The sequence below is a fragment of the Serratia sp. 4542 genome (assembly GCF_016805595.1).
GTDB classification, from domain to species: Bacteria; Pseudomonadota; Gammaproteobacteria; order Enterobacterales; family Enterobacteriaceae; genus Serratia; species Serratia nevei.
The window spans coordinates 113,426-228,768 of the sequence record NZ_RXKV01000001.1 but is presented as its reverse complement, the minus strand read 5'-3'; the positions used below and the strand labels follow the sequence as shown (position 1 = coordinate 228,768).

Annotated in this window: 93 protein-coding genes and 3 tRNA genes (2 of these 96 running past the window's edge); 25 read left to right on the top strand and 71 right to left on the bottom strand. The window is 60.0% G+C overall.

Annotated features, from left to right (window positions below):
• The 22 genes from cadA to rpsB all read right to left on the bottom strand — a co-directional run.
• Window positions 1-427, bottom strand: the 5' end (the start) of a protein-coding gene (cadA, locus tag EKL15_RS01015; protein ID WP_100396807.1) for a lysine decarboxylase CadA. The gene continues 1,712 nt to the left of window position 1, outside the view; 427 of the gene's 2,139 nt are visible here — the first part of the coding sequence; its start codon is at window positions 425-427; its stop codon lies beyond the left edge, outside the window.
• A 95-nt stretch (window positions 428-522) separates the two neighbouring features.
• Complete coding sequence (gene cadB / locus EKL15_RS01010) at window positions 523-1,866, bottom strand: cadaverine/lysine antiporter (protein ID WP_049273398.1); 1,344 nt, start codon at window positions 1,864-1,866, stop codon at window positions 523-525.
• Between the two features lie 369 nt (window positions 1,867-2,235).
• On the bottom strand, window positions 2,236-3,789 hold the full coding sequence (gene cadC, locus EKL15_RS01005) for a lysine decarboxylation/transport transcriptional activator CadC (RefSeq protein WP_049198560.1): 1,554 nt from the start codon (window positions 3,787-3,789) through the stop codon (window positions 2,236-2,238).
• Between the two features lie 89 nt (window positions 3,790-3,878).
• Window positions 3,879-4,268 (bottom strand): VOC family protein, encoded by a 390-nt coding sequence (locus tag EKL15_RS01000; protein WP_087763683.1) that lies wholly within the window; start codon window positions 4,266-4,268, stop codon window positions 3,879-3,881.
• Window positions 4,269-4,373: 105 nt separating this feature from the next.
• Window positions 4,374-6,518 carry a lysine decarboxylase LdcC gene (locus EKL15_RS00995; RefSeq protein ID WP_100396808.1) on the bottom strand — a complete coding sequence of 715 codons (2,145 nt, stop codon included), beginning with the start codon at window positions 6,516-6,518 and terminating at the stop codon, window positions 4,374-4,376.
• Between the two features lie 111 nt (window positions 6,519-6,629).
• Window positions 6,630-7,589, bottom strand: coding sequence for an acetyl-CoA carboxylase carboxyl transferase subunit alpha (gene accA, locus EKL15_RS00990; protein ID WP_019455765.1), 960 nt, complete (start codon window positions 7,587-7,589; stop codon window positions 6,630-6,632).
• 12 nt (window positions 7,590-7,601) lie between these two features.
• Window positions 7,602-11,090 (bottom strand): DNA polymerase III subunit alpha, encoded by a 3,489-nt coding sequence (gene dnaE, locus EKL15_RS00985; RefSeq protein WP_019455764.1) that lies wholly within the window; start codon window positions 11,088-11,090, stop codon window positions 7,602-7,604.
• Between the two features lie 82 nt (window positions 11,091-11,172).
• Window positions 11,173-11,766 carry a ribonuclease HII gene (gene rnhB, locus EKL15_RS00980; protein ID WP_203088668.1) on the bottom strand — a complete coding sequence of 198 codons (594 nt, stop codon included), beginning with the start codon at window positions 11,764-11,766 and terminating at the stop codon, window positions 11,173-11,175.
• A complete protein-coding gene (gene lpxB, locus EKL15_RS00975) occupies window positions 11,763-12,911 on the bottom strand; it encodes a lipid-A-disaccharide synthase (protein ID WP_033635734.1) in 1,149 nt (382 codons plus the stop codon). The genes rnhB and lpxB overlap by 4 nt, the downstream gene beginning before the upstream one ends.
• A 3-nt stretch (window positions 12,912-12,914) precedes the next feature.
• A complete protein-coding gene (gene lpxA, locus EKL15_RS00970; RefSeq protein ID WP_047729988.1) occupies window positions 12,915-13,703 on the bottom strand; it encodes an acyl-ACP--UDP-N-acetylglucosamine O-acyltransferase in 789 nt (262 codons plus the stop codon).
• 3 nt (window positions 13,704-13,706) lie between these two features.
• Window positions 13,707-14,162, bottom strand: a complete 456-nt coding sequence (gene fabZ / locus EKL15_RS00965) for a 3-hydroxyacyl-ACP dehydratase FabZ (RefSeq protein WP_004931962.1) — start codon at window positions 14,160-14,162, stop codon at window positions 13,707-13,709.
• Window positions 14,163-14,322: 160 nt separating this feature from the next.
• Entirely contained in the window at window positions 14,323-15,345 is a 1,023-nt protein-coding gene (gene lpxD, locus EKL15_RS00960) for a UDP-3-O-(3-hydroxymyristoyl)glucosamine N-acyltransferase (RefSeq protein WP_203088666.1), read from the bottom strand.
• A gap of 3 nt (window positions 15,346-15,348) precedes the next feature.
• Window positions 15,349-15,846 carry a molecular chaperone Skp gene (gene skp / locus EKL15_RS00955; protein ID WP_004931958.1) on the bottom strand — a complete coding sequence of 166 codons (498 nt, stop codon included), beginning with the start codon at window positions 15,844-15,846 and terminating at the stop codon, window positions 15,349-15,351.
• A 156-nt stretch (window positions 15,847-16,002) separates the two neighbouring features.
• The gene (bamA, locus tag EKL15_RS00950; RefSeq protein WP_060441357.1) at window positions 16,003-18,429 is read right to left on the bottom strand and encodes an outer membrane protein assembly factor BamA; all 2,427 of its coding nucleotides are present in this window, start codon (window positions 18,427-18,429) and stop codon (window positions 16,003-16,005) included.
• 35 nt (window positions 18,430-18,464) lie between these two features.
• Window positions 18,465-19,820, bottom strand: a complete 1,356-nt coding sequence (rseP, locus tag EKL15_RS00945; protein ID WP_070913929.1) for a sigma E protease regulator RseP — start codon at window positions 19,818-19,820, stop codon at window positions 18,465-18,467.
• A 27-nt stretch (window positions 19,821-19,847) separates the two neighbouring features.
• Complete coding sequence (gene cdsA, locus EKL15_RS00940; protein ID WP_047729987.1) at window positions 19,848-20,690, bottom strand: phosphatidate cytidylyltransferase; 843 nt, start codon at window positions 20,688-20,690, stop codon at window positions 19,848-19,850.
• A 9-nt stretch (window positions 20,691-20,699) separates the two neighbouring features.
• Entirely contained in the window at window positions 20,700-21,458 is a 759-nt protein-coding gene (ispU, locus tag EKL15_RS00935) for a (2E,6E)-farnesyl-diphosphate-specific ditrans,polycis-undecaprenyl-diphosphate synthase (protein WP_049198255.1), read from the bottom strand.
• 277 nt (window positions 21,459-21,735) lie between these two features.
• Window positions 21,736-22,932, bottom strand: a complete 1,197-nt coding sequence (gene ispC / locus EKL15_RS00930) for a 1-deoxy-D-xylulose-5-phosphate reductoisomerase (RefSeq protein WP_203088664.1) — start codon at window positions 22,930-22,932, stop codon at window positions 21,736-21,738.
• A gap of 157 nt (window positions 22,933-23,089) precedes the next feature.
• Entirely contained in the window at window positions 23,090-23,647 is a 558-nt protein-coding gene (gene frr, locus EKL15_RS00925) for a ribosome recycling factor (protein WP_004931943.1), read from the bottom strand.
• A gap of 119 nt (window positions 23,648-23,766) precedes the next feature.
• Complete coding sequence (gene pyrH, locus EKL15_RS00920) at window positions 23,767-24,492, bottom strand: UMP kinase (protein ID WP_004931940.1); 726 nt, start codon at window positions 24,490-24,492, stop codon at window positions 23,767-23,769.
• Window positions 24,493-24,640: 148 nt separating this feature from the next.
• The gene (gene tsf, locus EKL15_RS00915) at window positions 24,641-25,492 is read right to left on the bottom strand and encodes a translation elongation factor Ts (protein WP_033635739.1); all 852 of its coding nucleotides are present in this window, start codon (window positions 25,490-25,492) and stop codon (window positions 24,641-24,643) included.
• Between the two features lie 129 nt (window positions 25,493-25,621).
• Window positions 25,622-26,347, bottom strand: coding sequence for a 30S ribosomal protein S2 (gene rpsB / locus EKL15_RS00910; protein WP_016929891.1), 726 nt, complete (start codon window positions 26,345-26,347; stop codon window positions 25,622-25,624).
• 345 nt (window positions 26,348-26,692) lie between these two features.
• Here rpsB and map point away from each other — a divergent pair, with 345 nt between their 5' ends.
• From map to EKL15_RS00890, 4 genes are all read left to right on the top strand, one after another.
• Complete coding sequence (gene map / locus EKL15_RS00905) at window positions 26,693-27,487, top strand: type I methionyl aminopeptidase (RefSeq protein ID WP_004931936.1); 795 nt, start codon at window positions 26,693-26,695, stop codon at window positions 27,485-27,487.
• 73 nt (window positions 27,488-27,560) lie between these two features.
• Entirely contained in the window at window positions 27,561-30,224 is a 2,664-nt protein-coding gene (gene glnD / locus EKL15_RS00900) for a bifunctional uridylyltransferase/uridylyl-removing protein GlnD (protein WP_197658933.1), read from the top strand.
• Between the two features lie 42 nt (window positions 30,225-30,266).
• Window positions 30,267-31,091: a 2,3,4,5-tetrahydropyridine-2,6-dicarboxylate N-succinyltransferase gene (gene dapD / locus EKL15_RS00895; RefSeq protein ID WP_004931932.1), complete on the top strand. Its 825-nt coding sequence runs from the start codon at window positions 30,267-30,269 to the stop codon at window positions 31,089-31,091.
• 129 nt (window positions 31,092-31,220) lie between these two features.
• On the top strand, window positions 31,221-31,610 hold the full coding sequence (locus EKL15_RS00890; protein ID WP_004931929.1) for a DUF3461 family protein: 390 nt from the start codon (window positions 31,221-31,223) through the stop codon (window positions 31,608-31,610).
• A gap of 57 nt (window positions 31,611-31,667) precedes the next feature.
• Here the strand turns inward: EKL15_RS00890 and EKL15_RS00885 are convergent, their stop codons facing one another.
• The 5 genes from EKL15_RS00885 to EKL15_RS00865 form a co-directional block, all read right to left on the bottom strand.
• Window positions 31,668-32,120: a flavodoxin gene (locus EKL15_RS00885; RefSeq protein ID WP_033654121.1), complete on the bottom strand. Its 453-nt coding sequence runs from the start codon at window positions 32,118-32,120 to the stop codon at window positions 31,668-31,670.
• Window positions 32,121-32,153: 33 nt separating this feature from the next.
• Window positions 32,154-32,924 (bottom strand): tRNA pseudouridine(65) synthase TruC, encoded by a 771-nt coding sequence (gene truC / locus EKL15_RS00880; RefSeq protein WP_033654120.1) that lies wholly within the window; start codon window positions 32,922-32,924, stop codon window positions 32,154-32,156.
• Between the two features lie 60 nt (window positions 32,925-32,984).
• Window positions 32,985-35,333, bottom strand: coding sequence for a penicillin-binding protein 1C (gene pbpC, locus EKL15_RS00875; protein WP_100396809.1), 2,349 nt, complete (start codon window positions 35,331-35,333; stop codon window positions 32,985-32,987).
• Window positions 35,334-35,382: 49 nt separating this feature from the next.
• On the bottom strand, window positions 35,383-41,358 hold the full coding sequence (locus tag EKL15_RS00870; RefSeq protein WP_203088662.1) for an alpha-2-macroglobulin: 5,976 nt from the start codon (window positions 41,356-41,358) through the stop codon (window positions 35,383-35,385).
• A gap of 146 nt (window positions 41,359-41,504) precedes the next feature.
• On the bottom strand, window positions 41,505-41,831 hold the full coding sequence (locus tag EKL15_RS00865) for a YqcC family protein (RefSeq protein WP_033638567.1): 327 nt from the start codon (window positions 41,829-41,831) through the stop codon (window positions 41,505-41,507).
• A 178-nt stretch (window positions 41,832-42,009) separates the two neighbouring features.
• Between EKL15_RS00865 and EKL15_RS00860 the strand changes: the two genes are divergently transcribed.
• The gene (locus EKL15_RS00860) at window positions 42,010-43,248 is read left to right on the top strand and encodes an MFS transporter (RefSeq protein WP_087763679.1); all 1,239 of its coding nucleotides are present in this window, start codon (window positions 42,010-42,012) and stop codon (window positions 43,246-43,248) included.
• A gap of 609 nt (window positions 43,249-43,857) precedes the next feature.
• Here EKL15_RS00860 and syd read toward each other — a convergent pair.
• On the bottom strand, window positions 43,858-44,406 hold the full coding sequence (gene syd / locus EKL15_RS00855; protein ID WP_038878762.1) for a SecY-interacting protein: 549 nt from the start codon (window positions 44,404-44,406) through the stop codon (window positions 43,858-43,860).
• 63 nt (window positions 44,407-44,469) lie between these two features.
• Here syd and queF point away from each other — a divergent pair, with 63 nt between their 5' ends.
• From queF to xni, 3 genes are all read left to right on the top strand, one after another.
• Window positions 44,470-45,315 (top strand): NADPH-dependent 7-cyano-7-deazaguanine reductase QueF, encoded by an 846-nt coding sequence (gene queF, locus EKL15_RS00850; protein WP_060441352.1) that lies wholly within the window; start codon window positions 44,470-44,472, stop codon window positions 45,313-45,315.
• A 192-nt stretch (window positions 45,316-45,507) separates the two neighbouring features.
• Window positions 45,508-46,872, top strand: coding sequence for a nucleotide 5'-monophosphate nucleosidase PpnN (gene ppnN / locus EKL15_RS00845; RefSeq protein ID WP_038878760.1), 1,365 nt, complete (start codon window positions 45,508-45,510; stop codon window positions 46,870-46,872).
• A 54-nt stretch (window positions 46,873-46,926) separates the two neighbouring features.
• Window positions 46,927-47,685 carry a flap endonuclease Xni gene (gene xni, locus EKL15_RS00840; protein WP_203088660.1) on the top strand — a complete coding sequence of 253 codons (759 nt, stop codon included), beginning with the start codon at window positions 46,927-46,929 and terminating at the stop codon, window positions 47,683-47,685.
• Window positions 47,686-47,724: 39 nt separating this feature from the next.
• Here the strand turns inward: xni and rlmM are convergent, their stop codons facing one another.
• The 4 genes from rlmM to EKL15_RS00820 all read right to left on the bottom strand — a co-directional run bounded on the left by rlmM (window position 47,725) and on the right by EKL15_RS00820 (window position 50,795).
• The gene (rlmM, locus tag EKL15_RS00835) at window positions 47,725-48,828 is read right to left on the bottom strand and encodes a 23S rRNA (cytidine(2498)-2'-O)-methyltransferase RlmM (protein WP_047729979.1); all 1,104 of its coding nucleotides are present in this window, start codon (window positions 48,826-48,828) and stop codon (window positions 47,725-47,727) included.
• Complete coding sequence (locus tag EKL15_RS00830) at window positions 48,821-49,216, bottom strand: DUF423 domain-containing protein (protein ID WP_004931896.1); 396 nt, start codon at window positions 49,214-49,216, stop codon at window positions 48,821-48,823. The genes rlmM and EKL15_RS00830 overlap by 8 nt, the downstream gene beginning before the upstream one ends.
• Window positions 49,217-49,267: 51 nt before the next feature.
• Window positions 49,268-50,185 carry a transcriptional regulator GcvA gene (locus EKL15_RS00825; RefSeq protein WP_025304049.1) on the bottom strand — a complete coding sequence of 306 codons (918 nt, stop codon included), beginning with the start codon at window positions 50,183-50,185 and terminating at the stop codon, window positions 49,268-49,270.
• 385 nt (window positions 50,186-50,570) lie between these two features.
• Window positions 50,571-50,795 (bottom strand): YgdI/YgdR family lipoprotein, encoded by a 225-nt coding sequence (locus tag EKL15_RS00820; protein WP_025304050.1) that lies wholly within the window; start codon window positions 50,793-50,795, stop codon window positions 50,571-50,573.
• A gap of 196 nt (window positions 50,796-50,991) precedes the next feature.
• On the opposite strand from EKL15_RS00820, the gene csdA reads away from it, so the two are divergent.
• Both csdA and csdE read left to right on the top strand, forming a co-directional pair.
• Window positions 50,992-52,197 carry a cysteine desulfurase CsdA gene (csdA, locus tag EKL15_RS00815; protein WP_060423041.1) on the top strand — a complete coding sequence of 402 codons (1,206 nt, stop codon included), beginning with the start codon at window positions 50,992-50,994 and terminating at the stop codon, window positions 52,195-52,197.
• Between the two features lie 19 nt (window positions 52,198-52,216).
• Window positions 52,217-52,651 carry a cysteine desulfurase sulfur acceptor subunit CsdE gene (gene csdE / locus EKL15_RS00810; protein ID WP_070913913.1) on the top strand — a complete coding sequence of 145 codons (435 nt, stop codon included), beginning with the start codon at window positions 52,217-52,219 and terminating at the stop codon, window positions 52,649-52,651.
• Here csdE and tcdA read toward each other — a convergent pair.
• Together tcdA and mltA are read right to left on the bottom strand one after the other, a co-directional pair.
• Entirely contained in the window at window positions 52,642-53,448 is an 807-nt protein-coding gene (gene tcdA, locus EKL15_RS00805; RefSeq protein ID WP_004931886.1) for a tRNA cyclic N6-threonylcarbamoyladenosine(37) synthase TcdA, read from the bottom strand. The genes csdE and tcdA overlap by 10 nt on opposite strands.
• Window positions 53,449-53,532: 84 nt before the next feature.
• Window positions 53,533-54,669 carry a murein transglycosylase A gene (mltA, locus tag EKL15_RS00800; protein WP_049198265.1) on the bottom strand — a complete coding sequence of 379 codons (1,137 nt, stop codon included), beginning with the start codon at window positions 54,667-54,669 and terminating at the stop codon, window positions 53,533-53,535.
• A gap of 216 nt (window positions 54,670-54,885) precedes the next feature.
• On the opposite strand from mltA, the gene EKL15_RS00795 reads away from it, so the two are divergent.
• The 3 genes from EKL15_RS00795 (at window position 54,886) to EKL15_RS00785 (ending at window position 55,239) form a co-directional block, all read left to right on the top strand.
• Window positions 54,886-54,962 (top strand) — tRNA-Met (locus EKL15_RS00795).
• A gap of 57 nt (window positions 54,963-55,019) precedes the next feature.
• Window positions 55,020-55,096: transfer RNA gene (locus tag EKL15_RS00790), tRNA-Met, on the top strand.
• 66 nt (window positions 55,097-55,162) lie between these two features.
• A tRNA-Met gene (locus tag EKL15_RS00785) sits at window positions 55,163-55,239 on the top strand.
• A 90-nt stretch (window positions 55,240-55,329) separates the two neighbouring features.
• Here the strand turns inward: EKL15_RS00785 and amiC are convergent.
• Window positions 55,330-56,583 (bottom strand): N-acetylmuramoyl-L-alanine amidase AmiC, encoded by a 1,254-nt coding sequence (gene amiC, locus EKL15_RS00780; protein ID WP_047729977.1) that lies wholly within the window; start codon window positions 56,581-56,583, stop codon window positions 55,330-55,332.
• Between the two features lie 240 nt (window positions 56,584-56,823).
• Between amiC and argA the strand changes: the two genes are divergently transcribed.
• Window positions 56,824-58,149 carry an amino-acid N-acetyltransferase gene (gene argA / locus EKL15_RS00775; RefSeq protein ID WP_025160234.1) on the top strand — a complete coding sequence of 442 codons (1,326 nt, stop codon included), beginning with the start codon at window positions 56,824-56,826 and terminating at the stop codon, window positions 58,147-58,149.
• Window positions 58,150-58,186: 37 nt separating this feature from the next.
• Here the strand turns inward: argA and recD are convergent, their stop codons facing one another.
• The 12 genes from recD to rppH form a co-directional block, all read right to left on the bottom strand.
• On the bottom strand, window positions 58,187-60,037 hold the full coding sequence (recD, locus tag EKL15_RS00770; protein WP_100396815.1) for an exodeoxyribonuclease V subunit alpha: 1,851 nt from the start codon (window positions 60,035-60,037) through the stop codon (window positions 58,187-58,189).
• Entirely contained in the window at window positions 60,034-63,585 is a 3,552-nt protein-coding gene (recB, locus tag EKL15_RS00765) for an exodeoxyribonuclease V subunit beta (protein ID WP_100396816.1), read from the bottom strand. Before recB ends, recD begins: the two co-directional genes overlap by 4 nt.
• Window positions 63,582-66,470, bottom strand: a complete 2,889-nt coding sequence (gene ptrA, locus EKL15_RS00760) for a pitrilysin (RefSeq protein WP_070913928.1) — start codon at window positions 66,468-66,470, stop codon at window positions 63,582-63,584. Before ptrA ends, recB begins: the two co-directional genes overlap by 4 nt.
• Window positions 66,471-66,702: 232 nt before the next feature.
• Window positions 66,703-70,074 carry an exodeoxyribonuclease V subunit gamma gene (gene recC, locus EKL15_RS00755; protein ID WP_100396817.1) on the bottom strand — a complete coding sequence of 1,124 codons (3,372 nt, stop codon included), beginning with the start codon at window positions 70,072-70,074 and terminating at the stop codon, window positions 66,703-66,705.
• Window positions 70,075-70,106: 32 nt separating this feature from the next.
• Window positions 70,107-70,463, bottom strand: coding sequence for a prepilin-type N-terminal cleavage/methylation domain-containing protein (locus EKL15_RS00750; RefSeq protein WP_100396818.1), 357 nt, complete (start codon window positions 70,461-70,463; stop codon window positions 70,107-70,109).
• Complete coding sequence (locus EKL15_RS00745) at window positions 70,453-70,899, bottom strand: YgdB family protein (protein ID WP_087763673.1); 447 nt, start codon at window positions 70,897-70,899, stop codon at window positions 70,453-70,455. Before EKL15_RS00745 ends, EKL15_RS00750 begins: the two co-directional genes overlap by 11 nt.
• Window positions 70,899-71,477: a prepilin peptidase-dependent protein gene (locus EKL15_RS00740; RefSeq protein ID WP_060423012.1), complete on the bottom strand. Its 579-nt coding sequence runs from the start codon at window positions 71,475-71,477 to the stop codon at window positions 70,899-70,901. Before EKL15_RS00740 ends, EKL15_RS00745 begins: the two co-directional genes overlap by 1 nt.
• Window positions 71,471-71,974, bottom strand: a complete 504-nt coding sequence (locus EKL15_RS00735) for a prepilin peptidase-dependent protein (protein ID WP_060423010.1) — start codon at window positions 71,972-71,974, stop codon at window positions 71,471-71,473. Before EKL15_RS00735 ends, EKL15_RS00740 begins: the two co-directional genes overlap by 7 nt.
• A gap of 174 nt (window positions 71,975-72,148) precedes the next feature.
• Window positions 72,149-72,943 (bottom strand): thymidylate synthase, encoded by a 795-nt coding sequence (gene thyA / locus EKL15_RS00730; protein WP_016929918.1) that lies wholly within the window; start codon window positions 72,941-72,943, stop codon window positions 72,149-72,151.
• Between the two features lie 7 nt (window positions 72,944-72,950).
• Entirely contained in the window at window positions 72,951-73,823 is an 873-nt protein-coding gene (lgt, locus tag EKL15_RS00725; RefSeq protein WP_015378920.1) for a prolipoprotein diacylglyceryl transferase, read from the bottom strand.
• A 221-nt stretch (window positions 73,824-74,044) separates the two neighbouring features.
• Complete coding sequence (ptsP, locus tag EKL15_RS00720) at window positions 74,045-76,291, bottom strand: phosphoenolpyruvate--protein phosphotransferase (protein WP_038878700.1); 2,247 nt, start codon at window positions 76,289-76,291, stop codon at window positions 74,045-74,047.
• A gap of 12 nt (window positions 76,292-76,303) precedes the next feature.
• Window positions 76,304-76,831 carry an RNA pyrophosphohydrolase gene (gene rppH, locus EKL15_RS00715; RefSeq protein ID WP_004931849.1) on the bottom strand — a complete coding sequence of 176 codons (528 nt, stop codon included), beginning with the start codon at window positions 76,829-76,831 and terminating at the stop codon, window positions 76,304-76,306.
• 696 nt (window positions 76,832-77,527) lie between these two features.
• On the opposite strand from rppH, the gene mutH reads away from it, so the two are divergent.
• The 4 genes from mutH to EKL15_RS00695 all read left to right on the top strand — a co-directional run bounded on the left by mutH (window position 77,528) and on the right by EKL15_RS00695 (window position 80,652).
• Window positions 77,528-78,214, top strand: a complete 687-nt coding sequence (mutH, locus tag EKL15_RS00710) for a DNA mismatch repair endonuclease MutH (RefSeq protein ID WP_038878695.1) — start codon at window positions 77,528-77,530, stop codon at window positions 78,212-78,214.
• 100 nt (window positions 78,215-78,314) lie between these two features.
• The gene (locus EKL15_RS00705; RefSeq protein WP_049273516.1) at window positions 78,315-79,031 is read left to right on the top strand and encodes a TerC family protein; all 717 of its coding nucleotides are present in this window, start codon (window positions 78,315-78,317) and stop codon (window positions 79,029-79,031) included.
• 155 nt (window positions 79,032-79,186) lie between these two features.
• Window positions 79,187-79,405: a YgdI/YgdR family lipoprotein gene (locus tag EKL15_RS00700; protein ID WP_038878690.1), complete on the top strand. Its 219-nt coding sequence runs from the start codon at window positions 79,187-79,189 to the stop codon at window positions 79,403-79,405.
• A gap of 206 nt (window positions 79,406-79,611) precedes the next feature.
• Window positions 79,612-80,652 carry an NADP(H)-dependent aldo-keto reductase gene (locus EKL15_RS00695; RefSeq protein ID WP_100396820.1) on the top strand — a complete coding sequence of 347 codons (1,041 nt, stop codon included), beginning with the start codon at window positions 79,612-79,614 and terminating at the stop codon, window positions 80,650-80,652.
• 35 nt (window positions 80,653-80,687) lie between these two features.
• On the opposite strand, the gene lplT is transcribed toward EKL15_RS00695, so the two are convergent.
• From lplT to EKL15_RS00680, 3 genes are all read right to left on the bottom strand, one after another.
• Window positions 80,688-81,872, bottom strand: a complete 1,185-nt coding sequence (gene lplT, locus EKL15_RS00690; protein WP_049202156.1) for a lysophospholipid transporter LplT — start codon at window positions 81,870-81,872, stop codon at window positions 80,688-80,690.
• Window positions 81,872-84,025, bottom strand: coding sequence for a bifunctional acyl-ACP--phospholipid O-acyltransferase/long-chain-fatty-acid--ACP ligase (aas, locus tag EKL15_RS00685; RefSeq protein WP_084827217.1), 2,154 nt, complete (start codon window positions 84,023-84,025; stop codon window positions 81,872-81,874). Before aas ends, lplT begins: the two co-directional genes overlap by 1 nt.
• A 348-nt stretch (window positions 84,026-84,373) precedes the next feature.
• Window positions 84,374-86,632: a molybdopterin guanine dinucleotide-containing S/N-oxide reductase gene (locus EKL15_RS00680; protein WP_100396821.1), complete on the bottom strand. Its 2,259-nt coding sequence runs from the start codon at window positions 86,630-86,632 to the stop codon at window positions 84,374-84,376.
• A 220-nt stretch (window positions 86,633-86,852) separates the two neighbouring features.
• Here EKL15_RS00680 and galR point away from each other — a divergent pair, with 220 nt between their 5' ends.
• Window positions 86,853-87,872 carry an HTH-type transcriptional regulator GalR gene (gene galR / locus EKL15_RS00675; protein WP_060422992.1) on the top strand — a complete coding sequence of 340 codons (1,020 nt, stop codon included), beginning with the start codon at window positions 86,853-86,855 and terminating at the stop codon, window positions 87,870-87,872.
• 52 nt (window positions 87,873-87,924) lie between these two features.
• On the opposite strand, the gene lysA is transcribed toward galR, so the two are convergent.
• Window positions 87,925-89,187, bottom strand: a complete 1,263-nt coding sequence (lysA, locus tag EKL15_RS00670) for a diaminopimelate decarboxylase (protein WP_100396822.1) — start codon at window positions 89,185-89,187, stop codon at window positions 87,925-87,927.
• A 133-nt stretch (window positions 89,188-89,320) separates the two neighbouring features.
• On the opposite strand from lysA, the gene EKL15_RS00665 reads away from it, so the two are divergent.
• Window positions 89,321-90,244: a LysR family transcriptional regulator gene (locus tag EKL15_RS00665; RefSeq protein ID WP_060422988.1), complete on the top strand. Its 924-nt coding sequence runs from the start codon at window positions 89,321-89,323 to the stop codon at window positions 90,242-90,244.
• A gap of 27 nt (window positions 90,245-90,271) precedes the next feature.
• Here the strand turns inward: EKL15_RS00665 and EKL15_RS00660 are convergent, their stop codons facing one another.
• A complete protein-coding gene (locus tag EKL15_RS00660; protein ID WP_015378928.1) occupies window positions 90,272-91,180 on the bottom strand; it encodes a LysR family transcriptional regulator in 909 nt (302 codons plus the stop codon).
• Window positions 91,181-91,288: 108 nt separating this feature from the next.
• Between EKL15_RS00660 and EKL15_RS00655 the strand changes: the two genes are divergently transcribed.
• Window positions 91,289-92,173: an MBL fold metallo-hydrolase gene (locus EKL15_RS00655; RefSeq protein WP_033635778.1), complete on the top strand. Its 885-nt coding sequence runs from the start codon at window positions 91,289-91,291 to the stop codon at window positions 92,171-92,173.
• A 68-nt stretch (window positions 92,174-92,241) separates the two neighbouring features.
• The gene (locus EKL15_RS00650; RefSeq protein ID WP_038878652.1) at window positions 92,242-92,889 is read left to right on the top strand and encodes a DsbA family protein; all 648 of its coding nucleotides are present in this window, start codon (window positions 92,242-92,244) and stop codon (window positions 92,887-92,889) included.
• Window positions 92,890-92,921: 32 nt separating this feature from the next.
• Here the strand turns inward: EKL15_RS00650 and EKL15_RS00645 are convergent, their stop codons facing one another.
• The gene (locus EKL15_RS00645; RefSeq protein ID WP_087763667.1) at window positions 92,922-93,629 is read right to left on the bottom strand and encodes a tetratricopeptide repeat protein; all 708 of its coding nucleotides are present in this window, start codon (window positions 93,627-93,629) and stop codon (window positions 92,922-92,924) included.
• 205 nt (window positions 93,630-93,834) lie between these two features.
• Here EKL15_RS00645 and EKL15_RS00640 point away from each other — a divergent pair, with 205 nt between their 5' ends.
• Window positions 93,835-95,562: an ABC transporter ATP-binding protein/permease gene (locus EKL15_RS00640; protein WP_197779623.1), complete on the top strand. Its 1,728-nt coding sequence runs from the start codon at window positions 93,835-93,837 to the stop codon at window positions 95,560-95,562.
• A gap of 22 nt (window positions 95,563-95,584) precedes the next feature.
• Here the strand turns inward: EKL15_RS00640 and agaF are convergent, their stop codons facing one another.
• Genes agaF through agaR form a run of 6 tightly spaced genes read right to left on the bottom strand, consistent with a single transcriptional unit; the run spans window position 95,585 to window position 100,265 of the window.
• Window positions 95,585-96,019, bottom strand: a complete 435-nt coding sequence (gene agaF, locus EKL15_RS00635; protein ID WP_100396825.1) for a PTS galactosamine/N-acetylgalactosamine transporter subunit IIA — start codon at window positions 96,017-96,019, stop codon at window positions 95,585-95,587.
• Between the two features lie 10 nt (window positions 96,020-96,029).
• Complete coding sequence (locus tag EKL15_RS00630) at window positions 96,030-96,923, bottom strand: PTS system mannose/fructose/sorbose family transporter subunit IID (RefSeq protein WP_060441338.1); 894 nt, start codon at window positions 96,921-96,923, stop codon at window positions 96,030-96,032.
• The gene (gene agaW / locus EKL15_RS00625; protein ID WP_019455697.1) at window positions 96,913-97,692 is read right to left on the bottom strand and encodes a PTS N-acetylgalactosamine transporter subunit IIC; all 780 of its coding nucleotides are present in this window, start codon (window positions 97,690-97,692) and stop codon (window positions 96,913-96,915) included. The genes EKL15_RS00630 and agaW overlap by 11 nt, the downstream gene beginning before the upstream one ends.
• Before the next feature lie 14 nt (window positions 97,693-97,706).
• Window positions 97,707-98,183, bottom strand: coding sequence for a PTS N-acetylgalactosamine transporter subunit IIB (gene agaV / locus EKL15_RS00620; RefSeq protein WP_019455696.1), 477 nt, complete (start codon window positions 98,181-98,183; stop codon window positions 97,707-97,709).
• Window position 98,184: 1 nt separating this feature from the next.
• Window positions 98,185-99,468, bottom strand: a complete 1,284-nt coding sequence (locus EKL15_RS00615; RefSeq protein ID WP_060422965.1) for a D-tagatose-bisphosphate aldolase, class II, non-catalytic subunit — start codon at window positions 99,466-99,468, stop codon at window positions 98,185-98,187.
• A 23-nt stretch (window positions 99,469-99,491) separates the two neighbouring features.
• Window positions 99,492-100,265, bottom strand: a complete 774-nt coding sequence (agaR, locus tag EKL15_RS00610; protein WP_004931804.1) for a transcriptional repressor AgaR — start codon at window positions 100,263-100,265, stop codon at window positions 99,492-99,494.
• Window positions 100,266-100,768: 503 nt separating this feature from the next.
• Here agaR and EKL15_RS00605 point away from each other — a divergent pair.
• Window positions 100,769-101,989 (top strand): MFS transporter, encoded by a 1,221-nt coding sequence (locus tag EKL15_RS00605; protein WP_070914503.1) that lies wholly within the window; start codon window positions 100,769-100,771, stop codon window positions 101,987-101,989.
• Window positions 101,990-102,171: 182 nt separating this feature from the next.
• Here EKL15_RS00605 and EKL15_RS00600 read toward each other — a convergent pair whose 3' ends face one another.
• Window positions 102,172-102,285: a YmiA family putative membrane protein gene (locus EKL15_RS00600; protein WP_072265486.1), complete on the bottom strand. Its 114-nt coding sequence runs from the start codon at window positions 102,283-102,285 to the stop codon at window positions 102,172-102,174.
• A 386-nt stretch (window positions 102,286-102,671) separates the two neighbouring features.
• Window positions 102,672-104,324: a multidrug ABC transporter permease/ATP-binding protein gene (locus tag EKL15_RS00595; RefSeq protein WP_055313802.1), complete on the bottom strand. Its 1,653-nt coding sequence runs from the start codon at window positions 104,322-104,324 to the stop codon at window positions 102,672-102,674.
• Between the two features lie 376 nt (window positions 104,325-104,700).
• Here EKL15_RS00595 and EKL15_RS00590 point away from each other — a divergent pair, with 376 nt between their 5' ends.
• Complete coding sequence (locus tag EKL15_RS00590) at window positions 104,701-105,252, top strand: tyrosine-type DNA invertase (RefSeq protein ID WP_055317266.1); 552 nt, start codon at window positions 104,701-104,703, stop codon at window positions 105,250-105,252.
• A 231-nt stretch (window positions 105,253-105,483) separates the two neighbouring features.
• Here the strand turns inward: EKL15_RS00590 and EKL15_RS00585 are convergent, their stop codons facing one another.
• The 10 genes from EKL15_RS00585 to EKL15_RS00540 form a co-directional block, all read right to left on the bottom strand.
• Window positions 105,484-106,167 (bottom strand): response regulator transcription factor, encoded by a 684-nt coding sequence (locus EKL15_RS00585; RefSeq protein WP_055313678.1) that lies wholly within the window; start codon window positions 106,165-106,167, stop codon window positions 105,484-105,486.
• Between the two features lie 45 nt (window positions 106,168-106,212).
• Window positions 106,213-106,908: a response regulator transcription factor gene (locus tag EKL15_RS00580; protein WP_100396826.1), complete on the bottom strand. Its 696-nt coding sequence runs from the start codon at window positions 106,906-106,908 to the stop codon at window positions 106,213-106,215.
• 50 nt (window positions 106,909-106,958) lie between these two features.
• On the bottom strand, window positions 106,959-107,486 hold the full coding sequence (locus EKL15_RS00575) for a fimbrial protein (RefSeq protein ID WP_055313676.1): 528 nt from the start codon (window positions 107,484-107,486) through the stop codon (window positions 106,959-106,961).
• Between the two features lie 56 nt (window positions 107,487-107,542).
• Window positions 107,543-108,604: a fimbrial protein gene (locus EKL15_RS00570; RefSeq protein ID WP_203088658.1), complete on the bottom strand. Its 1,062-nt coding sequence runs from the start codon at window positions 108,602-108,604 to the stop codon at window positions 107,543-107,545.
• A 7-nt stretch (window positions 108,605-108,611) separates the two neighbouring features.
• On the bottom strand, window positions 108,612-111,161 hold the full coding sequence (locus EKL15_RS00565) for a fimbria/pilus outer membrane usher protein (protein ID WP_203088656.1): 2,550 nt from the start codon (window positions 111,159-111,161) through the stop codon (window positions 108,612-108,614).
• Between the two features lie 106 nt (window positions 111,162-111,267).
• On the bottom strand, window positions 111,268-111,945 hold the full coding sequence (locus tag EKL15_RS00560) for a molecular chaperone (RefSeq protein WP_087763664.1): 678 nt from the start codon (window positions 111,943-111,945) through the stop codon (window positions 111,268-111,270).
• Window positions 111,946-112,041: 96 nt separating this feature from the next.
• Window positions 112,042-112,563: a fimbrial protein gene (locus EKL15_RS00555; protein ID WP_087763663.1), complete on the bottom strand. Its 522-nt coding sequence runs from the start codon at window positions 112,561-112,563 to the stop codon at window positions 112,042-112,044.
• A 481-nt stretch (window positions 112,564-113,044) separates the two neighbouring features.
• Entirely contained in the window at window positions 113,045-113,593 is a 549-nt protein-coding gene (locus EKL15_RS00550; RefSeq protein ID WP_044030581.1) for a tyrosine-type DNA invertase, read from the bottom strand.
• Window positions 113,594-114,138: 545 nt separating this feature from the next.
• Entirely contained in the window at window positions 114,139-114,381 is a 243-nt protein-coding gene (locus EKL15_RS00545; protein ID WP_060422950.1) for an acyl carrier protein, read from the bottom strand.
• 11 nt (window positions 114,382-114,392) lie between these two features.
• Window positions 114,393-115,343, bottom strand: the 3' portion of a protein-coding gene (locus EKL15_RS00540; RefSeq protein WP_060441331.1) for a beta-ketoacyl-[acyl-carrier-protein] synthase family protein. It continues 303 nt past the right edge of the window; only the last 951 of its 1,254 coding nucleotides appear in the window; the start codon falls outside the window, past its right edge; it ends in the stop codon at window positions 114,393-114,395.

Genomic DNA, 115,343 nt, shown 5'->3' with positions numbered 1-115,343 from the left:
CTTCGCGCACGTATTTGAACAGCGCCTTGGTCAACGGCGGCAGGATGGTGTCGATATACTCGTCGGTATTCTGTTTGATCTTGGCGGCGATGTCGGTTGCCGCGCCGAGCGCATATTCGAAGAAGCGCACCTGCATGCGCAGATCGTTCAGGCTGACGTCCAGCGTCGAATAGGTGTTGGCGAACGCGTACAGCGGCATGTACTCGTTCAGCTGGCTGATCTCTTCGCACAGCTCCAGGTTGTATTTGTCCCAGTCGAAGATCACCCCGCACAGACGGGCGTTGTTCTCGATCAGTTTCAGCAGGTCTTCGCGATCGTTAGGGTAAACGATGCGGAAATCCAGACTTTCCAGCGCCTGATGCAGTTCACGGATAGGCTCTTCTTTGAAGTAGACACCCATGTGATTCATGATGGCGATAACGTTCATATGCATTTCTCCTGGCAAAGCAAGCCCCTTCCCGTCGCGGCTGACAGGTCGGAAAGAAAGGGGCTGGGTAAATTCAGTCGGTCAGCGGACGCGAATCAGTGCGCTTTGGCCGTGGTGTTTTCATCGACCGCCGCTGCGTTGGCAGCCTGGCGGGTATTCATTTTCCGGGCGTAGAACATCAGGATAATCAGGCTGATGATAAAGGTGCCGGACAGTTCGAATGAGTTGGCGCCCATCAGCGCGATGAAGCAGAAGCCGCAGCCGCACACCGAAGCGATCAGGCTCAGCAGGTTGCGCACGTTGACCCCTTCGAAGCGGATCAGGTCTACGCAGGAGTAGAAGTAAGGCAGCATGGTCAGCAGCACCGCGATGCCGGTCAGCTCGCCGAACAGGTCGGACGCTTTGCCGCCGGCGGAGCTCATCAGGGTGATCAGCACCATCAGCGCGGTCATTTTGCAACCGGCCAGCAGCAGGCCTTTCTTCGGAATACCGTTTTTATCCAGCTCGCCGTACACTTTCGGGAAGTTGCCGTCGTTGGCGGCACGGACCCCGGCCTGGCCAACCAGCATCATCCACGAACCCAGTGACGTCAGGCAGGCGAAGGCGGTGAAGGCGGAAACCATCGGTGCGGCCCAGTTGCCCATAATCGCCGAGGCGCTGATGGCGAACGGCGCGCCGCTGGCGGCCATTTCAGACGCCGGGAACATACCGCTGATCACCTGGGTGGCAGCGATGTAGATAATGCCAGCCAAGCCGGTGCCGAGCATGGTTGCCAGCGGCACGGTGCGTTTCGGGTTTTTCACCATGCCGGTGCTGACCGCCGCGGATTCCACGCCGATAAACGCCCACAGGCACAGCAGGATACTTTTGATGACCGCATGGCTGTCGGTGGTGCCGGAGGTATTCCAGTTAGCCTGATAGGTGGCGACGTCAAACCAGTGCCAGCCGACGGTGGCAGTCACGATCACCGGGATCAGCACCAGCACCAGGCCCAGGGTGGTCAAACGGCTGACCCAGGTTCCGCCCAGCATGTTCACGAAGGTGAAGATCCACACGATGGCGATACAGGCGATGCCGGCAGGTACCGGGTTGTTCAGCGCCGGGAAGAAGGTGGAAAGATAAGAAACGGCGGTAATGCCGATGGCCAGGTTACCGATCCAGTTGGCATGGTAATAAAGCACGCCGGTCTGGAAACCGAAGGCCGGGGAAATTTCACCCGCGTAGGCGATAGGGCCGCCCTGCTGCGGGTTTTTGGTGGCGAGGCGGGCATACACATAGGCCAGCGACATCGCCCCGATAATCGAGATCACCCATCCCCAGATGGCGATAGATCCGAGACTCGCCAGGTTGGCGGGCAATAAGGCAATCCCGCTCCCCATCATATTACCGGCGACGACGCCGGTGCAGGCAATAAGCCCTATTTTCTTGGGTGAAGCCATGGTCAGTTTCTCCTGATTTACGTTTCTTATAAGCCACACCCATAAATAAAAGATTTTAATGAGCCGGCTTGATAGTCAGGATGCTAACCATCGGGGGGAATAAAGTCCTAAAGATAAAGTGAGATTACGCTCATGATCATACAAATGATAACCTGAGGTTTTTCATTAACACATCAAGATAAAAAGATAAGCTAAAGAAAAGATAAACATCATTTAAAAACAACAATATGACAAGGTTAATGACGCATAACAAACGGCAAAAAAGAAATAATATCGCGCAGCAAAATAATACATTCACGCAACATGGCTTCACCAATAAATAACGCCGCCATGATTCCCGGAGAATAATGGCGGCGTGATATCGGTTAATTATTGGCGCTGATAGTTATTTAAATAAGGCACCACGTTGGTCAATGACGTCTGGAATACGCCGTTGGTGATCCAATGCAATGTGTCTTCGCCGGGGCGAAGATTGAATGCGGTAATATAAGAATCCGCCGCCAAATGGTTCTGCCCCTGCATTTCATACACCTTGCCCAGCAGCACATAATTCAGCCACGACATTTGCAATTCAATCCCCAGATCGATCGCCCGGTGCGCCTCGTCAATGCGCCCCTGCGTCAATGCATCTACCGCCAGAACTTGCTGCATGATTGGCGTGTTTTTCAATTCGGGGATCGTCGCCAGATGGCTGATATCGGCGCGCAATTGCGCCAGGGCCTGGCTGTCGAACGGTTGATAAGAATTACGCAGCAGATCCACCAGCGCCTTTTCGGCCAGCAGGTAATGGAAGTTCGGCGCGCTTTTAATCAGCTCGCTCAGCTGGGCGCTGGCGCGGGTCAACGAATCGGCGTCGCCGTGGATCAGCAACTGGTGCGCCTGGTAGAAACGCTGCAGCAACGGCCCGTTGTCGGGCAGCAGCTGCGCCAGGCGCTGCTCCAGCTGTGGCGGCCAGGGCTGCTTCAGCGCAGCGGACAGGCTGGAGAGGAAGTCGGTCTGGATCTTCAGCTGGTTATCGGCGGTAATAAAGTAACGCTTGTCCAGCATGACTGAGCTGTCGGCGTTATCCACCAGCCGCACGGACAGGAAACACTGCTGGGCGCGGTAGTGGCGCTGATTGACGAACTCGATATACAGCGACTTGCCCGAGTTGCTGGGGCCGGAATAGTTGTAGTTGGTCTGGTCGTGTACCAGGAAGGTCGAGTAGGTGTTCAGCGAATCGGTGATCAGCTCGCTGACGCCCACCACATAAGAGAGCTGCGGCATCCAGTTGCTGCAGCTCTCGCCGCCCTGGATGCGAATATCGATATCGCGCGGGTTTAGCAGCACCGGCATGGTGGATACCGGCACGCGCTGCGACAGCGTGGCGATGCCGACAAACGCCACGCAGACGCTGAGCGCCGCCAGAAACGCCAACCACACCCAGAAGGTCGAGCGGCGATAAAAACGCGGCTTCTTTTCGCCGGGCGCGGCAGGCGGTGCGCTTGCCCGGCGCGGCGGCACATACGGCGTCTCGTCTTCCTCGCTGCCGTCTTCCGGCTCATGCATGATCACCGCGATCTGCGGCGCCTGTGCGGGAGCGGGTTGCGTCTCCCCTTCTTCACACCAGATCACCGACGTCGCCAGCTTATACCCGCGCTTGGGCACGGTGATAATGTATTCCGGGCTGTCGCTGTCGCCGTCTTTCAGGTATTTGCGCAGCTCTGAAATACATTGGGTCACCACATGGTTGGTGACGATATTGCGCTTCCAGACGTTGTCGATCAGCTCGTCGCGGCTCAGCACCACGTCGGGATGCCGGGCGAAATAGCACAGCATGTCGATCAGGCGCGGTTCCAGCGTTTTTTGGCGTCCGTCGCGGCTGATGGTGTTGTCGGCAGGGGTAACCAGCCACTCCCCGACGCGAAAAGCAGGCTCTTGCATGGCGGAAATAACTCTGTAGGCATGTAGGGCAAGGGCGCGATCATAGCATAACCGTCCCCGGCTGTGGCCGCCGGGAGGCGATTAAGCCGTTAACTCTCGTATAATTCTAACGGTAAACCATCGGGATCGCTGAAAAAGGTAAAACGAGATTGGGTATAAGGATCGACGCGTACCGGTTCGCAGGCGACGCCGGCCGCCTGCAGATGGGCGATGGCCTGTTCGATGTCGTCGACGCTGAACGCCAGATGGCGCAGGCCGCAGGCCTCCGGGCGGCTAACGCGGGCCGGCGGCGAAGGGAAAGAAAACAGCTCGATAGTGTACTGCCCGTTGAGCGCCAGATCGGCTTTCCAAGAGCCGCGCTCCTCGCGGTAGACTTCGCTCAGCAGGGTAAATCCGAGAATGTCGCAGTAAAAATGCTTACTGGCGGCGTAGTCCGCGCCAATGATCGCGATATGGTGTACCTGACGTAACGCCAGCATGGCGGCCTCTCCTGTTCGGTCTGATGAGGCAAGGTATCCGGCGGCGGCGATGCCGTCAATGAGAACGCCCGGCATATCTTTCCAAACTGCCGGGCGTGTAATGCATTACGGCAGCGGGGCTTTCAACACCTTGACCAGATAGCGTCCGTCCTCCGTCAGTTTGGCGCCGTGGATGTCGGTTTCAAAACCGGGGTAACGTTCGCCGATCGAGCACAGCATCAGCAGGAAATCGAGCACCGCCCGGCTCTCTTCGGTGATCATTTCCCCCGGCATCACCAGCGGCACGCCCGGCGGATACGGCAGGATCATATTGGCCGCCACCTTGCCCACCAGCTGATCCAGCTCGCAGGTTTCCACGTTGCCGCGCACCTGCTCCTGGAACATCTGGTGCGGTGTCAGCTTCATTTCCGGCAGCACGTCGAACGCCCGCTGCATCAGGCGCGGCAGATCGTGTTGGCAGATCAGGCGATGAATGCCGGCGGCCAGATCCTGAATGCGCATGTTGCGATAGAAATCCGGATCCTCGGCGTACAGATCCGGCAGCATGTTCTTCACCCGCAGGTTGAGATCGTAGGCGCGCTTGAAGTCGGTCAGGCCGCGCAGCAGGCTCATCGCCTTGGTTTTATCGATGCCGATACTGAACAGGAACAGCAGGTTGTACGGCCCGGTCTTCTCCACCACGATGCCGCGCTCGTCGAGGTATTTCGCCACCAGCGCTGCCGGGATCCCCTCCTCCTCCAGCGCGCCCAGCTCGTTCATGCCCGGCGTCAGGATCGTCACCTTGATCGGATCGAGGTACATGTGATCGCGATCGGTCTGGCCGAAACCGTGCCAGTTGTCGTCCGGATCCAATGGCCAGCATTGCGCCTCATCGATCTCTTCCGGCTGCCAAATGTCGAAGAACCAACTGTCGCTCTCCTCGCGCAGCCGCTGCACTTCACGGCGAAAATGCAGCGCACGCTCCACCGAGCGGTTGATCAAGCGGCGCCCCGGATTGCCGCGCAGCATGGCGGCGGCGGTTTCCATCGACGCCACGATGCCGTAGTGCGGCGAAGTGGTGGTGTGCATCATGTAGGCTTCGTTGAAGGTGCTCTCGTCGTAATCGCCCTTGATATGAATCATCGAAGCCTGCGAGAAGGCCGCCAGTAGCTTGTGCGTCGATTGGGTTTCGTAAATCACCTTACCGGGCACCCGCTCGCCGCTCATGCCGCTTTTGCCGTCGTAAATCGGATGGAAGTTGGTGTAAGGCACCCAGGCGGAGTCGAAGTGGATCGACGGCACCTCCAGCGTCTGCTTGATGTAGTCGGTGTTGTACAGCAGGCCGTCATAGGTGGAATTGGTGATCACCGCATGCACCGGCCAGGTGGCGTTCGGGGTCTCCTGCACCCGGGCGGCGATGCTTTCGCGGGTAAACTCGCGCTGCGGAATGCCGCCGAGGATGCCGTAGGCGTTGCGCAGCGGGCGCAGATAGATCGGCACGATATCGCTCATCATCAGCAGGTGACACAGCGATTTGTGGCAGTTGCGGTCGATCAGCACCGTGCTGCCGGCCGGCGCCGAATACATGCCGACGATCTTGTTGGCGGTGGAGGTGCCGTTGGTGACCAGATAGCTCTGCTCGGCGTTGAAGGTGCGCGCGATATACTCTTCGGCCTCCAGGTGCGGCCCGGTGTGATCCAGCAGCGAACCAAGCTCGGTAACCGAAATCGAGATGTCGGCCTTCAAGGTATTGGCGCCGAAGAAATCGTAGAACAGGCAGCCCACCGGGCTTTTTTGAAACGCGGTGCCGGCCATGTGGCCCGGCGTGCAGAAGGTGTACTTCCCTTCGCGCACATAGTTGAATAACGCCTTAGTCAGCGGCGGCGTAATGGTGTCGATGTATTCCGCGGTGTACTGCTGGATGCGCTGCGCGATATCGTCCGCCGCATTCAGGCCATACTCGAAGAAATAGAGCACCATGCGCATTTCATGCAGGCTGACGTCGAAGGTAGAGTGGGTATTGATAAAGGCATACAGCGGCAGGTATTCGTTCAGCTCGTTGATCTCGCTGCACAGCTCCAGGCTGTAGTCGTCCCAGTCGAAGATCACCCCGCAGATGCGGGCGTTGGCTTCAATCAGCTTCAGCAGGTCGCCGCTGTTTTTGGGGTACACCAGCTGGAATCCCATGGCGGCCAGCGCCGCGTGGAGCTCGCGGATCGGCTCATCTTTGTAGTAGACGCCCGTCGGGCCCATGATGGCGATGATATTCATCGGCAGCTCCTGTCAGTTAACGGCCAAGTCTCTATAACACCACGAAAATCCGGCGGTGTGTAGCCAAAAAAAAACCGCCCGAAGGCGGTTTCTTGCAGCTAAGAACAGAACTCAGCAGTAGCCGTAGTTCATCAGACGCTGATAGCGGCGGTTGAGCAACTCTTCGTCGTTCAGACCGTCCAAATCTTTCAGATCGGCCAGCAGCTGCGCTTTCAGCGCGGCGGCCATCGCCGGCACATCGCGGTGCGCGGAACCCAGCGGCTCCGGGATCACCGAGTCGATCAGCTTCAGCTCTTTCAGGCGCGGCGCGGTGATGCCCATCGCTTCTGCAGCCAGCGGCGCCTTGTCGGCGCTCTTCCACAGGATGGAAGCACAGCCTTCCGGCGAAATCACCGAGTAGGTGCTGTACTGCAGCATGTTCACCTTATCGCCCACGCCGATCGCCAGCGCGCCGCCGGAGCCGCCTTCGCCGATGACGGTGCAGATGACCGGGATATTCAGACGCGACATCTCACGCAGGTTGCGCGCGATGGCTTCGGACTGGCCGCGCTCTTCCGCGCCCACGCCCGGATAAGCGCCCGGGGTATCGATAAAGGTGATGAGCGGCATCTTGAAGCGGGCGGCCATTTCCATCAGGCGCAGTGCTTTGCGGTAGCCTTCCGGCGCCGGCATGCCGAAGTTGCGGCGGATCTTCTCTTTGGTTTCACGGCCTTTCTGGTGCCCGATGATCATCACCGGGCGGCCATCCAGGCGCGCAATACCGCCGACGATCGCTTTGTCGTCGGCGTAAGCGCGATCGCCCGCCAACTCTTCGAAGTCGGTAAAGATGTGTTTGATATAATCCAGGGTATAAGGACGGCGCGGGTGGCGTGCCAATTGGGCAATCTGCCAAGCCCCAAGATCGGCAAAAATCTTGCGCGTCAGCTCAACGCTCTTTTCACGCAGGCGCTGAACCTCTTCGTCCAGATTAATATCTAATTTTTCGTCTTGACGGCTGACTGCAGTCAGCGAGTCAATTTTCGCTTCCAGCTCTGCAATCGGCTGTTCAAAATCAAGAAAATTCAGACTCATAGCATTCCTATTTTAGTCAAATTCCAAGTCCACCTGCTCATTGCCTACCAACGTCCGCAAGTCGATCAACAAGCGGTCGGTGGGCGTCACGCGCCAGGTTGCGCCAAAACGCAGCTTGGCTCGTGCATCTTCCCGTTGATAGTAGAGATGCACTGGAATCGTCCCCGATCGATGGGGTTCCAACGACTGACGGAGACGGTTCAAAAGCTGGTCATCAATTTGCCTGTCAGTCAGCGAGATAGCAAGCCCGCGAGCGTATTTTTCCCGGGCTTCACTGATGTCCATTACCTCGCGGGCCATCATTTTAAGCCCGCCGCTAAAGTCATCAAAGCTGACCTGTCCACTGGCGATAAGGATACGGTCTTTTTCCAACAAATGCTGGTATTTTTCTAACGCTTCGGTGAATAACATCACTTCCAGGCGGCCCGAACGGTCATCCAATGTACAGATACCGATGCGGTTGCCGCGCTTGGTCACCATCACCCGCGCGGCGACCACCAGCCCGACGGCGGTGGTCATTTTGCCCCGATCCGTCGGGTGCATGTCTTTCAAACGCTGGCCACCGGCGTAACGTTCGATCTCCTTCAGGTACTGGGTGATCGGGTGGCCGGTCAGGTACAGCCCCAGCGTCTCCCGTTCACCGTCCAGCACCACCTGCTCCGGCCAGGGGGCGATATTGGCGTAGGACTGCTCCACCTGCTCCGGCGCCTCCGCCAGCACGCCGAACATATCTACCTGGCCGATAGCTTCGGCTTTCGCATGCTGATCCGCCGCTTTCAACGCGTCGCCGAGCGAATTCATCAGCGCGGCGCGGTGCGGCCCGAGGCGATCGAACGCGCCAGACATGATCAGCTTTTCCAGAATGCGGCGGTTCAGTTTCTTGATGTCGGAGCGCGCACAGAGATCGAACAGGTCTTTGAAGTAACCCTGTTCGCCGCTGTTGCGCGCCTCGATGATGGCCTCGATCGGCCCTTCCCCCACGCCTTTGATGGCGCCGATGCCGTAAACGATCTCGCCGTCGTCGTTGACGTGGAAGTGATACAGGCCACTGTTGATGTCCGGCGGCAGGATCTTCAGCCCCATGCGCCAGCATTCGTCCACCAGCCCCACCACTTTGTCGGTGTTGTCCATATCGGCGGTCATCACCGCCGCCATAAACTCGGCCGGATAGTGCGCCTTCAGCCACAGCGTCTGATACGACACCAGCGCATAGGCGGCGGAGTGCGATTTGTTGAAGCCGTAACCGGCGAACTTCTCTACCAGGTCGAAGATTTTCACCGACAGTTCGCCGTCGATGCCGCGTGATTTCGCGCCGTCTTCAAAGCCGCCGCGCTGCTTGGCCATTTCGACCGGGTTCTTTTTACCCATCGCACGGCGCAGCATGTCCGCGCCGCCCAGGGTATAGCCGGCCAACACCTGGGCAATCTGCATCACCTGTTCCTGATACAGGATGATGCCGTAGGTCGGTTCCAGCACCGGCTTGAGCGACTCGTGCTGCCACTGGATATCCGGGTAGGAGATCTCTTCGCGGCCGTGCTTGCGGTCGATGAAGTTATCCACCATGCCCGACTGCAGCGGCCCCGGGCGGAACAGCGCCACCAGTGCGATCATGTCTTCGAAGCAGTCGGGCTTTAGACGTTTGATCAGATCTTTCATGCCGCGCGATTCAAGCTGGAACACCGCCGTGGTTTCCGAGCGCTGCAGCATGTCGAAGCTTTTCTTGTCGTCGAGCGGAATGGCGGCGATGTCGATCGGTTCCAGCCCGGTCTTGGCGCGCCGGGCGTTGATCATCTCCAGCGCCCAGTCGATGATGGTCAGGGTACGCAGACCGAGGAAGTCGAACTTCACCAGCCCGGCGTATTCCACATCGTTCTTGTCGAACTGGGTCACCGGATGGTGCCCTTCGGCGTCGCAGTACAGCGGCGCGAAGTCGGTGATTTTGGTCGGCGCGATCACCACGCCCCCGGCGTGTTTACCGGCGTTACGCGTCACCCCTTCCAGCTTGCGCGCCATGTCGATCAGCGCCTTGACCTCTTCGTCGGCCTCGTAAATTTCCGGCAGCTGCGGTTCGGCGGCGAAGGCTTTTTCCAGCGTCATGCCCGGATCCGGCGGCACCAGCTTGGAGATGCGATCGACGAAGCCGTACGGATGCCCCAGCACGCGGCCCACGTCGCGGATAACCGCTTTCGCCGCCATGGTACCGAAGGTGATGATCTGCGATACCGCTTCGCGGCCGTACATCTCCGCCACGTGCTCAATTACCTGGTCGCGCTTCTCCATGCAGAAATCGACGTCGAAGTCGGGCATCGAGACACGTTCCGGGTTCAGGAAGCGTTCGAACAGCAGGTCGAATTCCAACGGATCGAGGTCGGTGATTTTCAACGCATAGGCCACCAGCGAACCGGCGCCGGAGCCGCGCCCCGGCCCCACCGGCACATTGTTGTCCTTCGACCACTGAATAAACTCCATCACGATCAGGAAGTAGCCGGGGAACCCCATCTGGTTGATCACCTTCAGCTCGACGTCCAGACGCTCGTCGTATTCCGGGCGGCGCTGCGCGCGCACTTCAGGATCGGGGAACAGGAACTCGAGACGCTCTTCCAGCCCCTCTTTCGATTTGAGTACCAGGAAGTCCTCGGTGCTCATGTCGCCGGTCGGGAACTGCGGCAGGAAGTATTCGCCGAGGCGAATGGTGACGTTGCAGCGCTTGGCGATCTCGACGCTGTTCAGCAGCGCTTCGGGGATGTCGGCGAACAGCTCGCACATCTCGTCTTCGCTGCGCATGTATTGCTGCGGGCTGTAGTTGCGCGGCCGCTTGGGATCGTCCAGCGTAAAGCCGTCGTGGATGGCGACGCGAATCTCATGGGCGTCGAAGTCGTCTTCCACCAGGAAGCGTACGTCGTTGGTGGCCACCACCGGCAAACCGCGTTCGGTGGCCAGCGCCACCGCCGCATGCAGGTAGTTCTCTTCGTCCGGGCGGCCGGTGCGGATCAGTTCCAGGTAGTAACAGTCCGGGAAGTGCTGCTGGTAGAAGTCCAGGCACTGATCCACCTGCGCCTGGTTGCCGCGCAGCAGAAACTTGCCGACGTCGCCCTGACGCGCGCCGGAGAGCAGAATCAGCCCTTCACGATGTTCAATCAGCCAGTCGCGATCGATGGTCGGGCCGGCGGCCCCGTAGCCACGCTGATAGGCGCGGGAAATCAGCAGCGTCAGGTTCTGGTAGCCTTCGTTGTTGCTGGCCAGCACCGTCAGCTGAGCCAGCTCGTCGCCCAGCTCTTCGCTTTGCACATGAAAATCCGCGCCGATGATCGGTTTGATCCCGGCGCCGTGCGCGCTGCCGTAGAACTTCACCAGCCCGCACAGGTTGGTGAAATCGGTGATTGCCAGAGCAGGCATGGCTAACGCGGCGGCTCTTTTCACCAGCGGCGCCGTCTTGGCCAATCCATCAATCATGGAGTAGTCACTGTGGACGCGCAGGTGAATAAAACGAGGTTCGGCCATCTCCAGATACCTGATTGAAGGGGCTCAGCAGGCTGAGCCCGGGTTAATGCTATCGTCGAACCTGGTCAACCAGGCCCGCAGACTACAGCGCCAGCGCCCTTTTCACCGGCGCGAAGCTGCGGCGGTGATGCTCGGTGGCACCCAGCGCGACCAGCCGCTCCAGGTGGAGGGCGGTCGGGTAGCCTTTATGCTGCGCGAAACCGTAGTCCGGGAACTCGCTGTCCAGCTCGGCCATTTCACGATCGCGCGTGACCTTTGCCAGAATGGACGCCGCGCTGATCTCCGCCACGCGGCTGTCGCCCTTCACCACCGCCTGCGAACGCATCGGCAGCTTCGGGCAACGGTTACCGTCGATTAAAACCATGTCCGGCGCGATATGCAACCCGGCCACCGCGCGCTGCATCGCCAGCATGGTGGCGTGCAAAATGTTCAGCTGGTCGATTTCCGCCGGCTCGGCGCGCCCCAGGCTCCAGGAGAGCGCCTTGGCGACGATTTCGTCATACAGCGCCAGGCGGCGTTTTTCACTGAGTTTCTTGGAGTCCGCCAGCCCGACGATCGGCTGCGCCGGATCGAGGATCACGGCGGCGGTAACCACCGCGCCAACCAACGGGCCGCGGCCCACTTCGTCCACACCGGCAATCAGCGTGGCAGCGGGATAGATAAAGGGTTCAATCATGCTTTCGCCAGCTCCAACACAGCCTGAGCGGCCTGTTCGTCCGCACCGCAACGGATGCTTTGGTGCAAAGTAAGGAAAGTCTGTTTCAGCGCTTCAGTTTGCGGGCTCTCTTCAAGCAGCGGCATCACGGCGGCGGCCAGTTTGTCCGGCACGCAGTCATGCTGCAGCAGCTCGGTGACGATCTCGCGCCCCGCCAGCAGGTTCGGCAGCGAAACGTAAGGCGTTTTCACCAGCTTCTGCGCCAGCCAGAAAGTGAACGGCTTCATGCGATAGCCCACCACCATCGGGCACTTGGCCAGCATGCACTCCAGCGCCGCCGTGCCGGACGCCAGCAGCGCCGCGTCGCTGGCAATCATCGCCTCGCGCCCCTGGCCGTTCAGCAGGTGTACGGTCAGGTCCGGCGCCACTTCCGCCTTGATGCGCTCAAACTGCTCGCGCCGTTTGGCGTTAACCAGAGGCACCACCACTTCAAGCTCGGGATAACGCGTGCGCAGCAGCTGCGCTGTTTTGAGGAAGTCGGCGCTAAGCATCTCGACTTCGGCGCCGCGGCTGCCCGGCAACAAGGCCAGACAGCGCGCCTGCGGATCAATGCCAAGCTGAGCGCGCGCCGCCAGCCGATCGGGTTGCAGCGGCATGGCATCTGCCATGGTATGGCCGATAAACCGGCAAGGCACGTTGAAGCGATCGTAAAACGCTTTTTCGAAAGGGAGAAAGGCCAGCACCAGATCGGTGGCTTTGCCAATTTTGAAAACGCGCTTTTGCCGCCAGGCCCACACGGAAGGGCTGACGTAGTGAATGGTGCGGATGCCGCGCTGCTTGAGGCGGCCTTCCAGCGTGATGTTGAAGTCCGGCGCGTCGATGCCGACAAACACGTCCGGCCGCAGCTCGCCGAAGCGGCGGGTGAGATCCTTGCGGATCTTCAACAGGCGTGGCAAACGCTCGAGCACTTCCACCACGCCCATGACCGCCAGCTCTTCCATTTCGTACCAGGCTTCGCAGCCTTCGGCCTGCATAAGCGGGCCTGCGACGCCAACGAAACGCGCGTCGGGGATCTGCGCCTTGAGCGCGCGGATCAAACCGGCGCCGAGAATGTCACCGGAGGTTTCTCCGGCGACCAATCCGATAGTCAATGGACGATTCGACATAACTCAGCGAATGATGCCGCGGGTGGAACGGGTGAAGAAATCGAGGTACAGCTGCACCACCGGTTGCTCTTTAGCCAGGGCTTCGATTTCCGCTTTCGCTTCATCCAGCGTTTTCTCGCTGCGATACAGGATCTTGTAGGCGTTACGAATCGCCTGCATTTCATCCTTGTCAAAACCGCGACGCTTCAGGCCAATCGCATTGACGCCGAACGGTGTCGCGTGGTTGCCCTGAGCGATGACGAAAGGAGGCACGTCCTGAGCGACGCCGGAACAACCGCCTACCATCACATGCGCACCGATAACGCAGAATTGGTGGATCGCCGTCATGCCGCCGATGATGGCGTGATCGTCGATTTCCACGTGTCCGCCGAGCGTAGCGTTGTTGGCCAGCACACAGAAATTGCCGACCACGCAGTCATGCCCGATATGCGTATTGACCATCAGCAGGTTATCGTTGCCCACTTTGGTCAGGCCGGTGCCCTGCGCGGTGCCGCGGTGAATGGTGACGCTCTCGCGGATGCGGTTGCGATCGCCCACTTCAACGCGCGTCGGTTCGCCCGCGTATTTCAGATCCTGGTTCACTTCACCGATAGAGGCGAACTGATAAATCTGGTTATCGCAGCCGATCTTGGTAATGCCGTTCACCACCACGTGGGATTTCAGCACCGTGCCGGCGCCGATTTCCACCTGGGAGCCGACGTAGCAGAAAGGGCCGATATGCACGTTGGCGCCGATCACGGCGCCTTCTTCGACTATCGCGCTAGGATGGATAAAGGCGGTTTGGTCAATCACGGATTAAGCCTCCCGGCTGCGGGCACACATCATGGTTGCTTCGCAGACAATTTTACCGTCAACGGTCGCCACGCCTTTGAAGCGAGTCAGGCCGCGGCGAGTTTTCTCGAAGGTGACTTCCATGACCATCTGATCCCCTGGCACCACAGGACGCTTGAAGCGCGCTTCGTCGATACCGGCGAAGTAATACAGCTCGCCCGGCTCCAGTTTGCCGACGCTTTTAAACGCCAGGATACCGGTGGCCTGCGCCATGGCTTCCAGGATCAATACGCCTGGGAAAATCGGTTTGCCAGGGAAGTGGCCCTGGAAAAACGGTTCGTTCACCGATACATTCTTCACCGCACGCAGATATTTGTGCTCTTCAAACTCGAGGACGCGGTCGACCAGCAAGAACGGATAACGGTGAGGAAGCAGATCCAAAATTTCTGCAATATCCAGAGTATGAGTGTCAGTAGTCAAAATACTCTTCCTGTCTCTAAAAACTGATGGCATCAACAACACGGCCTGCGCTGACCCCAAAAGGAGATCATCATGCAGGCCGCAAATTAACATCTCTTTGCGCTTTTGGTCTCACGACCAACGCGTTTCGTTTTGTCCCCGCCAGGGCGGGCGGCAATGATTAGTCTTTTCCGACTTTACGTTCGACAGCTTTCAAGCGCTTGCTGATCTCATCGATATTCATCACCAACGCAGCGGTTTTACGCCAAACCTTGTTAGGCTGCAACGGAATGCCCGAAGAGTATACCCCAGGTTCGGTGATTGGTCGCATAACCATTCCCATTCCGGTAACAACAACCTTGTCGGCAATCTCCATGTGACCGTTGATCACGCTGGCACCGCCGATCTGGCAGTAGCGGCCGATTTTCAGGCTGCCGGCCATGATCACGCCGCCGGCGACGGCGGTATTGTCGCCAATCACGACGTTATGTGCAATCTGGCATTGGTTGTCGATGATAACACCATTCCCGATTTGGGTGTTATCCAAAGCGCCGCGGTCAATGGTGGTGCAAGCGCCGATTTCGACGCGATCGCCGATAATCACCGTGCCCAACTGAGGGATTTTGATCCACTCGCCGCGCTCGTTCGCATAGCCGAAACCGTCCGCGCCGATCACGGTGCCGGACTGGATCAGGCAGCGCTGGCCGATTTCAACCGCATGATAAATCGTGACGTTCGCCCACAGACGCGTTCCCGCGCCGATGCGTGCGTGTTTGCCAATGAAACAACCCGGGCCGATAACCACGTTATCGCCCAGCACCGCACCCGACTCGATCACCGCGTTCGCCCCAATGGCGACGTTGTGCCCCAGCAGCGCTTCAGGCGAGATCACCGCGCTTGGCGCGATATCCTGCGCCGGCGCCGGCGTGGTGTCCATCAGCTGCGCCATGCGCGCGTAGGTAAGGTAAGGGTTCTTAACCACCAGCGCCGCAGTACGGCAGTGTGGTAAATCCGCTTCGGTAAGCACCACGGCGCTTGCCTGGCAGGAAGACAGCTGCTCTTGATAGCGGCTGTTTGACAAAAACGTGATTTGGCCAGGCTGTGCCGAATGCATAGAAGCAATGCCGGTGATGACGAGATCGCCATCACCGTGCAATTGTGCATCCAACTGCTGCGCTAAATCAGCCAGTCGAATTGAAAGCATGTGTTATTTAACCTGTTTCAGCACGTCAGCAGTGATATCTTTGGAAGAGTCTGCATAGGCAACGGCGTTGGCGTCGATCACCACGTCATAACCGCCTTTGCTGGCAACAGATTTCACAGCGTCCTGGATACGGCTCAGGATCTTGTTACGCTCTTCCATCTGGCGACGACGGTTGTCCTGCTCGAAAGCCTGCGCTTTCTGAGAGAACTGCTCGCGCTGTGCCATCACGTCTTTTTCCAACTTGCTGCGGTCGCTGGCTTTCATGGTAGCGCCGTCACGCTGCAGACGTTGCATTTTGGTCTGCAGGCTACGTTCCATGTTCTGGAGTTCGCTTGCACGGCCTTTAAACTCGTTTTCCAGCTGTTTAGCGACCGCTTCGCGGGCCGGCAGCTGTTGGAAAATGCTGGAGACGTTAACGACAGCGATCTTATCTGCTGCCTGAACGCCAGCTGAAGCAGCCATTGCTAAACCGAGGCCTGCGGCACACAACCACTTTTTCACTATAAACTCCTTACCATCACCCATTTGTGTCATATGACACTGAAGTACACAATTTGCCAGACTTATCCCACCAAACAATGAGAATCATCTCCCTCTGCCGGCGGGCGCCTGGCCATTGCGATTCTTAATAACTGTTATGCCCAGAGGCGAGACCCGTTACCAGGTCTTACCGATGTTAAACTGGAACTGTTCGGACTTGTCGCCTTCGTATTTCTTGATCGGGTTGGCGTAAGAGAACACCAACGGCCCCAGCGGCGACATCCACTGCAGCGCTATACCGGCGGAGGAACGAATATTGCCCGCTTTACTGTAGTCAGGCACGCCGTACATCAGCGTTTCGTCGGTATTCTTCCACTTGGTATCCCACACGGTACCGGCATCGATGAACAGCGACGTCCGCACGGAGTTGGCGTATTTCTCGCTGATGAACGGCGTCGGGGTGATCAGCTCCAGGCTGGCCACCGCCATGGCGTTACCGCCCACCGCGTCATCCGAGCTACAGATGCTCTGACGCGTGGTGGTGCTGCCGGCGTTGAACTGGCACTGGTACGAGTTGGAGTTGTAATACACCGCCTTCGGACCGATGGTGTTGGACTGGAAGCCACGCACGGTGCTTGAACCACCGGCATAGAAGTTCTCATAGAACGGCATTTCCTTGCCGCCCAGCCCATCCGCGTAACCCAGACGGCCACGGCCCAACAGCACCCAGGTGCGATCGTCATTGATCGGCACGTACTGAACGCTGTCCAGCGTCACCTTGTAGTATTCGTTGTCCGAGCCCGGAATGGTGACCTTGCCGTTCAACGTGGTGCGGTTACCCGACGTCGGGAAGTAGCCGCGGTCCAGGTTGTTGTAGGTCCAGCCCAGGTTCAGGGTAAAGTCGTCCGTCGAGTAGCTGGCGCGGTCAGTCTTGTTCGCATCCACGCCCATCGAGTCGAGATAACGCCACATGGCGATCTGCGGCTGCATGTTCGACAGACCGTTGTGGACGTAGCCCAGGCCGGTACGCAACGAGTTGTTTTCGTTGATCGGGAAGCCCAGCGTGCCGTCAACACCGTAACTCTTGTTGGTGTAGTCGGACAGGTCCGCGTTATCCGCTTTAAAGTCGTTGTAGAATACGCGGCCGCCCAGGCTCACACCGTCAACGGTGAAGTACGGGTTGGTGACCGAGAATTCGGTATAGGTTTGGTAGTCGTTCTTGGTGCCGCTGATGCCGACCGAGTAGCCGGTACCCAACCAGTTGTCCTGCTGCACGCCGGCCTGGAAGCTGACGCCGCTCTCGGTGCCGTAACCGACGCCGAAGTTAAAGGTACCAGTGTTGCGCTCTTTCACCTTGTAGGTTACATCGACCTGATCGGCGGTGCCCGGCACGCGCTGGGTTTCCACGTCGACCGTTTCGAAGTAGCCCAGACGGTTCAGACGCTCTTTACCCTGCTCGACCTGTTCGTTGCCGAGCCAGGCGCCTTCCATCTGGCGCATTTCGCGACGCAGTACGGAATCCTTGCTGGTGTCGTTGCCTTCGAACTTGATGCGACGCACGTAGAAGCGGTTGCCCGCATCGACGTTGACGTGCAGCTTGACGGTTTTATCCGCGTCGTTGATCTCCGGCTGAGTGCCGACGCGCGGGTAGGCGTAACCATAACGGCCCAACATCGTTTTGATGTTGTCTTCCATTTTGGTCACCTTGCTGCCGTTATACAGCTCGCCCGGTTCGATCTTGGTGATCTGAGCAACTTCCGCCGAGTGGCCGGCCAGGTTGCCGTTCACGACAACATCGGAAAGCTTGTACTGATCGCCTTCGGTGATGTTGATGGTGATGTAGATGCCTTTTTTATCCGGCGTCAGACTCACCTGGGTAGAATCGATGTTGAAGCGGGCATAGCCGCGATCCAGATAGAAGCTGCGCAGGGTTTCGAGATCGCCCGCCAGTTTTTGCTTCTGGTATTTGCGATCGCCGACCAGGTTCCACCACGGCACCTCATCACGCAGCTGGAAGCGCGAGATCAGTTCGTCGTTGGTGAAGGCATGGTTGCCGACGATGTTGATTTGTTGAATCTTGGCGGAGACCCCTTCCGTGAACACCAGCTTCAGGTCGACACGGTTGCGCGGCAGCGGCGTAACCACGGCTTTCACCGAGGCGCTGTATTTACCGACGCTGTAGTAGAAGTCTTCCAGCCCTTTTTCAATGCTGGAGATCGTGGTGCGGTCGAGCGCCTCGCCCACCCGGACGCCGGAGGCTTCCAGGTTCTGCTTAAGCATGTCATCCTTCACCGACTTGTTGCCGGAGAAAGTGATGCTGGCGATGGTAGGACGTTCCTTCACCTGCACGATCAACGTATTACCATCGCGCAGTACGCGCACGTCCTCGAAGTTGCCGGTGGCAAACAAGGCTCGGATGGTATTACTGATGTCATCGTCAGTGACGGTATCGCCGACGCGAACCGGCATGTTGAGTAACGCCGCACCGACGGCGACTCGCTGCAGGCCTTCGAAATGAATATCTTTCACTACGAACCCGTCTGCACCGTATACGGTGGCGCTGCCAAACAGCAGCGACGCTATGAGCAACTTTTTCATCGCCATCGTTGTTATGCGTTCTTCCTAACCTATCCCCGCCCCTAGAGGCGGGAAAAATCATTGAAAAGTGCAAGACCCATCAACAACACCAGCACGATCGAACCTATGCGGTAGCTGTAGTCCTGTACTCGCTCGGAAACCGGCCCACCCTTCAGCTTTTCTATCGCCAGGAAGAGGAGATGCCCACCATCTAACACCGGTAATGGGAACAGGTTGATGATCCCCAGGTTGACGCTAATCAACGCCAGGAACATCAGATAATACACGAACCCGACTCCGGCTGACGCCCCTGCTCCCTGTGCAATCGAGATCGGGCCACTCAGGTTGTTCAGCTTTACATCACCGGTTATTAATTTGCCCAGCATGTTAACCGTCAGCCGCATCAGCTGCCAGGTCTTGTCGCCGGCCTGATACAGCGCCGGGAACGGTCCATACTGGCGAATCGTCTTATACTCGTCCGGCAGCGGCAGCACCTTTGGAATGATGCCTGCAAAACCCACCGATTTGTCTTTTCCCACCGGCTTTGTATCCGGTATCAGCGTCAAAGACAAGGGGGCGCCGTTTCTTTCAATCTCCAAAGCCAGCGGTTGCCCCGGGCCATCGTGGATACGCTTCACCAGCGTCTGCCAACGACCCAACGGCTGACCATCGACTTTAACGATCCTGTCCCCCGCTTGTAAACCCGCCTTTTGCGCCGCCGAGTCAGGCTGCACTTCCGCCAACACGGATTCAATCTGCGGGCCGCGCGGCATAATGCCCAGCGCGACAACGGGATCCTGCTTGTCCGGCTCAAAGTTCCACTGGCGCAAATCCAGGGTTTTGGTCACTACCTGCGAAGAGCCGAATGGCGCGACGCCGACTTCGGTTTGCGCATCGCCAATCTTCGCCACCAGCGCCAGACGAACTGACTCCCAATCAGGCGTTTCGATGCCGTCAACCGACTTTAGTTCCATGCCAGACGAAATTTCGGCCTTGGCGGCGATGGATTGCGGCGCGATTTCGCCGATCACCGGGCGGAAACTCGGCACGCCGATGATGAACACCAGCCAGTAGGCAAGGATAGCAAACAGGAAGTTGGCGATGGGGCCGGCGCTGATGATGGCCGCGCGCTGCCAGACGGTTTTGTTGTTGAAGGCCTGATGGCGCATTTCCGGCGCCACCGACTCCACGCGCTCGTCCAGCATCTTCACGTAGCCGCCGAGCGGAATCAAGGCGATGACATACTCGGTGCCCTGGCGATCGGTGCGGCGCCACAGCGCGCGACCGAAGCCGATGGAGAAACGTTCAACGCGCACGCCGCAACGGCGGGCAACCCAAAAGTGTCCGAACTCGTGCACGGTTATCAAGATACCGAGCGCAATCAGAAACGCCACCAGGTTCCAAAGCACGCTGACCATCATCCCTCACTTTCCGTCATCGACGGATTAAAACACCAACAGCATCAGGCAGGCAAACACCGGCACCGCCGCGGTCAGGCTGTCGATACGATCCAGTATGCCGCCATGACCGGGGATCAAATGACCGCTGTCCTTGATGCCTGCTTCGCGTTTGAACATGCTTTCGGTCAAATCGCCCAGCACCGAAGCCAGCGCGGCGAGCACCGAACAGGCCAACAGGGTGGTCGGCACCACGTTCAGTGGCGCATAGCGGCCGAACAGCCAGGAGATTACCGCCGACGTCAACAACCCGCCGATCAGCCCTTCCCAGGTTTTGCCCGGCGAGACCTTCGGCGCCAGCTTATGCTTGCCGAACAGCTTGCCGAACATGTAGGCGCCGGAATCCGCGCCCCACACCAGCAGCATCACGTACAGCAGCCACCAGGCGCCGGTAAACGGGTTTTGCTCGTAGCCGTACTGGCGCAGCGCCAGCATGCCCCAGAAGAACGGCACGATGGTCAGCAGGCCGAACAGCAGGCGCAGCGGGCGCGAGTTGCGCCAGATAGCGGCCGAGCCGGGGTAGAACAGCACCAACAGCAGCGCCGCCAGCCACCAGACCAGCGACAGCCACAGCGAGCCGCTCACCTGCGGCACGGATTGATGGTACGCGGGAACGCTGAGCATCATCAGCGCCAGCAGAAAACCGCACAGTATCGCCAGCCAGATGCGCTGCGAACGGGAGGTAAAACCGGCCAGTTGGCCCCACTCCCAGGCTGCTAACATGCACACGACGAGCGTTACCAGAGCAAAGGCCAGCGGCGGCAACAGGAACAGCGCCGCGATAACGATCGGGATTAAAATCAGAGCAGTTATGAGGCGATACTTCAGCAAAAGTTCTCCCTAGGACGCATCGGCGCCGATAGGTGTTGTTCCCCCGAAGCGGCGCTCACGTTGTGCAAATGCATTCAGCGCACCTTCAAAGACAAGTTCATCGAAATCAGGCCAGAGCACATCCGTAAAGTAAAGTTCAGCATAGGCGATTTGCCACAGCAGGAAGTTACTGATGCGATGCTCGCCACCGGTGCGGATAACCAGATCCACCGGCGCCAGGTCGCTCATGCAAACCCGCTCGCTCAATAATTCCTCGCTGATCTGATCCGGGTGCAACTCTCCCACCCGTACCCGTTCGGCCAGCTCCCTTACTCCCTGAATGATATCCCAACGGCCGCCGTAGTTGGCAGCGATATTGAGCGTCAGGCCATCGTTATTTTCCGTCAGCGCTTCAGAGCGGCGGATCCGCTCCTGCAAACGCGAGCTGAACCGGCTGATATCGCCGATCACCCGCAACCTGACGTTATGTTTATGCAGGCTTTTTACTTCACTATCCAGAGCACGGACAAAAAGCTCCATCAGGGCGGAGACTTCCTGCACCGGACGGTTCCAGTTTTCGCTGCTGAAGGCATAAAGCGTGAGCGCATCTAAATGGTGGCTGGCGGCAAAACTGACCGCGCGGCGAACCGATTTCACCCCTGCTTTATGACCGAAGACACGTAACTTGCCCTGACGTTTGGCCCAGCGCCCGTTACCGTCCATGATGATGGCAACATGGCGCGGCCCCGGGGAAGATGGATTAGCCTCTTGTTGGTTTGCGGACGACATAACTCGTACTTATTTCCTCAATAGAAATATAACTGCCTTTCCGGAACATCAGGCCCTTACGCGCAAAAAAAGCCGTGTGCCCGACACGGCTTTCAGCATGCCCTCGCGATGCCCGGCGCAGCCGGGTCGCCATTGACGCACAGGGCGCCAATCGGGCCATAATTCAACGGTATAACCGCTGACAGGTGGCGCAGACTATACCACCTCAGCGGAGCATGAACAAACGGCCCCGCTGCGGCATACGCGAATTACGAGCAAAATCGGATAATCGCCGTGCTCAACCGCGCAACGCGCGAACGCGCTCCTCGGCGGCGGCGCGCGCCTGGCGGTCAATGTCTAAGACCGCTTCGATGCACGTCGGTTCCTGCAGCGCGAGGCGCTCGACGACCTGCCGGTTGACCGCGGCAATGTCGGTAAAGCGAATCTGCTGCTGCAAAAATGCCGCCACGGCGATTTCATTCGCCGCGTTCAGTGCGGTGGTCGCCGCCTGGCCGGCGTCGAACGCTTCGATCGCCAAATACAGGCAAGGATAGCGCTCGCGCTCCGGTTCGGCGAAGGTCAGCGAACCGATGCGGCAGAAGTCCAGCGCTTCCACGCCGGAGTTTACGCGCTGCGGATACGCCATCGCATGGGCGATCGGCGTGCGCATATCCGGCGTACCCAGCTGCGCCAGCACGCTGCCGTCGGCATAGCGCACCATCGAGTGAATCACCGACTGCGGGTGCAGGATCACTTCCATTTGCTCGGCCGAGGCGTTAAACAGCCAGCGTGCCTCAATGTATTCCAGACCTTTGTTCATCATGGTGGCGGAGTCCACCGAGATCTTGCGGCCCATCGACCAGTTCGGGTGGGCACAGGCTTGATCCGGGGTCATCGCGGCGAACTGCTCCAGCGGCGTGGTGCGGAACGGGCCGCCTGAGCCGGTAAGCACGATGCGCGAAACGCCATGACTGTCCAGGGAAGAGTATCCCAACTGGCGCTGAATGCTCTCAGGCAAACTCTGAAAAATCGCGTTGTGCTCGCTGTCGAGCGGCAGCAGCTGCGCCTGGCTTTGCCGAACCGCGTCCATAAACAGACGGCCGCAGGTGACCAGCGACTCCTTGTTGGCCAGCAGCACCTGCTTGCCTGCGCGGATCGCCGCCAGCGTCGGCAACAGCCCTGCGGCGCCGACGATGGCCGCCGTCACTTGATCGACGTCATCCAACGCCGCCAGTTCGCAGGCCGCTTGTTCCCCGGCCAAGACCTCGGTAGCGACGCCGTTTTCCGCCAGAATGGCGCGCAGCTCGCGAGCGGCGCTTTCCTCAGCCATCGCGGCGAAGGAGGGCCGGAATTCCATGCATTGCTGCGCCATGACCGCGACGTTGCGGCCGGCCACCAGTGCTTTGATCGCAAAACGGTCGGGATTCGCCCTGACCACGGCCAGGGTGCTGGTCCCTACCGAGCCGGTCGAGCCAAGAATGGTCAGTTGCTTCATGAGTTCACTCTGAATAACTGTCTGATGAGATCGGAGGTGCTCCAGTGTGGAACCTTGGACACCGCTTGTCCATGATCTTTCAGTACGATGAAACGGGATCTGCGCCACAAAAAACAAAGCGCCGCCCAGGCGACGCTTTGTTTCTGCGCGATGCTGATTAGAAATCCATCAGCTCTTTTTCTTTCTCTGCCAGCGCGGCATCGACCAGCTTGATGTAAGCGTCGGTCATTTTCTGAATCTCGTCTTGTGAACGACGTTCTTCGTCTTCGCTGATCTCTTTGTCTTTCAGCAGCGCCTTGACCTTGTCGTTAGCGTCGCGACGCACGTTACGCACCGCTACGCGGCCCTGCTCGGCTTCGCCGCGTACGATCTTGATCAGATCCTTACGACGTTCTTCGGTCAGCGGAGGCAGCGGAACGCGAATGTCAGAGCCGGCGGAAGACGGGTTGAGGCCCAGATCGGAACTCATGATCGCTTTCTCAACGGCCTGGCTCAGGCTGCGGTCGAACACGTTGATTTTCAGCGTGCGGGAGTCTTCCACGGTCACGTTGGCCAACTGGCGCAGCGGCGTAGCGGCGCCGTAGTATTCCACCATGATGCCGTCCAGAATGCTTGGAGAAGCGCGGCCGGTGCGGATCTTGCTGATTTGGTTTTTGAATGCTTCTACGCTTTTTTCCATGCGTGAATCAGCATCTTTTCTGATTTCATTAGTCACGTTGCAAACCCTTGGAAGCTGGTTACTTGGCAGGCGATACTCAAGTATAGCCCGTAATCGTACTCGGAGAGCGCGCGGCGCCTGGCGTCACGCGCACCGAAAAAGGGGTGTGAACAGCCTTATTTGCTGATCAGCGTACCTTCATTCTCACCCATCACCACGCGGCGCAGCGCGCCAGGCTTGTTCATGTTGAACACGCGGATCGGCAAGCCGTGATCGCGGGCCAGCGTAAACGCCGCCAGATCCATCACTTTCAGCTCGCGCTCCAGCACGTCCTGATAGGTTAATTGTTCATACAGCGTCGCATCCGGGTTTTTCACCGGATCGGCGGAATATACGCCATCCACTTTGGTGGCTTTCAGCACCACGTCCGCTTCGATCTCGATACCGCGCAGGCAAGCGGCGGAATCGGTGGTGAAGAACGGGTTGCCGGTACCGGCGGAGAAGATCACCACGCGGTTGTTGCGCAGCAGGCTGATAGCCTCTGCCCAACTGTAATTGTCACATACGCCGTTCAGCGGGATCGCCGACATCAGGCGGGCGTTCACATAGGCACGGTGCAGTGCATCACGCATAGCCAGGCCGTTCATCACGGTAGCCAGCATTCCCATGTGGTCGCCCACTACGCGGTTCATGCCGGCTTGCGCCAGGCCCGCGCCGCGGAACAGGTTCCCGCCGCCAATAACTACACCGACCTGAATTCCCAGTTCGACCAGCTCTTTCACTTCCTGAGCCATGCGATCCAAAACGCTGGCGTCGATACCAAAACCTTCTGCACCTTGCAGGGCTTCGCCACTCAGTTTAAGCAGAATACGCTGATATACGGGTTTTGCATTGGTTGCCATGGTGTTCTGTCCTAAGAAGCAGTATTAGTATTGGGGATTTCAGCCGATGAAATGCGCCTGAGGTGAGAATCACGCTGCAGGGCCTGCCACCGGTGTAATTCTGGCTGGATAGTATGGAACCGCCAGACGGCGGTTCCATCGACAGTCATTAAGACTGTTTGCTCATCGCGGCAACTTCAGCAGCGAAGTCGGTTTCGACTTTCTCGATGCCTTCGCCCACTTCGAAGCGAATGAAGTTGGTCACGTCAGCGTTGTGCTCTTTCAGCACCTGAGCAACGGATTTGCTCGGATCCATAACGAAAGGCTGACCGGTCAGAGAAACTTCGCCGGTGAATTTCTTCATGCGGCCTTCAACCATTTTCTCTGCGATTTCTTTCGGCTTGCCGGACTGCATGGCGATGTCCAGCTGAACCTGGTACTCTTTTTCTACCACTTCAGCAGACACGTCTTCTGGCTTCACGAACTCTGGCTTGCTTGCCGCAATGTGCATTGCGATTTGCTTAACCAGCTCTTCGTCAGCGCCTTTAGCCGCAACCAGTACGCCGATACGCGCGCCGTGCAGGTAGCTGCCCAGCACTTCGCCTTCCAGGGAAGCAACGCGACGAATGTTGATGTTTTCGCCGATTTTTGCCACCAGCGCTACGCGCTCTTCTTCGAACTGTGCTTTCAGCACGTCAACGTCAGTGATTTTGCCGGCCATAGCGGCATCCAGCACTTTGTCGGCGAACGCCTGGAAACCGGCGTCTTTTGCTACGAAGTCAGTCTGGCAGTTAACTTCCAGAATGATGCCGTAGTTGCCTTCGATCTTGGTTTTGATCACGCCGTCAGCAGCCACGTTGCCTGCTTTTTTAGCGGCTTTGATCGCACCGGACTTACGCATGTTTTCGATTGCCAGTTCGATGTCGCCGTTGGATTCAACCAGCGCCTTCTTGCAATCCATCATGCCAGCGCCGGTACGCTCGCGCAGTTCTTTTACCAGGGCAGCGGTAATATCAGCCATTTATTTTTCCTCGGTTATCTCGCGTGGAGACAGTTCTCATTCAGATAAGCAAAGGGGGCCTTTACAGGCCCCCCTAACCAACATATGTCAATACCTGGTTAATAAGGGCTCAGTGACGAGCTTGCCTTATTATTCAGCTTCTACGAAGCCTTCTTCCGCCTGAACGGCCAGATCTTGAGAACGACCTTCACGCACAGCGGCAGCAACGGCAGTCAGGTACAGGTTTACTGCACGGATTGCGTCGTCGTTACCAGGGATGATGAAGTCAACGCCGTCTGGGTTGGAGTTGGTATCAACGATAGAGAATACCGGGATACCCAGGTTGTTGGCTTCTTTGATCGCGATGTGCTCGTGATCGGCATCGATAACGAACAGTGCGTCTGGCAGACCGCCCATATCTTTGATACCGCCCAGGGAGTTTTCCAGCTTGGCCAGTTCACGAGTGCGCATCAGCGCTTCTTTCTTGGTCAGCTTGTCCAGGGTGCCGTCTTGAGACTGGATTTCCAGATCTTTCAAACGCTTGATGGACTGACGAACGGTTTTCCAGTTAGTCAGCATGCCGCCCAACCAGCGGTGGTTCACGAAGAACTGGTCACAGCTGTTAGCAGCGTCTTTTACCGCTTCGCTTGCTGCGCGCTTGGTACCAACGAACAGGATCTTGCCTTTACGGGAAGAGATCTTGCTCAGTTCAGCCAGAGCGGCGTTGAACATTGGTACAGTCTGCTCCAGGTTGATGATGTGAACCTTGTTACGAGCGCCGAAGATGAAAGGCTTCATTTTCGGGTTCCAGTAACGGGTCTGGTGACCGAAGTGAACACCAGCCTTGAGCATGTCGCGCATGGAAACAGTTGCCATGATTAAACCTCTATAGATTAATTGGGGTTATGCCTCCACGTATCCCATAACGCCGACCCTGGCGGCGACAAGTCACCTCAGGGCACCCCGGCGGATGTGCCGATACGTGTGTGTTATTTACACAAAATGAGTGCAGTTAAAGTATTTTCGGCCAATTCCTGCCAGGTCACAAGAACCAAGTCGCGGATCGCCGGCGCGCTTTATACCATAAACCCGCTGCAGACACCAACTTTTGTTGCTTTACGCCGGGCATCGGGAAATGAAATTTGGCAGCCTCCGGCCGGGCTGATACCATAAGTCACTGCTTCTTATTGTCGACGATAACGACACCTGCGGACGAATTTCATGGCAATCTCAATTAAAACACCTGATGACATCCAAAAAATGCGCGTGGCCGGCCGCCTGGCCGCCGAAGTGCTGGAAATCATCGAGCCGCACGTCAAACCTGGCGTGACCACCGGCGAACTGGACCGTATCTGTCACGAGTACATCACCAACGAGCAGCAGGCCATTTCCGCCTGCCTCGGCTACCACGGCTTCCCGAAATCCGTGTGCATCTCGGTGAACGAAGTGGTGTGCCACGGCATCCCGAGCGATGACAAAACGCTGAAGGACGGCGACATCGTCAACATCGACGTGACCGTAATTAAAGACGGTTTCCACGGCGACACCTCGAAGATGTTCATCGTCGGCAAACCGACCATTCTGGGCGAGCGCCTGTGCCGCGTCACTCAGGAAAGCCTGTATCTGGCGCTGAAGATGGTCAAGCCGGGCATCCGCCTGCGCACCCTGGGCAAGGCTATCCAGCAATTCGTCGAGGCCGAGAAGTTCTCCGTGGTGCGCGAGTACTGCGGCCACGGCATCGGCGAAGTGTTCCACGAAGAGCCGCAGGTGCTGCACTATGATGCCGATGACGGCGGCGTGGTCCTGCAGGCGGGCATGGCCTTCACCATCGAACCGATGGTCAACGCCGGTGATTACCGCATCCGCACCATGAAAGACGGCTGGACGGTAAAAACCAAAGATCGCAGCTTGTCGGCGCAGTATGAGCATACTATTGTGGTCACTGATAACGGCTGCGAGATAATGACGTTGCGCAAGGATGACACCATCCCCAACATCATTACGCACGAGATGTAAGCACCGCGGCGAACGCCGCGTGCAGAATATCACCAGGCCGGCTTTTGCCGGCCTTTTTTATGGGCTGCGCACTATGTCTGACAATCTCCTTCAACAAGCGGCCCCGGCCGTGCCGATGCCGCCCGCCTCCCCCAGCACCTACGGCAACGACGAGCTCACCTGTCCGGTGCTGAAACAGCGGCTGGAGCAGTTCCAGCTGTGGCTGGCGGCAGCGTTCGACGCCGGTGCCAGCGCCGAAAGCCTGGTGGCGGCGCGCAGCGACTTCATCGATCGCCTGCTGCGCCGGCTGTGGACCTTCTACGGCTTCGAAGATATCCCGGAAACTGCGCTGGTGGCGGTCGGCGGCTACGGCCGCGGCGAGTTGCACCCGCTGTCGGACATCGACGTGCTGGTGCTCAGCCAGCGCCGGCTGACGGAACAACAGTCGCAGCAGGTCGGCGAATTCATCACCCTGCTGTGGGATCTCAAGCTGGAAGTGGGCCACAGCGTGCGCACCCTGGAAGAATGTCTGCTGGAGGGATTGGCGGATCTGACCGTGGCCACCAACCTGATCGAGTCGCGCATGATCTGCGGCGACGTCGCGCTGTTCCTGCAGATGCAAAAACATATCTTCAGCGACGGCTTCTGGCCCTCGCCGCAGTTTTTCCACGCCAAGGTCAACGAACAGCAGGAGCGCCACCAGCGCTACCACGGCACCAGCTATAACCTGGAGCCGGATATCAAAAGCAGCCCTGGCGGCCTGCGCGACATCCACACCCTGCTGTGGGTGGCGCGGCGCCACTTCGGCGCCACCTCGCTGGACGAAATGGTCGGCTTCGGTTTCCTCACCCAGGCCGAGCGCAACGAGCTGAACGAGTGCCAGAGCTTCCTGTGGCGCATCCGTTTCGCATTGCATCTGGTGCTGCCGCGTTACGACAACCGCCTGCTGTTCGATCGCCAGCTCAGCGTGGCGCAGCTGCTGCGCTATGAAGGCGAAGGCAACGAGCCGGTCGAACGCATGATGAAAGACTTCTACCGCATGACGCGGCGCGTCAGCGAGCTGAACCACATGCTGCTGCAGCTGTTCGACGAAGCCATCCTGGCGCTGGACGCCACCGAGAAGCCGCGCCCGCTGAACGACGATTTCCAGCTGCGCGGCGATCTGATCGATCTGCGCGACGAGACGCTGTTTATCCGCGAGCCGCAGGCCATCATGCGCATGTTCTACCTGATGGTGCGCAACCGCGAGATCAAGGGCATTTATTCCACCACCGTGCGCCAGCTGCGCCACGCCCGCCGCCATCTGAAACAGCCGCTGTGCACCATTCCGGAAGCGCGCGATCTGTTTATGGCCATTCTGCGCCATCCCGGCGCGGTCTCGCGCGCGCTGGTGCCGATGCACCGTCACAGCGTGCTGTGGGCCTATATGCCGCAGTGGGGCAAGATCGTCGGCCAGATGCAGTTCGACCTGTTCCACGCCTATACCGTCGATGAACACACCATCCGCGTGCTGCAAAAGCTGGAGAGCTTCGCCGATGCGCAAACCCGGCCACGCCATCCGCTGTGCGTGGAGCTGTACCCGCGCCTGCCGCACCCGGAATTATTACTGTTAGCGGCGCTGTTCCACGATATCGCCAAAGGGCGCGGCGGCGATCACTCGATCCTCGGAGCGGAAGACGTGGTGGAGTTCGCCGAACTGCACGGCCTGAACTCGCGCGAAACCCAACTGGTGGCCTGGCTGGTGCGCTGGCACCTGCTGATGTCGGTCACCGCGCAGCGCCGCGATATCCAGGATCCGACGGTGATCCAGCAGTTCAGCAGCGAAGTGCAGAGCGAAACCCGCCTGCGTTACCTGGTGTGCCTGACGGTGGCGGATATCTGCGCCACCAACGAAACCCTGTGGAACAGCTGGAAACAGAGCCTGTTGCGCGAGCTGTACTTCGCCACCGAGAAGCAGCTGCGCCGCGGCATGCAGAACAGCCCGGATCTGCGCGAACGCGTGCGCCATCACCGCCTGCAGGCGCTGGCGCTGCTGCGCATGGACAACATCGACGAAGAGGCGCTGCACCGCATCTGGAGCCGCTGCCGCGCCGACTATTTCCTGCGCCACTCGCCGAACCAGCTGGCCTGGCACGCCCGTCACCTGCTGGCTCACGACTCCACCCAGCCGCTGGTGCTGGTCAGCCGGCAGGCGACGCGCGGCGGCACCGAGATCTTTATCTGGAGCCCGGATCGCCCCTACCTGTTCGCCGCCGTCGCCGGCGAGATGGATCGCCGCAATCTGAGCGTGCACGACGCGCAGATCTTCACCAACCGCGACGGCATGGCGATGGACACCTTTATCGTGCTGGAGCCGGACGGCAGCCCGCTGGCGCAGGATCGCCACACGGCGATCCGCCAAGCCTTGCTGCAGGCCATCACCCAGCGGGAGTACCAGCCGCCGCGCGTGCGCCGGCCTTCTTCCAAGCTGCGTCATTTCAGCGTGCCGACCGAGGTCACCTTCCTGCCGACCCACACCGATCGCCGCAGCTACCTGGAGCTGATCGCACTTGACCAGCCAGGCCTGCTGGCGCGGGTGGGCGAAGTGTTCGCCGACCTGGGGCTGTCGCTGCACGGCGCGCGCATTACCACCATCGGCGAGCGGGTCGAGGACTTGTTTATCCTGGCCGACGGCGAGCGACGCGCGCTCGATCAGGAAACGCGCAGAAAGTTGGAGCAACGGTTGACAGAGGCCCTCACCCCAAACGATAAAATGTGATACAAGTAACTTTTTACCGACAACATCAGGAAAGAGAACAGCATGCAGCAATTACAGAACGTTATTGAAAGCGCCTTCGAGCGCCGTGCGGACATCACCCCGGCGAACGTAGACACCGTAACGCGCGAAGCGGTAAACCAGGTGATCGGCCTGCTGGACAGCGGCGCCTTGCGCGTCGCCGAGAAGATCGACGGCCAATGGGTCACCCATCAGTGGCTGAAGAAAGCCGTGCTGCTCTCTTTCCGCATCAACGACAACAAGGTGATGGACGGCGCGGAAACCCGCTACTACGACAAAGTGCCGATGAAGTTCGCCGACTACGACGAAGCGCGCTTCCAGAAGGAAGGTTTCCGCGTCGTGCCGCCGGCCACCGTGCGCCAGGGCGCGTTCATCGCGCGCAACACCGTGCTGATGCCGTCTTACGTTAACATCGGCGCCTACGTCGACGAAGGCACCATGGTCGACACCTGGGCCACCGTCGGTTCTTGCGCGCAGATCGGCAAAAACGTTCACCTGTCCGGCGGCGTCGGCATCGGCGGCGTGCTGGAACCGCTGCAGGCCAACCCAACCATCATCGAAGACAACTGCTTCATCGGCGCGCGCTCCGAAGTGGTGGAAGGCGTGATCGTGGAAGAAGGCTCGGTGATTTCGATGGGCGTATACCTCGGCCAGAGCACCCGCATCTATGACCGCGAGACCGGCGAAATCCATTACGGCCGCGTGCCGGCGGGTTCGGTGGTGGTTTCCGGCAACCTGCCTTCGAAAGACGGTTCTTACAGCCTATACTGCGCGGTGATCGTCAAGAAAGTCGACGCCAAAACGCGCGGTAAAGTCGGCATTAATGAGTTATTGCGCACTATCGACTAAATTGAAATAGCGGGTGATTTACCCGCTATTTTTTTGTCTGCGTTTCGCTGGCAGTCACAGTCGCAGATCTCGCTTTCCGCCATAATTGCAGTCGTGGAATATAACGATCACATCTAAAGAGGGCGCAGTATGTACGATAACTTGAAGAGTTTGGGCATCAATCAACCGGAAGACGTCGATCGCTATAGCCTGCGTCAAGAGGCCAACAACGACATCCTCAAGATCTATTTCCGCAAGGACAAGGGCGAGTTCTTCGCCAAGAGCGTGAAGTTCAAGTACCCGCGCCAGCGTAAAACCGTGGTGGCGGACAACGCCGGCCAGGGCTACAAGGAAATTCACGAGATCAACCCGAACCTGCGCTACGTGATCGACGAACTGGATCAGCTGTGCCAGCGCGATCAGGTAGAAGTGGATCTGAAGCGTAAAATTCTCGACGACCTGCGCCATCTCGAAGGCGTGGTGTCGCACAAGATTGCCGAGATCGAAGCCGATCTGGAAAAACTCACCCGCGGCAAATAATGCGGATCGGTTGACCCGCATCATCGCCAAGGCGCCCTTTCGCGGCGCCTTTTTACTTTACGATTGCAGCAGCGTGCCCCACTGCTCGACCCACGGGCAGGCGGCCACTTCCGGCTCCGGCTGTTCCATCGCATCGATCTCCAGCACTTCGCTCACACGGGTGGCGCCCTGCTCTTGCAGCAGCGCGTCGAACGCGCGCCCGGCGCCGCAGAAGTTGTCATAGCTGCTGTCGCCGAGGGCGATCAGCCCATAGCGCAGCTCCGGCTGGTAGCCGACCTGATCGCGAATGGCGTGGAACAGCGGCGCGATGCTGTCCGGCAGATCGCCCTGCCCGGTGGTGGAGGTGATCACCAGCGCGTAGTGCTGACGATAAAACTGCCAGGCCTCCAGCGTGCCCTCTTCGAACAGTTTGACCTCATGGCCCTGCTCGCTGAGGATGTTTTGCGCCTCTTCCGCCACCAGCAGCGAATTGCCGTAGACCGTTCCCACGAAGATACCAACCTGAGCCATGGCTCCTACTCCCTTCATTACCTTTAAAAATTGTCAGCTATCCTGACCGTTAGCCGCGCTAAACTCAACCCCGGCAAGTTCAGGGAATACCCCCGCCCAGCCGAACTGCGCCATCACCCCTTGCCAGTCTTCGTCCCAGCGCGCCGTCACCCGCAGCGGCTCGCCGGTCACCGGGTGCGTCAGCTGCAGATGACTGGCGTGCAGCATCAGACGCGGGCAGCCGAAATGCTGCGCCATACCGCGGTTCTGCCGCAGATCGCCGTGCTTGCTGTCACCGATGATCGGATGGCGAAGATGCGCCATGTGGCGCCGCAGCTGGTGCTTGCGGCCGGTTTCCGGCTGCAGCTCCACCAGGCTGTAGCGCGCGCTGTCGTAGCGGCCGACGGCCACCGGCATCTCTACCTGCGCCAGCGGCCGGTAGTGCGTCACCGCCGGCTGCGGTCCCTTATCGGCATCGGCATGTTTATCGGCGATTTTGTCCAGCTCCGCCGTCAGCGGGTAGTCGAGGGTCGCCCCCTCCTGCACATAGCCGCGCACCACCGCATGGTAGGTTTTCTGCACCTGATGCTGCTCGAACTGCTGCGACAGCAGGCGCGCCACCTCGCTGGAGAGCGCCATCAGCAGCACGCCGGAAGTCGGGCGATCGAGACGGTGCACGGTAAAGACGTGCTGCCCGAGCTGATCGCGCACCGTCTGCATCATAAAGCGAGTTTCATGACGGTCCAGCCAACTGCGGTGCACCAACCAGCCCGACGGCTTGTTCACCGCCACCAGGTGTTCATCCTGATACAAAATCTCAATCACATCGCTTTCCCAGGTAAATAGCCGTTTCGGGCGCGAGTATAACAGGCGTGCGGCTCAGCGCTAGTTCACCCATTCGATGGTCACCAGGCGCGTATCGGCGCGGCCGCGATCGTCCACCGCCCGAATGCGGTAGCGCCCGTTGTTGATCGGCCGCCAGTCGATCGGCTTTTTGCTGGCGCTGCTGCCGAGATAGATATCGTCGACGAACCAGTACACCGTCTTGCTGTCGGCGTCCGTCACCGCGTTGAAGGCGATTTTATCTCGCCCCTGCTGCGACTGGCGCAGGGTATAGGTGGTGTTTTTCAGCGGCGAAGTGATGCGCGGCGCGTTGCCGCCGACGGCGACGCCGTTGTCCTTGCAGCGGTTGACCGGCGGCGCCCGCTTCGGCAGCCCGGCCTGGGCGAACACGTTGGCCAAATCGGAAGGCCAGAACTCAAAGATTTCGGTGCGGGTCTGCGCCGCGTCATACGGCGGGCAGACGACCTCGCCGCTGTGAATATCCAGCACCACCGGCCGATAGACGCTGTCGACCTTGATCGGCGATTTGCCGGGAATAAACCAGGTCTTGCCCTTCTGCTGGCACCATGGCGTGGGCAGATCGCCGCTGGCGAGACAGATCTCCACCCGCCGCAGCCGTTGGGGGAACGGGTGCTTCGGTTCCCGCAGGCCAGGATAGCTGGCGTTGACGCTGTCGATGATGTTGAAGAACAGCGGCGCTGCCGCCTCGGCGCCGACCAACGCATTGTTGCCGCGCCCGTCGAAATTGCCCTCCCACACCACCAGCACGTAAGGCCCGAAAATCCCGACGCTCCAGGCGTCGCGAAAGCCCCACGAGGTGCCGGTCTTCCAGTACACCGGCAGCGAAGAAGAACGCTGTGCCAGCGTATCGCCCGGCCGCCGGTGCTGGCGCAGCATATCCAGCGTGATGAAACTGGCCTCCTCGCTCAGCAGCCGAACCGGCGTCGATTCGGCCTCGTTCAGCTGCATGCGCAGCGGCCGCAGCTCGCCGCGGTTCGCCAGCAGCGCATACAGCTTCGCCAATTCCTGCGCCGTCACCTCGCCACCGCCCAGCACCAACGACAGCCCGTAGTGGCTCTCGTTGGCCATATTGGCCACGCCGGTCAGACGCAAAAACTGATAAAAGGTCGGCTGGCGCAGCTGCGAGGCGACATACACTGCCGGAATGTTGCGGCTGAAATTCAGCGCATCGGTGGCGGTCACCGGGCCGAGAAAGCGCCGGTCGAAGTTTTCCGGCGCATAGGCGCCGAACGACGAAGGCACGTCTTTCAGGATGGTCATCGGATGCAGCACGCCCTGCTCCATGCCCAGCGCGTAGATGAACGGCTTCAGCGTCGAACCCGGCGAGCGCTTGGCGTTGGTACCGTTTACCTGCCCCTGGATCGGCCGATTGTAATAGTCCGCCGATCCCACCAGCGCACGCACCCCCATATCGCGGCTGTCCACCAGCAGCACCGCGGCGTTTTGGATGCCGCGGCTGCGGTTGCGGGCGATAAACGCGTTGACCTGCCGCTCGACCAGCCGCTGTAACCCGGCGTCCAGCGTGGTATCGACGCGCGTATCGCGCTGCACCAGTTGCTGCGTCTGCAGCCGTAGCTGCTCGATAAAGTGCGGCGCGATATAGGGCACTTGCTCAGGCTGTCGCAGCGCCAGCGGCAGGCGGAACAGCGTTTGCTGGCTGGCGTCGGTGGGGTAAACCCGCTGCCAGCGCTGGAACAGACGGTTGCGCGCCTGCGTCAATGCAGCGCCGAGCACGCCGGTTTTCGGCTCCAGACGGTAGCTGGGCGACTGCGGCAGCACCGCCAGCGTCAGCGCCTCCGGCAGGGTCAAATCCTTCGGCGACTTGGCGAAATAGATCAGGCTGGCAGCGCCGATGCTTTCGATGTTGCGGCCGTAAGGGGCGTAATTCAGGTAGGCTTCCAGGATATCGTGCTTGGAGTAGCTGAGCTCCAGCTGCACCGCGCGCAGCACCTGCAGCAGCTTGCCGCCCGGCGTGCGGGTGTTGAGATGCCAGCGCATGCGCGCCAGCTGCATGCTGATGGTCGACCCGCCCTGCATTTTGCCGCCGGCGACATAGCTGCGCCAGAAGCCACGCATCAGGCTAACGGGGTTAAAGCCGGGGTTGTAGTAGAACCAGCGGTCTTCGTGCAGCAGCAGCCCACGCACCGCCAGCGGCGACACCTGCTCCAGCGGGGTCCACAGCCGGTAGCGGTCGTCGTTGGCCAACGTGATACGCAGCAGCGCGCCGTGCCTGTCGTAATAGACGGAAGACTGCGGCAGCCCCTGCCACAGGGGCGGATGCGGCCACAGCCGAATCGCGGTCAGCAGCAGCGCCAGTAAAAACGCCGCCATCAAGCCGTTTTGCAGCACGCGCCCGGTCAGGATCTTCATACGTTATCACCGCCCCGGCGCCAGACGCTGGCCTGGCGCCGGATCCGGCCTAGTCGTTGCCCGCCGGCACCACCACCAGCTTGCCACCGCCGGCCGACATCGCCTGCACTTCTCGGTCATACATGGCTTCGCCATAGGCCGGTGGAATAATAAAGCTGCCGGTATTGGTGGCCTTGATCTGATAGACGAACTCCTGCACCTCGGTGCCGGCGCTGCCGTAGATAATCACCCGATCTTCACGGATATCGCTGTAATCCGGCGCCCAGGTGGAGCCGGTAGCGGCCAGCGGCGACTGCCAACCGCCGCGGCCTTCGCTCTCCTCGCCGGCGTCGGCCGGTTCCGGCGGCGTCTGCTGCACCACTTCGAACCCGCCCGGCAGCAGATCGACGATCGCCAGGTTGCTCTGCCCCTCTTTCGAGTTGGCGCGCACCTTCAGATGGACGTTGATCTTCTGCCCCAGCGTCACCTGCGTCACCGGTTTGCCCTGTTCGTCGGTGTAATCGCGAACGATCTCAATCCCGCGCGACAGCGCTTTTTGCGGCGCATTCAGGTCGTAACCGGCCTGCGTCACCACATACCAGGCCGGCGCATTGCCGCCGTTGGTGAAGCGCACAGCGGTAGCATCGGCGTTGAACTGCCCCTGCACGAACAACCCCTGCAGCTCACTGATGCGCTGCGGCTCGCCGCCGGCTTTGCCTACCTGCACGATGCCCAAGGCATCCGCATTGGCGGATTGCGCCGCCACCTGGGCCGAATAGCTTTCCAGCGCCAGAATGCTCATCGCGGAAGAGTAGGTGGTGTAACGCTCTTCTTTCAGCGCCTTGACCATATTCTCCAGCACCTGCGGCGGGATCGACGCCACTTTCTCCGGGAAGTGACGGGTAATCAGATACAGCCGAGTCGCATCCTGCACCAGCGGATCGAAATAATTCTGCGTCCACCAGGCACTGTCATACGCCTTGCTCAGCTGCTGCCAGCTCGGTTGCAGCAACGTGGCGGCTTCGTCGTCCATCTTCAACAGGCGGTAGGAAGAAGCCAGATACAGCGCACTCAGATCGGTTTTCCACCCTTCGCCATAGCGTTTTTGCAGCGTATCCTGCACCGCCGCCAGCGAGTTGGTGGTCACTTCGCCCTGCAGCGTCAGCAGGTAAACCGCCCAGCTGCGCAGGCGCAGCAGATACAGATCGTCGAATCCGCTGGCCGCCAGCTCGCGCAACGCGCCGTTGGCCTCATCCAGCATGCCTTCCGGCAGGGCGTAGCCCGCCGCTTTGGCTTCGAGCAGATACTGCACCACATAAGGCGTGACGAAAGGATCGGCATCCGGCGACGAACGCCAGGCGCCGATCGCCCCGCTGTCGTTCTGGCGCGCGCGCAGCACGCCAAGCAGGTTGCGCAGCTGCTTGCTGACTTCCGCCTGGCTCAGGCTGCTTTTCATCTCTGGGTGGCGGCTCTGCAGCATCAGCGGAATGGAGCGGCTAACGATCTGCTCGGAACAGTAATACGGGTAATCCGCCAGGTATTGCGCCAGCCCGCTGGTCAGCACCAGCGGCGAATTCGACACCGCCGCCCGGCGCTGCGCGAAAGCGTCGAACATCTGGCGCAGGCCATCGACGTTCTGGCTGCTGCCGCTCATGCGCCCCATCACCGACTGGGTGCGGTACGGCGCCGCCGGCCGCACCGAGGTGCTGACGGTGCGGCGGCTGGCCTGATCGCCGTAACGGGCGTCGAACACCAGCGGCGCATCGCCCAACGCGGATTTGGCGCGCAGACGGAAAGTGATCACACCCTCGCGTTTTTCCGCCAGCGTCAGGCTTTGCGTCGCGTTGCCCACCACCTCCAACTGCGGCGGCGGCGTCAACAGAACGTTGATGGCCACCGACTGGCCGTTCAGCCCTTCGAGGTTGTTGCTGACGCCCACGCTGACGTCGAACTCGTCGCCCGGCGCCACCATCGCCGGCACGTTCGGCGTCATGATGAAGTTGTCGCGCACCGTGGCGGCGGTTTGCGCCTTGCCGATTTTCTCCGGCGTCACCGAAATCGCCATCACGCGGATCTTGCCGTTAAAGTAGTCCGGCACCGGATAGACGAACTGCTTCTCGCCGCTGACCTCGGTAATACCGGACCAATAGGCCACCGGCTTGTCGCGTTTGCGCTTGAACGGATTGAGGTTAAGATCCAGCCCTTCGCCCGCGTCGCCGCCCGGCGCAGCGGTCAGCGCCATCAGCTTGCTGAACTCCGGCAGGATCAGGTCGAGGATCTGCGAGCTGCTCACGTTCAGTTCACGCTTGCTGAAGAAGAACTCCAGCGGATCCTTCAGGCGGTAGCGCGCCACCTGCAGAATGCCCTCATCGACGGCAAACAGCGCCACCTGCTGCGGTGCGTCGGTCTTGACCGTCATCGTCAGGTTTTCACCCGGCTTGATGACTTCCGGCGCCGTCACCTCGAGGCTGTTTTGCCGCGCCTGGGTGCTGATCTTGAACGGCATCACGCCATAGCTCAGCGGGCTCATGAAGATTTCACTGGAGTTGATGTCGCGCACGAACTGCACGTTGATGTAGCCGTTGCCCTCCATGCCGGCCGGCACGCGGATCTTCTGCACCGAGCTGGTGGTATCGGTGTGGAACCACTGCCAGGCGTAAACCTTGTCCTTCTCGATGGTGATCAAGCCGCTACCGGTATAAGGCGCGTTGATCGCCACCTCGATCTCCTCGCCCGGCTGATATTCCGCCTGGTTCAGTTTCAGCTTCAGTTCGGCGTTGCGATCCAGCGAACGGCTCAGGTTGGCGTTGCCGGCCACGCTGTAGGCGACGCGGTTGAGCGTTTTGCCCTGCGCATCTTCAATCACCAGCACGAAGTCGCCCGGCTTATCGGTCGCCAGCCGCAGATCCGCGCCCTGCTCGCTCAGCGCCAGCGGCTGTTCCGACAGCTGCACTTCCTTCATCTTCGACTGGTATTTGTAAACGCCCGAATCCTGTTTGGTCAGCACCGAGATGTATTTCTGCTCGATCAACACCTGCTTCAGGTTCGGCATGGCGATCTGCTGCAGATTCGGATCGATGGCGATCACGTTCAGATGCCGCTCCGCGTCGCGGTTGATGTAGCCCAGATCGCCGTCCGCCTTCACCCCAATCAGGTAATCGTAAGGCGAAACCAGCGTGCGGGCGGTAGCCGCCACCGAGCGCCCGCCGCCGGCGACGAACGCCTCCGACAGCAGCTGCAGCTGATAGGTGGCGTCGGCGTAGGATTTCAGATCGAGCGGGATTTCGGCCGCGCCGTGCTCATCGGTGGTGCGATCTTCCAGCTCGGTTTCGAACCCGTCGCTGTTTTGCCGGTTTTCATAGAACGCATAATCTGGGAAGCGATCGAAGCTCGGATACATCGGCCGCAGCGTCAGCCTGGTGGTCACGCGGCGATCCTGCGCCGGGGTACCGAACAGGTTCTGCACATCGATGCTGGCCTTCAGCTCGGACGGTTTGACCCAGCCTTGCTGGCGATTCGGCGTCAGCGCCAGCTTCACTTTCAGCTGATCCGGCTCGAACTCCTTCACATTGACCGCGGTATGGCCGAGCAGCGTGGAGGTATCGTTGTTTTTGCCGATCAGATACAGATAGACGTTCCACTCGCCGGTGGGCGAGTTTTCATCGGTGGTATAGCTCAGCTCGTTGAAACCGCTGGCGCTCAGCGTCAGCGGCACGGTGGTCATCAGCTTGTCGCGCGGGTCGCGGACTTCGGCGCGCACCGGCACGCCGGCCAGGCCAACGCGCCAGTCGGCGGCACGGGTGATCAGGCCAATATTGAAAGTATCCCCCGGTCGATAAACGCCGCGATCGGAGAACAGGTAGCTGCCGAGCGTACGCGGATCGGTCGGCGTTTGCTCCCCGGCGACGTCGAAGCGCGAGAAATCCAGCCCGCGATCGTTATAGCTGCCGGTCGGCAGGAAGGAAACATCCCCTTCTTTTTCCACCAGGAACATCACCGGCTGGCGCTCGTTGGTGTACACGTCGAGCGCCGGGAAACGCACGTGGCCGTCGGCCCCGGTGGTTTGGCTGAGCAGCGTCACGCCGTTTTTGGCCACTACCGACACGTTGGCGCCGCTGACCGGCGCGCCGCTTTGAATCGACTGCACGAAGACGTCGCGCGTCTTATCCTGCGAGCTCTTGGCGACGATGCCCAGATCGGTCACCACCACAAAGCGCGAATCGCCAACGTCGGGCTGATCATCTCCGGTGCTCTCGTCCGGTTCCTGTTCTGGCTCGGCACCCGCCTCTTCCGCCGCCGGTTTCCGGTTCGGCTGCCATTCAGACAGCGTCAGCAGGAACACCCCGCGATGGGAACTGGCGTTGGTGGAGAGATAACGGGAGAGGTCGATGCCCTGATAGTTCACTTCCCCCGGCCGCTCGTTATTGAGCGCCGTCTGGTATTTGAAATGCTCGGTGAAATACTCATCGTTGAGCCGGTTGAATTCCGTGGACGAATATTCCCGGCTTTTGAAGGAGACGATGTGCTGCAGCTGGCTCGGGATCACCCGCTTGATGTCCAGCCGCAGGCCCGCCACGTTGCGCGCCGCCACGCTGATCTGTTTGTCGCCGTTGACCGACAGCAGCGAGCCTGCGGACATGAACTGCAGCGATTTCGGGAACTCCGGCACTTCGACCACCCGATAAACCTTCTTCGGCATTTTGTAACCGCCGACGGAGACCAGTTGGTTGTCTATCTCGATCAGCACGAAGCGGTGCGCCGGAGCTTCAAAGCGGAAGCTGAACTGCGGCTGGTAGGCCTCTTCCGCCTCGTTAAGCGTCAATGGCAATGCCGTCGCCTGCGCCAGCACGTTTTTACCGACGCTGTCGACCGTCCATTGATAGAAATCTTCGGCATCGTTGGCGGCCTCGGCATCGTTCGGATCGTGCTGCGGCAGCAGCCAGGCTTTGGTGGCCCGCGCCAGCTCTTTATCCTTCACCGCATCGCTGAAACCGACCACCAGCGCACGCTGCCCTTGGCCGCCGTCGGTATCCACGACCTGGGCACTGGCGTCGCTCAGCGCTAGACTGTACAGCGTCGGGACTTTGACCCAGTTGCTTTTCGCCTCTTCGACCGCATTGCCGGCCGCCGTCGATTTGACGCCCTTGCCGACGGTCAGATGCACAGCGCCGCCCTGATCCAGCGCCTGCAGCGGCTCGGAATGCACCCAGGCGTTCAGTTTTTTCTCGTCATAGACCAGAGAGAAGTTCAACTTTTTCTCGGAGGAAGTGCTGCCTTCTTTCAACCCCAGCGAAATCTGTTTTTCAAAGCTGGCGACGTCGACCGGCGCGTTGAACTGCAGATTGAAAATCGCACTGCGTTTCTGCGCATCTTGCGGATCGCGGTAATACTCAGCCTGCCCCAGGCGGTAATCGAACGCGGGCACGGTGAAGGCATAGCGGGTTTTGGCCAGTTTGATCTGCGGTGCCAGCAGGGTGGCGGGCTCAAGGGTCACGTCATACTTCGCGCCCATCGGCAGCGGCTTTTTCGGCGTGAACAGCAGCGTCGACTCATTGCTCCATGCCCACTGCCCTTCCGCCGTCGGCTTCAGAGTGATGCCGGCGCTCACGGTTTTACCCACTGCGGCGATCGGCGCGACCGACCCGCTGAAGGTCAGGCTCACCGTTTGCGGCACCTGCCGGGCGGCGGCGTAATCTATTGGCTCGGGGTTGGCAAGCGATGCGCTGACCTCCTGAACCACCATCGGTGCAGGTTCGATAGGCTGAGGCCGGTTTTGCCACCAGTGCCAGCCGTAAAATGCGCCGCCTGCGGCGCCAGCCAACAGCAACAGGCCTAAACCGATCGCTTTCGGGTGTTTATCCACGCCGCTTTCGAGCCGCAAGAAACCGCGCGGCAGCGCAGCCCACCAGGCCGGCGCACGCCAGCTGAGGTTGCCGACCAGCGGTCTCAGCAACCGCCCCAACAGCGACAACACCCCACCCAGCAGGCGACAAACGCCCTTAACCAGGGTAAAAGGCAAACGCAGGATAAACCTTAATAAATCCATTATTGCAGCACCTCATCATCCTAATGCAGCCCCCGGTCAACCGCCGCGGTTCAACCGAGCCGAAAGACGCCGTCGGCTCTCCTGCCCGGCATCCGCGCGAGTACTCTACACTGCCGGGCGGCAAAAATCTGCGCGCCGCCGGCGAATTACGGCTCTTTATTCAACATCAAATCCAGCTGTTGCAGCAGCACCAGCAGCGGCAGGCTGCTCGGTTCACGATCTTTCAACGCCTCTTCGAAATAAGGCGTGATGGCGAAGCGCGTCGGCAGCGGCGCTTCGGCATCCAGCAACGCATACATGCGCGGCAAGAACACCCACTGCAGCCAGGCTTCGGCCGACATGCTATCGATGCAGAACGGCTCGGTGCTGGAGAAAGCCTCATGATCAGGCGGCGCGGCCTGCCACAGCGCCAGATCGCGCATGGATTGTTCAATCGCCTGCAAACTGCGGCGCACCTGGTTATGTATACTCATCTGCATTCCCGATCTCTTGTCATCATGGTATTCAGCGCGCTGGCTGAAAGGCGGCAAAGCATAGCATTTTTATAGCCCAAATTCGGCGCGCCTGAGACAGCTCACCGTTTTTATCTGGTGGCGTTCGCCGCCGCGCGGCACAATAGGCCCACCGAATTCACCACACAGATAAAGATTCATGTCCGTAATAACAGAGAAAAAAAACCACGCGACGCCCGGTAAGGCCATGCTGGCTTCGGTCACCGGTTATGCCATGGACGGGTTTGACCTGCTGATCCTCGGCTTTATGCTGCCGGCCATCAGCATCGAATTGGGATTAACCTCATCGGCCGCCGGTTCACTGGTCACCTGGACGCTGATCGGCGCGGTGCTGGGCGGCGTGATTTTCGGCCACCTCAGCGATCGTTTCGGCCGTATCCGGGTGCTCACGATCACCATCCTGATGTTTTCCCTGTTCACCGGCCTGTGTGCCGTGGCGCAAGGGTATTGGGATCTGCTGGCCTATCGCACCCTGGCGGGCATCGGACTGGGCGGCGAATTCGGCATCGGCATGGCGCTGATCGCCGAAGCCTGGCCGGCGGAGAAGCGCAACCGCGCTTCGGCTTACGTCGGCATGGGCTGGCAATTGGGCGTGCTGGCGGCCGCCTTCCTGACGCCGCTGCTGCTGGAACACATCGGCTGGCGCGGCATGTTTTTGGTCGGCCTGCTGCCGGCGCTGGCGTCATTCCTGATCCGCCGTACCCTGGGCGAACCGGAAGCATTCGTGCGGCAGAAAGATGCCGGGCAACCGCTCTCCTTCCTGCAGCGTTTGCGCCTGCTGTTTAAGGATCGCGCCACCAGCAGGGCCAGCATCGGCATCTTCATTCTCTGTTCGGTGCAGAACTTCGGTTACTACGGCCTGATGATCTGGATGCCGACTTACCTGGCGAAAAACTTTGGCTTCTCGCTCACCAAATCCGGCCTGTGGACGGCGGTGACGGTGGTCGGCATGACGTTCGGCATCTGGCTGTTTGGCATGCTGGCCGACCGCTTCGCCCGCTGGAAGATCTTCGTGCTTTATCAGATTGGCGCCGTGGTGATGGTGATCGGTTACGCCCAGTTGAGCGACCCGACGCTGATGCTGTTCGCCGGCGCCGTGATGGGCATGTTCGTCAACGGCATGATCGGCGGCTACGGCGCGTTGATTTCCGATACCTATCCGGTGCAGGCGCGCGCCACCGCGCAGAACATCCTGTTCAATCTGGGGCGCGGCGTCGGCGGCCTGGGGCCATTGGTGATCGGTGCGCTGGTGACGCAGGTGTCGTTTACCGCGGCCATCAGCCTGCTGGCGGCAATTTACCTGCTGGATATCTACGCCACGCTGTTCCTGCTGCCGAAAAAACAGGGCGCAGGCGATACGCTGGGCGCGATTGGTTAACGCTGAAGAGGGATTAAGGCGGGGCGCACGCGCAGCGGGATAAAACAAAAAGTTGGGGGCACTGCGTTAACAGTGCCCCCGGTTCGTTTTATAGCTATCCCGCTACACAGCGTGCTCCCTGCTCAATCCTTGAAAACTTTTCCTGCGGCCATCCTGACCAAGTGGTCCTTGCATCATCCTGCAGCATCGTCCTGACGCGGTTCCTCAGCCTTCCTGACCCGCCGACAGTCCTGTGCCGGCTCTCAATCTCCGTCCTGGAGGTGTCCCTGGTTTCTATCCTGAAACATCCTGGGCATCTCCTGACGCCATCCTTCGCTCTTGCCTGAGCGCATCCCTTTCTTCTTCCTGAAGCTGCATCATCCTGATGCTTTCCTGCTCCGCCGGTTCCGTTCCGGTAACGATAAGATCGCTTAAATTCCCCGGAATCACAAGGGTTTGGGAGGTGTCTCACACTAAATTAAGACTAAGAGTTATCCTAAAGAAATTCTAACCAATTGATCTGGATAACAATAATCTCATAGCCTGGAGAAAGGCGGGAAAAATTAAGAGCGATCTCTCACAGGCCGTGTGAGAGATCTCTCACACGGGCGACGGCGAATCCGTCGCGATTCAGTCCAACACCGGGCGCAGCGCATCGAGGAAATTCCCCAGCGTCGCCGCCAGCAGGGTGCGCTTATCGCTGCCGAATTGTTCCAGCACCACGTTGCCGCTGACGTTGCACAACGACACCATCGTCATCTCGGATTCGGTGGTCGCCAGGAACAGCGTTGGCGACAGCTTGAGACGTTTTTGCGTCACCAGATGGCCGATCAGGTTCTCCTGCAGGCGGATAAAATCCTCTTCGCTCCAGACCTGCAGCAGGCTCAGGCGATGCTCGCCGAACTGCGCGCTCATGTCACCGGCGTATTGCTGCGTGTAGAAGCGGTGCGCATCCGGCTGCAAACGCAGCTCCAGCGCGGTTTCTACCTTTTCCAGCGTCGCCGCCGGTTCGAAAGGCCGCGGCAACCACAGCACTTCGTCCTCGCGGTTCTCCACGATGCAGGGCGACGGCACGCCGTACAGCGCCTGGCTGGCCGGCGCGTGGCCGCGCTCTTGCTGCCACAACTCGACATAACGTTGAGTGAATTCACGCAGAGCGTGCGATACATCATGGTCCATATTCTTTCTCGCATACGTTAAACTGACGGCCATTGTACCTATCTCTGACCGAGGTGACAGCAGATGTCCTCATATCAAGACCATCAGGCCCTGTCGGGGCTGACGCTGGGCAAACCCACCGCCTACCGCGATCGCTACGACGCCACGCTGCTGCAGGCGGTGCCGCGCAGCATGAACCGCGAGCCGCTGGGCCTGTATCCCGATAATCTGCCCTTCCACGGCGCGGACATCTGGACGCTGTACGAGCTCTCCTGGCTGAACGCCAACGGCTTGCCGCAGGTGGCGGTCGGTGAAATCAGCCTCAACGCCGACAGCCTGAACCTGATCGAATCGAAAAGCTTCAAGCTGTACCTCAACAGCTTCAACCAAACCCCGTTCGCCGATTGGGAAACGGTGCGCAGCACCCTGCAGCGCGATCTATCCGCCTGCGCCCAGGGCGAGGTCAGCGTCACCCTGTTCAGCGTCGAGCAGTTGGAAGGCACGCCGATCGCCCGCCTGGCCGGCGATTGCATCGACCAGCAGGATATCCGCATCGACAATTATGAGTTCAACGCCGACTACCTGCTGAACGCCGCCGCTGAAGAGGTAGTGGAAGAGCGCTTGGTCAGCCACCTGCTGAAGTCCAATTGCCTGATCACCCACCAACCGGACTGGGGCTCGGTGCAGATAAGCTACCGCGGCGGCAAGATCGATCGCGAAGCGCTGTTGCGCTATCTGGTTTCCTTCCGCCACCACAACGAATTCCACGAGCAGTGCGTCGAGCGCATCTTTAACGATCTGATGCGCTATTGCCGGCCGCAAAGCCTAACGGTCTACGCTCGTTATACCCGTCGCGGCGGGCTGGATATCAACCCGTGGCGCAGCAACGTCGAATTCGCCCCCGAGCACGGCCGTCTGGCGCGCCAATAAGTGCGAAACATTGCTCAACAACTGAGCTAACGAGCGGTTTGTGTTGGTAAAAGCACAGGGACGGCGGTAAGGTTAAAACGAGGCTGCGGCCGGGCAGAGCGCCCGCTTCGCCGCAGCACGCCAACCATAACGAGATGCTGTTTTGCTGCGTATGGATTACTACCGCCCCGCACCGGGTGCAAAGGAGTTACCTTGATTACACACATCAGCCCGCTTGGCTCTATGGATTTATTGTCGCAGCTGGAAGTAGACATGCTGAAGCGCACCGCCAGCAGCGACCTGTACCGCCTGTTCCGCAACTGTTCGCTGGCCGTGTTGAACTCCGGCAGCCAAACCGACAACAGCAAGCAGCTGCTGTCGCGCTATGAAACCTTCGACATTAACGTGCTGCGCCGCGAGCGCGGGGTGAAGCTGGAGCTGGTCAATCCGCCGGAAGAGGCGTTCGTCGACGGCCGCATCATCCGCTCGCTGCAGGCCAACCTGTTCGCCGTGCTGCGCGACATCCTGTTCGTGCATGGCCAAATCGCCAGCGCCGGCCGCTTCCAGCACCTGAACCTGGAAAACTCGGCCCACATCACCAACCTGGTGTTCTCGATCCTGCGCAATGCACGCACGCTGCATCTGGATGAAGATCCCAATATGGTGGTGTGCTGGGGCGGCCACTCGATCAACGAAAACGAATACCTGTACGCGCGCAAGGTCGGCAGCCAGCTGGGCCTGCGCGAGCTGAACATCTGCACCGGCTGCGGGCCGGGCGCCATGGAAGCGCCGATGAAAGGCGCGGCGGTCGGTCACGCGCAGCAGCGCTACCGCAACAGCCGCTTCATCGGCATGACCGAGCCGTCGATCATCGCCGCCGAGCCGCCTAACCCGCTGGTCAACGAGCTGGTGATCATGCCGGACATCGAAAAACGCCTGGAAGCCTTCGTGCGTATCGCACACGGCATCATCATCTTCCCGGGCGGCGTCGGCACCGCCGAAGAGCTGCTGTACCTGCTGGGTATCCTGATGAACCCGGAGAACAGCGAACAGGTGCTGCCGCTGATCCTGACCGGGCCGAAAGAGAGCGCCGACTACTTCCGCGTGCTGGACGAGTTCATCATGAACACGCTGGGCGACGAAGCGCGCCGCCATTACACCATCATCATCGACGATCCGGCGGAAGTGGCGCGGCAGATGAAGCAAGCCATGCCGCTGGTGAAGGAAAACCGCCGCAACACCGGCGACGCCTACAGCTTCAACTGGTCGATCCGCATCGCGCCGGATCTGCAGCTGCCGTTCGAGCCGACCCATGAGAACATGGCGAACCTCAATCTGTATCCGAACCAGCCGCCGGAGCAATTGGCCGCCGCGCTGCGCCGCGCGTTCTCCGGCATTGTGGCCGGCAACGTGAAGGAAAATGGCATCCATGCCATCGAGCAGTTCGGCCCGTACAAACTGCACGGTGAACCGCAGATGATGAAGCAGATGGACAGCCTGCTGCAGGGCTTTGTCGCCCAGCACCGCATGAAGCTGCCGGGCAGCGCCTATGTGCCCTGCTACGAAATCGTAGCCTGACCCTCAATCCCGGGCGGCGTAACAGCCGCCCTGTTTTTTCTGACCTTACCGCCCATGATGATACACCTACTGATTGTCGACGCCCTGAACCTCATCCGCCGCATTCACGCCGTGCAGGGCTCCCCTTGCGTCAACGCCTGCCGCCACGCGCTGCAGCAGCTGATCCAACACAGCCGCCCAACCCATGCAGTGGCGGTCTTCGACGAGGACGATCGCCGCGACAGCTGGCGCAACCAAATTCTGCCGGACTACAAGGCCGGGCGCTCGCCGATGCCGGAAAATCTGCAGCAGGAGATGCCGCAGCTGCGCGAGGCCTTCGCCGAATTGGGCGTCGCCAGCTGGCATTCTCCCGGCAACGAGGCGGACGATCTGGCTGCCACGCTGGCGGCGAAGGTCGCCGGCGGCGGCCACCAGGTGACCATCGTCTCCACCGACAAAGGCTACTGCCAGCTGCTGGCGCCGAACGTGCAGATCCGCGATTACTTCCAGAAACGCTGGCTGGACATGCCCTTCGTGCAGCAAGAATTCGGCGTACAGCCGCAGCAGCTGCCGGACTATTGGGGGCTGGCGGGGATCGGCAGCAGCAAGATCCCCGGCGTGGCCGGCATCGGGCCGAAAACCGCCGTGCTGCTGTTGCAGCAGTCGGGCAGCCTGGATGGGCTCTATCAGCACCTGGAGCAGGTGCCGGAGAAATGGCGCGGCAAGCTGGAGCAACACCGCGAGCTGGCCTACGTCAGCAAACAGGTCGCCACGCTGCGCACCGATCTGTCGCTGGACGGTAACCTGCAGCAGCTGCGCCTGCCGATACAATAAGGGCGCTGCAAGCAGCGCCCTTCATCAGGCTTAACGCGATTAATCGCGCTCGTCGCGCCGGCCCGGCACCGCCGACCACATGCGGCGCACGTGTACGGTGATCTCTTCGCGGTCGTGATACAGCTGCTTGGCGTGCACTTCGACGCTGATGCCGGCGGCGCCCAGCGCTTCGCGGATGCTCGTCAGGTTTTGCGACACTTCCTCATAGCGCTTTTTCATCGGCAGCTTGAGGTTAAAGATCGCTTCGCGGCACCAGCCTTTCACCAGCCACTGAATCATCAGGCTGGTCACCTTCGCCGGTTTCTCCACCATGTCGCACACCAACCAGTAGATCTTGCTGCTGTTCGGCTCGAACTTGAAGCCGTCGGCGCGGTGGTGCGTCACCTGGCCGGTTTCCATCAGGCTCGGCGCCATCGGGCCGTTATCCACCGAATGCACCATCATACTGCGTTTCACCAGCTGATAGGTCCAGCCGCCCGGGCAAGCGCCCAGATCGACCGCGTGCATGCCGCTGGCCAGGCGTTCGTCCCACTCGTCGGCGGGGATGAACACGTGGAACGCTTCTTCCAGCTTCAGCGTCGACCGGCTCGGCGCATCGGCCGGGAAGCGCAGACGCGGAATGCCCATGTAGAACGGCGAGTTGTTGTTGCTGTAGGAGTAACCGACGTAGCAGCAGCCCGGCGCGATGAAGAACACGTGCACCACCGGGCGAGTCGGGTTCTCGCGCGCCATCAGCACCTTCTGCTCGCGCATCGCGCCGCGCAGCGGCACCGTCAGCTTGCGGCAGAACTTCATCAGCTCTTTGCTTTCGTTGGTGTCCGGCACTTCCACCCGCAGCTCGCCGCCGCGATCCACCACGCCGATCAGCATGCCGACGATCGGCGATACCCGATCTTCCGGCGGCAGATCGCGCAGCAGCTCACCCACCACGATCATCTGGCGGGCGAAAATCAGTTCGCGGAACGGAATTTCCCGCGCCAGGCGGTCGGCATCGTCCGGCTGATAGCATTCGAACAGCACGTAACCGCTGTGCTCTTTTACCCGCGCAAAGCCGTAAATCTCCAGTTGGGCGGCTTTGTCGGTGATCTCCGCCGCACACTCTTTTTCAAAGCCGGGACGGCAGTACAACGCAATCTTATTCATGGCGCTCGGCCTTTTTCCTCAGACGCAAAGCGCCAATCAACATCAATATCCAGCCGATCAGGAAGCACACGCCGCCAACCGGCGTGATATAAACCCAGACCTTCAGGTGCGACAGCGCCAGGCAATAGAGGCTGCCGCTGAACAACACGGTGCCGAACGCCAACAGCGCTCCGCTCCAGTAAAACCACAGGCTCACGCGGCGCTGCATCGCGACCGCCAGCGCCAGGATGGCCAGGGTGTGGAATCCCTGATATTCCAGCCCGGTGCGGATCCAGGCCATTTCGTTGGCGCCGAGCGTACCGCTTAGCACATGCGCGCCGAATGCGCCCAACGCGACAAACACAAAGCCGCTGATAGCGGCGAAAACCAGCATGGAACGGCTGCTCATCGTGATCTATCCCATTAAAAATCACCGGCCGCGGCAAGGCGGCGGCCGGTCTTATTGTTCGTAGCGGAAGCGGAACTTCTCTTGTTCGCTGGCGGCACGCGCCAGGATCCACTGCCGGAAGGCGGCTATTTTACCCAGTTCTGCCTGGCTGTCATGACATACCAGATAAAAAGCGTTTTTACTGACCAGCACATCGTTGAACGGGCACACCAGGCGACCGGCTTCAATCTCGGTTTGCGCCATCACGTTGTTCACCAGCGCCACGCCCTGGCCGTGTACCGCCGCCTGCACCACCATGGCGCTGTGGCTGAAGATCGGCCCCTGCTGCACGTTGATGTGCTGCAACCCCAGCTGGCGCGTATAGGCCAGCCAGTCGCGGCGTGAAACGTCGTGCAGCAGCGTATGATAAGCCAGATCCTCGGCGGTTTTCAGCGGATGATCGCCGGTCAGCAGGCTAGGCGAACACACCGGCAGCAGATATTCCGCATACAGGCGCTCGGCACGCAGCCCCGGCCAGTTGCCACGGCCGTAGAAAATCGCCACGTCAACGTCGTCCGCCAGCTTGTCTTCTTCGCGGTCCACCGCCTGGATGCGCACGTCGATCCCCGGATAAGCTGAGTTAAAGCCGGAAAGGCGCGGCACCAGCCACTGAATGGCGAAGCTCGGCGGCAGGCTGACGGTCAATGCCCCCTTGGCGCTGCGTGCCTGCAGCTTGCGCGTCGCCTCGTTGATCGAAGAGAAGATCTCCTTGATATCAAGGTAGTAACTTTGCCCCTCTTCGGTCAGCAGAAGCGAGCGGTTGCGCCGGCGAAACAGCTTCAGCCCGAGGAAGTCCTCCAGCGACTTGATCTGGTGGCTCACCGCGGCCTGGGTCACGAACAGCTCTTCCGCCGCCTTGGTGAAACTCAGGTGGCGAGCGGCCGCATCGAACACGCGCAGCGCATTGAGGGGAGGTAAGCGTTTAGACATTAAATTAGCTACTTTTGTGTAACATTAATCCGAATGATTCGGCGCCGAAAATCGGGCGGCTTTGCGTGGCAAGCCATCGGTAAACGCTAACGGCGTATTGCCATTAGTTTTTTTAATCCGAGCCATTATAATTTGTCCGTTGAGGATGCGCCAGCAAATACCTATAGTGGCGGCACTTCCCGGGCCGGAACGAAAAGGGAGTGGGTGTCGAGGACGCCGATGAACTTTTGGCTTGTGGTTGTGATGTTGTGTTTGCAAATTGTCCGGCGATTCCGGACATGGTAGCTAGACTACTGTTTTTTCACTTCCTGTACATTTACCCTGTCTGTCCATAGTGATTTTATGCAGCACCGCAAAACTTGCGGTGCTTTTTTTTGCCTGACGGTTACTGGTTGCTTTCAACCATCTCTTTCACATCGGCGCGGTTGATCTGCTGCTCGACGCCGTTGGCGTCTTTATAGCTGATCATGCCGGTGTCGTTGTCCACTTTAGGCTTGCCGTCAGCGACAATGGTGCGTCCGTCATTGGTATGCATCACGTAGTTGCTGGAACAGGCGGCCAGGGTGAACGTAAGCATCAGAGCAGAGAGAACTGCGGCTGTTTTCTTCATTGAGGACTCCTTTGTAGTTTTAAATGCTGATAAATACCTTTTATCTGTATAGATGCGATTAATTAGCGCACATTTAATAGCATAACAAACTTTCCAAATTTTGCCAGGCGATAAGTCCTAATAGGCAGGATCGCTTGTCTCCGGCGGCAAAATAGGACAGGATCACCCATCGACTCAAGCCAGTGACAATCAGGGTATGACGCCTTTTAACCCCAGCCTTTTTCGCCAACAGTTTCCCGCGCTCGCGCAGGACGGCATCTATCTGGACAGCGCCGCCACCGCGTTGAAACCGCAGGCGGTGATCGACGCCACGCAGCAATTTTATCGCGATGACGCCGCCACCGTGCACCGCAGCCAGCATCGGGCAGCGCAGGATCTGACCGCCCGTTTCGAACGAGCGCGCGTCCAGGTGGCCCAGTTGATCAATGCGCCGTCGGCCGACGACATCGTCTGGACGCGCGGCACCACCGAGGCGATCAACCTGGTGGCGCAGAGCTACCTGCGTCCGCGCCTGCAGCCGGGCGATGAAATCCTGGTAAGTGAAGCGGAACACCACGCCAACCTGATCCCCTGGCTGATGGTGGCAGAGCAAACCGGCGCGCGGGTGGTGAAACTGCCGATCGGCGCCGATCGGTTGCCGGATTTGACGCAGCTGCCCGCCCTGCTCAACGACAACACCCGCCTGTTGGCGCTGGGGCAAATGTCCAACGTCACCGGCGGCTGCCCGGATCTGGCGCCGGCGATCGCACAGGCGCATGCCGCCGGCGCACGCGTGATGATCGACGGCGCTCAGGGCGTGGTTCACGGCCCGGCCGACGTACAGCGGCTCGACATCGATTTCTACGCCTTCTCCGGCCACAAGCTGTATGGCCCGACCGGCATCGGCGCGCTGTACGGCAAAGCCGAGCTGCTGGCGCAGATGGCGCCGTGGCAAGGCGGCGGCAAGATGCTGACCCAGGCGTCGTTCGACGGTTTTACCCCGCAAAAACCGCCGCACTGCTTCGAAGCCGGCACGCCGAACATCGCCGGCGTGCTGGGGTTGGCCGCGGCGCTCACCTGGCTCAACGAGCAGGACATGGCGGCGGCGGAGCGCTACAGCCGCGAGCTGGCGGACCAGGCGGAACAGCGGTTGGCGCAGCTACCGGGCTTTCGCAGCTTCCGCAGCTCCGGCTCCAGCCTGCTGGCGTTCGATATCGCCGGCGTACACCACAGCGACATCGTCACGCTGTTGGCGGAGCAAGGCATTGCGCTGCGCGCCGGCCAACACTGCGCGCAGCCGCTGATGGCGGCGTTAGGCGTCAGCGGCACGCTGCGCGCATCGTTCGCCCCCTACAATACGCAACAGGACGTCGATACGCTGGTCAGCGCGTTGACTCACGCCCTCGATCTGCTGGCCGACTGACTTGATTCCCGGAGACGCTATGCTCGCCCCCCATCCTTTTGGCCGAGAGGTCACCGCCGAAGCGTTGATCGCCACCTTCAGCACGCTGAAACAGTGGGAAGACCGCTACCGCCAGCTGATTATGCTCGCGAAACGGCTGCCGCCGCTGCCGGAGGCCTTGCGCAGTGAAGAAATAGCGTTGAGCGGGTGTGAAAACCGCGTCTGGTTGGGGCACCAGTTGCTGGAAGACGGCACGCTGCACTTCTATGGCGACAGCGAAGGCCGCATCGTGCGCGGCCTGCTGGCGGTGCTGTTGACCGAAGTGGAAGGGAAAACGCCGCAGCAGATCGCCGCATTGGATCCGCTGGCGCTGTTCGATCGGTTAGCGCTGCGCGCGCAGCTGAGCGCCACCCGCGCCGGCGGCCTGGCGGCGTTGGCCGCCGCCGTAAAGGCGATCGCCGCCCGTTACGCCTGACGCGCCGCCTTCGCCACCATCTTTTTCAGCGCGTGCGACACGGCGACGAAGCCGAAGGTCGCGGTGACCATGGTCGCCGCGCCGAATCCCGCGCTGCAATCCATTCTTTTCGGCCCTTCCGCCGTGCTGCGCGAAGCGCACACCGAACCGTCCGGCTGCGGGTAAACCAGCGGCTCGCTGGAGAAGACGCAGTCGATGCCCAGCTTGCCCTTGCCGTTTTTCACCACGTTGAAATCGTGCTTCAGCCGCTCGCGCAGCTTGGCGGCCAGCGGATCCTGGATGGTTTTCGCCAGATCGGCCACTTCGATCTTGGTCGGATCAATCTGCCCGCCGGCGCCGCCGGTGGTCACCACCGGGATCTTGAAGCGGCGGCAGTATGACAACAGCGCCGCCTTCGGCCGCACGCTGTCGATCGCGTCGATGACGTAGCTGAAGTTATGGTCCAGCAGCTCGGCGACGTTGTCCGGGGTGATGAAATCGTCGATGCAGGTCACCCGGCATTCCGGGTTGATCGCCAGGATACGCTCCGCCATCACCTCGGTTTTCGATTGCCCGACGTGTTGGCGCAACGCGTGGATCTGGCGGTTGGTATTGGTGACGCAAACATCATCCATGTCGATCAGGGTGATGGCGCCGATGCCGGTGCGCGCCAGTGCCTCAGCCGCCCAGGAACCCACGCCGCCGATGCCGATCACGCAGACGTGCGCCTGCGCGAACACCGCCAACGCCTGCTGGCCGTACAACCGCGCCGTGCCGCCGAAACGCTGCAGATAGGCTTCCGAATAAGCTGTGCTCATAACGCTTTAATTACCTTCGTAATGCAAATGATAAGGGCCGGAAAATCCGGCCCTTGCGGGTCACTCTTTTCACGCCGTATGCGTTTACCGGGTGGCCAGCAACGAACCGCTGCCGTTTGACTGATTCGCGCTGAACAGCTGGCCACCGCCGTTGTTCTTCAGCACCCAGACGCGGCCATAGTGGTTATAGTACCCCGCCGAGTGGCCGGCTTCCGGCCCGATGCCCTGATACATGTCAAAGTGCTGGCCCTTGATGGCGCCGCCCACGTCGAGCGCGACCATCAGGCGCATCTCGTATTTTCCCGTGAATTTACCCTTGTTGTCCAGCAGCGGCACTTCGGCCAGCAGCGTGGTGCCCGCCGGGATCAGCGAACGGTCGGAGGCCACCGAGGCTTTAGCGATCAGCGGCACCGCGCTGGCACCCTTCACCGGCGCAAAAGCTTCCGGGCGGAAGAACACGAACGACGGATTTTGCTCCAGCAGCTCACGCACCTCTGCGGCGCTGTGGGTATCCGCCCACTGACGGATCGCCTGCATCGACATGTCCGCCTTGGCCACTTCGCCGCGATCGATCAGCACCTTGCCGATGCTGCGATAGGCGTGGCCGTTCTTGCCGCCGTAGCCGAAGAACACCAGCGGCTGGCCGTTGCCGTAGTCGACGTAGCCACTGCCCTGGACTTCCATCATGAAGTTATCCATCAGCGAGTTGGTGTAAGCAATGATATAGCGATCGTCAAGCGCGCCGGAATAGATGCCCGCGCGATCCGGCAAGCGGCCTCTGCCCTTCGGCGGCATGCGGTACAGCGGATAGCGGAACTCGCCCTGTTGGGTATAGCGCGCCTGCACCACCGGCGTGTAGTAGCCGGTAAACTGCACGTTGCCGTAATTGTCGACGCCTTCCATCTGGTAAGCGCTGAGGCCGTACTGGCTCAGCATGCGCGTGTCGGCGCCGGACGCCATCCAGCTTTGCACCGCCTGATAGGTGCTGTTGTTGCGGTTAAACAGCGAAGGCGATGCGTACTTGATCTCCATCAGCTGATCCGAGTAGTCCTTGGCGTTGACCGGCGAACCTTTGGCGTTGGGCTGATTGACCAGCTCCAGCGATTGATCCAGACGGCCGTCTTTATATTGCTGACCCCGATCGGTCGGCTTGGACGAACAGCCCGCCAACACCGCCACTATCAACCCGCCCAGCAGGTATTTGCCCCAACGTCCTTTCATCGCGCACACTCTCAAACTGATATGATCTACCGGCTGAACGATAACAAACGCTCATTGATAAAGGAATCGCTGCAAATAAAAAAAGCCGCACGGAGGATGGTGATGAAAAAGAAGGCAAATTGCGGGCAAATCCAGCAGAAAAACGGGTTTAGGCCAATAAAATGCAAAAAGGGTTTGCAACAAAACGCACGGAGAGTATAGTGCGCATCCATCGGACGCGGGGTGGAGCAGCCTGGTAGCTCGTCGGGCTCATAACCCGAAGGTCGTCGGTTCAAATCCGGCCCCCGCAACCAACCGATGCCGCATTGGCGGTATTTGCGTTTGGCTTCGATAACAAAGTATTATACGGACGCGGGGTGGAGCAGCCTGGTAGCTCGTCGGGCTCATAACCCGAAGGTCGTCGGTTCAAATCCGGCCCCCGCAACCAACCGAATGTCGTACCAGCGGCATACCATGAAACGGTGGTTTCGTAGTAATACAGCATCAAGACGGACGCGGGGTGGAGCAGCCTGGTAGCTCGTCGGGCTCATAACCCGAAGGTCGTCGGTTCAAATCCGGCCTCCGCAACCAACTCTTGATGACAACAGACAAGCACCCTGACGGGTGTTTTTTTGTATCTGCAATCCGCAAAAATAGCCGGACTCGCGCCCGGCCCTGCTTCTATCGGCTCGCCAGCGCGCCGCCGTTGGCGAAATAAGCCTTGATGCCCGCCAGAATCGACTCCGCCACCTGCTGCTGGAAATGGCTGGTGCGCAGCTTGCGCTCCTCTTCGATATTGCTGATAAACGCCGTTTCCACCAGGATCGACGGGATATCCGGCGCCTTCAACACCGCAAAACCGGCCTGATCGACGCGATTCTTGTGCAACCGGTTGATTTTCCCCATCCGATTCAACACTTCCTTGCCGAACTTCAGGCTGTCGTTGATGGTCGCGGTCTGGATCAGATCGAACATGGTATGGTCGAGATAACGGTCGCCGCTCTTGCTGACGCCGCCAATTTGGTCCGACGCGTTCTGCGTCTGCGCCAGGAACTTGGCCGCCGAGCTGGTGGCGCCCTTGGTGGACAACGCGAACACCGATGAACCGCGCGCCGCGCGGCTGGTAAAGGCGTCGGCGTGAATCGAAACGAACAGATCCGCGCGCTGCTTGCGCGCCTTGGCGACGCGCACCTTGAGCGGGATAAACACGTCTTCGTTGCGCGTCATGAACACCTTCATGTTCGGCTCGCGCTTGATCATGGCGCTCAGCTTGCGGGCAATCTGCAATACGATGTCTTTCTCGCGCGTCTTGTACTTGCCGATAGCGCCGGGATCTTCGCCGCCGTGGCCAGGATCCAGCATGATGACGATCGGCCGATCGCGCCCCGCCTTGCCGGCCTGCGGCGCTTCCGGCGGCAACGTGCGCTCCAGATCGCCCTTGTTGTAATCTTCCAGTAACGCCAGTAGCGGATCATACTCCTCACCACCGCTGCCGGCCTTGGTCGGGTAGAGATCCATGACCAGACGGTTGCGATACTCCGGCACCGGCGCCAGCGTGAAAATATGCGGGCTGACGCTCTGCTTGAGCTCCAGCACCAGCCGCACGGTATTCTGATCGAACTGGCCGACGCGCGCCTGCTTGAGATAAGGGTCGTCGGCACGTACCTGCCCGGCGATGCCTTTCAGCACGCTGTTAAGGTGAACGCCTTCGATGTCCACCACCACGCGATCGGGATTGGTCAGGGCAAACTGCTTGTATTTCAGCTCGACGTTGGATTCCAGCGTGACGCGGGTATAGGTGGAGGATGGCCAGACGCGCACGGCGATCACGTGCGATGACGCGGCGAAGCCCGTACGACTCACACTCAGCAACCAGCTGGCGGCAACGCCCTGTAATAAACGACGGCGGCCCAGATTGTGATTAGAGTTTGGCATGCGGCTCCGGCAGTAATAGCTGTTTACAACAGATGAAAAAAACACCAATAGAATGGGGATGCCGAAAACTTTAACCAATCATTCCAGCCCTGTCATCAGAAAATCTTTTTATGGTTTTTCAATTTATTAACGATTTAACCCCCTTAGCGCACTCTTCATGACGATTTCCCACTTGCCATTGGCGCCATAAAAGAATAAAAATACAGAAATATCGTATAAATATGCAAAAGAGGTTTAGCCGTGAAGGAACGTAGTACAGAGCTGGTGCAAGGATTCCGTCACTCAGTCCCCTATATCAACGCCCACCGCGGCAAAACGTTTGTCATCATGCTCGGCGGGGAAGCCATCGAACACGAGAATTTCTCCAACATCGTCAACGATATCGGGCTGCTGCATAGTCTGGGCATTCGCCTGGTGGTGGTTTACGGCGCACGGCCGCAGATCGACGCCAATCTGGCGCAGCACAACTATGAGCCGATCTACCACAAACACACCCGCGTGACCGACGCCCATACGCTCGAGCTGGTCAAGCAGGCCGCCGGTTTGTTGCAGCTCGATATCACCGCCCGGCTGTCGATGAGCCTCAACAACACGCCGCTGCAAGGTGCGCATATCAACGTGGTCAGCGGCAACTTCATCATCGCGCAGCCGCTGGGCGTCGATGACGGCATCGACTACTGTCACAGCGGCCGCATTCGCCGCATCGATGAAGACGCGATCCACCGCCAGCTCGACAGCAACGCCATCGTGCTGATCGGCCCGGTCGCGGTTTCGGTCACCGGCGAGAGCTTCAACCTGACTTCGGAAGAAGTGGCTACCCAGTTGGCGATCAAGCTGAAAGCGGAAAAAATGATCGGTTTCTGCTCCTCGCAAGGCGTGACCGACGCGGAGGGCAACATCCTTTCCGAGCTGTTCCCCAACGACGCGCAAAAGCGCCTTGAAGAGCTCGAGGAAGGCGGCGACTACCATTCCGGCACCGTGCGCTTCCTGCGCGGCGCGGTAAAAGGCTGCCGCAGCGGTGTGCGCCGCAGCCACCTGATCAGCTACCAGGAAGACGGCGCGCTGGTGCAAGAGCTGTTCTCACGCGACGGCATCGGCACCCAAATCGTGATGGAGAGCGCCGAACAGGTGCGCCGGGCGACGATCAACGACATCGGCGGCATCCTGGAGCTGATCCGGCCGCTCGAACAGCAGGGTATTCTGGTGCGCCGTTCGCGTGAACAGCTGGAGATGGAGATCGACAAGTTCACCATTATCGAACGCGACAACCTGACCATCGCCTGCGCGGCGCTGTACCCGTTCTTAGAGGAAAAAATCGGTGAGATGGCCTGTGTCGCGGTACATCCCGATTACCGCAGTTCTTCGCGCGGCGAGATGCTGCTGCAGCGGGTGGAAAACCAGGCGCGTCAGATGGGGCTGAAGAAGCTGTTCGTGCTGACCACCCGCAGCATCCACTGGTTCCAGGAACGCGGATTCACCCCGGCGGAAGTCGACGTGCTGCCGATGCAAAAGCAGGCGCTGTATAACTATCAGCGCCGTTCCAAAATCCTGCTGGCCGATCTGTAATCCCCACGGCGCGGCCGTTGCCGCGCCCCTTCAACGCTTATTCCGTCGCCTGCAGCCGTTCAGCCAATCCGCTGCGACGCTGAGTCGGCATGCGAATGGCCCGCAGCAACACCGCCTCCGTGGCATACAGCGAGAGCTGCTTACGCGCGCGAGTGATCGCGGTATAGACCAGCTCACGCGTCAGCACCGGCAGGAAGTGATTCGGCAACACCAGGACCGTATGGTCAAACTCCGATCCCTGAGATTTGTGCACCGTCATGGCATAGGCGGTTTCATGCGCCGGCAAACGGCTCGGCTGCACCGACTTGATGCTGCCGTCCGGCAGTTGGAAATGCACGCGCAAATCGCCGTGCTCATCCGGCAGCGTAATGCCGATATCTCCATTGAACAGCCCCAGCGCGCTGTCGTTGCGGCCGATCATCACCGGCCGCCCCCGGTACCAGCGGCCGAGCACGCCCGGTTTGCGGTCGATCAGACCGGCACGCTGCAGCCCGAGCTCAATACGATCATTCAAGCCGGCGACGCCGAATGGCCCTTCACGCAGCGCGCACAGCACCTGAAAACGGCCAAAGGCCGCCAGCACCGCCGCCGCGTCCGCGCCTTCGGCGGTCAGCCGCAAATAGTCGCGATAGCCCGCCACGCAGGCATCCAACAGCGCCTGATACTCTTCGCTCGTCGCCAGCGCATAGCCCGTGACATCGCCGAAACTGCCGTTTAATGCCGCCAGCGCGCGATCCCCCGCACCGGCGTTGACCGCCAACGCCAGCTGACCGATGCCGGAACGGGCATCGAAACGGTAGCTCTTGCGCAGCAGACACAGGCTGTCGCGCACCGCCGCTTCCGCATCGGCCTGCCGCCCTGCGAGCGAACAGCCGGTCAGGCGGCTCAGCTCTGCGGCACGCGCGCCGCTGTATCCCTGCTCGGCAAAGCGGCAAATATCTCCCAGCACCGCGCCGGCCTCCACCGAGGCCAGCTGATCGCGGTCGCCGAGAAAAATCACCCGCGCCCGATCGGGCAGCGCGGCAATCAGGCGCGCCATCATCGGCAGATCGACCATCGAGGCCTCATCCACCACCAACACATCCAAATGCAGCCGGTTGCCACGGTGATAACGCATGCGCTGACTGTTCGGTTGCGCCCCCAACAGACGGTGCAACGTCGCCGCCTCCGTCGGGAACAACGCCTGCTGCGCCGGGGTCAGCGCCAGTTGACGGCTGGCGCTGCCAAGCGACTCCGTCAGGCGCGCCGCCGCCTTGCCGGTCGGTGCCGCCAGTTGAATGCGCAAGCGCGCGCCTTCATCCAGCTGCACCAGCGCCGCCAGCAGCTTGGCGACGGTGGTGGTTTTACCGGTGCCAGGCCCGCCGGAAATGACCGCGATACGCCGCGTGGCGGCCACTGCGGCGGCGATCTTCTGCCAATCGGGCTCGTCACTCGCCGCGCCGAACAGGCGGTCGAGAATAATGCGCAGCTCAGCCTCCGGTACCGCCAACGACTCGCCTTCACCGCCGATAAACGCCGCCACTTCACCTTCGTTTTGCCACATGCGCTGCAGATACAGGCGCGGCCCGCGTAGCACCAGTGGCGTAGCGCTACTGCCGTCCCCGACCGCTGCGCTGGCCGCCAAACGCTGCTGCCAACGCACGCTATCCGGTCGCCCGGCCGCCTCCCACACCGCCAACGCCAACGCCGGCTGGCGCCCTTCAAACAGCGTGTCCGCCTGCAGTTGCTCCAGCATCAGACAGACGTGGCCGGCCCCCGCCTCTGCGCTCAGGCAGGCGGCGGCCAGCAAAATATCGGGCTCGTCTTCGTTCGCCACCACGCGGGCGAACTGCACGTCCAGCGGACGCAGCACGCCAAGCGCTACCGCCTGCTCCAGCAGTGCGATCATGATCCTTCCTCCGTCGCCACAGCTTCGCCGCTGAACAAGCGATCCATCCCCTCCACCAGCTCAAGCTCAGGGAGACAGGTGAAAATGCCGTTGCCCGGGTGCGCCGCATCCACGCCGCGCAGGAACAGATAAATCACCCCGCCAAAATGGCGCCGATAATCGTAATCCGGCAACCGATGACGCAGATAACGATGCAGCGCCAGCGTATACAGCTGGTATTGCAGATCGTAACGATGCTCCGCCATCGCCTGCTCCATCGCCGGCCGGGTATAGGCGCTACTGTCTTCCCCCAGCCAGTTGGACTTGTAGTCCAGCAGGTAGTATTTGCCCTGCCAGCAGAACACCAGGTCGATAAAGCCTTTCAGCATGCCCTGCACCTGATGAAAATCCAGCGCCGGACAGCGGGCGGAAAGCGGATCGTAACGCTTCACCAGGGCATCGAGCTCCTTCGCCTGCAACAGCCGGTTGATCGGCAAATAGAACTGCAGCTCGGCCTGCTTGTGCTGCGGCGTCAGCGCCGCCAGCGTCACGCCGCTGTCGGCTAGCGGCGTGTTGAGCAACACCTGCATCCACGCCAGCAAAATCGGCTGCCAATGTTCGGCGAACCCGTGCTGTTGCAGCTGTGCCAGCAGCCACTGTTCGTCTAACGGCTGAGTGAAATCCAATGTTTCGAACAGGCTGTGCAGGAAGGTGCCGGGCGTTGCGCCGCGCGGGAAGGTATGCGGTGTGAGCGCTGGCTCACTTTCTTCCCCGCGCTCGCCCGCGGCGTCGACATCCAGACGCGGCAGCAGATCCTGCATCAGGCTCGCGCCGTGCTGTTGCAAACCGGTATAGCTGGTCACCCGCCAAAAATCCTGGATCCGCCGGGTAAAGTTTTTCGCCGCCAGCGCTTCAGCCAACGCCGCCTGGGGCTGCCAGGGCGCCTCGTCCGGCGGTTCCACCAGCGACAGCGCAATGCCGCCGCCCGCCAGTTGCTGCAGCCGCTCCTGCAGATACGCAGCGTCGCCGGCCTGCCCGCCCTGCACCAGATAACCCAATGCGATGCGGTGCAGATCGGTCTCGCCCTGTTTCTTGCGCGTGCCCTGGAACAACGGCGCGATGCCGATGCTGCAGTGGTATACCGAGCGGGTCAGCGCCACGTACAGCAGACGCAGGTCTTCCGCCAACCGCTCCTCCTCCGCCCAGGCCTGGCTCTCTTCATTGGCGTCGAGATCCAGCAATGCCTGGAAGCTGTGGCGATCGTGATACAGCGCCTGTTGCTGCTGGCGGAAATTGCCGACGAACGGCAGCCACACCAGATCGAATTCCAGCCCCTTGGACTTGTGGATGGTGATCACCTGCACCAGATGCCGGTCGCTCTCCAGCCGCAGCTGTTGATTGTCGGACTGGCGATTAGGCTGGGCAATCTGCTGCGCCAACCAGCGAACCAGCGCATGCTCGCTGTCGAGCTGCGCCGCCGCCTCTTGCAACAGCTCCCCCAGGTGCAGCACGTCGGTCAAGCGACGCTCGCCGCCGGCGCTGGCCAGCAGGTTCTCCGCCAGCTGGCGCGCTTTCATCACCTCGCTCAGCATCGGCAACACGCCGCGGCGCAGCCAGAGCGTGCGGTAGTTGTCGAACTCGTTAACCAGCGCGTCCCAGGCGCGCTCATCGCGGCTCAGGCCGTCCAGCGTCGGCGCGTCCAACCCCATCAGCCCGGTGGCCATGGCGCTGCGCAGCGTGCGCTCCTGTTCCGGCGCCAACACCGCCTGCAACAACCACAGCAGGTCTTTGGCCTCCGGGGTGTCGAACACGCTGTCGCGGTTGGACAGATACACCGACGGAATGGACAGCGCGCTCAGCGCATCGCGCACCAACGCCGCCTCATTCCGGCTGCGCACCAGCACTGTGATATCGGAGGCTTGTACCGAACGAGGCTCCTTGCCGCCCTGCAACCATGCCTGGCCCTGCTGCCCGGCGCTGAGCCAGTCGCGAATTTGCGTGGCGCACAGGCGCGCCATCAACTGTTGGTAATCACTTACACCGGCGCCTTCCCCCTGCTGCAGCCAGAACTGCATCGCCGGTTGCGGCTTGCCGTGCAGGTCAAACGCCAACCCTTGGTTCTTTTCCGCCGCGCTGACCTCGATAAAGGGGATTTGGCCGAACAGGAAAGGCTTTTCTACCTGAGAAAACAGGTGATTGACGCTGGCGACCATCGACGGCGACGAGCGCCAGTTGGTCTCCAGCGTATAGTGGGCGCTCACCTCTGAACGCGCCCGCATGTAGGTAAAAATGTCGGCGCCGCGAAAGGCGTAAATCGCCTGCTTGGGATCGCCAATCAGCAGCAGGCCGCAATCGGGCCGGCCGACGTAAAGCTTTTGGAAAATACGGTATTGCTGCGGATCGGTATCCTGGAATTCATCGATCATCGCCACCGGGTAGCGCTGACGGATCGCCTGCGCCAGCTGTTCACCACCGCCGCTTTGCAGGGCGCCGTCCAGCCGGCTGAGCAGGTCGTCAAACCCCAGCTCGGCACGCTGGCGCTTTTCCTGCTGAATGGAAGTGCGGATCTCGCTGAGCGCACGCGCCATGATCAGGTCGCGCAGCGTCAACGGCTCATCGAACAGCTCGTCGATCGCCGTGAACAGCGCATGCCGCGGCGGCTCGCCTTTCTTGGTCTTCTCCAGCAGCACCGACTGGCGAAATTTATCCAGTTCCTTCGGCAGCTGATAGTCCTGAGTCTCCTGCCCGCTCCATTCGCCGACCTTGTTCAGCCAGTTCGGCAGGTGTTTGCTGCTGTAGCTGCGCTTATCGACGCCGGACTGGGCGATCAGCGCCTCCAGATCGCCCGCCGCCGCCCGCCATTGCGTCTTGATGGCGTCAATGCGTGCGACGATCTGCTCGTGGCGCATCAGGACGGTTTCTTCGTCCTTCGGCGGCCGACGCAGCGCCGGCGCCTCACCGTGCAGATAGCCGGAAAGATCGGCCAGCAACGCTTCCGGGCCGCTCCACTCCTGGCTGACCGCACGCGCCACGCCCAGCGGCAACGGATAGCAGTGGCGACGCCAGAAGTCGGCACAGGCCTGCCGCCGCAGCGGCAGTTCGTCCTGCACCAGCGTTTGTTCAAACAGCATGCCAGACTCGAAGGCGTTGTGCGTCAGCATTCGTTGGCAAAAGCCGTGAATGGTGTAGATCGCCGCTTCGTCCATCTGCCGCTCCGCCGCCAGCAGCTGCGAGGCGGCGTCGGTCAAATCGTCAATTTCAGCCATCAGCGCCGAAAACAGCGGGTTGGCGCTGACCCCCCGTACGCAGGCGATGCGTAATCCGTGAATATTGTCGCGGATACGCCCGCGCAGCTCCTCGGTGGCGGCCTCGGTAAAGGTCACCACCAGGATTTCTTCTACCGTCAGCGGACGAGGAAACGCCGCTTCACCGCCCAATCCCAGCAGCAAACGCAGGTACAGCGCGCCGATGGTAAAGGTTTTGCCGGTGCCCGCCGACGCTTCGATCAGGCGTTCGCCGAACAGCGGCAGCGTCAGCGGCTCCAGCCTCTGCGGGGCCGTTTCCGTCATGGCGTCGCCACTTTGCGCGGTAGGATCTGCTGCAATGCAGACGCGTTCGGATAGGTGACCCAGTCCTTAGGCGCCGCGTAATCCGCCTTATCTTGCCCGCTGCCGCTCACCTGTGACAGCACCGCCAGCCCCTGTGGCTGGATCACCGCCTGGTGGAAATAATCCGCCAGCTTGGCCGGCGTCAGCTGCTGCACCTGCGCGATCAGCTTCTGACGGGTATCGAAGGCGAAATTGCCGCGATCGAAATCGTTGGCGAACCGGCTGGCCTCTTCGCTCAGGGTTTGCGGACGCTGCTTCAGCTCATTGATGAGCGCCTGTTTGTACTGCTCAAAGTCCGCCTCGCTCATGTCGCGCAAGCGCTTCTCGGTTTTCGGGTAGAAATCCTGATAACGCTGGTACAGGTAGGCCGGCTGCTTGCTGTTACTCTGCAACAGGAAGCCCACGCCCCACTGGCGCCCCACCGACATCGGGAAGGCAAAGACCGCATACCCCAATTGCTCCTGAGTGCGCAGTTGGCTATAGAACCACGGCTGAATAATCTGCCCCAGCAGCGAGCTGTAGGCCATGCCGGTCACTTCGTCGTAGCCGGTCGGCACATAGACCGCCGCCAGCGCCGAGTCAGTGCTGCTGCCCACCTGTTGCAGGTTGGCCAGCTGATTCTTGTCCACCACCACGTCTTCGCCGTGCCACCACTCAATACCGGTACAGCCCAGGCGATGTTTCAGCGTCGACGCCAGCGTGTCGACCTGCTGCTTGCTCATGTTGCCCACCACCAACAGCTCTGGCGTGGCCTCGGCCAACAAGCTATCGCGATAGGCCAGCACGTCTTTCAGCGTCAGCGTCTTCAGCACTTCGCGGCGCTCGCTGCGTTCGGAATACGGCACGCGGGAAACCATCTGCACCGGCTGAATGGCCAGCTCAAACGCCTTGCCCTTCTCGGCGGCGTCCAACTGTTCCAGATACCAGGATTTGGCCTGCGCCAGCTGATCTTCCGTCGGCGTGAAGCTGGAATAGCCCTCGATCAACGCCGTCAGCAACTGCGGCAAACGCTGGGTAAAACCGTTGGCGTTAAACATCAGGCCGTTGTTCGGCGAGGTCGAGAAGCTCAGCCCGCCGACCGATGCCTGATAGCTCAGCTGGTCCAGCGCGAGGCCGGCCAGATAATCCGTCAGCGAGAACAGCACCTGGTTACGCGCGGAATCCATGGTTTTGGCGTTGCGGAAAGCGACGGTGACGTCGGCCTTCGGTTCGTCGGCGAAGTAACGGCTCGGCATGTACAGCACGCGCAGGCCAGGTTTATCCACCACCATTTCCGGCTTTTTGAACTCGTGCGACGGCTTGGTCAGGGTAAAGTCATCCGGGATATACGGGTTGAGCGCTGGCAACGACAGGGAAATGCCGCTGCCCAGCTGCTGCCACTGCGTAAAACGCTGCGGCGTGATTTTGTCGACCTGGTAAGGCGCGTTGACGAAATAGGCCGTCTTGTTGTGCGGCTCATCCGGGCTGACGAACCAGATGCGCGCGTTTTGCGGCGTCATGGCATCCAGGCGTTCGGCGATCGCCTTAGGATCATAACGATCGGCCAGGTAAGGCGCGTCCAGCGCATGCTCAACCGGCACGCGCAGCATGGTGTCCACCAGCCATTCGATGTAGTCCATGTCGCGCGTGATCGACGGATAACGGAAATCCAGGTTCAGAACATGCGAGATTTCATCGAAGTAGCTCTGCTTGATGCCTTCGCTGCGCAGCATTTTCAGGTAGTTGAAAATGGCGGCGACGACTTCGTCGCGCTGGGCCAGGCCTTTGTCGGTCAGTGAAACGCTGATGGCGAAGACGCCGCCGTTGCGATCGACCATCGGATCGGCGCCGGCATTGATGGCGTCCGCCAGCCCCTGCTTCTGCAACCAGTCAGACAGGGTGTTCTTGCTGCGGTTGCCGATCAGGTAGCTGATGTAGGTATCGGTTTTGCTGCGAAACGCGGCGCTGTTGTTATCGATGCGGAACTCGACCTTCAGCTGCTTGCGCGGCTGCGCCGGCACATAGTGAATGATGATGCCCTGCTGTTCCGGCGTCACGGCCGGCACGGTGATCGGCGGCACGCTGGCGTCGTGATTCGGCACGCGGCCAAAGGTTTTTGCCGCAATATCAGCCAGCTGCGACAGTGGCTGATTGCCGTACAAAACGCCCATCATCAGGTTGGCGGAGTAGTAGCGTTTATAGAAGCCGGTCAGCTCATCGTGCAACTTGCTGTCCGGCTTGTCTTTCAGCGTATCGAGATTACCGCCGGAGAAGCGCGCGCTCGGATGCGCCGGGTTAAGGGTTTCCGCGCCGACCTGCGCCATACGCATGCCGTCGCGCGAACGCGCCATCGTCAATTCGGCGTTCACCGCGTTGCGCTCGCGATCGGCATTGCCCGGATCCAGCAGCGGCTCGGCAATGGCGTCGGCCATGCGATCGACCGCCGGCTCCAGCGCGTCATTTTCCACTTCCAGATAGAAGGCAGTGCGATAAGAGGCCGTGCTGGCGTTGTGGCTGCCGCCGTGCTTTTTCAGGAATTCGGACAGGTTCTCCGGCTCTGGGTAACGTTTGGAGCCCATCAGTACCATATGCTCCAGATAGTGCGCCAAGCCCAGTTGGCTGTTCGGATCTTCGAGTGACCCGACCGGCAATGCCAGCGCCGCCAGCGATTTCGGAGCCTGGGCATCGGACACCAGCAACACCGTCATGCCGTTAGCCAACTTGATCGCTTCATACTGACGTGGATCGTGTTCGCTCTTGTTGATCTTCTCCGCCAGCGGTTGCCATCCTTGCGCGGCCCAACTCAACGGTGCCCAACACATAGCCAATAATACCAGCCCGGCGATACGGGCCAACTGTCTGCGCATATCCAAAATAAACCCCTATTCTGACGTCGCTACGCCCACTCCCTGACGTTGGCGACGTGCATCAAAACCACATAACCAAATCGGTACTCGCCGGGTTCTTCGCCAATGTGGCGGCCCGAAACACGGCGGGTATATGCCTGTACGTTATGTAAGACCGGGAATTACCCCAATGGTTGAATATAACCTTCGTTATTTTTACCACCTCCCGCCGCACAGCACCACCGGGGGATTGTTACCCCAGGTTATGCCGCGCCACCGGCAACAGATAACGCTCTGTTTCGGCCAGTATTTGCGCCAAGTATTCATTATCCAATTGGCGGAACACTCGCTGCACGTAGGGATCTTCCCCTTCTCCGGGAATGCGCTGATCGCCCTGCCAGGCCTGCAGCAGTTTGGCGCGTGCCTTAATTTGCGCTTCTTCCTCCCAGTCGATTTCCTGCGTTTCCGGCAGATAGCACTGACTTAGCCACGCCCAGCCGCTCTTGTTCAACAACAGCAGCGGCTGACTCAGACCGCGCTGATAGCCCGCCAGCAGTTCCGCCAGCTGCGCCTGTGCCTCTTCTGGCGCCAGCGCGGCAAAGCGCCAGGCGGAATTCTTGCGGCCATACATGCGGCTCTCGCCGGTGCCGCCGGCGCAGCAGTACACCAGGTGCTCCAGCCACAGCAATATGCCGTCCACCGCCGACAGCGTAGCAGGCCGCCAGCGCAGCAGGCCGTCATCCTGCACCTGATGCAGCCAGCCGCTGAGGCGCACGCCGGCGATATCGATATCCAGCTCCAGGCTATGGCTCTCTGCGCGTTCCGCACGCACCTGCTCGGCCAGTTCGCTCATCTCCTCCTGCTGTTTTTGCCAATAGATTTCGCCGAAGGCGCCATAGGGCAAGCCGCCGGCGGCGCGCACCCGCTGGAACAACCGTTCGGGATCGTCGCCGTCTATCAGCGTATTCAGCAGCTGGCTGTTGAACTGGTAACGGCTGAGGTTATCCAGCGTGAAGGGTTCTTCGTCGGGCAGCTCGGTCTCTTCCAGGATAAAACTGACGCCCAGCCGCAGTTGGAAAAATGCGCGAATCGGATGGCGGTAAAATCGCAGCAGCTCATCCAACGATATTTGCTGCAGCGCTTCGGCAGGCAGCGGCTGGTTGAACGCCGGATGCGCCGCACCGCGCCCATCGGCGGCGGGCAGCCACTCGGCGGCATAGCTTTGCGCCTCCGAGCCCGGCAAGAAATTCTCGGCGGCGAACGGCATGCGCGCGTGCCACTTCAGCAAGTGCTCACCAACCCGCCGGGCGCTGTCGTCTGCGCTGAGTTCCTCATCTCCCGGCAGACAATAGCTTTGCTCCAGGTACTCCAGCAGCTCGGTGACCAGCACCGAAGGGTAGCGCGGGCTGTTGTCTTGAATGGAACGGCCGATGAAACTGATATACAGCCGCTGCTGAGCGGACAAAATCGCTTCCAGGAACAGATAGCGGTCGTCATCGCGACGGCTACGGTCGCCGCGTTTGACCTGCTGCGCCATCAGATCGAACCCCAGCGGCGGCAGCGTGCGCGGATACACGCCGTCGTTCATGCCTAGCAGGCACACCACCTTGAACGGAATGGAACGCATCGGCATCAGCGTACAGAAGTTGATTTGCCCGGCGAGGAAGCGCTGGCTGATGCGCTCCTGATCGAGGCGCGCCGCCAGATCGTCGCGCAGAATGGTCAACGGCACCTCGTCGGGATAGCGCGCCGCCAGGCCAAAATTGATGGCCTGCTGCCACTGCTGTTCGATCAGCGCCAGCACAACTTCGGTGTCGCTGTCCGCAGCGAAGAAGGCATCCAGCAGTTGCCGGCACAGCGGCAGCCACGCTTCGAGCGGGCGCGCTTCGCTCAAGATTTGCCGCCAGTGGCTGAGCTGCGCCAGCAGATCCGCCAACTGCCCCGCCAACTCGGCGACCAATCCGCTCGATTCGTCATAAGGTAAAATGCCCTGCCAATCGCCGGCATTGCTGTCCATCGCGTAGCCGAGCAGCATGCGCGTAATGCCGAAGCGCCAGGTATGCTGGCCGGTGGCGGGCAGATCCAGTTCGCGCACGTTATCGTCGTCCAGGCCCCAGCGCACGCCGGATTCACCGACCCAATGACGCAACAGGCGTAGCCCCTCTTCGCCAATGGCGAAACGGGCGGCCAGGGCCGGCACCTCCAGCAGCGCCAGTACCTGTTCCGAGGTAAAGCGGCTTTGCGGCAGATCGAGCAGTGAAATGAACGCCTGCAGCGCCGGATGTGCCTGGCGCGCTTTACGGTCGGAAATGGCGAACGGCAGGTAGCGCTCGGCGGGGGCATTGCCGAACACCGCCTGAATGTAAGGCGTGTAGCTGTCGATATCCGCCACCATCACGATGATATCGCGCGGCGTCAACGACGGATCCTGCGCCAGCATGCTCAGCAGTTGATCGTGCAAAACCTCCACTTCCCGCTGCGGGCTGTGGCAGGCATGCAGGCTGAGGGAGCGGTCGTTCTCATCAAGCGGACGTTTGCTGAAGCTGCTTTCCAGCGTTTCCGCGGTAATACCGATTACCGCATGGTCTTCCAGCTCCAGCATATCGCGCTGAACGGCGTGCAGCATGGTATCGGCCGGGATATCGACAAAGGCGTCGACCTCTTGCGCCCCTTCCATCTGCGACAGCAGATAGAGGTGATCGCGCCCCAGCTTGCCCCAGGAGGCCAGCAGCGGGTTACTGAGCTGCTGCTGGCCTTCGGCGTCAAACAGGCGCGCCGCGTCATCCGGCTCGCGGAACAGCCCCTGCTCACGAGCCTGGTGGTAGTGACGGCGCTTGCGGCTCTGCAAGCGAGCCAAGAAAGCGTAATCCTGAATGTCGCCCCAGTAATAGCGACAGGGGTTGGTGAACATCAGGTGGATATCGATATGCCGCCCCAGCGCCTGCAGCGCCTCCAAATAGACCGGCGGCAACGCCGAGATGCCGCAGATAAACACCCGCGGCGGCAAACCGGGCGGGCACGTTTTTGCCTGCTCCAGCGCGAGGATAAAGCGGCTGTACAGATTGGCACGGTGCCATTCCGGCTGCCCCAGCTCTTGCGTGTACTCCACCAATCGCGCCCAGAGCGGCGCCTGCCATTGCTGAGCTTCCGCCAGACCGTCGATGCGCTCACCGCGCTGCCAGCTCTCCAACCACTGCGGGCGATAAACCAAATACTGGTCGAACAGGTCGGCGACCCGGCCGGCCAACTGGTGGATCTTGCGCTTGTCGCCGTCATCGGTCAGATAGTGCTGCAGTGGCGCAAACGCCGGCTGGGTCAGCATCTCCGGCAGCAACCACATCAGCTTCCAGGTCATCGCGTCCTTGCTGAAGGCGCTCTCTTTCGGGATATCCGGCAACACCCGGGTGAACATGTCCCAAATAAAGGTCGCCGGCAGCGGAAACGCAACATTGGCGGCGATGCCGAACTGTTCCGCCAGCTGCATCTGCAGCCATTGCGCCATGCCGGGGCTCTGCACCAGCACCACTTCCGGTTGAAAAGGATCGGCCAACGGATCTCTGGCTATCAGCGCGCTGGTCAGCGTTTTCAACAAATCCAGCTGATTGGAATGATAAACCGTGAACATCAAGGCTCCTTTAAAACAAAAGACATACCGGCTTAAAAGCGGGTGCAATACCAGCGGCTCAGCGTTGCCCACTGCCGCTGCGGCGTTTGGATCCTGACCGTCAATCGGCGGCAATCACTCTCCGCATCATCAATCGCCGTCTCGCGTCGCCACCCTTCCGGCAGCGGTTCAGCCTCGAGCCGCCCGGTGACGGCAAACGCCTCCAGCTGCTGATGCGCCAGCCCCCAGGCTTGCCGGTAGTGCCACTGGCGCTGAAACGACTGCAACAGCACCTGATGATACTGTAACAAGCCCAGCAGCGACACCGTGAACAGCAAGGCCGCCACCAACACTTCCGGCAGGCTGAAGCCGTTGCGGGATATCCGCCCAGCCCGAGTGTTAACCGTCACAGTCGGCCAGCCTTTTCTCGGGGCAAAAATCCAGCCGACCGCCCGGCTGTGCTTGCACCTTGCCAGCGGCCTCCGCACCGTTAAAAGTGCCCCATTGATACAGCCAAAGCGGTTCACCGCCGCGCATCTCGCCAAGGCCGCGTACCGTCACAACGCCCGCTCTGGCAGACAGCCGAGCGCAGGCCGTCAGCTCCGCGCGTTGCCTGCATAACCAGGCCGCCGCACTCAGCTCAGCGCGTGGCCAGCGCTGGCTCATACCCCAACTCAGCGCCGAAGCGGCCTGATTGTAAGCCTGAAGGTAACGCTGCTGATCGGCAGCCAGTAACAGCGCGTTATCCAACTGCCGATGCTGAGCGTTAAGCAACATCAGCCCGAGCGCCAGCAGCAGCATCACCGCCGCCAGGGTGCTACCGCCTCGCTGGGTGCGCCGGTTCATCATGGCAGCGCCGCCATTTCGACGCTCCCGCTCAGGCTGCGCCCGATACGCGCATCGCTGGCGGAGCGCCCCGCCAGCGTCAGGCGAGCCAAGGTCGCGCCGTGATTGCCCCGCTCTATCGCCACATGAAACCGCTCAATGCGCACCTCGTCATGGTCGAGTAGCCGCTCCCAGCCACCGCCATCGCATTGGCTCACGCCGCGCTGCCCTTCCAAGCCGCCATTGCGCAGCCGGTAACCGAAATAGCCTGCATCCTCGCCCGAAGTGAGCCATTGCCCGCTGCGAGCAATGTCGTAGGCAACGATAACGCAGCTGCCCGCCGCTTCTCCCGCAGCCTGGCCGATCAGCAGCGGCCGGCCGGCGCACTGCCCGGCGCAAAAACCGGCGCGGCGCAGATCTTTCTCAATGCCGAACGCCAACTGCCGCAGCGTTGACTCCAGCCGAAAGTGCTGGCCGACGGCCACGCTTTGCTGGCGCAACAGCGGGTAAGTTTTCGCCGCGCCGAGCGCGATTACGCTGCCGAAGACCAACGCCAACATCACCTCCGGCAAGGTAAAACCGCGTTCTGGAGTCAACATAGCGCCATGCCCCTGAGCCGCTGCCCTTCGCTGCACAAACGCAGCCGCCCACGGGCGGACAGCACCAGCCGCAGGCTGCCTGCGTCGTTGCTGAGAAGGATGTGCCCCGCCTGCGCGGTATTGCGCAAACCGTAAAACCCAATCTCTTTGCCGGTGTAGCCGCTCAGCGCAACGTCGCGATAAGACGGCGAGAAGGCAGAGCCTTCGGCGGAAGCGCAATCCGGCGGCGGCACGCCACCGCCCAAACACCAGGGCGTGCCGTTCTTGAACCACAGCAGCGTCGTGCGGTTACGCCAGTTGGCGTCCGCCTGCAAGCGCAGCAGAAACGCCAGCAGCTGTTGGGCCGTGTGTTCCAGCCGCAGCGCTTGCTGATGATAGCGCCATTGCCCGACGCCCCAGCCGGTAAGCATGGCGGCGATCAATATCGCCGCCAACAGCTCAATCAACGTCATGCCACGCTGGCGATCATCAATGTTCGAGAGAGTATTGTCGTTCATGCCGCCAGTGTAAGGGCCGTAACAACGAGGTAAAGCCGCATGCGCAAGCGCTGCGGCAAGCTGCGCAATGTTTCCTCTACGACGGCAGGCGGCGACAAAAAAATGCGGCGCGGTGCGCAATGCGGATAAAAAAAGGGGCGCAATCGCTGCGCCCCTGATGTGATGCGGTTAAGGTCAGATCGCGACCGGCGCCTTGATGGCCGGATGCGGATCGTAACCTTCGATCTCGAAGTCTTCGAAACGGTAATCGAACAGCGAAGCCGGCTTGCGTTTGATCACCAGTTTCGGCAACGGACGCGGTTCACGCGTCAGCTGCAGCTGAGTCTGTTCCATGTGGTTGCTGTACAGGTGGGTATCGCCGCCGGTCCAGACGAAATCGCCCACTTCCAGATCGCACTGCTGCGCCATCATGTGCACCAACAGCGCGTAGCTGGCGATGTTGAACGGCAGGCCGAGGAAGACATCGCAGGAGCGCTGGTACAGCTGGCAAGAGAGCTTGCCGTCCGCTACGTAGAACTGGAAGAACGCGTGGCACGGCGCCAACGCCATCTGATCCAGCTCGCCGACGTTCCAGGCGGAAACGATGATGCGGCGCGAATCCGGATCCTGCTTCAGCTGTTGGAGCACGTTGCTCAGCTGATCGATCTGACGGCCGTCCGCTGCGCCCCAGGCGCGCCACTGTTTGCCGTACACCGGGCCGAGATCGCCGTTTTCATCGGCCCACTCGTCCCAAATGGTGACCTTGTTGTCACGCAGGTAGGCGATGTTGGTATCGCCGTTCAGGAACCATAACAGCTCATGAATGATCGAACGCAGATGACATTTCTTGGTGGTCACCAACGGGAAACCTTCCTGCAAATTGAAACGCATCTGGTGGCCGAAAATCGACAACGTGCCAGTGCCGGTACGGTCGGCTTTAGGGGTGCCCTCGGCGAGCACCTTGTTCATCAAATCCAGATACTGTTTCATTTGTCCCTCACGACAGTTGTTGCTGCGGGCGACGACGGTACGCCCAAATCATCATAATAACACCGGCCACCACCATCGGGATGGACAGGATCTGCCCCATGCTGATCACGCCGTCGAACAAGCCAAGCTGGGCATCCGGCTGGCGGAACGCCTCAACGATGATGCGGAATGCGCCATAACCGATCAGGAACAGGCCCGATACGGCGCCCATCGGCCGCGGCTTGCGAATAAACAGGTTCAGAATGATAAACAGCACCACGCCTTCCAGCAGCAGTTCATACAGCTGCGACGGGTGGCGCGGCAGTACGCCGTACTGGTTCAGCAGCGGCAGCAGAGAAGGATCGGCGGCGGCGAGGGCCACGTCTTCGCTGCGCGAGCTTGGGAACAGCATTGCCCAAGGGGTATCGGTGGTCACGCGGCCCCACAGTTCACCGTTGATGAAGTTGCCGAGGCGGCCGGCACCCAGACCGAATGGGATCAGTGGCGCGATAAAATCGGAAACCTGGAAGAAGGTGCGTTTGGTGCGGCGAGCGAACCAGAACATCACCAGAATCACCCCCATCAAGCCGCCGTGGAACGACATGCCGCCATCCCAGACCTTGAACAGATAGAGCGGGTTATCCAGGAACAGCGGCAAGTTGTAGAACAGCACATAGCCTACGCGGCCGCCGACGAATACGCCCAGGAAACCGGCGTAGAGCAGGTTTTCAACTTCGTCTTTGGTCCAGCCGCTGCCCGGCTTGTTGGCGCGGCGCACCGCCAGCCACATGGCAAAAACGAAACCGACCAGGTACATCAGGCCGTACCAATGCAAAGAAACCGGGCCAATGGAGAAAATGACCGGATCAAATTTAGGAAACGCCAGATAGCTATTGCTCATCTATCACCACAACATGTCTGTTATTTTTCCCCATGCGGGGGCGGCAGGTGCCAAGCGGCGACGGAGATTATCCCGCGCCTTGCAAACGGCAGCGTTAGCCGCTGTGGTGTGCAAGGCGACGAGCATGCGCCGCGCTGAGGTTGCGCATCATAACATAGGCTTAGCGCGGTCCGGTCCGGCAGGGCGGGAAAAGTTCTGTAAAAAATCACACCGCACGGCGGCTATCGGCCCCCGCGGATCAGCCCGCCCATGCCGCGCCGCTCCATAAACGCCGCCACCAGATGGCGCACTTCGGTGGTCATCTGAGTGTTCAACACCCGCTGCGCCAGCACTTCGGCGTCGGCAAGGTCGATATGCCGCAGCAGGTACTTGATGCGCGCCACGCTGCGGCCGTTCATGCTCAGATTACGATAGCCCATACCCACCAGCAACAGCGCGCCCATGGGATCGCCGGCCAGCTCACCGCAGAGGCTAAGCTGCAACCCGGCTGCTTTCCCCTGCTCGGCAATCAATCTCAGCACCTGCAACATCGCGGGATGCAAACTGTCGTACAACGAGGCGACCCGGGTGTTGTTGCGATCCACCGCCAGCAGGTACTGCGTCAAGTCGTTAGTGCCGACCGAGATGAAATCAACGCGCCCGGCCAGATGCGGGATCAGGAAAATCATCGACGGCACTTCCAGCATCACGCCGATTTTCGGTTTCGGGATCGCGTAGCCGAGCACTTCTTCCACCTCGCGCCCGGCGCGGTCAATCAGGCGTTTAGCCTCGTCGACCTCTTCCAGGCTGGTGACCATCGGCAGCAGAATGCCCAGGTTGCCGGTGCCGGCGTTGGCACGCAGCATCGCGCGCACCTGAATCAAAAAGATCTCCGGCTGATCCAAGGTAATACGGATGCCGCGCCAGCCCAGGCAAGGGTTCTCTTCGCTGATCGGCATATAAGGCAGTTGCTTGTCGGCGCCGATGTCCAGGGTGCGCAGCGTGACCGGCTTGCTCGGGTAAAGCTGCAGCATGCCCTGGTACTGCGCGACCTGCTCCTCTTCGGAAGGGAAGCCGCTTTGCAGCATGAACGGGATTTCGGTGCGGTATAGCCCCACGCCATCCACCCGGCCGCCCAACAGCTGTTCATGTTCCGGGCTGAGGCCGGCATTCAGCATCACCTGAATGCGCTCGCCGCTTTTCAACTGCGCCGGCTGCTCGACGTCGTCTTCCGCCAGCTTGCTCAGCTCCAGCTCTTCGCTGATCAGCCGTTGATATTCCTGCACCAGTACCGGCTCAGGATCGACCAGCAGTTCACCGCGATAACCGTCGACGATCAGCAGCCGCTGGCTGAGCAGAGAAGGCTGGATGTCGGCGCCCATCACCGTCGGCACCCCCATCGCCCGCACCAGAATCGCCGCATGCGAGTTAGCGGCACCGTCGCGCACCACCACGCCGACCAGACGATCCTGCGGCACTTCGGCCAGCAATGTCGCGGTCAGTTCATCCGCCACCAGCACAAAACGCGCCGGCCACTGGGTGGCACCCTGGGTGGTGTCGTCGAGGTGGAACAGCAGACGCTGGCCCAGCGCGCGCAGGTCGCTGCCGCGCTCGCGCATGTAGGTGTCCTGCAGTTTGGCGAACTGCTCGGCAAAGGTTTCTATCACCTGTTTCACCGCCCACTCCGCCACCGAACCGTTGTCGATTTCGGCGAACAGTTCGCGCTTGAGACGGGCGTCGTTTAACAGGTGAGAATAAAGATCGAAGATCGCCGCGCTCTCTTTTTGCGAACTGGCGGCAAAACGCTTGCTGAAGCGGCGAAACTCCGCGCCGGCCTCTTCCAGCGCCAGCGTCAGGCGCTCGCGCTCGCTGGCGGTGTCCAGCGTCGACGCGCGGTAAACCTGATCGAGCGAAGGCTGGCTGCTGTCCTGCCACCCTTCCGCCACCGCCACGCCGGGCGAGGCCGCCAGCGCGCGCACGCGCGTTTGGCGATACTGGCCGAAAATGGCGTTGAGCTGCGACTGTGACAGGATCCCGGCCATCTGCGTGGCCAGGGTGACCATGAAAGACTCTTCGCTTTCGTCGAACTGGCGCAGTTCGCGCTGCTGCACCACCAGCACGCCCAGCAGCTGGCGCCGATGAATGATCGGCACCCCGAGGAAGGATCGGAAACGATCCTCTTTCACCTGCGGAACGTATTTGAAACTGGGGTGGCTTTGGGCATCGGCCAGGTTGATAGGCTCGGCCCGGCGGCCGACCAACCCGACGACGCCCTCGTCAAACGCCAATGCGATAGTGCGGCCGCGCGGCTTTTTCAGCCCGCGCGTGGCCATCAGGTAGTAACAGCGGCGATCGTTGTCCGCCAGGTAGATGGAACACACTTCGGTGTCCATCGCCAGACAGGTTTCATTGACCAGCAGATCCAGCGCATCCGTCAGACTGGCCGCCGCGGCCACCTTCTCTACAATTTCTCGCAAGCGCGTGAGCATAGTCGGCTTAACTTAACCTCTCTTTCGGCGATAAGCGGGGGCCTGCCGCGGCGCCGCCTGCTCTTGCATCGGCATCACGGTCACGGCGAATTCTTTCATCACCCGGCGGTAGACGTCGCGTTTGAACGACACCACCTGGCGCACCGGATACCAGAAGCTCACCCAGCGCCAACCGTCGAACTCCGGCGTGCTGCTGCGCTGCATATTGATATCAGCGTCATTGCACAGTAGCTGCAACAAAAACCATTTTTGCTTTTGGCCGATACAAACCGGCTTTGTGTCCCAACGCACCAAACGTTTCGGCAATTTATAGCGCAACCAGTTGCGGGTCGAAGCCAGGATGCGCACATCCTTTTTACTCAGCCCCACTTCTTCGAACAGCTCACGGTACATCGCCTGCTCCGCAGTTTCGCCAGGGTTAATCCCACCTTGGGGAAACTGCCAGGAGTGCTGACCGTAACGGCGGGCCCATAAGACCTGCCCCTGACGATTACAGATTACGATACCAACATTCGGGCGGTAGCCATCATCATCGATCACCGGACTACCTCGATAAGCTTAAATTCGCATAGATGTCCTGATTGTTTCACACAAGCTACAGGCGGTAAACCACTGCTTTACGGCGCTGCGGACCGGATAACATTGGGATAACTCACAGATATAGGCAAAGTTATAAACATACCCCAGCCTTTCGGGCCGGTTTTATTCACTTTTTCTGTGGATAGGTGTGTGCAGAACTCGAGGGATAAGCCGGTACAACTCTTAAACCCCAAAATCCCCCACCGCCCTCAAAAACACATATTTACTTTAAAAGCACATACTTAATTAATACCGCATCATTATGTACAGGGTAAAAATGTGATCTATGCACGGTAAGGATCTTACCCTGGCGAAAGATCCACCAACGCCGTTTTTATCCACAGATTATCCGAGCAAGTTACGCACAAAACGGACAAATTCGTAAAAAACCGCCCGAGTCAAGGCTGTAAATTGAACCAGTGATCGGTAAAAATTTGGGTTATCCCATAAATCTGTGGATAAATAGGTGTAAGATCCTGTTTATTGTCGGTGGCTTCAGGTGAACAAGCCCCGCCAGTGCATTGCCTCCCCCGCAAGGAAATGAAAAAAGTCATGTAAAATCATGCTACTATTATTCTTTTCCCCAGGCGATGACAGTTATCGTTCGTCGTGCATAATTGCAGTACGTTTTTCAACCAAATTCGACAGGCTTGATTTATGGCGTTTTTATCCCCTTTGCCGCCCCCGCCGGAAAATGAACGGCAGCTGTTCGAGCGTGCTCAGGCGCTGGCCGGCGCCAGCTTTGGCGAGCTGGCCGCCCGCGCGCAGCTGCCGATCCCCAAGGATCTGAAGCGCGATAAGGGCTGGGTGGGCATGCTGCTGGAGCTGTACCTCGGCGCCATGGCCGGCAGCAAACCGGAGCAGGACTTTCCCGAACTGGGCATCGAGCTGAAAACCATTCCTGTCGACGCCGCCGGCAAACCGCTGGAAACCACTTTTGTCTGCGTCGCCCCGCTTACCGGCAACAGCGGCGTCACCTGGGCCAGCAGCCACGTTCGCCACAAGTTGGCGCGCGTCTTGTGGATACCGGTAGAAGGCGAACGGCAGATCCCGCTGGCCGAACGCCGCGTCGGCTCGCCGCTGCTGTGGAGCCCGAGCGCCGCAGAAGAAGAGAGTCTGCGCCGCGATTGGGAAGAGTTGATGGATCTGATCGTACTCGGCCACGTAGAGCGCATCACCGCACGCCACGGCGAAGTGCTACAGCTGCGCCCCAAAGCCGCCAACAGCAAGGCGCTCACCGAAGCCATCGGCGAACAGGGGCAACCTATCATGACGCTGCCGCGCGGTTTCTATCTGAAAAAGAGTTTTACCGGCGCGCTGCTGGCAAGACATTTCTCAATCTAAGCGATTTCGTTTAACTCTGGTTTAGCTAACCCTGTCAGCGCCACGATAAACGCGTATAATTCACGCTTTGCATTTATTAAGTATTAAGGTGTGCCGGGCAATGTTCGAATGGATTATGGATCCCAATGCCTGGTTAGCGTTAGGTACGCTAACCATTCTTGAGATCGTACTGGGTATTGATAACATCATTTTTCTGTCGCTGGTGGTGGCCAAGCTGCCCAAAGCGCAACAGAACAAAGCTCGCCGGCTCGGTCTGGCCGCCGCCATGATTATGCGCCTGGCGCTGTTGGCCTCCATCGCCTGGGTGATCCGCTTGACGCACCCGCTGTTTACCGTGTGGGATCACGCCATTTCCGCCCGCGATCTGATCCTGCTGTTGGGGGGGCTGTTCCTGATCTGGAAAGCCAGCAAAGAGATCCACGAAACCATCGAAGGCACGGAGGAAGAGCACCACACCAAGGTGCACAGCTTCTTTGGCGCGATCGTGCAGATCATGCTGCTGGACATTATCTTCAGTTTGGACTCGGTGATTACCGCCGTGGGCCTTTCCGACCATCTGTTCATCATGATGGCGGCAGTGGTGATCGCCGTCGGTGTGATGATGTTCGCCGCCCGGCCGATCGGTGAGTTCGTCAATCGCCATCCGTCGGTGAAAATGCTGGCGCTGGCGTTCCTGATCCTGGTGGGCTTCACGCTGATGCTGGAAAGTTTCCAGGTGCACGTGCCGAAAGGCTACATCTACTTCGCCATGTTCTTCTCGATGTCGGTAGAAGCGCTCAATCTGATGCGCAGCAAGAAAAACCGCTCGCCGGAATAACCCTACCCGGAAGCCGCCATCGGCGGCTTCCATCGCTTCGTTGACCTCTCATTTCACTTTTTCTTATCAGATAAAGACTTATCTGAGACGCCCTTCGCCGAGAGTTTGCTAATCTTGAAATAACAACCTTTTCTGGATAATCGAGGATCCGCAGGATGAAAAAGTGGGTAATGGCAGTGTCTGCGCTGGTGATGGTGGCCGGCCTGGCGGGATGTTCCAGCGACTACGTGATGGCGACCAAAGACGGCAACATGATCCTGACGCAAGGCAAGCCAGAGATCGACAAAGATACTGGCCTCATCAGCTATAAAGACGAGAAAGGCAACCACCGCCAGATCAACGGCGATCAGGTTTCCCAGGTTATCGAACGCTAATCACCGCCCGCCGGCTATCGCCCGCGCGTGCGCGGTAGCCCTCATTCGTGTCCGCACGGAATCCGCTTCCCCCATCTTCACCGCTTGGTTATAGTCAGGAAAGGCGACATCGCCGCCCGACGGACTTTGCGCCGTCTTCTGACATTGGGCTCCTGTTTCACCGGGCCGCGCGGCCCGTCAGCGCTAACAAGAAAGGAAGGCCGTTAATGCAATACCACCGTATTCCCCACAGTTCTTTAGAAGTGAGCGTGCTGGGACTGGGCACCATGACCTTTGGCGAACAGAACACCGAAGCCGACGCCCATGCGCAACTGGACTATGCATTGGCCGCAGGCGTGAACCTGATAGATACCGCCGAACTGTATCCGGTGCCGCCCCGCCCGGAAACCCAGGGCCTGACCGAGAGCTATATCGGCAGCTGGATCAAGGCACGCGGCAATCGTGAAAAAATCGTCCTGGCCAGCAAAGTCTCGGGCCCGGTGCGCGGCACCGACAGCAGCATCCGCCCACAGCAGGCGCTCGATCGCAAAAACATCCGCGCCGCTCTGGACGCCAGCCTCAAGCGGCTGAACACCGATTATCTCGATCTCTACCAATTGCACTGGCCGCAGCGCGCCACCAACTGCTTTGGCAAACTCAACTATCAATACACCGATGACAAAGCTACGGTTACGCTGCTGGAAACGCTGGAGGCGCTGACCGAGCAAGTGCGCGCCGGCAAGATTCGCTATATCGGGGTTTCCAATGAAACGCCCTGGGGCGTGATGCGCTACCTGCAGCTGGCGGAGAAACACGAGCTGCCGCGCATCGTGTCGATTCAAAACCCGTACAGCCTGCTGAACCGCAGCTTTGAGATTGGCCTGGCCGAGATCAGCCAGCACGAAGGGGTGGAACTGCTGGCCTATTCCAGCCTGGCGTTCGGCACCCTGAGCGGCAAATACCTCAACGGCGCTAAACCGGCCGGTGCGCGCAATACGCTGTTCACCCGCTTCAACCGTTATTCAGGACAGCAAACCCAGCTGGCGATCGCCGAGTACGTGGCGCTGGCCAAAAAACACGGGCTGGATCCTTCGCAGATGGCCTTGGCCTTCGTGCGTCAGCAGCCGTTCGTCGCCAGCACCCTGCTGGGCGCCACCACGGTGGAGCAGTTGAAAATCAACCTCGACAGCCTCGATGTGGTATTGGATGAGGACGTGCTGCAGGCGCTGGAAGAAATCCATACCCGGTTTACCATTCCGGCACCTTAATACAGCCGGGGCGCAGCCAGGCTGCGCCCCGTTTTTTACCGCCGCTGCGACCACCACAGCACGCTAATCGCCAACGCAAACACCACGCCAAACCCTACGCCGACGCCCACCACCGGCACGCCCAGCTTCACCACCAGCGAATACAGCGCCAGCATCAGCAACATGGCGGCGTTTTCACCCAGGTTTTGCACCGCGATCGCATTGCCGGCGCCGACCGAATGCTTGCCCCGCTCCTGCAGCAACGCATTGAGCGGCACCACGAAGAAGCCCCCCAGCATGCCGATGATCGCCAGCAAGACATAGGCATTGAGCATGGTGGTTTGCAGCGCGAACACCGCGACCGCGACGCCGATCAGGATCCCGGCCGGCATGCAGCGTTTTACCGTCTTCAGCGTGACGAAGCGCGCGGCAGCGCCGGCCCCCACCACGATACCGACGGCCACCATGGCGTTCAGCAGCGTCGGCGTGGCGTTATCGGCGATGCCGAGCGCCACCGGCACCCACAGCACCAGCAGAAAACGCAGCGTCACGCCGGCCCCCCAGAACAGGCTGGTGCCGATCAAGGAGAAACGCGTCTGCCCATCGCGCCATAACGTGACGCAGGCGGTAAAGAAGCTGTTCGTCATGGCCCGCGGGCGCCAGGAAGCCCCCGGGCGCGCCGCCGCCAGACGCGGAATATACAGGTTGGCGACCACCGCTCCGGCGTAAACCAAGGCGCAGGCCGCCAGCGCCGCGACCACATGCCAGTCCGCCAGAATACCGCCGGCCACCGACCCGGTCAGAATGGCGGCGATGGTCGAGGCCTCCATCAGGCCGTTAGCCTTGACCAGCTTCTCGCCGCTGGTGATCTCGCCCAGAATGCCGTATTTGGCCGGCGAATACGCGGCGGCCCCCACGCCGACCAGGCTGTAACCGAGAAACGGGTTGAACCCAAAGCAGATCACCAACGCCCCTGCCAGCTTCAGGGCGTTGGCGAACATCATCACCCGTCCTTTGGCGAAGCTGTCGGCCACCTGGCCGACAAACGGTGCCAGGATGATGTAGGTGGCGACAAAGGCCATCTGCAGGATCGGCTGGCTCCAGTCCGGATACAGCTGCTGCTTGATCAACGCCAGCGTGGCGAACAGCAGCGCATTGTCGCCGAACGCCGAGAGGAACTGCGCGCTGATGACGGCGATCATGCCGCGTGACAACAAAGGGGATTCGGTCGAAGGATTCATCAGGCACTCTCCGGCTGTTCGGCCATATGACGCAGGGTGACAAAATCGGGTTTGCCGCTGCCGAGCACCGGCAGCGTTTTCAACAGGCGAATATCACGCGGCACCGCCAGCTCCGGGCTGCCCAGCTCGCGCGCCACCCGCAGCAATGCCTCGCGGGTGATGGCGGGATCGGTGGTGAACAGCACCAGCGCCTCGCCTTTACTGCTGTCGCTTTTGGCGGTGGCGGCATGCAGTTTTTCCGGCGACAGCCGCTGCGCCAGCAATTCGACGCTCTCGAGCGACACCATCTCCCCCGCCAGCTTGGCGAAGCGCTTCACGCGGCCGCGAATGGTGCAGTAACCCTGCTCATCCAGGCTGACGATATCGCCGGTGTCGTACCAGCCCGGCTGCAGCACGCCGTTCTCATCTTCCGCCGCCGGCGGCTCCAGCTCGCCGGGGCGCTCAACCCGCAGATAGCCTTTCATGATATTCGGCCCCTTCAGCTGCAGGCGGCCGCCGTTATCGATGCCCGGCACCGCGATCAGGCGCGCCTCCATCTGCGGCATGATGCGGCCAACGGTGCCCACTTTCGTCGCCAGCGGCACGTTAATGGAGACCACCGGCGCGCACTCGGTCACGCCATAGCCTTCCAGGATGCGGATGCCGTATTTGTCCTGGTAGATCTGTTTGGTGCTGTCCGCCAGTTTTTCCGCGCCGGCCACCACGTAGCGCAGGCGGGCGAAATCATACGGATGCGCGAAGCGCGCATAGTTGTTGAGGAAGGTCGCCGTGCCGAACAGCACCGTGCAGTTGCGGTCATACACCAGCTCCGGCACCACGCGATAATGAAGTGGGCTGGGGTAGAGAAAAATGCGGCTGCCGGTGATCAGCGGCGTGAGCAGCCCCACCGTCAGACCGAACGAGTGGAACAGCGGCAGCGACGACATGAAGCGGTCGCGCGGCGTGAAGTCGGCGATGGTGCGAATTTGTTCTACGTTGGCCAGCAGGCTGGCGTGCGAATGCACCACGCCCTTGGGGTGGCCTTCGGAACCGGAAGTGAACAGGATCAGCGCCGCGTCTTCCGGGCGTTGCGGCAACGCCGCGCGCTGCGGCTGCAGCAAATGCCGCAAAATCCACAGCTTGTCCGCCAGCGTGACCGTATCTTTCAAATCTTCCAGATACACCCAGTTGGCCTGCGGCACCTGTTCCGGCAGGTGAGTCAGCTTGCCCTTTTCCAGAAACTGGCGCGAGGTGACGATGGTCTTGATGTCGGCGGCAGTCATCGCGCTGTTCAGACCGTTGGCGCCGGCGGTGTAGTTGAGCATCGCCGGGATGCGGTTGCGCAGCGAAGCGCCGAAGATCGCCGCCGCGGTGATGGTGGCGTTCGGCAACAGCAGCCCGACGTGTTCCCCTTCGGCGGTAAAGCGTTGCAGAATGCGGCTGACGCCCAGCGATTTCTTGATCAACGTCTGGTAACTGTCTTCTTTGAAAGCGATGTCTTCGATACAGGGCTTGCGGCGCCCGTAGCGGTGCTGCGCCGCCAGCAAGGCATGGAACAGCGTCTGCGGTTCGCGCGTATCCATCCGCGCCCGCATCATGATCTGCATCAGCCGATCGCCCGCCAGCGCCCGGCGTTCGCGCGCGCGCGGCGCTTCCGGCATCGGCAGCGTGGTCGGCGGCAAGATGCGGATGCTGATTCGCGGGAACCAGCGGATCTTGAATACCCCGGCCATGCGGCCGAACCGGCTGAATTCGGGGCCGTCGATCCGCACCGGCACCACGGTGGCGCCCGATTTGGCGGCGATAAACGCCGCGCCGTCGTAGATTTTCATCAGCGCGCCGGTCACGGTGATACGCCCTTCAGGGAACACCACGATCGGCCGCCCCTGCTCGACCATCCGCACCAGTTGCTTAATGGCCATCGGCTTGGTGGGATCGAGCGAGACGAAATCGATGTAAGGCCGCAGCCAGCGCATAAACCAGCTTTCGCCGATGCTGGCGTAAACCGCAAACACCGGTTTAATCGGCAGGAACAGCGCCAGCAGTACGCCGTCGAGGAAAGAGACGTGGTTCGGCGTAATCAGCAGTTTTTGCCGATCGAAGTGCTGGACGTCCCCTTCGACCCGAACCCGAAACAGCAGGCGAAACAGCGCGCGCAGCAGTGAAAAGATCATGCCCTTCTCCCTTGGCCATGGAGGCGTAAATCGTTGTAGGGAAAAGAATACTATATGGCGGGCAAAAAAAAACCTACGCATCCGCGTAGGTTGGTGCAATTGAAAATGGCTTCAACATACAGAGTATGCTGATTTCTCACCAATCAATACCTCTGGGATCACCTACTCTAGAGAGATGGCGTGCAGGAAACTACCGGCGAATCGCAAGAGTTCTGCTCCAAATGCAACCAGCTGTAAATTTCCCGCGATCTGCTGTAATAACTCAATGAAACTTAAACCTTCCCGCAGCGGCGAAAAAATAAATATAACAACGACGGCGAGCCGGTTATCCCGACGCGAAATCGTCATTCATCGCGCGCTGACCTCCACCAGGCAACTCATGGCGTTCGGCCCCTGCGTCAACGATGAGGTGCCGATATCCAGCGTCAGCACGTTCGGGTTGCCCGCCTGTTCGACCGGCCGGCGCTGCGCGTCGTAACCCGGCTCGAACCAGGCGCCGGTCGCCATCAACACCACGCCACGCGTCACGCCGTCAGTGAGGGACGCCCCCGCCAGGCAGCTGCCGCGCGCATTGCTGACCAGCACTTCGCTACCCTCTGCCACGCCGCGCTGCGCCGCGTCTTCCGGATGCATATACAGGGTTTCACGCCCGGCGGTCTTATTGCCCTGCGCCAGCGGCGCCGGATCCATCTGGCTGTGCAGACGATCGCTCGGCTGGATGGAGATCAAATGCAGCGGCCAGGTTTTGGCCTGCGGCGCGCCCAGCCACTCCACCGGCGGCCGCCACTGTGGATGCGGCGCGAAATCCTCGTAGCGGTAACCGGCGATCCGCTCGCTGAACAGTTCGATCTTGCCGCTGGGCGTCTGCAGCGGACTCGCCTGCGGATCGGCGCGGAACGCGTCAAAAAAGACGAACTCCTTGGCCGGCGCGGGCAGTTCGACATAGCCCCGGCGCCAAAAATCCTCAAACCCGGGCCAGGCGACGCCGGCACGCCGCTGCGCCACGCCGCATTGCCGATAGATCTCTTCGATCCAGGCCCGCTCGTCGCGGTTTTCGGTAAAGCGTTCGCGATAACCCAGGCGCTCCGCCAGATCGGCGAAGATATCAAAATCGTTGCGCGCCTGATGCTGCGGCGCAATCGCCTGATGCATCGCCAGCACGTAGCGATCGCGCGAGGAGCCGCCGATGTCGTTGCGCTCCAGCGAGCTGGTGACCGGCAACACGATATCCGCCATTTTGGCCGCCGCCGTCCACCAGATATCTTGTACGATCACCGTATCCGGCTTCTGCCAGCCTTCCACCAGCCGGTTCAGCTGCTGATGATGATGGAACGGGTTGCCGCCGGCCCAGTGCACCAGGTGGATATCCGGGTAATGCCGCGTCTCGCCGCAAAATTGATAGGCTTCGCCGGGGTGCAGCAGCATGTCGCAGATGCGCGCCACCGGGATCGCCAGCCCGGCCGGGTTATCCCCTACCGGCATGGTCGGCGCGGGGGTGTCCACGCGCGGGTTGCCGACGCCGTTCATCGATCCGTGGCCGAAGGAAAAGCCGCCGCCCGGCAGCCCCACCTGGCCCAGCATCGCCGACAGCGCGATCATCATCCAATAGGGTTGCTCACCGCGGTGCGCGCGCTGCACCGAGTAGGAACAGGTGATGAAGCTGCGCACGCCGATCAGCTGCCGCGCCAGCCGCGCGATGCGCGCCGCCGGAATGCCGGTAATGGCGCTGGCCCAGGCCGGCGTTTTTACCACGCCGTCGCTCACGCCGTTCAGGTAATCCGCCAGCTGTTGATAGCCTACGCAGTGGCTGTGCAGGAAGGCTTCGTCGTGCGCACCCAGCTGCTGGATTTCGTAAGCCAGCGCCAGCATCAGCGCCACGTCGGTATTCGGCCGGATCGGGATCCACTCCGCGTTGACGAATCCGGGGCAGTCGTCGCGCATCGGGCTGATGTTGACAACCGGCGTGCCCTTCTGCGCCAGCTTTTGCAGCCAGGGCTTGAGCGCATGCTCCGCCGCGCCGCCGGAAGAGACCTGGGCGTTTTTCAGCGCCAGCCCGCCAAACGCCACAAACAGCTCGCAATGCTCCACCACGCTCGGCCAGCTGGTGACGCGCCCGGTCAACGGCGAAAAAGTGCCGATCACATACGGCAGGAAAAACTGCGCCGCGCCCCAGCTGTAGTTGCCCTGCTGATCGACCCCGCCGCCGCCGCTGAAATAGAACCGCCGTACCAGCGAACGCGCATGATGCAAACGCCCGGCCGACGACCAGCCATAAGAGCCGGTAAACAGCCCGGAGGCACCGTAGCGATCGCGCACCCGGCGGTTCTCCTGCGCCACCAAATCGAGCGCCAGCTCCCAGTCCACCTCGACGAAGTCTTCCCTGCCGCGCAGCGTGCGGTCGCTGCCCTCGCGCTTTTGCAGCCACGAGCGGCGCACCGCCGGCTTGCGAATACGTTTGTCGGAGTAAACCATCGGTGCGATAGAATCGAGCAATGGCGAAGGATCGGGATCGTCGGCGAAGGGTTCACAGCGGATAAGCCGGCCGTCTTCAACCACGGCGGTATAAGCGCCCCAATGGGCGAGCTGCGGATAGCGTTTAATGGACATGGCGTTCTCGGCGCAAATCGGAATGCACAGACGTTACCTCAGCCCGTCGCCAGAGCCAACGTACAAATTGCGCTATCGTTCGGCGGCCGATGGTTATGCGTACAGACTCGAAGAGATTCTGCAACGGCCGCCACAAGTTGCGCACGAGACCGCTTGCAGCCCCGGTTGTTTTCCGCAAAACTGAGGGATGTAAGCGATTACCCAGGATGTATTGACTGATATGGCTACGATAAAGGATGTTGCCAGGCTGGCGGGTGTTTCCGTGGCCACGGTATCCCGCGTGATAAATAATTCCCCCAAGGCCAGCGAAGGGTCACGCACCGCGGTGCTGGCCGCCATGGAACAGCTGCAGTATCACCCTAACGCCAACGCTCGGGCGCTGGCGCAGCAATCCACCGAGACGCTGGGCCTGATCGTCTCCGACGTTTCCGACCCCTTCTTCGGCGCGATGGTCAAAGCGGTCGAGCAGGTGGCCTACGCCACCCACAATTTTCTGCTGATTGGCAACGGTTACCACGACGCCGAAAAAGAGCGCCAGGCGATTGAACAGCTGGTGCGGCACCGCTGCGAGGCGCTGGTGGTGCACGCCAAGAGACTGAGCGATCGGGAACTTTGCGGCTGGATGCAACAGATCCCGGGCATGGTGCTGATCAACCGCACGCTGCCGGGTTTTGAAACGCGCTGCGTGGCGCTCGACGATCGCTACGGCGCCTGGCTGGCGACCCGGCATCTGATCCAGCAAGGGCATCAGCGCATCGCCATCATCTGCTCCACCCACCAGATTTCCGACGCCACCGATCGCCTGCAGGGCTATCTCGACGCGCTGCAGGAGCACGGCATTGCGGTGGATGAAAAGCTGATCGCCTACGGCGAACCGGACGAGATCGGCGGCGAACAGGCGATGACTGAATTGCTCGGCCGCGGCCGTTCGTTCTCCGCCGTTACCTGCTACAACGATCCGATGGCCGCCGGCGCGCTGTCGGTGCTGAGCGACAACAGCGTCGACGTACCGGGGGAAATTTCGCTGATCGGTTTCGACGACGTGCTGATTTCGCGCTACCTGCGGCCGCGCCTGACCACCATTCGCTACCCGATCGTAGCGATGGCCACCCAGGCGGCAGAGCTGGCCCTGGCGCTGGCCAACCGGCAACCGCTGCCGGAAATCACCAACATGTTCAGCCCGACGCTGGTGCGCCGCCACTCGGTCGCCACCCTCAACAACGCGCACGAACAGCCGTAATTCGCGCCGCCGCATGACGCTGTAAAGCGGGCGCAGCACGCCCGTCCGCTTATCAGATAAGCTCCAGCGCGATCAGTTCTTCGATGGTTTGCCGGCGGCGGATCAGGCGCGGCTCGCCGTTTTCGAACAGCACTTCAGGCAACAGCGGACGGCTGTTGTAGTTGGAGGACATCGATGCGCCGTAGGCGCCGGTGTCGTGGAACACCAGATAATCACCGATCTGAACCGGCGGCAGCTCGCGGGTTTCCACGCCGCCGCCCGCCTGCTGGGTGAACACGTCACCGGATTCGCACAGCGGCCCGGCGATCACCGTTTCGCGCAGCGGTTGCCCCGAGGCATCGCGCCCATCGGCCGGCAACAGCGAAATATGATGATAGCTGCCGTACATCGCCGGGCGCATCAAATCGTTAAAACCGGCGTCCACCAGCACGAAGTGGCGGCTGCCCATGTCTTTTACCGCCCGCACTTCGGCCACCAAGACGCCCGCTTCCGCCATCAGGAAACGCCCCGGTTCGATCTCCAGCTGCACCGGATGCCCCAGATGCGCGGCGATGCGTTCACGTGCCCGGTTCCACAACCCGAAATAGTGTTCGGTATCGATCGCCTCTTCGCCGTACTGGTACGGGATAGACAGGCCGCCGCCGGCGGAAATGGCGCTGATGTCATGACCGAGATCGATCACCTGCTGCACCATCGCATCACAGACCCGTTCCAGATGCTGGTAATCGACGCCGGAACCGATGTGCATGTGCACGCCGATCAGCTTCAGGCCGTAGCGGCGGATCTTCTCCACCGCCTGCGGCAGGTCGGCATACCAGATACCGTGCTTGCTGTTCTCGCCGCCGGTGTTGGTTTTCTGGCTATGGCCGTGGCCAAATCCCGGGTTAATGCGCAGCCACACCGGGTGCCCTGCGGAAACCTGGCCGAGCTGATCCAGCATGTCGATGGAACCGGCGTTGACCGGGATCTTCAATTCGCTGACGCGCGCCAGCGTGGCGTGATCCAACACGTCCGCAGTAAACACGATCTCGCTCGGTTCGCCGCCCGGCTGAAAACCGGCCCGCAGCGCCCGCTCGATCTCGCCCAGCGACACCGAATCCACCTTCACGCCCTGCTCGCGCATCAAGCGCAAAATATGAATGTTCGAACAGGCCTTCTGCGCGAAACGGACGGTATCGAAATGGCGCAGCTGAGCGATGCGCTGGCTGATGATGTCCGCATCATAGGCCCAGACCGGGCAGCCGAAACGTTGCGGCAAGGCCAACAGGTTAGCGGCGTTCAACGCGGTGGAGGTGTCGTGCAACGGGCGTGGCATGGCGATATTCCCAATTCGAAAATGACGGCAGATAACGCCATAGTGCCGCACGCTGAATCGGGTGGAAAATATCTATTTAGCCGTAGTCTATTCATTTATGATATGGCTTTCCCCTTAATCGAGCGGCCTCACCATGCACAGCATCTCTTTGCGGCAGATCGAAATTTTTCGGGCGGTGATGACCACCGGCAACCTGACCGAGGCGGCGGCCCTGCTGCAGACCTCGCAACCGACCGTCAGCCGCGAGCTGGCGCGCTTTGAGAAGCTGATCCGGCTGCAGCTGTTCGACCGGGTGCGCGGTCGCTTGTCCCCCACGGTGCAGGGCCTACGGTTGTTCGAAGAGGTGCAGCGCTCCTATTACGGCCTCGATCGCATCGTCAACGCCGCCGCCGGCATTCGCCAGTTTCAGCAGGCACAGCTGTCGATCGTGTGCCTGCCGGTATTTTCTCAATCGCTGCTGCCGGCGGTGTGTCGGCCCTTTATCGAACGTTACCCGGAAGTCAGCTTCAGCGTCATCCCGCAAGAGTCGCCGCTGCTGGAAGAGTGGCTGTCTGCCCAGCGTCACGATCTCGGGCTGACGGAAACCACCCTGACGCCGGCGGGCACCGAGCGGGTGACGTTGATGACGTTGAACGAAGTCTGCGTGCTGCCGACGGGCCACCCGTTGCTGGTGAAAGATCGGCTGACGCCGCAGGACTTCGCCGGGCAGAACTTTATCAGCCTGTCGAGCACCGACAGCTATCGCCACCTGCTGGATGCGCTGTTCGGCGAACAGGGCGTCGAGCGCCGCATGGTGATGGAAACGCACAGCGCGGCGTCGGTGTGCGCCATGGTGAGGGCCGGCGTGGGGGTGTCGATCGTCAACCCGCTGACGGCGCTCGACTATGCCGGTAACGGTGTGCACGTGCGGCCGTTCAGCATCGACGTGCCGTTCACCGTCAGCCTGATCCGGCCGCTGCACCGCCCTTCATCGGCGCTGGTCACCGCCTTTATCGACCACCTTCATCAGCAGGCCGCCGCCTTTGCCGCCCGGCTGGCCGCCGCCGTCAGGCGCTGAAATCGGCGTGGGAATATTGCCGAAGCATCAGCGCAGCGTCGCCTGCCACTGCGGATCGGTGGCGAACCACTCCACCAGAAAGTCCAGCATGGTGCGCAAGGTGGCGGGCATCTGGCGGCGTGAGGTATAGATGCCGTAGATGCCCATCGACTGCGGCCGGTAATCCGGCAGCAGTTCGACCAGCTCGCCGCTGGCCAGCAGCGGCGCCGCCGAATAATAGGGCTGCATGGAAATGCCTGCCCCCTGCACCGTGCCGGCCATCAGCACCACCGACTCGTTGGCGCTCAGGTTGCCGCTGACCGCCACCGCCGATTTCACGCCCTGAGCATCGAAGTGCCACAGGCTTTTGCCGAAATAGGAGTAGGTCAGGCAGTTGTGCAACGCCAGGTCCTGCGGTTGACGCGGGGTGCCGTGCGCCGCCAGATACGCCGGCGCGGCGCACACCACCGATGCGCAGGTGGACAGCGGGCGGGCGATCAGGTTGGGATCCAGCTCGTTGGTGATGCGCAGCGCCAGATCGATGCGCTCTTCCACCAGGTTCACCGCCCGGTTGTTCATCTGCAGATCGACCGCCACCTGCGGGTGACGCTTCAGATACTGAGCGACGGCCCCCACCAGCGCCGTTTGCCCGAGCGACTGCGAACAGGTGATGCGCAGCAGGCCGCGCAGCTCATCGCTCTGCCCTTCCTCCACCAGGTCGATCTCCCCCGCCAGCGCCAGCATTTGCCGGCAGCGTTCCAGAGTACGCTCCCCGGCGTCGGTCAGACTAAGCTTACGGGTAGTGCGGTGCAGTAAACGCGCCCCGGCCCATTGCTCCATCTGCGCCAGGTAGCGCGTCACCATCGCGCGCGACATCTCCAGCGTTTCCGCGGCGGCGATCATGCTGCCGCGATCGACGATGGTGACAAAAACCTCAGCGGCGGTAATGCGATCCATGATTAGTCCGATTTATGCAACGAATAATTGCTTATTATCCGGTTTTTCTATCGCTTTATGCAACCTAACATCATTACAACATTAACCGATACCCAAGGACCTCTGCCCATGTTTAAGAAATCACTGTTAACTCTGGCCTTCACCGGCGTCGCCACCCTCAGCACCTACGCCACCGCGGCCGATACCCTGACCATGGAAGTGTATAACCCGGGCGAGAAAAGCGTGTTCCCGGTGTCTTCCGAAATCATCAGCGGCAAACACGAAGTGGCGCTGATCGACGCTCAGTTCCAGCGTAACGATGCCGAAGCGCTGGTGAAAAAGATCAAGGCGACCGGCAAGAAACTGACCACCGTTTATATCAGCCACTCAGACCCGGATTTCTATTTCGGTCTGGACGTGATTAAAGCGGCCTTCCCGGAGGCGAAAATCATCGCTTCGCCAGGCACCATCAAGGACATCAACGCCACCAAAGACGGTAAAGTCGCCTATTGGGGCCCGATCCTGAAAGACAACGCGCCGAAAACCGTGATCGTGCCGCAGCCGCTGCAGGGCGACAGCTTCACCATCGACGGCCAGAAAGTGGAAGTGAAAGGCCTGAACGGCCCGACCCCCGATCGCACCTTCGTGTGGATCCCGGCGCTGAAGGCGGTCGTTGGCGGTGTCGCCGTCGCCGGTGACAACATCCACCCGTGGATCGCCGACAACCAGAGCGTGGAATCGCGCCAGCACTGGCAGCAGACGCTGAAAAACATCGAAGCGCTGAAGCCGCAGGTCGTCGTGCCAGGCCACTTCCTGCCGGGCGCAGCGCAAACGCTGGCATCGGTGCACTTTACCCAGAAATACCTGACCACGCTGGAAGCCGAACTGCCGAAAGCCAAGGATTCCGCCGCGCTGATTGAAGCGATGAAAAAGCACTACCCGACGCTGAAAGACGAGTCGAGCCTGGAACTGAGCGCGAAAGTGCTGAAAGGCGAGATGAAGTGGCCGCAATAAGCGCCCGTGCGTGATTGAACCAGCCCTGGCGCCGCGGTGAGCTGCCGCGCGCCAGGCGAGGAGTAAAGATGACCGAAACCACTCTGCATTACATTTTCGATCCGCTGTGCGGCTGGTGCTACGGCGCCGCGCCGCTGGTGAAAGCGGCTCAGAGCCTCCCCGGGCTGAAGGTCGTGCCGCACGCCGGCGGCATGATGACCGGTAACAACCGCCGCCAAATTACCGACGAATGGCGCAACTACGTCATTCCGCACGACAAACGCATCGCCGAGATGACGGGCCAACCTTTTGGCGAAGCCTATTTCAACGGCCTGCTGCGCGACACCACGGCGGTGATGGATTCCGAGCCGCCGATCACCGCTATCCTGGCGGCGGAAAAGCTGGCGGGACGCGGGCTGGACATGCTGCACCGCATTCAGCAGGCACACTATCAGGAAGGCCGACGCATCGCCGACACGCCGGTGCTGGAAGCGTTGGCGAAAGAGCTGGGGTTGCCTTCAGCGGCGTTTATCGCCGAAATGCGTTTCAGCAGCGGCGCGCCGACCGCGCAACACATCGCGGAAAGCCGGGCGCTGCTGGCCAAAGTGCAAGGCCAGGGCTTCCCGACCTTTGCGCTACAGGACAGCGAAGGCCGCCTGCATCTGCTGCCGGCCGGCAACTATCTGGGTAATGTAGAAGCCTGGAAAAACCTGCTGGGCGCCGCCGCGCTGGCGTAACCAACCTTTCTCGCCCCGACTGCCGGGGCGGGTCATTCGACCCGTACGAACCGCCCTTCAGCCCGCACGTTGTGACCGAACCCGCAATCCCCGCGCGTGTGCATCTCCAACGTTTGCTCACCAAACGCCAAAGTGACGTCGCAGACCTGTGCGCTTTCCGAGTCATGCTGATGATAAACAGCTTTGCCGTGCTCGATCGGCAGTTCGGCGGTGAAGTCGCCCATGTTCGGGCCGTAATACAGCCCCATCTGCGGCATGGCGTAGCCGGAGAAATCGATCAGCCAGCGCTCGCCCTGCGGCCTCACCACCACTTCGCTCCACACGCCGCGCCCGGCGTATTGCCAATACACGCCGCCCGGCCCCTGCGGCTGCGGCCGCTGCGCCAGCCGTTGGCGCAACAGGCTCATGTTGTGCTGCGATTTGTCATCGTGCGGCGCCAGCGCCAGATAGGCCTGCGCCTTGAGCAATTCGCCGGCGTGCATCAGCGACAGTGCCACGTTGTTGTAGGCCGTGGCGACGGCCTGCTCGCTCAGGCCGCAAAACTCGCTCCAGGCCGCCTGATCGCGAAAGATGTCGGCAGCTTTGGCGTAATCCTGCCGCTGATAGGCCTTTTTTCCCAGCTCGGCGTAGCTCGCCACCTTTTGACAATCGGCGGCGATGTCCGGCTCGTCAATGTGCGCCCAGGCCCGGGCGCTGGCGAAGACGCCGCAGGTCAGCAACAGGGGAACCCAAGCCTTCATCGTTTATCCTTTCTGCAAAAATTCGGCGCCAGTATAACCGCCCGGCGGCGGAGTGTATGCCGCAATTGCGCCCATCTGCGCACCGCTGACGATTCAACCGCCTTATTTCAAACGGTTAGCGAGGTCAAAACTGCTTACAGTCGCGGTTTGTTTGTTACCGGCCCGCAGCCCATGCTGAACAAAATGCCGCAATTAACGAGTCGCTATGAACGCAACCCCCTTGCAGAAACACGCCGTTTGGCAGCTGATCAAACCCTTTTGGGTGTCGGAGGAGCGATGGCGCGCCTGGATGATGCTGATCGCCATCGTCGTCCTGTCGCTCGGCCTGGTCTATATCAGCGTGCAGATCAACCAATGGAACCAGGTGTTCTACGATGCGCTGCAGAACAAAAACTACCCGGTATTCAAGGCGCAGCTGTGGCGCTTTACCTATCTGGCGCTGATCTTCATCGTGCTGGCGGTCTACAAGATCTACCTGACTCAGGGGCTGCAGATGCGCTGGCGGCGCTGGATGACGGAAAAGTTCATGGAAAAATGGCTGGCGCACCAGGCGTATTACCACACCGAGCAGCAGCAGATCGTCGATAACCCCGATCAGCGTATCGCCGAAGATCTCAACGTGCTGACCCAATATACCCTGTCGCTGTCGCTCGGGCTGCTCTCCAGCCTGGTGACGCTGTTTTCCTTTATCGACATCTTGTGGCACGTCAGCGGGCCGATGACCTTCGCGCTCGGCCAGCACGCCATCACGCTGCCCGGTTATATGGTGTGGTTCGCGCTGCTGTATGCGGTGCTGGGATCGCTGCTGATCTGGTGGGTCGGCAAACCGCTGGTCATGCTGGGCTTCAATCAGGAACGGTACGAGGCGAACTTCCGTTTCGGCCTGATCCGCATCCGCGAAAACAACGACGCCATCGCGCTGTACCACGGCGAACCGCGCGAGGCGCAGCAGCTGGGCGATCGTTTCGACACCATTCGCAGCAACTGGTGGGCAATTATGCGCATCACCCGGCGGCTGAACATCGCCACCAACTTCTACGGCCAGTTCGCCATCGTGTTTCCCCTGCTGGTGGCCGCGCCGCGCTACTTCTCCGGCGCTATTCAGATGGGCGGCCTGATGCAGATAGCCTCAGCCTTCGGCCAGGTGCAAGGTGCGCTGTCATGGTTTATCGACGCGTTTAACGATTTGGCGACCTGGAAAGCCTGCGTCAACCGTTTGGCCGGCTTCAACGCCGCCGTCGATCAGGTGCATCATCAGCCGCGCGGCGTTCAGCTGCGGGAAGAGACCGCCCATCCGTTAACGCTGGATAACCTCAGCCTGAACTTGCCCGACGGCCAGCCGCTGCTGGCCGGCGCCGAGATGACGCTGCAACGCGGCGAACGCCTGCTGATCGTCGGCCCTTCCGGCTGCGGCAAGTCGACGCTGCTGCGGGCCATCGCCGGTATCTGGCCTTACGGCGCGGGGACTATCGGGGTAGCGGCCAACGCCAACACGCTGTTCCTGCCGCAGCGCAGCTACATTCCGATCGGCACGCTGCGCGAAGCGTTGAGCTACCCGAGCCTGGCGTCGGAATACAGCGATCCGCATCTGATGCGGGTGCTGGAAAACTGCCGCCTGAAGCACCTGCAGCGCTGGCTGGATACCTCCGCCAACTGGAGCCATCGCCTGTCGCCGGGCGAGCAACAGCGGCTGGCGTTCGCCCGCGCCCTGTTGATTCGCCCGAGCATCCTGTTCCTCGACGAGGCCACCAGCGCGCTGGACGACGAAACCGAACAGTTGATGTACTGCCTGCTGGTGGATGAACTGCCGGACGTAACGCTGATCAGCGTGGCGCACCGCAACAGCGTGGCGAAGTACCACCAGACCTGCTGGCGCTTCAGCCGCAGCGAAGATCAACCGGCGCGCCTGGCGCTGAGCCCGCTGCCGGTATAACCCGCAGACCGACGGCGTTCGTTCAGATGCCGTCGGTTTGCACGTCTTCGCATTTCACCCGGCGGCGCTCATGCCACAGGCTCGTCAGGCCGCGTTTGCCGCACGCCAGCGCCACCTCGCGAAACTCATCCAGGCTCAACCCGTCGCGCTCCAGCATCATTTCCGCCGCCAGCTGCATATTGACGCCGGTCAGCACTTCGCAATCGCCCTGCGCATCCGCCAGTTCGCAGGCGCAGCGGAACGGCGAGCCGCCGAGCATGTCGGTGAGAAACACCACGCCGTCCGGCTGCGCCACCGCCGCCAGCGCCGAGCGCAAGGCGTCGTTGAGCTGCGCGGTGCTCATCTGTTCAGGGAAATCGACCGCCGCGCAGTGCGGCTGCGGCCCCACCACCTGCTCCACCGCCTGCAACAGCCCGGTGGCGAAGCCGCCGTGGCCGGTAATCACAATGCCTGGCATACCCCACTCCTCACAAAATGCCGATAAATTTGCCCGCTACGCCGATCGCTACGGTGACGCCAATCAGCTTCACCGGCGAGAAGCCGCGCTTCATCAGGAAGAAAATGAGCAGCGTGAAGCACAGCGGCAACAGGTTGGGCATCAACTTGTCCAACACGTCTGTCTGCAGCGCCACGCTGGCCTTGCCGGCATGCATGACCAGCGGCGTGGACAGGTGCACATACGAGGCCACCAGTGCGCCGATCACCGTCATGCCGACGATCGACGCGGCGTGAGAAATGCGCCGGGTGTGGGTCTTCAACAGCGCCAGCGCGCTGGTGCCGGCCTGATAGCCGTAGTGCGCCAGCCCAAAGCGCAGGCCGAAGTGGAACAGGTTGAACAGCAGCAGGAAGACGATCGGCCCGAACAGGCTGCCCTCCAGCGCCAGCGAAGCGCCTATCCCGGCGCAAATTGGCAGCAGCGTCAGCCAAAACAGCGCGTCGCCGATGCCGCCGAGCGGCCCCATCAGCGCCACTTTCACCGCGCGAATGGTGGAGATCTTCTCCTTGTTCTGTTCCATCGCCAGCACCAGGCCGGACAGGAAGGTGACGTCGAACGGGTGCACGTTGATAAATTCCATGTGCATCTTCATCGAGTTGGCCAGATCCTGCGGGTTGCGGTGGATCTTGCGCAGCCCGGGGATCAGCTGATACAGCCAGCCGCCGGCCTGCATGCGTTCATAGTTGAACGACGCCTGCAGCAGCAGCGAACGCCAGGCCATGCGGTTGATGTCGCCGCGCGTCAGCGCTTCGGCGGGTTGGTTATCCAGGTAGTCGTCCTGCTCCACCTGGCTGGTGGCCAGCGCCTGCGCCATGCGTTGCTCGGCCTTTTGCGCCAGCAGATCGTCGGAATCGTTAAATGCCATCTTCGGCGTCCTCCTGCGGAGCGGGCCGGGCCGTCGCCTCTGCCGCGCCGCGTTGCGTGTTGAAGAAGTCGATCAGGGCGATCGCCAGGGCACCCAGCGCCACCGCCAGGATCGGCAGCTTGAGGAACGTGACCGAGATGAAGCCAAGGATAAAATAGGCCACGTAGGTTTTTTTCATCATCACCTTCATCAGCAGCGAGAAGCCGATCGCCGGCATCATGCCGCCCGCCACCGCCAACCCGTCCAGCAGCCAGCCTGGCGCCTTCTGCACCATGGCGCTGGCCGCATCGGCGCCGAAGTAAATCGGCAGGAATGCCACCACGAAATAGAAGATGAACAGGATGCTGATGCCGAGATAGTTCACCCGTTCGATGCCGCGCCAGTTCAGCTCCTTCACCATGCGATCGCAGCGGTGCATCATCGGCGAGAACAGCGTAAACAGCAGCGTAATGCAGCCCTGCACCGCAATCGAGAACGGTACCGCCACGCCGATCGCCACTTTCGGGTCGGCCTTGGTCAGAATGGCGAACGCGGTGCCGATCACCCCGCCAATCACCACGTTAGGCGGTTGGGCGCCCGCCAGCGGCACCATCCCCATCCACACCAACTCCAACGTGCCGCCCACCAGCAACCCGGTGTAGACATCGCCCAAAATCAGCCCCACCAGCGGCCCCATCACCACCGGCCGGTGGAAGTGGGTCAGGCCGTCGAACAGGTCAACCCCCGCCAGCCCGGCCAACAGCGCAATCAATAACGCATCCGTCAACATGCTTTCCCCCTGGCTCAAAAGAGCAGTTTGCCGATCGCCTCGCCCGCCTCATCCGGCACCCGGCGCACTTCGCACTCCACGCCCAGCGCCGCCAGCGCGCGAAACGCGGCCACGTCGCCGTCGTCCAGCGACACCGTTTTGTGCACCTGCCGCTTCCCCTCGGCGAAGTGCATATTGCCGACGTTGACGAACCGGATCGGCACCCCGCCGCGCACCAGCGTCAACACGTCCTGCGGCGTTTTGCACACCAGAAAAATCTTCTGCCGATCCGCCGCCTTGTGGATCACGTCGATGGTTTTCTGCAACGTGAAGTAGCGGGTCTGCACCCCTTCCGCCACCACCATGTCCATCAGGTTCTGCTGCACCGGATCGGCGGCCGCCTCGTCGTTGGCCACCACCACCAGGTTGGCGCCGAGGGTGTTGGTCCAGGTCACGCCTACCTGGCCGTGCACCAGGCGATTGTCGATACGGGTCATTAAAATGTTCGGCATGCTAGCGGCCCTCCGGGTAGCAGGCGGCGTGATAATCGTCGAGCACCTGCGTCACTTTATGCAGCACCCACTCCTGCGGATCGGCGCTCAATTCGCCGGCGTTCATCGCCCGCGCCTGATCCGGCAGGTACTGGCTGAGCAGCGCCAGCGGCGCCGGGCTGCGGCGCAGGTTGTCCAGCAAACCGTCGACCGCCTGCTGCACCTGCGGCTGCGGCCAGTAGTAACGCACCCGATCGCTCAGGCTGTAGTGGCGATCGAGATACTGCTGGTGCGGCGTGCCGTGGTAGTAGCGGCTCCACTGCTGCGGCTGCTCGCGCATCACCTGCTCCAGCGTGGCGCACAGCTGCGCCGACTGGCGTTCCCCCAGCCATTCACGCTCGATGCGATCGAGGGCGAACAGCGCTTCGCGCAGCGCGAAGGTCAGCGCCGGCCCCACCTTCAGGATGGCGAAGTGATCGCGCACCAGTTGGCGGTAGGCCTGCGGTGGTTGGTAGTCCGTAGAGTGCGCTTCATAGATCATGCCCGGCTGCCGTTCGATGAAATGGCTCAATGCGTCGGCGCGCTGCGGTTGGTAATGCTCAACGCTGTGGTGATCGAACTCGACGCCCGGCTGTACCACCAGCGCGATAGTTCGCTGCCAGGCATCGTTCAGCTCGGCTTTTTGCCAGGCGATGCGGTGCGTTTCCAGCGTTTGCGCCACCGCCTGCGGCGTGGTGACCTGCAGACCCGCCAGCGCCTCCTGCGCGCCGCCCGGCACCGGCACTTCGGTGCCGATCACATAAACCGGCGCTTCGCCGCCGCTCTGCGCCCAGGCCCGCTCCGCCACCGCGCACAGGCGCGCCGCACGCTCGGCGACCGTGGCATCCCCCAGGGGCGAGGGATCGCCGGCGCACGACATGGAACAATCGAGGTGAATTTTGCGAAATCCGGCGCGAACGTAATCGTCGATCAAGGTTTCCGCCAGCGCCATCGCCTCCTGAGCCGGGCGATCTTGCCAGGCGTTGGGCCCCAGATGATCGCCGCCCAGCCACACTCTCTCGCGCGCCAGGCCAACCTCATCCGCCAGGCGCCACAGCGCATCGCGGAACTGGGCCGCCGTTTGGCCGGTATAGCCGCCGAACTGATTGACCTGGTTGGACGTCGCCTCTACCAATACCGGCGTGCCGCGCGCTTTGGCCTGCCGCAGCGCGGCCTTCAGAACCCAGGGATGGGCGGAACAGACGGAAAAGATCCCGACCGGCATACCGGCCTTGTGCTGCTCGACAAGCTGTAACAACTGCTGCATGAAGTCCCCATGCAGGCGCCCTGCTACCGATCGGCGATGATGACCTCCACGCCCAGCTCGGTTAACGCCCGCTCGTAATCGTCCGGAAGACGGCTGTCGGTGATCAGCCGATGGATTTGTCCGGCTTCGCGAATCATGCAAAAGCTCTTGCGACCGAATTTGCTGGCATCCGCCACCGCGATAATCTCGCGCGCCACCTCGCACATTACGCGATTGAGGTGCGCCTCACCGGGGTGAGGCGTGGTGATGCCGGCGCTCAGATCGAACCCGTCGACGCCCAAAAACAGCTTGTCGAAGCGGTACTGACGCAATTGCTGCTCGGCAGCCGGACCGTAGAGCGAGTAAGAGTTGCGACGCACGCTGCCCCCAAGCACCATGACCTCTACCCCGTCGTTTCCCGAAAGCTCGTAGGCAATGTTCAGCGCATTGGTCATCACCACCAGATCGCGCCGCCCCTTCAGGAACGGCACGATCTGCGCGGTGGTGGAACCGGAATCGAGGATCAGCGCATCGCCATCGCGCACATAGCCGGCCGCCGCGTTGGCGATCAGCGTTTTGACGTCGCGATTCAACCGCCCTTTGTCCCGCAGCGGCCGATCGAAAGCGAATTGCTGATTGAGCATCGCGCCGCCGTAAGCGCGCAGCGCACACCCTTTTCGTTCCAGAAAGCGCAGATCGTTGCGGATCGTCACCGTGGATACCGCAAACTGTTTGCTGAGCTGCTCCACGCGCACGCTGCCGTGCTCGCATAACAGATCGATGATGTGTTCACGTCGCTTTGCGGTATTCACTGGCATGAGCTGCGGTCCTCAGGTTTCCGGCATCGCCGGGGAGAAGATGGCTTTCGCTCTACTGCGCTGGCATTACAGCAAAGCGAAAGCAATGAAATTGTGATCGGGCTTACAGCCCCGTTTTAGCAAAAAAACCGCCAAAAAACCTTTCGAATCGAAACGGATCGAAAAGCCAAAAAGCGGAAAGGGGGAAAAGTGAAATGCCATGACGGGCGCGAACGCCGGGGGGCCACGGAGCCGGCGGTGAGGAAAGCGAAAGCGGCGCATGGCGCGCCCCGCGCCATGACTTTTAGTTCACTCAGTGACCAGGATCACATAATGGCAATTATCCTGCGGCCGGCAGGGGTTAACCGCCATCATCCCGCCGGCCCGTCCCCTTGTCAGCGTGAGCCATCTTCCCTACACTTGCGATCGGATACCGCCAATTTGTCGGTACGTAAGCGTTAACGTCAATCAACGCATCACGCCATGCAGTACTGATTGACTGCATGCCCTGGTGCGAGGAACCCATGCCGCAACCCGCTTCATCCCCAACGTCCACCGCGACCCCGCGTCGCCGTTTACACCGCCCTGTCCTGCTGATCGTCGGCATTATGCTGATCGCGGCCAACCTGCGCGCCGCCCTGACCAGCGTCGGCCCACTGTTGGAGCAGATCCAGCAACAGCTGGCGTTGTCCGCCACCGCCGCCGGCCTGATCAACTCGTTGCCGCTGATCCTGTTCGCCGTTCTCTCGCCATTGACTCCGGCGCTGGCGAAACGCATCGGCATCGAGCGCACCCTGGGCCTCGCCCTCGCGCTGCTGGTCTGCGGCATCGCGCTACGTTCCCTGCCGCAAGACGCCATGCTCTGGCCGGGCAGCATCCTGATCGGCGCCGCCATTGCCTTCGCCAACGTGGTGCTGCCGACGCTGGTGAAAAGAGATTTCCCGCATCGGGCCGCCGCGATGATCGCCGCCTATGCGGCGGTGATGTCACTGGTTGCTGCCATCGCCTCCGGTCTGGCGGTGCCGCTGGCTGCCCTGGCCGACCTCGGCTGGCGGTTCTCTTTGCTGTGCTGGGGTTTGCCCGCCTTGCTGGCGCTGCTGGTGTGGCTGCCGCAGCTACGGCGCTCGGCCACTCCCGCCACCAAAGAACCGCAGCCGACGGAGCCACAGCGCTATCGTTCTCCCTGGGGCAGCGCGCTGGGCTGGCAAGTGGCGATGTTCATGGGGCTGCAATCGATCGCCTTCTACACCATCATCGGTTGGTTCAGCGCCTTTGCCGCCAGCCACGGCACTTCCGCCCAGCAGGCAGGATTCGAGCTGTTCGTTTACCAGGTGGTCGCGATCGTCGCCAACTTTGTCATGGTGGTGATTTTGCCGCGGGCGCGCGATCAGCGGGCAATCGCGCTGGGCAGTTCCCTGCTGATCTTTATCGGCGTCGGAGGATTATTGGTGCAACCCGCCAGTTCACTGGTGTGGCTGACGTTTGCCGGATTGGGGGCGGGGAGTTCGCTGGTGCTGGCACTGTCGTTTTTTGGCTTACGCAGTCAGCATCATCATCAGGCGACGCTGCTGTCGGGTATGGCGCAATCCGTCGGCTATTTGTTGGCGGCGCTGGGGCCCACGTTGTTCGGCCTGCTGCACGATCTGACGGATGGCTGGCGTTTGCCGCTGATCGTCCTGCTGTGCCTGACCGTTTTGCAAATGCTGTTCGGCGCGCTGGCCGGCCGCAGCCGCGTGATCAGCTAGCGCCGTTGGGCGATGGGCCGTGCCGGCTCAGGCGCGCTATCCTGCCACAAGTCTTCAATGAAGGCGCGTTGCTCATCGCTCAACACCCACGAAGGCGGAATTTTGGACTGCGCACGACGCTGTGCGCCCTCACGGTTTTTAGCCTGCTTTTTGTTCACAAGTCGCCTTCCTGCTTAACCTACTTAATTCAGTAACCAATAAATCACGGCGCCGATGAGTAGCCAAAACAGCCCACTCCCGATAAATACGCACAGCCATGCTTTACGTTTGATATCTGATCCATCCTTGCTCACCACAGCGCCCTCAACCAATAGATTAAACCATTCAAATTTAGATTATTGATCTATTTTAACGATCGATAAAGTCGTTTTTTCCTATGGCATTTTAAAAAACTGCTGCTACCCATAGACCTGCACTGCAGCCTCAGTAAGGACGGCACCGTGGATACCCTTGTTATCGGCAGCCGTTAACTTGTATTGATAGGCGAACGAATGTGCAGTGTGCCACACCTTGAGAGGTCAAAATTAAACCACTGGTAAATAATTCAGCAGTCAATTATTTGACTGGTCATAAGGCAAATCGGCAACAGACCGCGCTGAAGGGGGGAGAGAAAATGAAGCGACGTACTGAAATCCTGCGGGGGAGCACCGGCCCGTTTTAGTCTCGCCCGGGCCGGCGTGAGTTAACCGATTCTACTGACGGAATCCCGGCTGGCGTGTTCACGCTCAATGCCGGTCAACTCGCGTAAATGGCCTGAGCGCATCTCAAGCAGCCGATCGGCGTGTTCAAAGTAGTGATCGTCATGGCTGATGGCAAACACCGTTTTGCCCAGCGCACGCAATTCAGGCAACAGCTCGCGATAGAAAATCCGCCGGAACTGCGGATCCTGATCTGCGGCCCATTCATCCAACAGCAGAATATCGCGCTGCTCTGCCACCGCCAACAACAGAGCCAGGCGTTTACGCTGCCCCTGCGACAGCTGCGGGTTGGTCACCCTGGTGCCGTCGAACTGCAGTTTGCTTTTCATATTCAACCGCTCGAGCCAGCCGGCGACCAATTCCGCATCGGGTTCACCACCTTCCGGCCCCTGCAAGCGATCGAACTGATGAAAATCGGTGAAAATCGCCGAAAACAGCCGACGGTAGTCCGGCATATCCGCCGCGGTCTGTGCGACGCCATCCAGAACGATGTGCCCGCTCACCGGTTGGTACAACCCGGTCAACAACATCGCCAGCGTTGACTTGCCGCTGCCGTTGCCGCCGATCAGAAAGACCAACTCACCACGGCGCAGCGTCAGATTGAGCGGCCCGACGGCAAAACCGGGCTGCTGTTCGGTATCCGCATAGTGAAAAACCACGTCGCGTAGCTCCAGCGTCTGCCAGGAACGGCCAACGGCGGCAGGAAACGCCGCTTGATACTCGGCCAGGCGCAGCGTCTTCAGCTTGTTAAAGGCCACTTCGGCGCTGACCAGCGTCGGAAACGCCCCGACCGCCTGCAGTAATGGCGTGCGCAAGAACAGCAGCGTCAGTGAATAGGTGGCGGCCACCGCCGAGTCCGCCCATCCCAGACTGTTGGCCATAAAGAACACCAGCCCAATCGCGCCCAACATCATGATATTTGACCAGTTGAGCGCGCTCAAATGGAAGGTGTCGGCGCGAATGATATGGTAGCGATAAGCTTGCGCATCGGGCTGATAGGCCTGTTCGTACAGCGCCTGCGCCCGCTTGCGGTTCAACGTCAGCTCCTTACGACCGTCAATCACCGACTCATAACGATGATAGAGACGCTCTTCAGACTCACGCAAACTGGCCATATGACGATAAACCCGTGACACCAGGCAGCCGCTGCCCACGACGGTCACTGCCACCCAGACTGCCGTGACCGCCAGCATTTTCGGTGATAGCCACCCCAGATAGGCCGCCGCCCCCAGGGTTAAAATCACCCCTTGAACCAGCTCAGGCAAGCGCACGAAGGCGACGGTAATATTGCGGATATCGCTGGACAGGCTGGCCAACAATGAGGCGCTACCCAATTGTTCAAGGCGTTCAATATCGGTATCCAAAATGCGCTTCACCAGCTGCCCACGCAGGCGATAGACGAAGTAATGGCCCAATGTCGTCAGCGCCAATTGCGAGCCCAGCGTGACCGCCATCAGCAATGCCAGCAGGGCGAGAAACATCGGCAGCACGGCCAATGCATTGCCGCCGGCCTCCATCAGGTATTGATTGATAAATGCAATGATACCGATGCCTAAACCGGCGCTGGCCAGGGTCAGCGCCATGACAGCCAGAAATGGCCAACGGTACTGGTGATAAACCACCCGTAGCAGTTCCATGAAAAAACCTCTGAAGTCGCGATCTGGCAGGCATTGTAAGCGGCGTGAGAATGAGATCAAGACGAATTCTCATCACAATTTATCAAGCACCGATCAGAGAGAGAGGGTATCTCATGGCTGTCTGACGGATGAAAACTCTCCATGGGGCTCTTACAGAGATGCTAAATATTCGCTAATTAAATAGCCTCATGAAACAAATTAAATAACCATATAAAATACAAAATATATTCACTTGAAAAATGAAAAAATAGAAAAGATAAAAAAACCATCTATTAAAAAATGAAATTATTTATTTCCTTTGCCGCCCATTATGCTCCAATGCTTTAATAAAACTTCATGATAGAAATCGCCAACATCAAAGACGCAGGAAAGAAAAATGAAAAAAAGGAAATTTCTCAGTCAGGTTGAAATTGAGCAGCTGATTGCTGCCGTGCATGAGGGGAAAAATAGCATTCGAGATCGTTGTCTACTATTAATGTGCTTTATTCACGGTTTGCGGGTTAGCGAACTGCGTGCTTTACGCCTGGAGGATATTGATCTTACCTCCAATCGGATCCATATATCCCGGCTGAAAAACGGGTTTTCCGTTCAGCATCCGATCCAACCGCGAGAACGGCAGGCGCTGTTACATTGGTTGGCCCAGCGGACGAGCTATCCTGACGCAGAAGCTCCATGGTTATTCCTGTCGCGCCACGGCGGACAAATATCACGTCAGCAGCTGTATCGATTAATGAGAATGTATGGCGAAATGGCCGGTATTAGCGTTCAGGTCCATCCTCACATGTTGCGACACTCCTGCGGCTACGCCCTTGCGGATAAGGGGATCGATACGCGTTTGATTCAAGATTATTTAGGACACAAAAATATCCAGAATACGGTGATCTACACCGCGACCAACGTAGAACGATTCCGCGCAATCAGCATTTAATCTCACAATGAGAATAACTACGCGGGACCTCGTCCTTTGCTAAACAGCGCATCGAGTTTGGTACAAACATCAGATGGGAAGATGCAGCCCGGCACGTCATTAACGGCCTACTCCAGCACGACTTTAACGCCGAGCTGCTTTTCATGCCTCAGCGCCCAGGGGCACGCCGCACTGGTTATGCTAGCGGTAAACCTGCCGATAAATCATAACGCCATACCCTTTCATTAAAGGCTAGGTCCCCTTTGACCATTTCCCCCCCAATTGCCGCGTAATATTGCCGTGCAAAGAAAACAGTTCGCTGTCATTCTTTACCTGCAGTTTACGCATGGCGCTGCATTTATGCGCGCTGATCGTCTTGATGCTGCGGCGTTGCAACTCGGCGATTTGCCGCAGGCTCATACCGTTAAACAAAAAGGCCAAAACGTCGCTCTCACAGCGGGTCAACTTTCGCGTGCTAACCTCCTCTCCACTCACGGAAGGCGCCAGAAAAGCCCCAATCTGCGGACTCAACACACGTTCCCCCAGCAACACGCGATTAAAAAACTCCGCCACCAGCGGCAAAGCGTCATCTCTGGCAACGATGCTGACATTAGGCTGGTTCAACAGGCGCCCTAACTCTTCTGCATTCTGGCAGCAGGTATAGACGATTACCCGCAAGTCGGGCAGCTGCGTGCTCAGAGCCAGCAATGTTTCTCTGCCCTGAGCCACGGTCTCATCTTCGCCGTCCATTTCGGTAATCAGCACGTCGGCCTGCTGATAGACCACGCTGTCCGCCACCGCGCGGACGCTGGTTTCCTTTACGACGACTTTTGCCTGGGTTGGCAGCGTTTTTAAAAAACTCGCCAACCCTTCCAACGTTAATGGACATCTGTCCATTATCGCTATGTTCAGCGGTTGCTGACGCCATAAATGCATAATCTGCTCCTGTGCTTGCTTAGCCGAAAGGCATTTCGCGCATGCCTAGCGAACAAAGGATGAACCTTGCGCAGCCATCCATTTCCCCTGAAGGTACAATTCCCCATCGCTGTGAAATCCCAACTTCAACATCGCATTGCGTTTATGGGTACTGACGGTGCGTATATCACGGCACATCGTTAACGCCACGTTGGTTACGCTTTTACCGGAAAACAGCTGGGTCAGCACATCCAACTCCTTCGCCGTCAGGGGCTTGTCAGCCGTCGCTTCATGCAACTGACGTTGACGCACCCGATGGCTGAAACTGCTGCAGCCCGTCAAAACCTGTTGGACGCAGTGAGTCAACGCAATGGCCGGCTCCTGCTTCAACATCAGGCCGCTGATGCCGGAGGCGATCAGTTGCCGCAGCAGTCTGGGTTCATCCAGCGCCGTGCAAATGACTATCGCGGTGTCCGGCGAGTTTTCGCGGACTTCAGCGATCAACCGGAAACCGTCCAATACCGACTCTGATTTACCGCACAAATCCATCACCAATAAGCGGTGCACATGCTGAGTGAATAAGGTTCTCAATGCCACCAGGTTCGTCACCTGCCGAACGTTGTCGGGCTGCAGGCCGCAGGACTCAATCAAGCGATTTCTCATCCCCAACGCAGTGATGAGGCAGGGCTCCATGATGGCCACGGCCCCCGTCGTTGCCTTACCGGCCGCCAAAGTCGTTCTTGATGGATAATTACTATTCATATCATCACCTTAAATCTGTCGTTAGCATTCCACTTAGGACGGTCTTTTGTCTACTGATAGACAAAAGTGACCTGCAGGACACCCTCTATCGAGCCAGGCGTAGAACCGCCATTGGTGCTGTATGCCCGCGCCCGCAAATTGAATTTGGCTTCATGCGTCGCCTGATTAACTGACTGGGTCATGCTCTTGCCATTGCCCAAGTTCGCTCCCTGGTTGTTTTGCAATTCAATTTGGACCCGACGAGAACCGCCGGTGCTTTTATATAAGCTGGTGCTTTCCTCAGCGGCCGTCCCGCTGAAGGTCGCGACAACCGACGTGGTGGTACTCGGACAGTTTTTTAGCGTCAAAGGGAACTCCACCCAAGGGCTGGAGGCCCCGGAGGTCGCCAGGACGGCGGCGGAAATGTCATCCCCCAGATTGACCGAAATCGAGCCGTTTGCGCCGTCGATTTCGCAGGGCGCCGCTTTGATGTTGCCGGTAATGACGAGTTTTGATGTGGCTTGCGCTGTCGGCATGGCCAAGAGCAACAGGCCAGCCAGCGCCAATTTGCAGCTGATACCGCTAATAACCTTCCCCATACTTTATTCCTTCTCGTTAAACGCCGGGCACGGCCCGCTACCGTTGAAATATCCGTTTATTGAATTTCTGCCTGAATGGTCGCCGTAGCATTGAACTGCCCGACGGCAGGGAACTGGCCGGTGGTGTTGATCGGATAGATGCTGATCCGTGAACTGCCACTCTGATTGGGATATTGGAAGTTATCGATTGGCAAGCGCCCGCTCTGAGGCCGAATCACATTGCCCTGCATATCCTTAATCATCACGCCAATGTCGCGATTGCTGGTTTTCAGCGCCTCAGGCATGCTGCCGTCAGCCTCGCCGCGGAATGACAGGCTGACCTTGACGCCGGCGGAAATATTGCGACAGGCCAGCGTCAGCGTTCTCTCTTCTGGAGTAAAACGGGGCGGCATCGCGCCCTTGGTTTGGATATTCGAGGTCAGGATGTCGCCAAAATTGACCGTAACCACTTGCGGATCGATAACACAACTCTGCGGCACGGTGACGGTGCCACTCATTGATATCGTGGAGACCGGCACATCGCTTTTCACGCCACTCGCCACCGAGACATAGGTGTCCACCAGGCGGGTGCTGGGGATTGTGGTCACGCCAACGAAAGGGCGGCGGAAATACAGATGAATTCGCCCGCGAGCGCCGCTGTTGTAGGGCGTGCTGGCACAGGATTCGTCATCGCCATCCATATCGGTCTTAAAGTTAGACTCATTGGTGAACGGTGCGGCAATAAACTCATTGCGATATCCCGCCACGAAAACTTCGCTCGCGACCCCCAGGTATTCATTCAACGCGTAATACGTTAACCCCCCGCTGCTGAATACCGGCTCGCTCAGCAGCATTTTGGCGGTGACATAAGACGCCGTACGCGTCTGGCATTCGCACTTCACCCGATAAGAACCGGGCAAATTCCAGTTGCCGCCGTCAGCATTCTTAATAATCCGCCCCACCACGTTTTGCGACGGGTCGGTTAAAACCGGGGAAAAGAGGAATGAAAACCCATGAGTCCCCGAAATAGGAGCACACTGCCCGAAAGCCGCCTGTACTTGTGGTGCGCTGAACGTTGCGCACGCCAATAGCCCGCCGACGATGATCCCTCGTTGAATCGATATTCCTGTCGCCATCATATGTACCTTATAAACACTGCCCGTTAACGAGACGAATCCCACCGCTCTCGAGCTGATTAGCCAATTGATAGTTGACCTGACATTGCTGAGCCGCGTCATTGCCCCACTTCACCCGCAGCTGCCCACTCTCCGCCAGGCCGGCCAGATAAACCTGGCCACCGTCGCCGACGATGCCGGCATTGTCAGAGGGGCTGTTGAGATTGCTGACGGTGGCGCCGAACGGCACCGGGTCACCGCTGCGCGTCAGCAAGGTCAGCAACACGCGGGCACCGACGTCCGGATTGAAGCGGGCACGCACCACGGCGCCGCGGGTTGGGATCACCGTTTGGCTGCTCAGCGTCATGTCGACATCTTCAGCAAAAGATTCACCGTCCAATCCGACGATATTGCGCCGGTAAGGCGTCAGGTAAGGCACGACCGCATAGCCGCGCCAATCGGTGCTCACCCCGGTTTGGTTCAGGACATCCACCCCTGACGCGCCGGGCGCCTGCACCAACGCCACCGTATCGCCCAGCGGCTGCGACAGCGTGACGCCGTTTTGGTGCACCAGAACGCCCCCCTGTACGCCGTAGTTCACCTGCCGGCGATGGCGATCGTAGCCATACCCCAGGTTCCACTCGGCGAGGGCGCCTTTGTAGTCCGCCTGAATATTGCCGTTCGCCCCCACGCCCCTGCCGGTATAGCCCTGGTTGATGCTGTAGTTGAGGTTATTGCCCGGCAAGGCGGTACCGCTCAACCCAAGGTTATTGCTGGTAGCGCCATTGCGGCTGGCGTTCATGCTGTAGGTGGCATAGCTGCCCGGCAGCCATTTGCTGAGCGGTACGCTGACGTTGAACGCTACGATATGGTCACGAATACTGCTGCGATTGCCGTTACTGTCGTAGCCGTTCTGGTTGAAGGTGTAATTCAGCCCGTAACTGACGGCCTCCCAGCTGTTGTTGTAGCTGAGGCTGACAGACTGCGAACGGCGGTTATCGTCCCAGTAGTCTTCGTTAAACAAGCTGAGCGACAACGTTCCCCCCTGCTCCCACAGGCTTTGGCTCATCGTCAGCTCGGCGCGACTCTTCTTGTGATCGTTATAGATAGCGCTGTTGCCGCCGTAGCTCTCCAGCGCCTCTTGCAGGTTATAAAAACCGCGCGTGGAATAGCGGTAGCTGGCCAGACTAAAGTTGGTGCCGGTTTCAATGAAGTTCTTGCCGTAACGCAAACGCCATGACTGCCCCTGTTCCTTCGGCCGGGTTTCCTGCTTGGTCCAGGCCTGAGTGACATCGGCAGACAGCGCGCCCACCGCCCCCAGGTTCTGCCCCCAACCCAGCGCCAGGGACTGATACTTACTGGCCGCCTGCACGCCGCCATACAGCGTGGCCCCCCACGGAAGACCGTAGATCCCGGTCGCCTGGCTGAACGGGCGTTCATCAACGCCACCGCCGTATGAACGGTATTTCCCGCTGGTCAGGCTGTATTTAAAATGCCCTTCGCGCTGCAATACCGGCACCACGGCGTACGGCACCACAAAATGCTGCTCCTGGCCGTCAGCCTCACGCACGTTCACATTCAGGTCGCCGCTGCCGCCCGTGGGATACAGATCGGTAATTTCAAATGCCCCCGGCGGCACATAGCTTTGATAAATCACATAGCCGTTTTGCCGGATTACGATTTGCGCATTAGTACGCGCGATCCCGCGCACCACCGGCGAGTACCCTTTCATGCTGTCCGGCAGGATGTCGTCCTCAGAGGCCAATTGCCCCCCACGGAACTGCACGCTATCGAACACATCGCTGGGCGTTGTGCTGTCCCCCAGGGTCAGGCGGCTTTGCAACGCAACGATATCGCGCTGCAGGTAGGTGTTGATTGAGCGCCAGGAAGAAGAACCGCCGGTGTAATGGTTCCAGATCGAATAGTTACGCAGGCGCCAGGCGCCCCAGTTGATGCCCGAGCGCAGATTGAGGTAATAGTTATTGTTGTTTTGCTGTTCGCTGTCGCGCATCTGGTTATTGGCGCCGCTGAAGTTGTAATTGACCAACAGCGCCGGTATGCCGGAGTCCCATTTATCCGGGGAAACGTAGTCGCGCGCATTCAAGCGCAGTGCCGCTTGCGGGATGCTCAAATTCAGCCTCAGCTGATTGAACAGGAATACCGCAGAGGCCTGTGGAATGGTCTGTGCCAGGTTGACGCAGCTATCCCCGGGCACCATCGCCGGAAACATGGCCACCCTCACGCCCAGTTCCGCCAATTTTTCCGTGCTGAAACAAGGCTGCAGCGCTTGCTTCCCGTCGGCTCCCGGCATAAGCCGAAACTCGACGTCAAGGCTGTCGATCTGTTCGCCGTTAAGGTAAAGATCGACCCGGTAGTTCCCGGGCGCCTGGCTGCTGTTCTCCTCAAACACCGAGAGATCGGCGCCGCGCAGCGCCGGATTATCAATTTCCAGCAGCGCCGGGTTGAAATAATCGCGCGCATGAGCCGTGCCGATCGAGCTCAGCAGCGCCATTTGGCAAGATATCAGGCCGGCCAGAACCGATCGCGCCCCTGGTAAACCAATGCAATTCGGGTTATTCATCCTTTTAACTCCCTGTCCCGATTGGCTCGGCCCGACGAAGAATCAGGTAAGCCGAACGCCTGCTCCAGCGTTATCCCAGAGCAAAAAAACACGCACCGCGGCCCGGTTATAACGTGCTGGTGAAGGTCTGGCCGGTGCCGCCATAGTCGTTGATGATTTGCCAGCTCAGGCTGCCACCTGCGCCACTTGCCGCCGGCAACGGGAAACTGGCGCTCGCCTGCGGCGCCACCATGGTGTTGCCGGTAATGGCGCGGCCATTCAGCTTCAAATTGAAAAAGGTGAGGTAGTAGGGAGAAGGGTTGGTCACCTGCAAGCGATCGCCGCTGCGCCGCCACGTCACTTTACCGGCCGCCTCTTCCAGATTGCCGACGAGCCCCTGCGGGCGATAAATCAGCTTGATGCGGGTCTTGATCGCAATTTGCAGCGTGTTCTCTTTCTTTTCCACCGAAGGAATAGCCTTCACATTCAGCCAATACAGCGACTCTCTGTCCGTCGGTAAATTGCCGCCCGCACGTACCACGCGCAGCAGGTTATTTTGGCCCCCGTCTAAACGAAATAGCGGCGGCGTGATAATAAAAGGTGCTTTCGCGCTATCGCCCTCTTGCGCATCGACCCAGGATTGGATCAGATAAGGCACCGCATCCGGATTGTTGATATTCAGAGCAGACTCTTTTTTACCGCCGTCATAGATGAGGCGCGTCCCACCCACTACCACGCCGGCCTGTACCGGAGCCCAAAGCGTCATCAACAACGCCGCCGTCAGCGCAAAGTATCCAGCTTTCATCTCTTTCTTCCCGTTCCCATCACCGATGAACAAGAGCCAGAGAACACGCCCTCTGGCTCATTTTTCTAACTGTTTCGCCGCCGTGACGGCATAGCCTTACTGATAAACGATGGTGAAGTTGGCCGTAGCGTTGGCGCTACCGACGGAAACGTCGTCATAAGCGAAATAGCGCGCGACAAAGCCCAGGGTGTTGTCTTTGTTCTCTTCCAGCGCATACACGCGGGAATCGTTGCCGATATTGAGCACGTTGCTGCCGTCATCCAGCAGCTGTACGCCAATACCGCCCGCGACCCCAGAGGTGCCAGCGCCGGTCAGTTGCAACAGCCCGGACTGCCCCTGCACCTGAGTGCCGTCAAAACGCACGGTGGCGCCGGTCACAGTTTGCGGGCAGTTTTTCAGCACCAGGTTGAAGGCTTTGGCGCCAGCGGTTTTAGACAGGGTGAATGCGTCTTTGGCAATCTTACCCAGAGCGACCTGCTTGTTCTGGGAGTCCGGATCGACGGTGCAAGACTGATCGGTAATGGTGCCAGTGATATTCAGCGCGCCGTCAGCAGCAAATGCAGAGGGGATAAATGCGGACGCGGTCAATACAGCTACAGCCAACAGATTCTTTTTCATCCTACTTTCCTTAAAATTATGCAAAATATGCATGGGGTTTATTTCCGACATATCCTTAATGTCATTCCTTTTATTTAGTTCCATGAATGTGAAGGGCCGTAGCCAGACTGATTAATGGCTTCGGGCTTATTCACCCAAACGATTCATTTTGAACTAAAGTGACTCCTTTGGTTTTTCAAACCAATAAAAACACATTTAACAGGATTTAAAACTAGCTGAGTGACAAAGTGATATTAAATCAGACTAAAAAACCAAGGCGTAAACTCAATGATTTAAATCCACGGATTTTTGATTAGGATTTTGCTTAGATTAAGAGGAGGTAGAGGATACGAGAAAAAATCACAACACACTGTTTTCAAAAAGAATTAAGCTTTAAGCAGGAAAGAGGGCATGGGAATATTGACATTGTTTTTACGCGTCCTTACAGTATGTTTCAGTTTAGTTCAAAGTGACTCCTTATCGTTATTAACTTAAATCACACTTACCAAATTTCCTTAAAGCGCTGTGCATTGCTGGCGGTATAAATCACCGTATTCTGGATATTTCGGTGCCCGAGGTAATCCTGAATTAAACGGGTGTCGATACCGCGGTCCGCCAATGCAAATCCGCAGCCATGCCGCAGCATATGTGGATGAGCGTTGACCTCCAATTTGGCCACCTTGCTGTAATGGCGAATCAACCCGTAAATACGTTGGCGCGACAGACGGCCACCGCGGTTGGACAGGAACAGCCACTCTTGATCGGCCCAGCGGTGCCGTTGACGCTTATCCAACCAGCGCCGCAGACATTGCCTTTCGCGCAGATAGAGCGGATGGACGGTGGAAAAGCCATTTTTCAACCGATGTACATAGATATTACCGCCTTCCAGATCGATATCCGATAAGCGCCACCCCCCTATTTCGCTGGCGCGACACCCATGAATAAAACACATATAAATCAAACAATAATCGCGTTCTGGATTCTTTCCCTGCAGCGTGACCTCAAGCAGTCTCTCCACTTCGGAAGGCGTCAGATGTTTACGATTAGACATACAACCTCATTACTTTGCTCGGAAAAATGTGGCTGTCATTTTCCTTTTACGTCACCACAATGGACACTCAGGGTAGCCCCTGGCTTATGGATAGGTTCCTGCATCCAGCGCGGAGTATAGCGGATTTGCCGAATGCGAACAGCGCGACAGGCGTTATTATCACGGGCATCAACCACCCTTGTGAGTCGCTCTTGCGAATGGGTTCCGCAGATTCCCGGCATTATCACCACACGGCTTCCTGTTTGCTTTAGCTTGCGTTATCACAGCCTGGCACGATGTGGCGTAAGATTGATAAATTAACCGGAAAAACAAAGAATATTCCTAAAAAATATTGCCATGTCATTAACACTCGCCATTAATAACACCGCCAAAATGAGAATGAAAAACCGCCATCACGGGTTCATATTAACCTGACGGATAAGCATTAATAATTATGGATATCGATAACAGAGTGAAACTGGAAGGGTAAGAGATGAAATGGCAGTCACAACAGACGAAAAAAACCCAGGCCTGACCTCAACAAGCGATCGCCTGGGGGGATGAAATTATTGACGGATTATCACGTGGCACAATTCACCGAGCGTCAACTCAGGGTGTTCGATAAGCATTTCCGCAGTGAGCGTAATGCCGAATTCTCGCCGAACCACCAGCATCAGCTCCATATAATCCAGGCTGTCCAGCCCAAGCTGTTGTAGCGGCATATCTGCCGACAGCTGCGTTCTCTCCAGCCCTCTGGCTTCGTACAACATGCCGCAAATCGTCTCATATAACCGATGATACTTTTCCATAGGCCCTATCGCTATTCATTGTGATAACCAAATACCAGCGCCGCATTGGCGCCGCCGAAACCGAAGCTGAGGCTCATGACATTACGCAGACGGCCATGCCGATGCCCCTCGCGAATATAATCAAGATCGCATTCGGGATCGGTCTCGTGCAAATGGCAGGTTGCCGGCATCATTTGTTGCTGTAACGCTTGCAGGCAGACGATGGCCTCAAAACTGCCGGATGCGCCAAGCAGGTGCCCGGTATAGGATTTCGTGCTGGAAATCGGCGTGCGGTAAGCATCGCGCCCCAGAGCCGCCTTGATCGCCTCGGTTTCGCTCACATCGTTTTGCAGCGTAGAGGTGCCATGCGCATTGATATAGTCGATTTTATGACTGTCGAGCTGCGCCTGCTCTAAAGCCCGTCGTATGGTTTTCACTTTCGCCTGCTGATCCTCCGCCGGGGCGGTAAGATCGAAAGCGTCTGAAAAATTGCCGTACCCTTTGATCTCCCCCAGGATCGTCGCACCACGCGCTAAAGCCGCTTCCCGTTCCTCAAGGCATAACACGGCGGCCCCCTCCGCCAGGACGAAACCGTTGCGATCCCGGCTGAACGGGCAGCTGGCTTTGGTGATATCTTTCTGCTCCCGGCTCAACAAACGCAACGCATCCATATTCCAGATCGCACCGTTGCCGCTCAGCGATTCCGACGCGCCGGCCAGCATCATTGCGGCGCGGCCGCTGCGAATCACTTCAAACGCATCGCCAATCGCGATGCCGCCAGTCGCACAGGCCGCCGCCGGCGAGCCTTGATAACCCCGTAGCAGCCAATGCTGGCCGCATATGGCGGTCGCGATATTGGGCATCGCGTGAAAACAGCCAAACAACTGCCCCAATCCGGATTGCAGATAGTCCGCATTGTTTTGCATGATCTCATCCTGCCCTCCCCAGCCGCTGCCGATAATCGCCCCGCACTCCAACGACGA

Bases quoted from the DNA above. Each gene is read 5' to 3' on its own strand.
- cadB (WP_049273398.1), bottom strand. From the start codon at position 1,866: ATGGCTTCACCCAAGAAAATAGGGCTTATTGCCTGCACCGGCGTCGTC.
- cadC (WP_049198560.1), bottom strand. From the start codon at position 3,789: ATGCAAGAGCCTGCTTTTCGCGTCGGGGAGTGGCTGGTTACCCCTGCC.
- EKL15_RS01000 (WP_087763683.1), bottom strand. From the start codon at position 4,268: ATGCTGGCGTTACGTCAGGTACACCATATCGCGATCATTGGCGCGGAC.
- EKL15_RS00995 (WP_100396808.1), bottom strand. From the start codon at position 6,518: ATGAATATCATCGCCATCATGGGCCCGACGGGCGTCTACTACAAAGAT.
- accA (WP_019455765.1), bottom strand. From the start codon at position 7,589: ATGAGTCTGAATTTTCTTGATTTTGAACAGCCGATTGCAGAGCTGGAA.
- dnaE (WP_019455764.1), bottom strand. From the start codon at position 11,090: ATGGCCGAACCTCGTTTTATTCACCTGCGCGTCCACAGTGACTACTCC.
- rnhB (WP_203088668.1), bottom strand. From the start codon at position 11,766: ATGATTGAACCCTTTATCTATCCCGCTGCCACGCTGATTGCCGGTGTG.
- lpxB (WP_033635734.1), bottom strand. From the start codon at position 12,911: ATGTCGAATCGTCCATTGACTATCGGATTGGTCGCCGGAGAAACCTCC.
- lpxD (WP_203088666.1), bottom strand. From the start codon at position 15,345: ATGCTTTCAATTCGACTGGCTGATTTAGCGCAGCAGTTGGATGCACAA.
- bamA (WP_060441357.1), bottom strand. From the start codon at position 18,429: ATGGCGATGAAAAAGTTGCTCATAGCGTCGCTGCTGTTTGGCAGCGCC.
- rseP (WP_070913929.1), bottom strand. From the start codon at position 19,820: ATGGTCAGCGTGCTTTGGAACCTGGTGGCGTTTCTGATTGCGCTCGGT.
- ispU (WP_049198255.1), bottom strand. From the start codon at position 21,458: ATGTCGTCCGCAAACCAACAAGAGGCTAATCCATCTTCCCCGGGGCCG.
- ispC (WP_203088664.1), bottom strand. From the start codon at position 22,932: ATGAAGCAACTGACCATTCTTGGCTCGACCGGCTCGGTAGGGACCAGC.
- pyrH (WP_004931940.1), bottom strand. From the start codon at position 24,492: ATGGCAACCAATGCAAAACCCGTATATCAGCGTATTCTGCTTAAACTG.
- tsf (WP_033635739.1), bottom strand. From the start codon at position 25,492: ATGGCTGATATTACCGCTGCCCTGGTAAAAGAACTGCGCGAGCGTACC.
- rpsB (WP_016929891.1), bottom strand. From the start codon at position 26,347: ATGGCAACTGTTTCCATGCGCGACATGCTCAAGGCTGGTGTTCACTTC.
- map (WP_004931936.1), top strand. From the start codon at position 26,693: ATGGCAATCTCAATTAAAACACCTGATGACATCCAAAAAATGCGCGTG.
- glnD (WP_197658933.1), top strand. From the start codon at position 27,561: ATGTCTGACAATCTCCTTCAACAAGCGGCCCCGGCCGTGCCGATGCCG.
- dapD (WP_004931932.1), top strand. From the start codon at position 30,267: ATGCAGCAATTACAGAACGTTATTGAAAGCGCCTTCGAGCGCCGTGCG.
- EKL15_RS00890 (WP_004931929.1), top strand. From the start codon at position 31,221: ATGTACGATAACTTGAAGAGTTTGGGCATCAATCAACCGGAAGACGTC.
- EKL15_RS00885 (WP_033654121.1), bottom strand. From the start codon at position 32,120: ATGGCTCAGGTTGGTATCTTCGTGGGAACGGTCTACGGCAATTCGCTG.
- pbpC (WP_100396809.1), bottom strand. From the start codon at position 35,333: ATGAAGATCCTGACCGGGCGCGTGCTGCAAAACGGCTTGATGGCGGCG.
- EKL15_RS00870 (WP_203088662.1), bottom strand. From the start codon at position 41,358: ATGGATTTATTAAGGTTTATCCTGCGTTTGCCTTTTACCCTGGTTAAG.
- EKL15_RS00865 (WP_033638567.1), bottom strand. From the start codon at position 41,831: ATGAGTATACATAACCAGGTGCGCCGCAGTTTGCAGGCGATTGAACAA.
- EKL15_RS00860 (WP_087763679.1), top strand. From the start codon at position 42,010: ATGTCCGTAATAACAGAGAAAAAAAACCACGCGACGCCCGGTAAGGCC.
- syd (WP_038878762.1), bottom strand. From the start codon at position 44,406: ATGGACCATGATGTATCGCACGCTCTGCGTGAATTCACTCAACGTTAT.
- queF (WP_060441352.1), top strand. From the start codon at position 44,470: ATGTCCTCATATCAAGACCATCAGGCCCTGTCGGGGCTGACGCTGGGC.
- xni (WP_203088660.1), top strand. From the start codon at position 46,927: ATGATGATACACCTACTGATTGTCGACGCCCTGAACCTCATCCGCCGC.
- rlmM (WP_047729979.1), bottom strand. From the start codon at position 48,828: ATGAATAAGATTGCGTTGTACTGCCGTCCCGGCTTTGAAAAAGAGTGT.
- EKL15_RS00830 (WP_004931896.1), bottom strand. From the start codon at position 49,216: ATGAGCAGCCGTTCCATGCTGGTTTTCGCCGCTATCAGCGGCTTTGTG.
- EKL15_RS00825 (WP_025304049.1), bottom strand. From the start codon at position 50,185: ATGTCTAAACGCTTACCTCCCCTCAATGCGCTGCGCGTGTTCGATGCG.
- EKL15_RS00820 (WP_025304050.1), bottom strand. From the start codon at position 50,795: ATGAAGAAAACAGCCGCAGTTCTCTCTGCTCTGATGCTTACGTTCACC.
- csdA (WP_060423041.1), top strand. From the start codon at position 50,992: ATGACGCCTTTTAACCCCAGCCTTTTTCGCCAACAGTTTCCCGCGCTC.
- csdE (WP_070913913.1), top strand. From the start codon at position 52,217: ATGCTCGCCCCCCATCCTTTTGGCCGAGAGGTCACCGCCGAAGCGTTG.
- tcdA (WP_004931886.1), bottom strand. From the start codon at position 53,448: ATGAGCACAGCTTATTCGGAAGCCTATCTGCAGCGTTTCGGCGGCACG.
- mltA (WP_049198265.1), bottom strand. From the start codon at position 54,669: ATGAAAGGACGTTGGGGCAAATACCTGCTGGGCGGGTTGATAGTGGCG.
- amiC (WP_047729977.1), bottom strand. From the start codon at position 56,583: ATGCCAAACTCTAATCACAATCTGGGCCGCCGTCGTTTATTACAGGGC.
- recD (WP_100396815.1), bottom strand. From the start codon at position 60,037: ATGATCGCACTGCTGGAGCAGGCGGTAGCGCTTGGCGTGCTGCGTCCG.
- recB (WP_100396816.1), bottom strand. From the start codon at position 63,585: ATGACGGAAACGGCCCCGCAGAGGCTGGAGCCGCTGACGCTGCCGCTG.
- ptrA (WP_070913928.1), bottom strand. From the start codon at position 66,470: ATGCGCAGACAGTTGGCCCGTATCGCCGGGCTGGTATTATTGGCTATG.
- recC (WP_100396817.1), bottom strand. From the start codon at position 70,074: ATGTTCACGGTTTATCATTCCAATCAGCTGGATTTGTTGAAAACGCTG.
- EKL15_RS00745 (WP_087763673.1), bottom strand. From the start codon at position 70,899: ATGAACCGGCGCACCCAGCGAGGCGGTAGCACCCTGGCGGCGGTGATG.
- EKL15_RS00740 (WP_060423012.1), bottom strand. From the start codon at position 71,477: ATGTTGACTCCAGAACGCGGTTTTACCTTGCCGGAGGTGATGTTGGCG.
- EKL15_RS00735 (WP_060423010.1), bottom strand. From the start codon at position 71,974: ATGAACGACAATACTCTCTCGAACATTGATGATCGCCAGCGTGGCATG.
- thyA (WP_016929918.1), bottom strand. From the start codon at position 72,943: ATGAAACAGTATCTGGATTTGATGAACAAGGTGCTCGCCGAGGGCACC.
- lgt (WP_015378920.1), bottom strand. From the start codon at position 73,823: ATGAGCAATAGCTATCTGGCGTTTCCTAAATTTGATCCGGTCATTTTC.
- ptsP (WP_038878700.1), bottom strand. From the start codon at position 76,291: ATGCTCACGCGCTTGCGAGAAATTGTAGAGAAGGTGGCCGCGGCGGCC.
- mutH (WP_038878695.1), top strand. From the start codon at position 77,528: ATGGCGTTTTTATCCCCTTTGCCGCCCCCGCCGGAAAATGAACGGCAG.
- EKL15_RS00705 (WP_049273516.1), top strand. From the start codon at position 78,315: ATGTTCGAATGGATTATGGATCCCAATGCCTGGTTAGCGTTAGGTACG.
- EKL15_RS00700 (WP_038878690.1), top strand. From the start codon at position 79,187: ATGAAAAAGTGGGTAATGGCAGTGTCTGCGCTGGTGATGGTGGCCGGC.
- EKL15_RS00695 (WP_100396820.1), top strand. From the start codon at position 79,612: ATGCAATACCACCGTATTCCCCACAGTTCTTTAGAAGTGAGCGTGCTG.
- lplT (WP_049202156.1), bottom strand. From the start codon at position 81,872: ATGAATCCTTCGACCGAATCCCCTTTGTTGTCACGCGGCATGATCGCC.
- aas (WP_084827217.1), bottom strand. From the start codon at position 84,025: ATGATCTTTTCACTGCTGCGCGCGCTGTTTCGCCTGCTGTTTCGGGTT.
- EKL15_RS00680 (WP_100396821.1), bottom strand. From the start codon at position 86,632: ATGTCCATTAAACGCTATCCGCAGCTCGCCCATTGGGGCGCTTATACC.
- galR (WP_060422992.1), top strand. From the start codon at position 86,853: ATGGCTACGATAAAGGATGTTGCCAGGCTGGCGGGTGTTTCCGTGGCC.
- lysA (WP_100396822.1), bottom strand. From the start codon at position 89,187: ATGCCACGCCCGTTGCACGACACCTCCACCGCGTTGAACGCCGCTAAC.
- EKL15_RS00665 (WP_060422988.1), top strand. From the start codon at position 89,321: ATGCACAGCATCTCTTTGCGGCAGATCGAAATTTTTCGGGCGGTGATG.
- EKL15_RS00660 (WP_015378928.1), bottom strand. From the start codon at position 91,180: ATGGATCGCATTACCGCCGCTGAGGTTTTTGTCACCATCGTCGATCGC.
- EKL15_RS00655 (WP_033635778.1), top strand. From the start codon at position 91,289: ATGTTTAAGAAATCACTGTTAACTCTGGCCTTCACCGGCGTCGCCACC.
- EKL15_RS00650 (WP_038878652.1), top strand. From the start codon at position 92,242: ATGACCGAAACCACTCTGCATTACATTTTCGATCCGCTGTGCGGCTGG.
- EKL15_RS00645 (WP_087763667.1), bottom strand. From the start codon at position 93,629: ATGAAGGCTTGGGTTCCCCTGTTGCTGACCTGCGGCGTCTTCGCCAGC.
- EKL15_RS00640 (WP_197779623.1), top strand. From the start codon at position 93,835: ATGAACGCAACCCCCTTGCAGAAACACGCCGTTTGGCAGCTGATCAAA.
- agaF (WP_100396825.1), bottom strand. From the start codon at position 96,019: ATGCCAGGCATTGTGATTACCGGCCACGGCGGCTTCGCCACCGGGCTG.
- EKL15_RS00630 (WP_060441338.1), bottom strand. From the start codon at position 96,923: ATGGCATTTAACGATTCCGACGATCTGCTGGCGCAAAAGGCCGAGCAA.
- agaW (WP_019455697.1), bottom strand. From the start codon at position 97,692: ATGTTGACGGATGCGTTATTGATTGCGCTGTTGGCCGGGCTGGCGGGG.
- agaV (WP_019455696.1), bottom strand. From the start codon at position 98,183: ATGCCGAACATTTTAATGACCCGTATCGACAATCGCCTGGTGCACGGC.
- EKL15_RS00615 (WP_060422965.1), bottom strand. From the start codon at position 99,468: ATGCAGCAGTTGTTACAGCTTGTCGAGCAGCACAAGGCCGGTATGCCG.
- agaR (WP_004931804.1), bottom strand. From the start codon at position 100,265: ATGCCAGTGAATACCGCAAAGCGACGTGAACACATCATCGATCTGTTA.
- EKL15_RS00605 (WP_070914503.1), top strand. From the start codon at position 100,769: ATGCCGCAACCCGCTTCATCCCCAACGTCCACCGCGACCCCGCGTCGC.
- EKL15_RS00595 (WP_055313802.1), bottom strand. From the start codon at position 104,324: ATGGAACTGCTACGGGTGGTTTATCACCAGTACCGTTGGCCATTTCTG.
- EKL15_RS00590 (WP_055317266.1), top strand. From the start codon at position 104,701: ATGAAAAAAAGGAAATTTCTCAGTCAGGTTGAAATTGAGCAGCTGATT.
- EKL15_RS00585 (WP_055313678.1), bottom strand. From the start codon at position 106,167: ATGCATTTATGGCGTCAGCAACCGCTGAACATAGCGATAATGGACAGA.
- EKL15_RS00580 (WP_100396826.1), bottom strand. From the start codon at position 106,908: ATGAATAGTAATTATCCATCAAGAACGACTTTGGCGGCCGGTAAGGCA.
- EKL15_RS00575 (WP_055313676.1), bottom strand. From the start codon at position 107,486: ATGGGGAAGGTTATTAGCGGTATCAGCTGCAAATTGGCGCTGGCTGGC.
- EKL15_RS00570 (WP_203088658.1), bottom strand. From the start codon at position 108,604: ATGATGGCGACAGGAATATCGATTCAACGAGGGATCATCGTCGGCGGG.
- EKL15_RS00565 (WP_203088656.1), bottom strand. From the start codon at position 111,161: ATGAATAACCCGAATTGCATTGGTTTACCAGGGGCGCGATCGGTTCTG.
- EKL15_RS00560 (WP_087763664.1), bottom strand. From the start codon at position 111,945: ATGAAAGCTGGATACTTTGCGCTGACGGCGGCGTTGTTGATGACGCTT.
- EKL15_RS00555 (WP_087763663.1), bottom strand. From the start codon at position 112,563: ATGAAAAAGAATCTGTTGGCTGTAGCTGTATTGACCGCGTCCGCATTT.
- EKL15_RS00550 (WP_044030581.1), bottom strand. From the start codon at position 113,593: ATGTCTAATCGTAAACATCTGACGCCTTCCGAAGTGGAGAGACTGCTT.
- EKL15_RS00545 (WP_060422950.1), bottom strand. From the start codon at position 114,381: ATGGAAAAGTATCATCGGTTATATGAGACGATTTGCGGCATGTTGTAC.